The organism is Granulosicoccus antarcticus IMCC3135, from assembly GCF_002215215.1.
GTDB classification, from domain to species: Bacteria; Pseudomonadota; Gammaproteobacteria; order Granulosicoccales; family Granulosicoccaceae; genus Granulosicoccus; species Granulosicoccus antarcticus.
On the sequence record NZ_CP018632.1, the window covers coordinates 3,497,834 to 3,613,176 of the forward strand.

Here is a 115,343-nt window from a genome sequence, read left to right on the forward strand (position 1 = left end):
TTCATCAAGGTATCACCACTATCTGATGCCGGTGGCTGGATTGATGTCGAGCAGACAACGTTGCGACACAAAACTTTCGATAACATCTGGGCTCTGGGTGATGTGACTAATGCGCCTAATGCCAAAACGGCTGCCGCTGCGCGAAAACAAGCGCCGGTCGTGGCCGCCAATGTGGTTGCCGACATTGCCGGAAAATCTGCTGTCGCCTCCTATGATGGATATGGTTCTTGCCCCCTGACCGTTGAAAGAGGGAAGATCGTGCTGGCAGAATTTGGTTATGGCGGCAAGTTGCTACCCAGCTTCCCATCCTGGTTGGTTGATGGCTCAAAGCCTTCCAGAGCAGCCTGGTTCCTGAAGGAGAAAATGCTTCCGCCCATTTACTGGAAAGCCATGTTGCGCGGTCGTGAATGGATGGCTGAACCACAAGCGTTGAAGTCGCCGGATTGAGTTTTATTCAAGTGCGTAATTATTTACCGATATTGAAGTGGGGCCGTGAATACAATCGCTCTGCCCTGAGCAGTGATCTGTTGGCGGCTGTCATCGTGACCATCATGCTGATTCCGCAATCGCTTGCCTACGCCTTGTTGGCAGGTTTGCCGCCCGAGGCGGGCTTGTATGCCTCCATTATGCCAATCTTGTTGTATTCAGTGTTCGGCACCAGCCGCACACTGGCCGTGGGGCCTGTCGCTGTCGTGTCTTTGATGACAGCTGCAACTCTGGGCAAGGTTGCCAGTACCGGCAGTGCTGATTACGCCAGTGCGGCACTGACACTAGCTGGTCTGTCAGGGCTTATTCTCATTGTCATGGGGGTTTTCAAGCTGGGGTTTCTGGCCAACTTTCTCTCGCACCCGGTGATCGCAGGGTTTATTACGGCATCCGGTATCATCATCGCCACCAGTCAGCTCAAGTATGTTCTGGGTGTGGATGCGGGCGGCCATAACTTGTTGGAGTTGATGAGTTCACTGGTAGGACACGTGCTGGATACGCATTGGATTACCTTGTTGCTGGGCGTCTCGGCGACGCTCTTTCTATTCTGGGTCAGGAAGGGGCTCAAGCCCTTGTTGAAACGCCTGGGCGCGGGTGAGGCTCTGGCCGCGGCACTGACCAAAACCGGACCGATCATGGCGGTGGTTGGAACAACGTTGGCAGTCTGGTACTTTGACCTGGCCAATCAAGGCGTCAATGTGGTGGGTGCCGTACCGCAATCCTTGCCACCGCTGACACTGCCCAGCTTCTCACTGGAGCTGACCAAAAGCCTGCTGGTGCCGGCGTTGTTGATATCCATCATTGGCTTCGTGGAATCGATCTCGGTCGCGCAGACCCTGGCGGCCAAGAAACGGCAACGGATCGAACCCAATCAGGAACTGATCGGCCTGGGTGCTGCCAATGTGGGTGCGGCACTGACGGGAGGATTTCCTGTTACGGGTGGTTTTTCCCGATCTGTCGTCAATTATGATGCCGGTGCCGAGACTCCTGCCGCGGGTGCGTATACAGCCGTGCTGCTGGCCGTTGCAGCGGTTTTTCTGACACCGCTGGTCTACTATCTACCCAATGCAACGCTGGCTGCTACCATCATTGTCGCTGTCTTGTCGCTGGTGGACTTCAGCATGCTGTCGCGGACCTGGGCATACTCCAAAGCGGATTTTACGGCCGTTCTGACAACGATATTATTGACACTCGGTATCGGGGTGGAGGCAGGTGTGACCGCTGGGGTTCTCATCTCCATTCTTCTATTTCTGTACAAGACGTCACGTCCGCATGTCGCCGAGGTTGGGTTAGTGCCAAAGACTCAGCACTTCAGAAACATCAATCGTCACAGTGTCGTGACTGATCCAAGCCTGGTGAGCATCAGAGTGGATGAGAGTCTCTACTTTGCCAATGCCAGGTTCCTGGAGGACTATCTTTACGATCGAACGGTGGCCTGTCCCGATGTCAGGCATCTGGTTCTCATGTGTTCGGCAATCAACGAGATAGACATGAGTGCGATAGAGTCACTGGAAGCCATCAATCATCGTCTGAAGGATATTGGTATTCAGCTGCACCTGTCGGAGGTCAAAGGTCCGGTCATGGACAAGCTGGAGCAGACGCACTTTCTGCAAGAGCTGACGGGTCGTGTGTTCCTGGCACAATATGATGCCATCAAGACACTGACGCCATCGCTGTGTGAAGCGGATAACGCAGCATGACGATCTGATCATCATGTCGTACTGCCGGGCGAAAGATTATTGATCCGCCCGACAGTACGAATGTCACCTCAGCTATGCAGGACTACCTTGGGGTATTGCCTGATTCTGAGTTGCTGTACTTCCTTATTTGGAATCGGTCTGCTCAAAGTCGCTGTCCGTATCCAAATCTGCGTCTGCGTCGATGTCGACGGCCTCTGGTTCTGCCGCGGGCGCCGGTGGACGCCGATCAGCGGCGCGATCCAATGTGCTTTTAACCATGCGGGCGAGTTTTTCAGAGGCACCGGTGACGGAGCCGCCGACGGTTCCGGAATGTTCTGTCACGGCCATGGGTTGACGGCCTTCCAGACGGACTTCCATGGCGCAACACTTGTCTTGCTGACCAGGCTTCGTACCGATATTGTCGCTCAGGTGTAGCTCGACCCGTGTGACGTGCTGGCTGCAATGTCGCAGCGCGTGCTTCACTATATCTTCAAGCTCGGTTGCCCGAGTTTCGTGTACATGAATGTGATTATCGGTTCTGATCTGAATTTGCAAGTTTAAGCTCCGAAGTTGAACAATGATGCCTAGCGTCTTAAATATTCTTAATCAGTTGTATATCATTCTACGGACTTTGTCAGTTCTACAATGCGAAATGAAGTTTCATTGAAACCTGACATCTAACGGCCCGAGGGCTCAGTTAGGGATCGTGAAATAATTAAGTATCAGTTTTCATTTGGTCCTGCGCCTGTCCGGCAAGGCGTGAGAAGGGCGAATAGCTTGCTATTCAACCGCCGAACAACGCGGCAGGGCAGGATGCAGGGACGACTGAAAATGATAATTAATTGTTTCACGATCCCTTAGTAAGAGCGAGTGAGCTCATTGAGCCGTAAGGGGCGCTTGTTGGTGCGGTGTGCAATGTGCGCCAGCAGAAGCTCTCCTGCGCCGATCGCATCACTCAGCGCATCGTGGGCGCGGTATCGTGGTAGTCCGTACTGCTGGCGTAAGGCATCCAGGCGAAGTGAGCCGGGAGCGATGATGGAACCTGCACGCAAGATCTTGCGCTGCTCGAGTTCGAGGGTATCAACCATGGGGGTAACGAAAGCACATCCGTAGAGTCGCCGGCAGGCAATATCCAGAAAGTCATGTTCGATACGTGCACTGTGTGCGACCAGAACGTGGCCGGCAAGCGCCTGTAGAAGTGGTGGCAGTGCCTCGGCGAGTGACAGGCCCTCCCGCGCACGATCGTCCAGAATGCCGTGCACAATGGCCGAGGACTCGGGGATGGCTTGCTCTGGGCGTACCAGATAGTGGCGAGCGCCACTCAGACGCAGTTCGTGCGCATAGATTGGCACAAACCCGATACTCAGAAGCTCGTCACGCTGCGGTACCAGTCCCGTGGTCTCGATATCCAGTGCGAGATAGCGTGTCGCGGATGACAATGTGTCAGGCTTTGCAAAGGGTACTTGATAGTAATCTCGCAATGCACCGGCGGGGGCGCACTTGAGCCACCGGCGCCTTTGTTGCTCCAGTGAGAGCATGCGTCTACATGCAAAGCTTGCATAGGCTCTATCCTGAATACGCATCAGTGTCCGGAGCGCTGTGCAAGCGCACGCTGCATGGTGCGTACGATTGAAAAAGCGTCTTTCAGGTGGCCGCGTTCGAAGCGCGAAAGCGAGTCAGGCGCCACCAGATTGTCCGTCTCGATGCCCGCATCAAGCTGTCGTGCCTGATGTCGGTAACGCGTATCCAGCAGGAAAGTCAGCGCATCACACAGATCGCGAGCGCCACTTTCACTCAGCTCATCGGTGGCACCAGCCGCCTCGAGTCGTTCGCGAGTGTTTACCACATCCATGCCGGCCGCTAGTGTATACACACGGGCCAGATCCACGATGGGCACAACGCCTGCGTGCTTCAGATCGAGAACGCCTGCATCGTCACGACCACCGCTGAGAACAAAGTTACGAAAGAAGCCAAGCGGCGGATGACGGGAGAGAGCATTGCCGGCAAGGTGCGACAGAAAGATAGAATTGCCACGCGTACGCTCAAGCATTGAGCTGCGCAAGGTGGCTGTCAGGGCGGCATCGCCATAGACATGACGTAAGTCGAAGAAGGTGCAGCCGTGCATCAGTGCGGTGGGGTCAGGGTTGTCGATCCAGTTTGTGAAACGTGCCTGCCAGTTTGACAGCGATTGGCGCCATTCAGGATTGCTTGCCATGACATCACCAGGGCAATAGCTCTGACCACACTGGTTCAGACCATCGCAGACGAAGCAGGCCATTGCCTCAAAATAGGCATCATCGCGTGCAGGGTCGAACGCATCATCCAGAATCAGCGCATTGTCCTGATCGGAGGCGATGGTGAATTCACCCCGCGCCTGTGAACCTGCGACAACCCAGGCGTAGTCAACCGGTGGTGGACCGAGTTCCAGCTCGGCAAGTTCCAGCAGGCGAATGGTGAACGTATCGGCAAGTCCCGTGACGACCCGCTGTGTACGCTCGGCAGAGGCGCCAGCAGCAGCCAGATTCTGGACCAGTACCGGCAGCCTGCGGGCAATGGCGACCAGTGTTTCAACGGTATTCTGGCGATGGATATCGGCTGCCAGATAGATTGACGATGTGCTATGTCGTTCTATGAAATCCGAGCTTGTCACCACGCCTGCAACACGGCTACCGTCCAGTACCGGCAAATGATGGATACGATTGCGAGCCATTGTCAATAACGCATCGTAGGCGATGGTTTCGATATCGGCAGTGATGGGAGCTAGCGTCATCACCTCGCTCACAGGGGATTGATAGTCGATGCCTGCCGCGATCACGCGCAGTCTCAAGTCACGATCGGTGAGTATGCCAAACAGTGCTTCATCTTCGACAATGAGCATGGAGGATACATTCTCCTGGCTCATCCGTTCAGCTGCCAGCTTGATCGAGGCGGTGGGGGGAAGATGAACCGGTTGGCGTCCCAGCAATTCCCCAAGGCGGGTGTCAGTCAGGTTGAGAGGTGAATCGTTCGCATCGTCGTGATGATGTACGGCATCGCGTAGTCGCCCGGCACCGGTGGGTGCCAGATACCAGGCAAGCTGGCTGTGTTCGTTGCAAAGCTTGTCAACGATGCTTGCCGGCAGCCGATAGAGCAGAGAGTCCTCAAGCGCGATATGATGATCGGTGGGTGCCAGCTCGTGCGCCGACGCCCGATAACCCAGTAAATCTCCCTCACCAAAGCGTGCGAGTAACTCGCCGGATTCACCGCGAAGCTCTACGGCACCGCTGCGTACAAGACTCAGCGCAGGCTCGCCATCCTCCAGGGCAAGTACCTCTGTTTCGCGCCGGACATAACGCACTGACATCTCGGTGACGGCTGCGACTAGCGCCTCGTCGGGTAGCTGGTCAAAAGGGCGCTGTGCACCGACGAAATCACGAATTTCAAGCTGCTCTATATCCATATTCAGTGTTCCGTTCGCGAATCAGGCTCATGTCCTGTCGCTGTATCGGCTGGCAGGTCGAACGCAAACACCGTACTCCCCGGGCCGGTGTGAGCCACATGTAGATGTCCGCCATGATGTTCAGCGATGTGGCGCGAGATGGGTAGCCCCAGCCCGGTGCCCAGAGACTCGCCTGCATTGGCACGGCTGGCCTGATGAAATTTTTCGAAGACATGTTCGACATCGTCGGCTGCGATGCCCGCCCCGTTATCTTCCACTTCGATACGGTAGCCATCGTCAGTGCTGGACAGACGCAGTTGCACACGACCCGCAGTCGGGTCGCAGAATTTGACTGAATTGGACAGCAGGTTGACGAGTAGCTGGATGATGCGATCGCTATCGACATTAAGTGATATGGCCTCGTCCGGAAGTGTCTGTACAAGCTCGATGTCACGTTCGCGAAAAAGCTGACTGACGGTGGCGAGAGAATCGGTAACAAGACGCCGTAGATCGCACACCTCGTGACGCCACTCCATCCGGCCCGATTCAATCTTGGCAAGATCCAGCACCTGATCAACAAGTCGCGTCAAGCGCTCGGACTCCTTGACAACGATACCCAGAAACTCTTCACGTTGCGCGGTTTCCATCTCCGGGTTGGTGAGCAGGATCTCGGAGAAGGCACGGATGGAGGTTAGTGGGGAGCGCAGTTCATGACTAACCGTTGCAACAAATTCATCCTTGAGTCGATCAAGCTCCTGCAGTCGCTCATTGGCAGAACGTAGCTCGTCTGTGGCTTTCTCAAGCTGGCGGGACTGACGTTCGAGGCGACGACTGTGGCTGCGTACCTTGGAGCTTTCTTCCAGAATACTGAGCACACTCTCAATGCTCGGCGCGGTGCCACCGGTGATCGAATCGATCATGACGCGCGCCGAGGCCGCACCAATTGCCCCGGCCAGCAGCCGCTCGCAACGTTCAACCAGTACGGGTGCTGCAATCGCCTGGCGACGCTCGTTGTTATCAACCGAAGAATGTGTCTGAGTGGCGCCTAGCACCTCGGCAAAGGCTTGCGAGGTGCGTACCGGGCCCAGAAAACGACTGAGCAGGGCTTCCAGATCAGCCACTGATGCGTGGCCTGGTAATGAGTCGACGTCCAGAGCTCGGCCACCATCATTGAAGACATCCACGAAACGCGCCGCCTGCACGCGCTCGTTAACCGAACGGGTGCCGAACAGCGAGAGCGTGACGAACAAGCCGGTATTCGCCAGCAAGCTCCAGAACAGTGAATGGCTAATGGGATCGAGTCCCTGCAAGCCGAATAGTGCAAAGGGGCGAAGCAAGGCGATACCCATTGGCCCTTCGTCGAGCAAATCTGAGGGTAGCCAGCCGGCCTGTGCAAACTCTGGCAGCAGCAATGTGTAGAGCCAGATCACAAATCCTGCAACAAGCCCTGCGATCGCGCCAATCCGACTCGCCGCTTTCCAGTAGAGCCCGAACAGTACGGCAGGTGTAAATTGCGCCACGGCGCAGAAGGACACCAGGCCGATGGTCACCAGTGAGTACGATTCACCGACCAGATAGAAATGCAGATAGGCAAGCAGCATCAGTACGATAATGGTCACACGACGTATGCGTATCAGTGTTCGTCCTGCATCCAGCCTGGTGGTGAATAGTCGTCCGCGCGTGCGCAGTAGTATCGGCATGACCAGCTCGTTCGATACCATCGTCGTGAGGGCAATGGTGGCAACGATGACCATGCCGGTGGCGGCCGAGAGTCCGCCCAGGAAGACAAACAAGGCAAGTTTGGCATGCTGTTCGGCCAACGGTAGTGTCAACACATAGGTGTCCGGATCGACGCTGCCAGCTGCAAAGCGCATCTCGCCGGCAAATCCGAGTGGCAGCACGAACAGGTTGATAACCAGCAGATAGAGCGGGAACAGCCACATGGCGCGGCGCACATGGTTTTCATCGACGTTTTCTACCACTGCCATGTGGAATTGGCGTGGCAGGAACATGATGGCAACCATGGACAGGAGCGTCAGTGACAGCCAGCTGGTGTAACCACCGGGTAGGCTTTGTGTTGTCACAAGGGACAGTAGTCGCGGGTCTGTCGAGGCCTGGCGAAACAGCTCTCCGGGTCCGTCGTACAGTCCAAAGGTGACCCACAATCCAACGGCAAGAAAGGCGACAAGCTTGAACAGCGACTCGAAAGCCACGGCTGCGACCATCCCTTCATGGCGTTCGGTCGCATCCACGTTACGTGCTCCGAACAGGATCGTGAAAGCCGCCATTGCCAGTGCAATCCAGAGCGCGGTATCCTGCCAGGGCGAGGCATGAGCGGCGGCATTGCCCAGTTCAGGGTAGTCGCGCAACACCGCGTAGCTTGTCGACACTGCTTTCAATTGGAGCGAGATATAGGGCAGGATACCGACCACTGCAACGACGGTGACAAGGCCACCGAGCAGGGCGCTTTTACCATAGCGTGAGGCAATGAAATCTGCGATCGAATTCAGTCGTTGCTGGCGGGAGATGCGAATGATCTTCCTGAGCACGAACCACCACGTTGCGGCCATCAGAGTGGGCCCAAGGTAGATGGGCAGAAAACCAATGCCCGTGCTGGCGGCACGCCCGACACTGCCGTAGTAGGTCCAGGCTGTGCAATAGACGGCCATGGACAGGGTGTAGACGTAGGGATTTGCAATCAGGCTACGGTTGGCGGCAGCGGCGCGCTCGCCAAGGTGGGCGATGAGGAACAGTAATCCCAGGTAGCCGAGTGAGGCGCCCAGGATGACGCCGCCTGACAACATTCAGCTATCCGTGTCAGGTCGCCGGCTTGCTGCCGACAGACCGACATTGTCTTCAGTGCTGTCCCGGTTCGCGCCGTTGTTGCCACCTCGCTCGCACATCACGGCGAGTCCGGCGATCAGTAAGGCCCAGACAACAAAGACATGCAGAAACAGCAGCGGTATACCGAACACCTGCGTATTGCGATCAAACAGCGCGAGTAGTGGATAGTTCAGGGCGAGTACGCCTGCGACCGCCAATGTGCTGAAGCCGGCCCCGGACTGCCAGGCAGGCTTCATGCCTCACCGAGCAAGGTGGCTACCCGCTCGACAAGCTCACGGGTGGAGAAGGGTTTGGTCAGATAATCGTTGGCACCGGCAGCAAGGCCTTTTTCCCGTTCAATCTCACGGCCCCGGGCGGTCAGCATCAGCACCCGCACCTCTCGAGTACGCTCATCGGCGCGCAGTGTGGAGCAGACGGTGTAACCATCAAGCGTTGGCAGATTGACATCCAGCAGGATCAGATCAGGCAATAAGTCAGCGACGGCATCCAGTGCATCCTGGCCATCGGCAACGCAGCGCACAGTGTGGCCTGCCTGTTTCATCAGGAATTCGAGCGAGAGGGCGATGTTGCGTTCGTCCTCCACGATGAGTATTTCGTGTGCCATGTGATCAGTATACTGCGCGTACACACCGAGTGCACCCCCGGACATTGCGCAGGATCAAGTCTAGCCTCGATTGATCAGGAAAAATTCGAATCAGGGGTCAGATCGAATCGCTTGTCTTGTGCCCCGTAGACGTTGCAGGACCTTGATGGGTCATGGATGTTGTCTGATCAAGACGTGGGTGCGACTCTCTGAAGACAGAGCGCAGCTCATCTTCTGTATCCATGCCAAGTATGGTTTCCTTCAATACATGTACTGCGGCCAATACATCGCCGGTATGGCCCGACTCGGAAATCGTATGCATATTGCGTATGGGCAGGCCTATTGATGTGGCAGCACTATCAACGCCTGCAAATACCGACGCCATGCCATCAGTGCCTGTATCACGGCCAGTGACATCGATCTGAAACGGGATGTCGAATTTTTTTGCTGTCTGCCTGATTCGAACATTGAGCTGCTCACTGACGATCGAGCCCGTTGACAGCGTAAAACCCTTGCCCATCTCCAGGGGCTGCATTTTTCGATTACTGATACCCGGTGCTGCAACGTAATCATGATTCACATCAACAGCAATGAGCACATCAGGTTTCAGCTCACCGGCCAGAACACGTGAGCCGAACCGTCCGATCTCTTCATGCGAGGCTATCGCATACAGGCATCGTACGTTATGGGTGCCTCCAGCCTCGACCACCAGTCGCGCCACTTCCGCCGTAATAAAGCAACCCAGGCCATTGTCCAGATAAGCGCCGGTGAAGGTATCCGGGCTGAAGCCCTGTTTGATGGGGCGATCAAGCAAAATGGGGTCGCCGGGACGCAGGCCAAGACGTTTGACTTGTTCTGATCGGTGTCTGCCATGCATCTGCAAGTCGAGATACAGGGAATTGGGCCGAATACCTTTGCGTCCGGAGCTCAGATCGGAGTTTACAAAATGAATCGCGCCCAGGGCTTCAATAGTGCCGCCTTTGAGGCTTCGATACTGGCCCGGCTCGTCAGGCTCTTCACTGAACACAGTGACCTCATGACCCACCAGTGTGTTGGGTAGAAATGAATCACTGTTGATCCAGATTTTTCCATCGCTACTGATTTTGCGAATCTGCAGGCGAATCTTGTCAGCATGACCAACCAGCATGATGCTGAATCGTTTGTCTTCACCCGGGTGGGAATCCCATACCACGCTGGCATTGCCAACGTATTTATGCATGCCCCAGGAGTCTGGCATGAAGCCGTCAAAGTACGGCTTCAGTACGCCAAGCGTCATTGCTGATTCGAAGCCGACCGGACTGGGTGCGGAGATAATGTCTCGCATCAGACCGAATTGCTCTTCGGGCATGGGTGAGGTCCAGGGTTTGACAATACTCATGCAGTTTGCTTGTGCTCAGTGAACAGGAATGTCTACAGAAGTTCAGTCTGACATGCATCAACGCGGTGTATTCACGCCAGCTCCGGGTTGAATGGCCCAGTCAAACAGATGACGATGTTCTGCCGGAATCTGTCGGTATTCAACAGAGTCTATCTGTAGCGGCGGCTGGTTTCTGAAGTTCTTGTTGTCCACGAACCATGAGCGGTGATAAACCATATTGACGATGGGGCGCACCTGTTCAGTTCGGTTTCCCTGGCCTTTGTGGGTCAACGCCAGATCCATCAGATAACAGGAGCCTGCCGGAACGATTGGTGCCTGGTAATCGAGACGGTTGGATGCACGCTTTGAGAGTCGATGACTGCCTTTCTTGACAAGCGTTGTGCCATTGTCTTCATTGACAGAAACCAGCGGAATCATGGTCGTAACAGCCACTGGTGGCAATGCCATGGGCTCATCATCTGGCGTGTCGGTAAACAATGCGCGATGATCCTTGTGGCCGTGCTGATCACGAGAACCGGGTAAGGATGTCGCACAGACGGTAGAGCCGATAATCACTTGTTCGCCCAATAGTCTTTTCATCAGTGGCATCATGAATGCATTGGCATAGAATTCAGGATTGTTGAAGGCTCCACTGAGCGCCAGGCTGACCTGAAAACGACGATCGCCGATTTGCAGGGCAGAGCTGTGTTTACGGTTGGTGAAGTAGCGCCGGTAGCGATTCAGGAATTCCTCGTGGCACTGTTCAATGAGTTCCGTCGAGTACACATTGTGAATCACCAGCGTACCGTAGAGCTGGTAGAGCTTTGCTGCCAACGAGAGTTTGGCGGGGTCGCAGGCGCCACTGAATCGCTCTTCGTCAGTTAATGTGATTGTCGGCACAATATCGTCTAATGCAGCTGAGACTTCACACTCGTTGAGCTCCACAGCCAGTTCAAGTTTGCGATGGAGTTGCAGAGTCTGGTCGGCATTGGCCTGTTCAAGCGACTGTTTGAAATGATCAATAGCTTCGCCAAATTCAAGATTGTGCAACAACATCGATGCCAGTTCTGTCCGTATCTGGACATTGTCGGGGCTGGCTAGAAGCATTGTTTGCAAAAGCGGTAGTGATCGGTGAATGTTCCCGAGCCTGGCGTGGAGTCTGGCGAGTGCCAGTCGTATTTGGGTGCAATCGCTGTTGTTCTTGCAAGCGGTCTCAAGCAGTCGACGCGCACGCTGTTCTCGCCTGTTATCCAGATAGTCGTCCGAATACAGAAGAACATGTTCGGTTGATTGCAAGCTGAGAACATCCAGAATGTCCAACAGATCACTGATTCCGGCACGCAAACGCCTGCGAGTAATACGGCGATCTGTTCGCGATTCACCAGGATGGTTAAGCAGCGTAGAGAGCTCTGTCAACAAGCCACTGATGATCGCACCAGAGAGTTGTCTATCCATCCGATCAGTAGAGGGTAAGCGCTCGGTGCACACCCTCATGAAAGCAGTCATGGCTGCTTGTTCATGTGGTTTTACATCCATCGGTGAGCCATCAATCAGACAGCTCAAGGCTTTGCATGCGCTGTCGAAGTGCTGATGCAAGGTGCTGCCTAGTAGTCGACTGATGTCGGGGGGCAGCGTAGGTTTATCTTGTGCCGTGTCGGCATGCTGGATGAGTGGCAGATTCGATGCAGCCTCAAGCCACGTCGATAACAGTGGCCAGCGCATTTTCAGCAACGACCGGTAGCGCACCAAAGTATCGGCTTCCAGTAACGGTAACCTGTGCTCCACATCCACTGAATCAAATAGTTGCAGGAACGTGGAAGCCTCGCTCTGGCCGTTATATTGACTGCTGTCACTCTGTTGAGAGGTGTCCACACACAACGTGATCTGTTGTTCAGCCAGTGCCAGCAATCGTGCAGACAGCACATCGCCTGGTTCGTCTTTACTCAAGGCCATCTCTGCTCTTGGTTGCTCGAAAGTAGTTGGTGTTTGAAAAATACACGAATCATGAAAGATGCTGATCCATTATTGCAGCGGCCCAATACGGTTCTGTACAACACATCACAGCTGGCTTCTGTCTTACATGATATTCGAGGGGTAATGCAATGCCAATGATCTATTTTATCTGTTGATTTCGACAATCAATTCATGAGGAACATAGGCTGATTTGTCTGCAAGGCGCAAGCTGTTTCATTTGCTGAAATTGCATATTTTGCGTTCCCAGGGCTGGAAGCTATCTCGTTGGTGTCCCGTTAATGGGAATTTCACTATTTTCATTCATCTAGCTGGTAGCTGGAGTCGAGCATTGGTGTGGCTCAGTCGCCGTGATTGTAGTATTTACCTTCCCAAGGCTGGAACCATTAATGCACGAGTGAGCGCTATTGTAGTATTTACCTTCCCAAGGCTGGAATCTGAAGCGTTGTTACAGATGGCGATAAATTGTCATATATTCCTTGTATTAAGGCTTTACATTCTTTCAGGTATAGGGTATTTGCGGTTGAGAATATTTTTCGATAATAGCTACAAATGTATGAAATTGTATTGGTGTTGCTATTCAAGTCCATGTAACATTTTTCCCATCAACGTAACGTACGTTATAAGCAGTTATCGGTAGCAGTGAGACGTCACTAACAGGATCGTATTCTGATGGTAACGACGATAGGTTGATAGGGATGTTTCTGCGATTGCGCAAAAAAAATACAGCTAAGGAGTAGTAGTTATGGGAAGTACTTCAAACCTTCACTTCGAAGAATACCTGACAGGCCAGGAAGGCGTCTCTGCTGGTGGATCCGGTAAAGGTAGTGGCAAGGGCAGTGGTAAAGGAAGCGGCAAGGGAAGCGGCAAGGGCAGTGGTAAAGGAAGCGGTAAAGGAAGCGGTAAAGGGAGTGGCAAGGGAAGCGGTAAAGGAAGTGGCAAAGGAAGTGGCAAAGGAAGTGGTAGTGGCAAAGGAAGCGGCAGCGGCAAGGGCAGCAACGGCAGTGGTGGCAAGGGCGGTTCAGGCGGTTCGGGTGGTGGTTCCGGTTCGGGCGGCGGTTCTGGTTCAGGCGGCGGTTCTGGTGGTTCCGGCGGTAAGAGTGGCGACTGCTGGTAGAATCTAGGCAAGTCGTTATAGGATCCGGTCGCCGCTTGTGCGGCTGGATTTTTTGCTTAACGATAACTTCAATCGAAAACATACCAAACCAGACGCATGGGCGCTATATTCAAACCGGTCAGCCGGGTTCGTAAGGCGCGTCAGCCGACCAATGCGTTTCTACGAGACGTGGTCAAATCCTTTCGGGGGATGCTTGTTACGACATTCATCTTCAGCTTTTTCATTAATCTGTTGAGCCTCGTTTTACCTCTCTATCTACTGCAAATCTATTCCAAGGTGTTGCCCAGCCGTAATCTGGACACGCTCGCAGTCCTCACCATTATTGTTCTGGTCGGGGTCGTCACACTAGGTGTTCTTGAAGCTGTCCGTCGATCCATTCTGCAAAAAACTGGCGTGCGGTTTGATCATTTGCTCAGCGCCCACCTCCTGAGCAGCTCGATCCATCGTAGTGTGCAGAAGTCCTACGCTTCAGTCAGCGTCATGCGCGATCTATCACGTCTGCGCAACTTTCTGACCAATGCCTCGATTATCCCTTTGCTGGACCTTCCCTGGGCACCGCTGTTTCTGATTTGTCTTGCGTTTTTGCATCCATTGCTGGGTGCCGTCGGCCTTATTGGTTGTCTGATCATGCTGGGTTTGGCTGTGTTCAATGAGCGGGCAACGCGAGAGAAAATCAACGACGCAAGCAATGAATCCAGGCAACTGATGGACAGTGCACAAAGCTGGATTCGAAATGCCGACACCGTTCAGGCAATGGGCATGCAGAAAACGCTATTGTCGCAGTGGAATGAGAACAATGCACAGTCTCTGATGGCCAATTATCAGTCGAGCCAACTTAATTCCCGACTCGCATCCGCTTCAAAAATGGTTCGGCTATTCCTGCAAATAGCCATCATTTGCACGGCAGCATGGCTGATCATCTCAAAACAACTGACGCCCGGCATCACCATAGCCAGCGTTCTATTGATGCGACGTGCAATCGACCCGCTGGAGCAGTCCATTCGATCCTGGAAGTCGGTCATCAAGGCACGCCAATCATTCGACAACATCAGTGAGTATCTGGATCACTATGCCACTCTGCAGTCTGATGTATCAATGCCGCGTCCCATTGGCCAGCTGGTTGCCCAGAAGATGAGCTTTCGTCGCTCAGGAGAAAGCAAATCCCAATTCAGTGGTGTCACGCTGTCGGTCGAACCTGGCGTCATTACCGCACTGGTTGGGCCTACGGCCGCTGGCAAGTCGACGTTGCTGCGCGTCATGTGTGGCATTGTGCCTCCTAGATCAGGCCGGGTCACTCTGGACGGTTACGATCTTGCCCAATGGTCTCCGGAATTACTGGGGCCGCATATAGGCTACCTGTCACAGGATGTGGGCTTGTTTCCCGGTTCGGTCAGGGACAATATCTGTCGCTTTAATGATGCCTCCATCGAAAGTGTCATTGATGCTGCGAAGCTGGCGAATGCCCATGAAATGATTCAATTGCTGCCAAACGGATACGATACGGAAATTCAGGAGGGTGGTAGCAATCTGTCGGGCGGCCAGCGACAGCGTGTGGGGTTCGCCCGTGCTGTCTTTGGCAATCCCTGTGTTGTCATACTGGATGAGCCGGATGCAAACCTGGATGCACCGGGTCGATCAAAGCTGCGCAACTCATTGAGACAATTGCGTCGACAGAATGTCGCCATTCTGGTGACAACCCACCGCAGTAGTCTGGAGAAAATTTGTGGGCGCGTGTACCAACTGAAGAACGGCAGTGTGTCGATGATCCACGAAAAACAGGAAGCTCCTGATACAAGCGTGGGTACTCATGTCATTGTTGAGTCGCAAGCTGAGGCGACGAACTCTGCATCCCTTGCCCAGACTCAGCCCGTCAGTCTGGCAAAAGTGCACCAGATACCGTCAACCAGAGTTGAGAATGAACCGCTGCGTCGCTTGCAAAGCAAGATTGCACGCAAGCGTGACCCCAAGCGAGGTTACGTGGGATGAGCAGCACTCCCTTGATGACAAAAGTACAAGCAGTAGAATCTGCCAGTGACACCCGCGGTATCGTGCGCTGGGGGTATGTCGTCATCAGTTTGTTCCTGTTTCTGTTTGTTGTCTGGGCCAGCACAATGTCTCTGTCAACGGCAGCCATTGCACCTGGAATGGTGGGTGTTGAAGGCCAGAAGAAGCAGGTTCAGCATCTTAACGGTGGCATTGTCGAAGTCATACACGTAAGAAACGGGGACCAGGTTGAGGTGGGGCAAGTGCTGGTTACCCTGGATTCATTCTCCAACCAGTCAAGACACAACACGTTGAGTAACGAGCGACTGCAACTCTCCGCAGAGCTGGCTCGTTGGGAGGCCGTTTACGAGATGCTGCCAGCGATAGACTTTCCCGCATGGATGGCATCTGAGCCACTGCAGGAGCGTGTCAGACAAATTCAGCTAAAGCAGAGTGAAATCCTGATTGCTCGCCGAGATGTTTTCGAGGAATCCATGCGAGGACTGATCCTGATCAAGTCACAGACGGTGGATGAACAATCAGCCGCAAAAAAGCGACTGAAGACGCTCAATGAGAAGTATCAGTTGGTAACGCGTGAAATCAATGAGTATCTGCGCCTGGAGAAAGAAGGTCTGGTCACTCGAGCGCAGGTCTATGATTTGCAGAAAGAGCTCTCTGATCTTACGCTGGATATGGATGAGACACGCTCATTGATAGACTTGTCCGGACAGCGTCATGAGCAAGCAAAATCACAGATTGAAGTGCTTGCAAAGACACAGCTTTCAGAGGCGGCTGAGAGAAGCACTGAAATTGGTCTGCGACTGGCAGCCATCCGGGAGGAACTCTCGACGGTTTCATCCGAATTGACTCGATCAGTGGTGCGTTCACCGATTGCCGGTCAGGTACTGAACTCTGTTATCAATACGGTGGGAGGGGTCATCAGTGCGGGGCAAACATTGATGGAGATCATGCCGACAGGTGAACGACTACTTGTCGAAAGCCTGGTTGATCCCAAGGATCGTGATGCTATCCATGTAGGACAACTGGCCGAAGTTCGGTTCAGTGCACTGGATCGACGCACCACTTTACCGGTCGTGGGCAAAGTGACGCTGATATCCGCCGATAGCCAGATCGCGCCGAATACGCTACTGCCACGATACAGCGCAACCATCGAGTTACAAGATGACGCCGCTGCTCTATTGCAGAGTGGCCAGATTCATCCCGGGATGCAGGCGGAGGTGCTGATTGTTACCGGTAAGCAGACTCTGATGGACTACCTTATCTCGCCCATTGCCAACAGCGTCAACCGCGCACTTCGTGAGAACTAGAGAAACGTGGCAAAAACCAAAACGAAGAAACGCAGCAGCAGCAAATCACGAAACAGGAGTGATTCGGCCGCGTACCGCAAGATTGCCTTGACCAAGGCTACTGAGGCGCTGCTGGAGACACAAGTCGTGGGTGTTGAATATCCGGGCGGAAAGTCACGTGAATCCTATCGAATGTTGCTTGCCAATGGCTCCTCAGTGATCGCAACGCGCCGTTCTTCGTTGCAATTAGCACGACGTGAGGTGTGCACACTTGGCGCACTGAATCTGCACGATGCGCCAGTGCCACAGTTGTTGGGTACCAATCATTCGCAGATTCTGATTCAAGAAGAGCTTGTTGGACAGCGATTGTCTGAGGCATTGAAAGAGGCTGATGCCAAACGCTATGGCGAACTGATAGACGCCGCCTTGTCATCCCTGGTGGCCATTCAGCAGGCTGCCTCTGCAGAGCTACTCGAAAACCAGGTTGAGGCATTGGGAGACGAGGACAGCTGGATACAGGGTCTGCTGCACCGACCTGAAGTCATTGGTGAATATCTGGGTGCTCCTGCGCCCGAGCTGGACAAGGCTGCGTTGATCGCCCTGTTGCGTATTCGACAGCCACGATTCATCAAATGGGATGCTCGCCCCGGTAACGCACTGGTTACCCAAGGGGGTGTTGTCAAATGGTTTGATTGGGAGCACGCGGGAAAGCGCAATCGTCTGGACGATATGGCCTGGATGTTGGGTGATGAATATTTGCCTGATCACCCTGAGGCCGAACGCTTGCTGATAGACAAGTTTGTACCCTTGTTCAGCGATGGTGCAGACGCCACAGAGGCCTATCACTATTTGATGGCCTATGGCAGTTTTCATATGGTTGTTCGGGTTGGCCTGATTCTGAAGTACATGACCGATGGTTGGTGGGACATTGACAAGTGTATCGAGGAAGATAAAGTAGGTGTGTCACTTATTTGCGCCACGCGGTTATGCCAACGTGGTGCACGCTGGTCTGCCGAATGCGAGTTGACGGCGCCTCTTTCTGCCTGGTTTGTCGCGGCACAAAGCAAGATCAATGAACTGTAATCTGATGGGAAAAATCATTTTTCCGGGTGCTTGTCATGCACATTGAACTGATTGGTTCGAGGCAGCAATTCGACGGATTGCAAGACAATTGGACAGAGCTGTACCAACAGGATTCTTCAGCCAATGTGTTCATGTCCTGGTGCTGGCTGAAACAGCTTTATGACAGACGCGCTGAACCAGTCTGCATTCTCGCCGCACGATTGAATTCCGATAGCCAGAACTACGCAGCCTTTCTACCTCTGCGTCAGCGTCTATTGCTTGATCGGGAGCAGGCCCGATTTACCGTGTCTTATGCTCTGGCGGGCAACGATTGGGCCGATCAAACAGGCTTGCTCTGCAGTCCCGACATCGAGCACCAGGTCGTTGAAGCCTTTACTGCAGCCTTGGCGCAGATGTCCTGGCGATCATTGTATTTTTCGGATATGTCGATGAGCGAAAATCGATATGAAGAGTTAGTGACACAATTTTCAAATCTCGGCTATGCAGTGGATGTCCGGAGTCTGACCGACAATGAAGGGGAGACACGGCTCGATGTTGCCCCGTGTATAGCGCTGCCGGCGACATTTGAGGACTATCTGAAGAGCCTCAGTGCCAATACTCGTCAGAGGCTGCGCAGATTTGGGCGTGTTCAGGAAAAATCTGACGATCTGAAGATCGAATTCTCTGATCACACAACGCATGAACAGAATTTGCAGTGGTTTGTGCGTGTCTGGCGGGAGCGATGGCTCGCCAGCAAGGGCGCCAAGGTCGATACTCTAGCCGAGAAATATCAGATAATCATGCAGCAGGGGCTGGAGGATGGAAATCTGGTTCTACTGGTCATGCATCAGTCCGATAAGCCGATAGCCATGATTGCCTGCTATCTGGATGAGATACGCAAGACGGTGTCCTTTTTCGTCGCCGCTCGTGATCTTCAATTCGATTCCGTACCGAGTGGGCTCCTGCTGCACAGCTATATGATCCAGTGGGCTATTTCGAATAATTATCAACGCTATCATCTCCTGCGTGGCAATGAGCCCTACAAGTATTCGCTGGGGGGCATTGATGAGCCGGTGTATTCGATCAGGGTTCGTCGCAGCAATGCGGTAGAAAAAACCCGTTTTCTACCCATCGAATATCGAGGCGATGCACTGGAACAATTGAGCAAGCGTGCTGGAAAACTCGGCCGACGTCAGATGCATAAACTGTACTCACAGTTGCTGGAAAGCTGGCCGAATGATGCGCAAACGCTGAGCCATTATAAAGACTGGTTGAATCGAATCGGTGATCACGACCACGCGAACAGTATCGAGAATGTGCTTTTCGCTGAAGATACTCAGAGCAAAAACACATTGATCAATCCCCACTCGTAAACGGTGGGCTTGCAACGGACTCATGGAATGAACACCCAGATCGACACCACATCAGATGTGCAATCAAACGAGAAGACAGCTGCCGACGCTGCGCTTGAATGGGCTGGCCAGTACGTTGATGTGTCCAAGCATTCGATTGTCAGCGATTCACCCTGGGCAACCACATTCAGGATTCACGGACAGAAAAGTGATACCTGGCTAAAGGTTCTGCCAACTTGCCTGGCCCATAGTCCAGAGCTACTGGTGCTTCTTGGTCAGCGTTTTGAACAATCCGTGCCCAGGGTTATCGCCAGTGATACCGATCGCGGGCTGTTGCTCATGCACAGCTGTGATGGTCGTGATCTTCGCAAGGATGCAACAGAGCAGGAACGTATACGCATGCTGCAAACCTATGCGCGTATTCAAGCGGCCAGTTGCGCTGATGAGGAGCTACTACAGGCTGCACCCTTCTTGCCCATTGATTCCATGACCGATGCATTACTTGAATTTCTGGCTCCTTCTGTCAGCCGTACAGAGACGAGCGGGCACACTGTCAATGCCGATTTCTATCTATCCGCATCTGTGTGTGCGACCTATCATGAGTTACTGGAAAAGCGTGCACCGCAGCTGCAATCATGGATCAGCCAGGCACATGGCTTGACCCCGACGCTCAATCATGGCGACTTGCGAACGGCGAACGCGTCCAAATCAGGCAAGGGGGACATCAGTCTGTACGACTGGGACGAGGCGGTCGTCGCTCCTGCAGGCATTTCACTGCACGCCCTGTTCAGCGGATGTTCCACGCTTGTGCAGTTGCAGCTACCGGAAATAAACCTGATTGATGCCGAGAGTCTGCGTCAACCGCGCCGGGAATTCAGCGCTTACTGTGAAGCATTAGAGTCCGCTGGGTATGCCCAGGCCTCGGATCTGGGCAAAGGATTAGCCTCAGCGGCTGTTGCAGGAATGATCCACTACATCATCAGTTTTGGTCGTTTCCCGAAAGAGAGCAAGAGCTATATAGAGACCGTAGAGAAGAACCTGACGCGTCGATTGAGCGATCTACTGGATGTTGCGGACCTGTTGTGTGTGGCTACGCCTACCGATATCGTCGCCCTGGCTGATGATTACGAGGCACACAAACGGGGTTGGCGCGCAGAACGATTGCTGGTCCAGCATCTGTATCTGCAAGCTGATGATGTGCCCGCGCTACAGGCCCTGGCTCAGCTTCAGTTGCGGCGCAACCGTCCGTCGCACGCCATCAAGAGTTTTGAGGCCTGTACGAATATCGACATCAATGATGCGATGGCCCATCAGGGCCTTGGCACTCTGCACGCGCAGCTGGGGTGCTACAAGCTAGCCCTCAGACACCTGCATCGTGCACAGAGCCACACTCCCTCGTCGGCACTTGAGCAACAGATCAAGCGCGTCTATGACTTGGAGCGAATGCTGCGTGAAGCGGATATGGAGGGCAAAGTTCCCACCGTGTGGTTTTCAGATGCAGAGCGCGAGTCCCGAACCATTGCACCAGAAACATTGGCACTGTGTGCCACGCTGTTTCGCAAGTATGGTGTTCTGATACTGAAAAGCGTCTTCGAGCCATCGCTTCTCAGTCAGTGTCATCAAGTTTTCAGCGAACGCTATCAAGCCTATCTGACCGATCAACGTCATAAAGACGCCTTGCGCATTGGCGACAAACGCTTTCAGATCACTATCGATATCACAAAGCCATTTAACGACCCTGCTCTATACGGTAATGGTCTGACGCTCCCCTTGATGAAAGATATTTTGGGTGAAGCCTGTATTCTGGGATGTTTTACCTCGGCCATGTCTCTGCCGGGATCCAAAGATCAGCGTTTACATAAAGACCACAAGGCGCTATTCCACGACGATCCGCAGTCCGTCAGTGAACCCAGTTTTGCTGTCACCATGATGGTGCCACTGGTCGATTTGAATGAACGTGTGGGCACCACGCGTGTCAAGAAAGGTTCGCACACTCGCACCAGTGATCGTTCGAAGGGCATGCCCTGGCAAACTCCCTTTGTCTCGGTGGGCGATTGTTACCTGATGGACTACCGTCTCTCGCATCATGGCCAGGCCAACCAATCAGACAAGCCGCGCCCGATTCTCAGCCTGGTCTATCAACGGCCGTGGTTTCGTGACTATATCAATTTTCATAATCAGCCATCGCTGAGACTCAGTTCGGATGAATATGAGCAGGTGCCTGCGGCATTGAAATCATTATTGTCCTGGACTAATGAGCCAGGATCGCGTGATTGACAGCCAGGATCTCGTCCGTCGCTGTATCAGTCGGCAGTTCAAATTCTGCTTTTGAGGCCGTATTGACGCGAACGACGAGAATTTCGCACGTGACAATTTCTGTTGTAAAAATCAGTCCTGGAGGGAATAGCCAAGTTTTAATTTCATAAGACTTGTTCCGTGAGGTAGTTTTGCGTATCATCCGCTTAGTGGAATTCAATTCCGCATAATGGAATTAAGGGGATAGCTTATGAATGTTCAGATCAGCCTGACCAACCGAATCAGACAAGTCCTGCTGGGAGCCAGCCTGACAGCGTTGTTGACGTCCGCCAGTGTTGCCAGCGCGCAGGTGACCTTGATTGCCGGTGAGGCGGGGCCAAATCGTGGTGCGCGGGCCGCTTCATTGCAATCCTTTGCCGATGATGTTGCCGAGCGTTCTGAAGGTGAGGTGATTATCGATATTCAATGGGGCGGTGCGCTGTTCAAGTCAGAAGCTGCGCTGCAGTCGATCTCTAACGGCGTGGCGGATATGGGCACCATCATTGGTGTGTATTTTCCGCAGGAGATGCTCGGTTATGGCATCGCTGATTTGCCGCTGGAAAACCCGGATGCCTGGGTGGGAATGCGTGCAACCGATGAGCTGATGCGCAGCTCCAGCGCCATGCAGGAAAATCTGGCAGCCAACAATCTTGTTTATATCGGTACCTTCACCACATCGGCGGTCAATATCGGTTGTCAGGGCGCCACCATTGAGAGCGTGGATGACATCAAAGGCCTCAAGGTGCGCGGCGTTGGTGCCTACGGCAATGTCTTCAAGGACTTTGGCGCCAATATGGTCAGCGTGTCCATTTACGATGCCTATCAGGCTCTGGACTCCGGCCTTATCGATTGTTCGCAAGGTTACTCCTATGCGGTTTCAGCGTTGAAGCAACAGGAAGTGATGAGTAGCTACACCTTGCTTAACTGGGGGCAGGTAGGCGCCCTGGGCGTATTCATGAACAAGGAAATCTTCGACTCGCTGGAGCCTGAGGTGCGCACGATACTGTCAGAATCCGGCGAGGCCATGGCTGACAAGCTTGGTGAGCTCATTACCGTTGATAACCAGATGGCTATCGATACGATGAAAAGTACGGGAGTTGAGGTCCTTGAGATGGCTGCAGGCGAGCGCAGCAAACTGGTAGAAAAGGGCAAGCCCTATGTCGATGAATGGGTAAAGCGGGCTGACTCGATCGGTTTTGACGGGGCTGCCGTGCTTGAGCAGTACCGTGGACTGATTGATAAATACACCGCTGAGCGTGATGAAAAAGGTTACCCCTGGCAGCGTAATTGATCAGCGAATCTCTGTTAGCCCACACGCCGACTCTGTGATCCACAAGCAATCCTGACGAAGAAATACTGCGATGCTACAACGAATAGAAAAGCTGTTGCTGGAGCTCGCGGTATTCGCCGTGCTGTTGCTGGGTATTCTGATTACGACCAGTGTTTTGTTGAGAGTGTTCTTCAATTCCGGCGTGCCGGATTCGGTTGTCATGGTGCGTGAATTGATGGTGGCAGCCATCATTCTGCCATTGGCTGCTACCAGCACGGCACGCGCCCATATCGTGGTGGAATTTTTGACAAACCGATTCCCTGTGCGTATTCAGGGGTGGTTTGTTGTTTTTGGTACCGCGTTTGGTGCGTTGGCGCTAACACCGCTGGTCTATGCCAGCTGGAACGAGTCCCTGCATACACTGCAAAGTGGGGGCTTCTATTTTGGGCAGCTTAACTTGCCAAAGTGGCCCGGGCACCTGATCTTCATGCTGGGTATCTCGTTCTGCTGGTTACGACTGCTGTTATTGCTTATTGGGGATGTGCAACGTATTCGTGCAGGTCTGACGATTGAGGGCTTGGATGCACCGAACACCGAGCCGAGTACTGATACCGGGAGTATCAACTGATGGATGGCACTCTGGTCGGGCTAATTGCATTTAGCTCTGTTATCGGCCTGTTGGCTGTTCGGGTACCGATTGCTTTTGCGCTGGTGGGTGTTGCCACGGTCGGCTCATTTGTGATGTTCGCTTTTCGCACCGGTACTTTCATGGGGGAGCGAGCCATACGTGCGACCAGCTCTCTGGTGTTTTCCAACTCGTTCGATTTGATCCATTCCTATGATCTATCGATGATCCCGTTGTTTATCGCCCTGGGGCATATTGCCTATAGAGCCGATATCACGACACGCATTTATTACGCGGCCAAAGTCTGGCTGGTGGGAATTCCGGGTGGGGTGGCCATGGCGTCGGTGGTGGGTTGCGGCGGGTTCTCTGCAATTACAGGTTCATCGATTGCCTGTGCATCCACCATGGGACGTATCTGCTCGCCTGAAATGCTGCGCATGGGCTATGACAAGCGATTGGCCACCGCCAGTGTGGCAGCCGGCGGTACGTTGGGTTCACTGATACCGCCTTCGGTGCTGTTCATCATTTACGGTATTTTCACAGAGACCTCAATCAGCAAGTTGTTTCTGGCAGGTGTATTGCCGGGCATTCTTTCGCTGTTCGGTTTTCTGCTGGTCATCTACCTGTGGGTTCGACACGATCCGGCCGCAGCTCCTCCATTTGACGGCCATATTACCCGGGCCGATCGGCTGCAAGCAGCCATCAAGGCATGGCCTGCCATCACGTTGTTTGTCATCATTGTCGGTGGCATTTACGGTGGCTTTTTTACAGCGACTGAAGCCGCTGCTATCTGTGTATCAGCGGCTGTGTTCATCGGTTTCGCACAGCGTAAACTTGATATCAAAGGCCTGCTCGATTCCTTGCGGGAAACCTGCATCCAGACATCCAGTATTTTTCTGATAGCCGCAGCTGCCAAGATCTTTGTCGCCTTCATTGCCTTGACGGGTGTTGCTCCGGCGATAGTGGAATTTGTTACGGCGGCAGATCTATCCAGCTTTTATCTGTTGCTGGCCATATCGATCATCTACCTGATTCTGGGCATGTTCCTGGACCCCATTGGCATCATGGTACTGACCTTGCCGTTGATGATTCCGCTGGTTGAGACCTATGGCTTTGATCTGATCTGGTTTGGCGTGGTGATCATCAAGTTGTTGGAGATTGGCCTGATTACGCCACCCGTCGGTCTGAATGTCTTTGTCATCGCCAACGTGGTGGGCAAGGAAGTGTCCAGTGAAACAATTTTTGCCGGTATCTTGCGCTTTCTGGCAATCGATGTGATCGTACTGATCCTGATTATCGCCTTCCCGCTCATCTCTCTGCTGATTCCGGGATCCATGTCATGAGTAGCAGCGAGCTACCCGAGAAAGATCGGCGCTTTGCCACGACTCTGGCGCGCGGGCTCAGTGTGTTGCGCGCGTTTCGTCCGCAGGATGACGGCTTGGGTAATGCTGAAATCGCAGAACGTACCGGTCTTCCAAAATCCACCGTTTCCAGATTGACCTTCACTCTGCAATCGCTCGGCTACCTGAATCACCTGGGACGCGGTGATCGCTACCGGCCTGGCCCGGCATTGCTGGCATTGGGCAATCTGGCCAGCGGATCGATGTCGTTTGTTGATATTTCAGGGCCCATCATGCAACAGCTGGCGGATGAGACAGGCACCTTGAGTGTGCTGGCCGTGCGAGACGATAACAAGATGTTGCTGGTGAAGACCTGGCGGCCTGCCGGGGTGCCCTCGCTGTGGTTGGAAGTCGGTCAGCGGGTGCCGTTTGCCGGATCATCTTCAGGGCATGCTCTATTGGCGTCTCTGTCTGACGAACGCTTCCAGGATGTCGTCAAGCAAGTGCAGATAGATGATCAGCTGAGCTCCGAACATGCACAACAGATTCGTCATAATGCCACTCGGCAGCTACTGAAAACAGGCTTTGTAGTCGCCGATGCAACCGAATACTTCACACCGAATATACATGCAGCATCAGTACCGTTCTACCCACAAGATCTGGGCGAACCGGTGGTATTCACCAGCGGTGCGGTACCCAAGGATCTGACGCTTGAGCGTCTGAACGAGACGGTGGGTCCGGCGTTGCGGGCGAGTGTCAGCGAGCTGGAAAGAATCATGGGCCAGAGCCCGGTACAGGTGGGTACAGGAGCATGATGATGCTATCAATGCGAAACAGGAAAACAGGAGAGTGCACGTCATGAGTGAACCGGTAACGTACATCAATGACCAGGGCGTTGCTCTGATCACGATAGCCAATCCACCGGTGAATGCGCTATCGCAACGCGTCCGGGCCGGATTGCTGGCAGCGGTGCAACAATTCGGAGCCGATGATTCGGCACAGGTTGCCGTGATCCTGGGCGAAGGTCGACTGTTCATTGGCGGCGCTGATATTTCTGAATTCGGCAAGCCACCACAGGCGCCGAGTTTGCCAGATGTGATCAATGCCATTGAAAGCTGTGACAAGCCGGTTGTTGCCGCGGTTCATGGCGCAGCATTAGGCGGTGGTTTTGAAGTGGCGCTGGGTGCTCACTATCGCATCGCAGGCGCAGATGCCCGATTCGGTTTGCCCGAAGTGAAGCTTGGTCTGCTGCCCGGTGCCGGCGGTACGCAACGATTACCGCGTCTGGTTGGCGTAGAGCAAGCCTTGACGATGATTACCAGTGGCACCCCGATCAGCGCAGCACAGGCGTTGGAGCATGCGGTGGTGGAGCAGGTCTTCGATGACTCGAATATGCGACAGCAGGGGCTGGACTTTGCCCGCAAGCTTCAGCAGCAGGGTGCACCAGTGCGGCGTACCGGTGAGTTGCCACGCCCAGCAGGCGATGCGGCACTATTACAAGAGTGGCGCACACGGCTCGAACGTTCGGCACGAGGTGAAGTAGCAGCACTGGTCGCATTGGATGCGGTGAGCGCAGCCACTCGTCTGGATCTTGTCGAGGGGCTGGCAGAGGAGCGTCGTCTGTTCCTGAGCCTGATGGACACCCCGCAACGTGCAGGGCTGATCCACGCCTTCTTTGCAGAACGTCAGGTGGCCAAGCTACCTGAACTGGCAGGGCTTGAGTCGATGAAGATCGAGCATATTGGGGTTGTTGGTGGCGGTACGATGGGGGCTGGAATTGCTACATCAGCTCTGCTCAGTGGACTTCAGGTGACACTGGTGGAGCGTGACCAGGAAGCGGCTGATAAAGCTCGCAACACGATTACAGGCTATCTGGCTGCCGCCATCAAACGCGGTAAGTTGAACGAGGTTCAGCGTGAGACGATCCTCAATGATCGCCTGGCCACGGTGCCAGATTATAACGCCCTGGCGGATGCTGATCTGATCATCGAGGCGGTATTCGAGAGTATGGAGGTCAAGCAATCTGTCTTCAAAACGCTGGATAGCGTAGCCAAACCCGGCGCTATTCTGGCCACCAATACCTCCTATCTGGACATCAATGAAATTGCTTCGATAACGGCACGCCCAGAGTCTGTTATCGGCTTGCACTTCTTCTCTCCGGCGCACGTCATGAAGCTACTGGAAGTGGTGGTGGCCGAGCGCACGGCACCTGAAAGGGTGGCTAGTGCCTTTATTCTGGCGAAGCGTCTTGGCAAGACGGCGGTTCGTGCCGGTGTGTGTGATGGCTTTATCGGTAATCGCCTGCTCAGCCATTATCGAACGGCGGCGGATCATATGCTTCTCGATGGTGCGAGCCCTTATCAGATTGACAAGGCTTTGAAGGCCTATGGTTTTGCCATGGGTCCCTACGCGGTGGCTGATCTTGCCGGGCTTGACATCGGCTATGCAACGCGACAACGCAAGGCTGCCGACGCCCATCCACGCGATCGTTACCCTGCCTGGGCAGATGAGCTGTTCCACCTGGGACGACTAGGTCAGAAAACCGGCAAAGGCTATTACCTGTACCCCGAGGGCAGTCGACAGGGCGTTGAAGACCCGGAGGTTGAAGCTCTGGTGGCCAAGGCCCGTCAGCAGGCTGGTATCAACCCGCGTACTTTCACGGATGAGGAGATCGTCAGCCGCTACATGGCTGCGATGATCAATGAGGGCGCACGGGTTCTTGAAGAAGGCATCGCTCAGCGACCACTGGATATCGATGTCGTGCTGCTCTATGGCTACGGCTTCCCACGCTGGCGTGGTGGGCCGATGCACACTGCCGATCAGCGCGGACTCAAGGCGGTTCTGGCCGACATTCAGCGTTTTGCCGAAGAGGATGATCACTTCTGGCAAGCAGCCCCTTTACTGGAAAAACTGGTTGAGCAAGATAGCAATTTCGCCAGCCTCAACCACCCCTGAACCGGATACCACTCATGCCAAACGCTGTTATCGTCTCCATCGCAAGAACTCCTATCGGCAAGGCGCACCGAGGTGCATTCAATATGACGCACGGTGCGGACATGGCCGGGCATACGGCCGCCGAATGCGTGCGCCGGGCCGGCATTGATCCAGCGCTGATAGAGGACAGTGTGTGGGGTTGCGGTTACCCTGAATATGTCACTGGTGGCAATATCGCCCGCCAAGCGGTCATTCGCGCACAACTACCTGTCAGTATTGCCGGCACCACGGTCAATCGTTTCTGTGCCAGCGGTTTGCAGGCCATCGCGATGGGCGCCCACATGATTGCCGCTGAAGGGGCCAAAGCTGTACTAGCCGGTGGCGTGGAAAGTATTTCCATGGTGCAACCACCCAGTCGGCATTCACGCAATGCCTGGATAGAGGCACACAAGCCCGAACTCTATCTGTCCATGATCGAGACGGCTGATATTGTTGCCAAGCGCTACGGAATCAGTCGTGAATCTCAGGATGCACTGTCACTGGAGAGCCAGCAGCGTACAGCCGCCGCACAAGAGGCGGGCCGTTTTGATACCGAGCTGACATCGATGGAGGTGACGATGGCGCTCAAGGACAAGCAAAGCGGAGAGCTGACAGAGCAAAGTCACACTATTACCCAGGACGAATGTAATCGACCCACCACGACACTGGAGGCGCTGAACAAGCTGCAACCGGTACGCGGGCCCGACAACTTTGTCACCGCAGGCAACGCCTCGCAGCTCAGTGATGGTGCTGCGGCGCTCGTATTGATGGCATCGGATGAGGCTGAGCGCCTGGGTCTGGAACCGCTGGGTGCTTTTCGTGGCTTTGCGGTCGCTGGTTGCGAGCCGGATGAAATGGGTATCGGGCCGGTCTATGCGGTACCACGGTTACTGGCGCGGCATGGACTTTCGGTCAGCGATATTGATCTGTGGGAATTGAATGAAGCGTTTGCCAGTCAGGCTTTGTACTGTCGCGACACTCTGGGTATCGACCCGGCTATCTGTAATGTGGATGGTGGCTCCATCTCTGTTGGCCATCCTTTTGGTATGACTGGTGCTCGCATGAGCGGCCATTTGCTAGTTGAAGGCAAGCGTCGTGGCGCCAAGCTCGGTGTGGTCACCATGTGTATCGGCGGCGGTCAGGGTGCTGCTGGCCTGTTCGAAATCTATTGATAGCAGGAGAGAACAATGAACCTTGAATATACCGACGAGCAGTTAGCCTTTCGTCAAGAGGTACGCGCTTTTCTCGAAGCCGAATTGCCCGAGTCACTGTCAGCCAAAGTCAAAAGTGGCAAGACACTGAACAAGTCCGACATTGAGCAGTGGCATGCGATTCTCAACAAGCAAGGCTGGTTGGCCGGCAATTGGCCCAAAGCTTATGGGGGGGCTGGTTGGAATGCCGTGCAGCGACATCTGTTTGAAGAAGAGATGACGGGTGCATCGGCGCCGCGTATCCTGCCATTCGGTTTGGCCATGCTGGGACCGGTCCTGCAAGAATTTGGCTCTGCGGAACAGCAGGAATACTATTTACCAAAGGTACTCAATGGCGAGCACTGGTGGTGCCAAGGCTATTCAGAGCCCGGCGCAGGCTCGGATCTGGCCTCCTTGAAGACCCGGGCTGAGCGCGAAGGCGACCACTATATAGTCAATGGTCAGAAGACCTGGACCACGCTGGGTCAGCATGCCAACATGATCTTCTGTCTGGTGCGCACCGCCAAAGAAGGCAAGCCGCAGGAAGGCATCTCTTTTCTGCTCATTGATATGAACAGCGAAGGTGTGAGTGTTCGCCCCATCGTGCTGATCGATGGTGAACCCGAAGTGAATGAGGTCTTCTTCGATAATGTGAAAGTACCGGTGGCCAACCGGGTGGGTGAAGAGAACAAAGGCTGGACTTATGCCAAATACCTGCTGACACATGAGCGTACGAATATTGCTGGTGTCGGCTTCGCGGTAGCGGGACTGGAAAGTCTCAAACGCATCGCCCGTACCGAGCAATCCAAGGGCCGTCCCTTGATTGAAAACCCATATTTTGCAGCGCAGATTGCCCGTATTGAAATTGATCTGATGGCCATGAGCACCACTAATCTTCGGGTGATTTCCAAAGCCGCTGCCGGGCAGGCTCCTGGCGCCGAGAGTTCGATGCTGAAGGTCAAGGGGTCTGAGATTCGTCAGGCTATCAATGCGCTGACCCGTTCTGCCATTGGCTCCTATGCGATGCCGTTTGTCTCCGAAGAGCTCGAGCCTGGCAGTAATGCCTTGCCTGTCGTACCCGATTATGCCGCGTCTGTGACTGGCGCCTATTTCAACAATCGCAAGCTGTCTATCTACGGAGGGTCGAACGAGATCCAGCGTAGCATCATCAGTAAAGCCTTACTGGAACTGTAGAGGAACTCGCCATGAATTTCGATCTGACCGACGAGCGCCAGATGCTGCAGGATTCACTGCGCAAATACCTGGCAGATCACTACTCCAATGAGGTGATCCGCGCCCTGGCAAAGAGTGACTGCGGCTACTCAAAGGAGAACTGGGCAGGACTTGCCGAGCTGGGCGTCGTTGGTGCGCTGTTCAGTGAAGAGGATGGCGGCTATGGCGGCGCAGGCTTTGACATGGCTCTGGTATTCGAAGAGCTGGGTCGGGTCGGCGCAACAGACCCTCTGGTGGACACCGCGGTACTGTGTGGAGGCATACTGGCAGCGCTTGGCCACGGTGAGCAAAAAAACCTGGTTGAATCAATCATCGAAGGCTCCCTGCAGATGGCTCTGGCACATGCCGAACCACAAAGTAGGTATGAGCTGTCGCGAGTGGATACCCGGGTTGAGCGTGAAGGTGAGGACTTCGTACTGAACGGGCAAAAATGTGTTGTCGTCAATGCATCGGCTGCCGATTATCTGATTGTCAGTGCGCGATCAGAAGGGGCGGTTGCAGCAACGGCCGGTATCAGTCTGTTTCTTGTTCCAACCGACACCGCAGGGCTGACGCTGAATGACTACCCACTGAGCGCAGGGGGACGTGCTGCCGAGGTGCAACTGGACAATGTACGTCTGGGTGCCGCTTCATTGCTGGGCAAGCAAGGCGATGCGTTTGATACCCTGGAGCTTGTGCATGCCAGAGCGACAGTGGCTGTTTGTGCCGAAGCGCTGGGGCTGATGGAGACGATTCGTGCCTTGACCACTGATTATCTGAAGGTGCGCAAACAGTTCGGCAGACCGATCGGCAAATTCCAGGTATTGCAGCATCGAATGGCCGATATACTGATTGAAATAGAGCAGGCGCGATCAGCGGTTATCAATCTGGCTGGTCATGTTGATGGCGAACGGGATGCTCGTGAAAAGCATGTCAGTGCCACCAAGAACCTGATTGGTCTTGTCGGCAAGCTGGTGGCCGAGGAAAGCATTCAGATGCACGGCGGCATCGGCATGACCGAAGAATACGAACTGGGCCATCTGGCCAAGCGTCTCATCATGGTCGATCACCGTTTGGGAGACGCCACGTTTCATCTGGAACGATTTGTCGAATTGGCGGTGGCCTGAGATGCAAGCACTCGCCTACTATGAGGATCTTGGTGATCGTCTGCTTGTCGTGAACGCCAATACGACAAAACGCAATGCCTTGTCGCCTGACTATTATAGTGCTCTGCAAAGCGCGCTGGAACTTGCCGCCGCAGAATCACGGATTACCTCGGTTATTCTTCACGGCGAAGCTGGCTTTTTCTGCGCAGGTGGTGATTTGAGCCTGATTGCGACTCGTCGTGAGTTGCCACGGCCCCAAAGGCTGCAAAAGATCGAAGATCTACATGATGTGATCCGCGCGATAGTTGCCTGCCCCAAGCCTGTGATCGCTGCGGTGTCCGGCGGCGCTGCCGGGGCTGGCGTGTCGCTTGCCTTTGCCTGCGATTTTCTGGTGGCCGATGAACAGGCAAAATTTACGGTGGCCTACGTCAAGGCTGGTCTTGTGCCCGATGGTGGTTTGACCAGCACCTTATCGACGCAACTGCCGCGTGCCCTGGTCATGCGTATGGCGTTACTGGGCGAGGCGATTCCGGCAAGACAACTCAATGAATCGGGTGCAATCCTGCAATTAAGCTCTGAAGGTAAGGCGCTTGAAGCCGCTCACGAACTCGCGGACAAACTCTCAAACGGTGCCAGTGCGACTCAGGGTGTTATCAAGGGGCTGGTGAATCGAGCGCAAAGCTCGACACTGGAAGAGCAGATGGATGCCGAGCGTGATGCGATGGTAGATGCCGTCGTTACAGCTGAGGCCAGTGAAGGCATCAATGCCTTTCTTGAAAAGAGAGCTCCCGACTTCAAACGATTGCGAGCGGTTCCAGCATGACAACAGAACAACATTTTCGTATTCATCACCTGGTTGAAGAGCATGCTGCGCGCAGGCCCGAGGCCATCGCTGTCGTTGATTCAGACGATCAGGTCTATGACTATGCTCAGTATCAGGCTGCCATCAACAAGGCCGCCGGGTTATTGGGTTATCAAGGTGTCGGACCAGGCGATCGTGTTCTCATTGTTGCGGAAAACTGCCTGGTGGTTGCGGCGTTTATTTTCGCTGCCAGCAAGGTAGGGGCCTATGCGTTGCCTGTTAATGCACGCATGACCCCGATGGAGCTGAACCGCATCATGGAGCACGCAACGCCGCGTGTGACGATTTATAGCACCGGTATCTCGCAAGAGGCTGCCGGGCATGCCGCGAAGGTCGGGGCAACGCCACATCAGACCGATTTTGGAGACTTTGCGATTGTCGATAACGGTTCTCGTGATGCGGCACCGGCGGAGGCCGAAGGAACAGCGGTAATCCTCTATACCACCGGTACCACCGGTGCTCCCAAGGGGGTGATGCTGACGCATGCCAATTTGCATTTCGCCGCTCAGGCATCTGCCCATTTACGTGGTATGGTGGCAGAGGATCTGGTCTACGGCACGCTGCCGCTAACTCATGTTTTCGGACTGGCTTCGGTGTTGATGGCAGCCTCGCATGCCGGTGCCTCGGTGCAGCTTGAGGCGCGCTTTCGACCAGAGCGTGTCTACCGTGCATTGATGAGCGGTGTGACCGTGTTTCCGGGGGTTCCGCAAATGCATGCACTGGTAATGCAGTATGTGAGCACGCAGGGCTTTATCCGGCTGGAGAATAGCCAGCTACGGTATGTCTCTTCAGGCGCCGCGCCACTGGATCCGAGCTGGAAACGCAAGGCTGAAAGTTTCTATGGCCTGGCCTTGCAGAACGGCTACGGTATGACTGAGAGCACGGCTGGCATCTGCGCCACCAGCAATCCGATTGGTACCGCTGATACCAGCGTCGGCCCTGCATTGCCTGGCATTGAAATTCGAATCGACAACTCCATCGGTTCTTCGAATGACTCTGCCACGGGTGAGATTCTGACCCGTGGTCAGCATGTGATGAAAGGCTATTTCAGGAACCCCGAAGAGACGGCCAGAGCGATTGATGTCGATGGCTGGTTGCGCACCGGTGATCTGGGTAGCATCGATGAGCAAGACAACCTGCATGTCGTCGGACGGTGCAAGGAGCTGATCATTCGTGGTGGTTTCAATGTCTACCCGCCTGAAGTTGAAGCGGCTCTGAATGATCACCCGGATGTGATTCAATCAGCGGTTATCGGTCGAAAACTTGACAACGGCGATGAGGAAATAATTGCCTTCGTTCAATGTGTTGAGCCTGATACGGTAGATACGGTGGCCTTGGCAGCCTTCGTATCCGAACGGTTGGTCAGCTACAAGCGACCTTCACGCATCATCACGACAACGGAGCTGCCAGCGGCCGCAACTGGCAAGGTACTAAAGCATAAACTGCTGGGCACATTCACCCAGCAACTGCGCGACGCCTGATCTGCAAAGAAGCTGAAACCCTCATCCTGCGGGAGGGGTTATTTCAACAAGGAGATAGATCCCCATGTACACAGTAACTGTATCGCGATACACCTCAGTGAGTCTGGTTAGCGCCCTGGGGCTATTGGCACCGCTGACGGTTAACGCCGGCGACATCACTCATCATGACTTTGCCTCTGAGGTGCTGGGCAAGGACTATCCGTATACGATCTACCTGCCGGGTGGCTATGCAGAGGATGCACTGGAATATCCGACGCTCTATCTGTTGCACGGCTCTTTTGGTAGCGAGAATGACTGGGCAATCAAGGGTGGGCTCAAGCAGACAATGGATAAGCTGATCAGCAGCGGCGAGATACCACCAGCCGTTGTCGTCATGCCCGGTGCGCAGAGCTGGTGGGTTGATGGTTATAACGAGGCGGCCGAGACTGCCTTCTTTGACGATCTGATTCCGCATATTCAGAGTACCTATAGTGTGATACCCGAACGCGAAGGACGTGTGGTCGGTGGATTGTCCGCAGGCGGCTACGGTACCGTCAACTTTGTACTTGAGCACCCGGACATGTTTGCCGCAGGTGCTGCATTGAGCCCGGCATCCTATGTGCCGGTACCACCGGATCATTCGTCGGGTAAGCGACATCCTGCTTATCTGGGGGAAGATGGTGAGTTCGATGCAGAGAAGTGGTCGGCACTGAATTACACCGCCTATATTGACGACTACAAGGCGCAGGAGCTTGTCGTGCCGTTGTATATCAATTCAGGTGATCATGACACCTTCGATATTGCCTACCACGCAGCGGTGCTCTACCAGAGCTTGCGCGAACATCAACCCAAAGCCGTCGAATACCGGGTAGTCGATGGCGATCATGAGTGGCAGGTCTGGTCAGATACGCTGCCCGAAGCACTGGATTATGTGTTCTCTTATACCAGCCGCCCCCGTAGCACCACACCCAATTAAGGTAGTTTACTGATGAACGACGATGCGACCACGAGCGCTATCATAGAAGGCGAGACCGGTGCCCAGCGCCTGATTGGCTATACGCTTGATGTGGGCCAGCCCGATGCCCGCGCCCGTTGCTATCTGACGCTGAGCGATGCGCATCTGAATCGTCATCACGTATTACATGGCGGTATTGCCACCACGATGCTCGACAACGCGATGGGTGCGACCGCCAGTCTGACGGTGGATGCCAGTGGCCGCATACCCTTCATGACCATCTCGTTGAATACGCATTTTCTGGCCCCCGCCGCGCACGGCACGCAATTGATTGCCACCGGACGCATCGTCGGTGGGGGTAAGTCGTTGAAGTTTATCGAAGGCGAGCTTGTAGACTCTACCGGCAGGCTGATCGCCACCGCCAGTGGAGTATTCAAGCGTGTGCCGGCGACTCGTCTGGAGGCAAATAAGCCAGCCTAGTGGGTTGAGCTATATTTACTCTGTATTACTGATTCGCATCGCTCTGCAAACACATTCGGCAAAAAACTGAACCATGATTACACTGCATCACCTCAATCGCTCTCGCTCTCACAGAATTTTATGGTTGCTGGAGGAGTTGGAGCAACCTTATACCGTCATTCCCTACCAGCGCGATGCCCAGACCAACCTGGCGCCACCAGAGCTCAAGCTGGTGCACCCACTGGGCAAGTCGCCGATGATCGAACTTGATGGTGCGCTACTCACCGAGAGTGCCGCCATTGTCGAGGTACTGTGCGCGCGTTTTGCACCGCAGATGATTCCCGAACGCGACACCTCAGCTTACTTGAGACATCTGGAATTGATGCATTTTGCCGAAGGCTCGGCGATGATACCGATTTTGCTGAACCTGTATGTTGCTCGTCTGGGTGATGCGGGCAAGCCGCTGCATCCGCGTATCAGCTCCGAGCTTGATAGCCATTTCAGCTATATGAATGATCTGGTGCGCTCATCAAAGCATTTTGTCCAGGACAGCCTGTCGGCGGCCGACATCATGCTCAGCTTTCCTGCACAGATCGCCATGCGTGAAGAGCGTGGTGCAGATTTTCCGGCACTGGCAGAGTTTGTCGAGATGATCCAGAGTCGTCCGGCCTATCAGCGTGCGACACAAATCGAGCAATCGAAACAGACATAGGCATTTTGGGCCGAGGGTAGGGGTAAACTGTCGAGGCCTCTATCCAGGGCCTGGCAAATTGATCATGCCTGGCGCCTATCCTCACCTCGGGCTTGTGGGCCGGTGTCCATGAACATGGCTCGCAAATCGACCGTTGAACGCTCACCGACATCGCAAAAGTTGGTCTCCAGCCACTGCGTCGCAGTCTCGCGGCCCAGGTCGCGCAGATGAGTCAGAAATGCCCATTCAGCATTCATTTTGGATGACGCCCCCAGTGGGATAAGCGCATCCTGATTTTCGATGATATGAATGCGTTCGTGCCGGTAATGAGCTTCATCCAGCTTGCCTTCGTCGATCAACCGACCAACGAATTCGATGGCACGCAGTTCTTTGAGCAGGCTGGAATTAAAGGCGATTTCGTTGAGTCGGTTCTGTATTTCCTGTGGCGTGCGAGGGATGCCCTTGCGCTCCACCGGGTTGATCTGGATGACGGCGATATCGGCGCAATCGTTACTGGCATGAAAAGGGAATAGCGCAGGGTTGCCCATATATCCGCCATCCCAGTAAGGTATATCGTCGATCACGACAGCCTGAAAGACGTTAGGCAGACAAGCCGAGGCCATGACCATATCTGAGGTCAGATAATGGCTGTCGAAGATCTTGACTTTGCCAGTCTCCACATTGGTTGCGGATATATACAGCTTGATGCTATCGCAGTGTTGCACGCAGTCAAAATCAACACAGCTCTCCAGTACATCGCGTAAAGGATTCATGTTCATCGGGTTGAGTTGATAGGGCGATACCAGCCGGCTTAATGCATCCATCGCGTGGTAGCCCCAGGAACGATCAAGGCTCCAGTTGCCCATCATCATGTCAAGAGAGCTGCGTTTGACAGGACTGTTTTTGGCCGCCTTTGACATGGTGTGCCAGAACTCTTCCAGCTTCTCGCGCGCACCATCCGCACCACCCTCGGTATAGCCATTGGCCAGAGCTACCGCATTCATGGCACCTGCAGAGGTCCCGGAAATGGCATCGATTTCCAGTCGCCCGTCCTCCAGGATGCGATCCAGTACGCCCCAGGTGAAGGCGCCGTGAGAGCCACCGCCTTGCAAGGCAAGGTTGATGCATTTACGTTTTTTGCCAGATTTACGCCTCCTTGCACCGATACTGGCGGTTTTCTTTGCCTGCGCCATCAGTGAGCTGCCCGTACGCCATTGACGGGTAAAGCAGCTTTGATGTCATTGAGGGCGCGGTTGTAGTCAGCGGCGTCAAGCCCGTTGGCGATGCGCTGGCCGATATCGATAGACGCATCGGTGATGAGGGTAATTCTGGAATGAGTCATTCTATTGTTTTTCTGATTTCGAGCAAGTCAGGCTTTTTGCCAGTAGCGGCAGCGACGAGTGTGGGACCGTTAGGGTTACACATCGTTCGCAGCGCAGCGTGCTACAAAAAACGAGCCCACACTGAAGATCGACAATTTCCAGAAAAACTTGATTTATTCTTGTTTATTCACATGTTAGCGGTCCCCGAGATTCCGGCGGGTAAACCCAATGCTCCTGCCATGATGCTCGGCGACCACTGTGCTGATCTTGTACGGGCTCAGAACTTGCCGTTGTCGTGAGCCATATCAGCAGGAATGTCGGCAACGACATCCCAATGCTCCACTATCTTGTCGTTAGAGAGGCGGAAGAGATCAAAGAATGCGGTGGGTTTATCGGCCTGTATTCCTCGTGAGGCTGCGAAGACGAAATTGCCTTCGGCTACCACCAGCGGTGTTTCGGTATAGGCCATGCTGATACCTGCAGCTTGCATCGCCTTGAGAGCGTCTGCCAGGCCTGATAATCCGTCACCCACACGGGCATTGTGCTGAATGTAGGTCTCTGTCGACAGGTAGTCCGTGATCTTCTCCGGTGCCTCACCTTTCAGAACATCATTGATGAAGGCTTCAACCAGGGCTTTGTTGTCAGCGCTCTTGTCCAGGTCCTCGATTTTTGTGGCACCGTCTACCATGGAGTGGCCCGATACCGTTTCTGTAGCGAAAGGCTGCAGGTTGTCCCAATGCTCTGCCACTTTGCCATCCTCGATGCGGAAAACATCAAAAGCGACCAGTGTCTCGCCACCGAATGCCTGAGCGTTCTCGTAGACGTTATGAGTCACTACCAGGTCACCTTCGGCAAGGATTCTATAGGTGGTGGGCTTGATGCCACTATCCTTCAAGGCGGGAAGAAATCCGATGATGGCAGCCGCGCCGGTGGGCACGGCAGGGTTGTGCTGAATGTAGTCTTCGGCCAGTAGATTGCCGGTTGCAACGGGGTCGAAGTCTACAAACATGGCGTTGATCGCTTCTGTCACCAGTTGTTTGTTTGCATCCAGTTGGTTGGCATCACTGGCGTAAGCCACTGCTGAGAAAGTGCTGAGGGCCAGTAAGCTGGCGGCCACTGTTTTTATGTTCATGAAGGTGTTTCGTGTGTGGTTGAAGTTGACAAGACGGATGGTGAGGCTAGACTGACTATTTGAAAAGCTGATAAAGTCGATAGCGTCCATGGAAAAAACTGATTATCTGGATATCGATGGTCGGCAACTGCGGTTACTGCTGACAATTCACGAATTCGGTTCCCTGACGCAGACTGCCCAGCATCTGGACATGAACCAGTCAACCGTTAGCTACTGGCTGGATCAGCTGCGACGCAAGTTCGATGATCAGTTGTTCACGCGTTCTGGAGCCGGGGTGGTTGCAACGGCCAGGGCGGAGCAACTGATGCCCCAGGCCAGGGAGCTGCTGAATGCCTTGAGCACCTTTGTCGAGCCCGATGCCTATGATCCATCACAAGACAGGGGCATTTTGCGTATTGCCGGCAATGCCCTGGAGCGGGATCTGTTCATCGCCCCCTTGGTGCAAGTAGCACGCAAGCTGGCGCCGACGTTATCCTTCCAGATCGTGAAGACAGGCTCTGCCTATCAGGTCATTGAAGATCTGCAGCAAGGAAGGATTGACCTGGCGTTCTTTCATACCAATGTCCGTGCTGCTGATGGCATCAGGCAAAAAGTCTTACTGAGGACAAAGTTCGTGGTCTTCCATGATCCGGCTACAGGCACGGCGCCAACTGATCTGGATGGTTTCTGTCGCTGTGAGCACGCATTGGTGTCACTGGGGCCGGATTCACATTCGGATATTGATGAAAAACTTGCCAGTCTGGGCAAGCGTCGGCGAGTGATTTTCAAAGCCGCTGATTTTGACACCCTGGCCATTCTGGTTCGAGATACAGCGATTGTGGTAACGCTACCAGAGGTGTTCAGGTATAGCAGTTTCAAGGACTTTGCCTACGTCCCCTTGCCGTGGGAGCCACCGACTGTCAGCTGGGCGGTTCTCTGGCATGCTCGGCAACATGAGGCCGCCCGGAGTCGTTTTTGGCGACAACGAGTGGCTGAGATTGATCTTGATAGCGGGCTCTCTGGCAAGCAGATAGCCAAGAAGTAAGTGGACGTTATTCGTCCGCAATATGCCCGGATACATCCAGTGAAAAGTGGCTGATCATGTGTTCGATCTGATTGGCCATGACCGTTAATTGCTCAGCGGATCCGCGTCCCTTATCGATCACATCCAGACTTTCGTAGGCCAGTGCCGCCACTTGCTTGAAGCTGGCGGCAATCTGAACGGTACCTTCCGATGTCTCGTTGATTATCTGGTTCATTCCGGCAGAGACGGAGCGTTGTTCTTCGACCGCGGCGGCAATGGTGGATTGGCTGATGTTGATGCCTTCGATGGTTTCGCTGATTTCATTGATGACCTGGGTGGCTGCCTGACTATCAGCTTGTATGGCGGCAATCTTGACACTGACCTCTTCGGTGGCACGGGCGGTCTCCTTGGCAAGCTCCTTGACTTCATTGGCGACCACCGCGAAGCCTTTTCCCGCCTCTCCGGCACGAGCCGCCTCGATGGTTGCGTTCAGAGCCAGCAGGTTGGTCTGCTCGGCAATGGAGTTGATGACCTTGACCACAGCGCCTATGTCTTGCGAGGATTGGGCCAGCTGAGAGACATTGTTTCTGGCACGGTCCGACAAATCGACAGCCTTCTCGGCGACAGAGACAGCTGTGTGGGACTCTTTGGCGATCTGCATGATCGAGGCGGTCATCTCCGTCAGGGCATTCGCAACAACAGAGGTGCTATCGGCAATCTTGTCAGTGGCGCGGGAGGCATTTCTAGCCTCTTCAGCCGTTGCATTGGTTGCCCGACTGGCCTGCTTGCTATTCTCATCCATTGAAAGGGTGGATGCTTTCAAGGTGGCCCCATTGTCAATGAGCTGTGAGATCACCAGGCTGGTTTGAGCAATGGCCTTGTTAATGGCATCGCTCAGGCTGTTCAGAGGAGCAGGGTAGCTGCCTGTTACTTTCCTGGTCAGGTCACCTTGTGCCACCAGGCCCATGACACTCGATGCTTCTTCCAGGAGTAGCGTGAGGTTGCGCTCATCATTGACCCGTTGAGTAATGTCAAAGGCGAACATGACAATCTTGAACGGTTTGCCTGCTGCATTGATGATGGGTATATAGCTTTCCAGCAAACAGACGATCTGACCCTGCTTGCCAAGGCGATCGTATCGCTCTTCAATGAATTCGCCCTGTTGCAAGCGCGTCCAATGCTCGGCGTAGCCTGGCGCGTCCCGCTCTTCCAGCGTCAGTAGCTCACGGTGATGCTTGCCTGTGAGCTCTGCGCGGGTATAACCGAATGTATCGATGAATTTCTGGTTCGCCTTGAGGATGTTGCCATCCGTATCGAATTCAACAACACATCTCAGTTTATGAATAGCGTCAAGTTGTGCCTGAACGCTGGCATTCTCTTTCCAGTGCTCGGTGATGTTTGAGGCAAATCTGATGACCTTGTACGGTATGCCATTGCTATCGAGTACCGGATTATATTCGGCTTGCAGCCACAGCTCATCGCCCGCCTTGTTGATACTTTGAAACTGGCCACTGATGTATTGCCCGGAGCGCAATGTGTCCCAGAACGACTGGTATTCGCTTGACGCTGCATAGACAGGATCGACAAACATCCGGTGATTCTGGCCCAGAATTTCATCCAGTGTGAAACCGCTGACATTCAAGAAGTTGTCATTGGCAAACGTCACGGTGCCGTTCAGATCGAATTCGATAACGACCTTTGATCTGTAGATCGCTTTCAACTCATCGTGACGAAGTGTGTCGCGATCACGAGAGGCTTCATTTTCTTTACAGGGTTTACGAAACCATCGATTAAACATTGATGAGCAAAAGGCCGAGACTGATTGGTTGTAATCGGCAAATAGGTGCTGATCTGAACGGCCTTGTAAAAAGAGCTTGCTCCAACTTCTCGCACAACAGTATTGACAATGTCTTCGTAATTCTGTCATTCTATATAACAGCACTAGTGTGCCATATATCAGAACAAACACAGGAGATATCATGTTGTTTAAGCTGAGCGGCCTGGTCGCAGTTGTTCTAGCGTTGCCCCTGTTTGCATCCGCAGCCGAGGTGAGCCCAACGGTCAAGAAAATCCAGGATCGTGGCAGCTTGCTGTGTTCCGAACACAACGGAAGTTACTTCGGTTTTGTGGAAGTTGACGATAAAAACGAGTGGAAGGGTCTGGACATTGATCTCTGTCGTGCCTTGACGACCGCCATACTCGGCGATGCTGACAAGGTGCAGATTGTGCCGTTGAGCTGGGCACAGCGTTTTCCGGCGCTGCAATCGGGTGATGTGGACATCATCATCAAAGCCACTGGCTGGACCATGGGCCGGGATACCGAATTGGGTCTGCAATTCAGTTTGCCCTACTTTTTTGGCGGTACCCAGTTAATGGCGCAGGAGGCAAAATCCTGCCATGGTCACGTCAATTGCTCTGAGTGTTCGGCATAAAAAACTCCTGATTCAGTTTCTATTGCTTGCCGGAACCATCGTGCTGGGCTGGTCGGCATTGAATAACGCTCGTACCAACCTTGATGCCCTGGGCATCACCAGCGGTTTTGCATTTCTGGATCGGGCCACAGGCTTGGGATATTCCTTTTCACTGGTGCCTCGTTCTATCGATGACAGCTATGCGCGTACGCTGTTTATCGGGTTCATGAATACCTTGTTCGTCGGCTTCATTTCCATATTCCTGTCAACCATTCTGGGTTTTGCCATTGGCAGTTTGCGAGGCTCCAGCAAGTTGGGGTTGCAGGCTTTGTCATCTGTCTATGTGCAGATCTTTCGCAACATTCCACTCATACTCCAGCTCGTCTTCTGGTATTCGGTTCTGATTCACCTGCCAGGTCCGCGTCAGGCTTATTCGTTCATGGATGCAGTATTTCTGTCCAATCGAGGCCTGTTGCTGCCAATGCTCAATATCCCGATCTGGCTGGCACTGGGGCTGATACTGGTTTCTCTGTTATTGGGATTTATGCTGATTCGCAGAAAAACGGCGCTGCTGAGAGGCTTGATGATCTGGACGTTCAGCTGCGTGGCCCTGTTTGCACTGGCCAGTGTCATCATGACGCCAGCGGGCGAAAGTAGTGTCTCTGTGCCGGCTCTCAAGGGTCTGCGGTTCCAGGGCGGTCTGACTATTTCAGTGGAGCTGGTTGCCATGATCGTCGCCATTGTGCTGTATGGGTCGGCCTATATCGCAGAGGTCGTTCGTGGTGGCCTGGAGGGGGTGCCCGTGAATCTGGTTGAAGCGGGCAAGGCGCTGGGTCTGAATCGCCGGGTCATCTGGTCAGATATCAAGATGCCGCTGGCTCTGCGAAGCATCATTCCGCCGTTGGGTAATCAGTGGATCTTCATCATGAAAGCCACCACCATCGGTGTGGCGATCGGCTTCAGTGATCTGTTCATGCTGGTATCCACCTCCATTACCCAATCAGGTCAGACGCTTGAGCTGATTGGCATTCTCATGGGCGGATTTCTGCTGGTCAACTTCAGCCTGGCCCAGTTCATTAACTGGTTAAACCAGCACATTGCATTGAAAGCCCACTGAATCCGGTTCTTTCCACTCCTATTCGGGATGCTGCATGAACACCCATTTTACCCCAACGCGCGGAAAGCCTCGTCCTTCAGGGCGGGGATGGATAGGTGCGCCCGGCATGGGTGCAATCTTGGAGGTGAAAGTCCTCCCGGAAGCTGACCATAGCGACCGAAGTGAAGCACAACTGCGCAAGGGCGACCAAGCGTGGGGAGGAAGTGTCTAGCGAAACCACGAGCCGATGAACAAGAACCGAATATTGAGGCGTTATCAACCAGGGCGAGCGGGCCTATCATCGCGAAGCTCTTGTGGTCAAAGGGAGATAATGTAGATTCGGCGGTTGTGTGGGGAAGGATTGCAGTCTTACCCGGGGAGATCTCACCTTGCGCCTGAAAGGGCGACGATCGTCTGGTCGGAGTGAGAAGTCAGCAGAGGCCATAGTAGTCGTCATCATGCGATGAAGGGCTAAACGAGAAGGAGAGCTAGAAGACGATGACGCTCGACAAAGCAAAGCACCAGAAACTCGGGAGATCGAGGCGCAGTGAGAGACGAACGGGTGAAGCCCGAAAGCTTTCTGCGCGCGGTGAAGCGGTGTCGGTGCCTCAACGAACCGAAGGCTTGGGGCGGGAGAATCTGCTTGAGCAGGCGCTCTCGCGAGAGAACATGGTGGAGGCGTGGAAACGCGTCAAAGCCAATAAAGGTAGTGCGGGCGTAGACGGTCTTTCAATCACTCAAACGATTGAATATCTTCACACCCAGTGGCCAGTGATCCGGGATGAATTGCTGCGCGGTAGTTATCGGCCATCGGCCGTGCGACGCGTGGAAATTCCGAAACCGGGTGGAGGCTCCAGGGAATTGGGGATACCCACCGTCATTGATCGCCTGATCCAGCAGGCACTGTTGCAAGTACTGCAACCCCTGCTTGACCCGACGTTCTCAAAGTTCAGCTACGGCTTTCGCCCGGGTCGAAGTGCCCATGATGCTGTGCTCCATGCACAGCAGTGTGTGCAACAAGGCTATCAGGTGGTGGTTGATGTGGATCTTGAGAAATTTTTCGACAGGGTTAATCACGACGTTCTCATGGACCGGCTGAGTAAGCGAATCGACGATAAGGCCGTTCTTCGGTTGATTCGACGATTTCTTCGAGCTGGCGTCATGATCAACGGCGTATTGGTGGAACGCTTGGAGGGAACCGTACAAGGCTCCCCTCTTTCACCGTTACTGGCTAATGTGCTGTTGGACGAAGTGGATCAGGCTCTGGAGAGGCGCGGACACAAGTTTGCCCGATACGCCGATGACTGCAATGTGTATGTTCGTAGTCAACGGGCGGGGGAACGGGTACTGCGCTCTCTTCGGAAGCTGTATGCAAAACTGCACCTTCGGGTGAACGAGGCAAAGACTGCAGTCGGGCCCGTGTTTGGTCGTAAGTTTCTGGGCTACTGCTTACGGCGGTGGAGTGGGAACACGGTTAAAATTGCGGTATCACCTTCGGCAATCGTCAAGTTCAAGCAGCGCATCCGGCAAATCACACGTCGCGTCGGTGGTCGCAGCCTTGTTCAGGTCGCGGTAGAACTTCGAAGTTTCATTCCCGGTTGGAAGGCCTACTTTCATCTGGCACGTACTCCGAAAATCTTCCGTGATTTGGACGGCTGGATACGACGCCGATTGCGGGCCATCCAGCTCAAGCACTGGCGACGTGGCCGTACGACGTTTGACGCTTTACGTCGTCTCGATGCCTCGCAGGAGTTGGCTAAGCTCATCGCTTGTTCTAGCAAACGTTGTTGGCACAACAGCCTTTCGGGATTGCACTTTATTCTATCAGTCAAATACTACGATGGCTTAGATGTACCTCGTCTCTCATGACCTCAACTTCTCGAACCGCCCGGTGCGGACCCGCATGCCGGGTGGTGTGGGAGGGGCCCGTCTTCGGTCGGCCCCTATCCCGATCGCTAGAGGCGAAGCCTCTTGCTCGCCTAGCTCGAAGGTTTCTCTTCCCTGATTCGATAGTAATTATACATTCCTGCATGGCTGTATATAAATACAGTATATTTTGAGTATCTGTGGCATGATCTCTATCGGTCCAGTGTATTCTTCATTCCATGGAACGTCTACAAGCCTTCAAATTCGAGCTACGCCCCAATGGTGAACAAACCCGCCAGCTGTGGCAGTTTGCAGGCAGTTCTCGGTTTGTCTACAACAAGGCATTGGCACTTCAGCAAGAGAACCATAAGGCCGAACTGAAGTACATCAGCTATGTCCAGATGTGCAAGAGCCTGACAACCTGGCGTAAAGATCGAGGCACACTGTGGCTTCAACTAGCACCCGCTCAAACGTTGCAGCAATCGCTGAAAGATCTTGATCGGGCCTATCAGAACTTCTTTTCCAAACGCGCTGCTTTCCCCTCGTACAAAAAGAAAGGCCGTGGGAATAGCTTTCGCTTCCCCGAGCCCAAACAGTTCAAGCTTGATCAGACCAATAATCGTATTTTTCTACCCAAGTTAGGCTGGATGCGCTACCGAAACAGCCGTCATGTCATCGGCACGCTACGCAATATCACCGTCAGTGAGCGAGGCGGTAAGTGGTACTTTTCAATTCAGACTGCACAACAGGTTGAGACTCCTCTACACCCATCCACAACAGCGATTGGTCTCGACTTGGGCATCACCGTTTTTGCAGCACAAAGCGACGGTGTCATTCATTTGCCGAAGAACAGTTTTGCACAACTTCGACGACAACTGGCACACGCACAGCGAGCCCTGGCTCGTCGGTGCAAGTATTCCCGCAATTGGAAAAAACAGAAAGCGAAAATTGCTCGTCTGTATATTCGAATCGCCAATGTCCGAGCAGACTACCTACATCAGAAATCACACCTCATTTGCAAAAATCACGCGGTGGTGTGTATCGAAGACCTGAAGGTCAGCAATATGTCTCGTTCGGCTTCCGGCACCCAACAAAATCCTGGAAAAAACGTCAAGGCGAAATCGGGTCTCAATCGAGCAATTCTCGATCAAGGTTGGAGTGAATTCCGTCGACAGTTGGGCTACAAGCTCAAGTGGGCGGGTGGTGATCTGATTGTGGTGCCAGCTCAGTACACGAGTCAGCAATGCTCGGACTGTGGCCATATCGCGCAAGAGAACCGCAAGATTCAAGAGAGCTTTTGCTGTGTGTCTTGTGGGTTTGCAGAGAACGCCGATATCAATGCGGCAAAGAATATCGTAGCGGCGGGACACGCCGTGATGGCCTGTGGAGGGGACGTTAGACCTGAATTGCACGAACATGCAGTTAAGGCAGCCCCAGTGAAGCAGGAACCCACCGAAGCGATTCAGGCATGTGCTTGAACGCCGTAGGAATCCCCTTCGTTCGTTTTAGGGAGGGGAGGACGTCAAAACGTTGAAAAAGCGGGCGTTTGCCACGCCGACCGATGCTGTTTTGTCGATCATCATTTTCGGTGGACTTGCCTATGCGCTGTGGCTGGCGCTGGATTGGGCTGTGTTTCGAGCCGTGTGGAGCAAGGAGAACGTGGCGGCCTGTGGTGAGGCGGTCGGGGCCTGCTGGTCGGTCATCGATGCACGGCACCGGCTCATTCTTTTCGGGTTATACCCCTACGAAGAACATTGGCGTTCGACACTGGCCTGCCTTGCCATTGTGGCAACCGTTGTTGTGTCCTGCTTTCCATGGTCGTGGAAAACAGCGCGACTGAGCACACTGTGGGTGGCAGGCTTCGCCCTCTATTATCTGTTGATGACCGGCACCTTGCTCGGTTTGCCGACGGTTACCACCGATCAATGGGGTGGTCTGGCGCTGACACTATTCCTGTTTGCAAGCGTGGTACTGATCGGTATGCCCATGGGGCTTGGACTAGCATTGATGCGTCGTTCCGAGATGCCGGTAGTGCGGTTGCTGGCCTCGTTGCTGATTGATTTCATCAGATCCTTGCCCTTGCTGACAACCTTGTTCACAGCGGCCGTCGTTTTCCCTTTGCTGCTGCCTGACTGGTTGCAGGGTGACAAGATCTGGCGTGTGATTTTCGCATTCGCCCTGTTTTTTGCCTGCTATCAGGCCGAGGTTTTTCGAGGTGGGTTTCAGGCCATTCCAAAGGGGCAGTTTGAAGCGGGCAAGGCGCTGGGTCTGGGCTACTGGAAGATACTGTTCAACATCGTATTACCCCAGGTCTTTCGACAGGCATTGCCATCGACCATCAATATGGTGGTCATTACTTTCAAGGAGACGGCCATTGTCATCATCATCGGTTTTTTCGATGTACTAGCCTCTGCCAATGCCGCCTTTGGTACGGGAGAGTGGTCGCCGTACTATATGGAAGTGTATGCGTTTGTGGCAGCCCTGTACTGGCTGTTCATCTTTTCTCTGGGGCAATACGGGGAGTATCTGGGTAAGCGGATGTCGGTGGCGCAGCGTTAGGGATTGTTTCACTATCCCTTAGTGCTGGTTCGGGTGGATGCAGAAAACGGTAAATTGTCCTAATGCATAGCACCTTGAAGGCCTGGAGCCTCTCAGTTCTTGCCATGAAAAAGATCTGAATTCTTTCCAGCCTGGATTGCAATCCAGAAACGCGCTACTCCAATGGTTGTTGTGGGTTTGATCCCTGTCAGTTGCTCCACGAGCTTTAGTCTGTAGACGAGTGTCTGGCGGTGAACGCCGAGCTCAAAGGCTGAGGCTTTCCAGTTGCCATCATTTTCAAGGAACCTCATAAGCGTTGTTAAAAGAGAGGTTCCTTGCGTGCGGTCGTGTTCAATCAGCGGGCCCAGGTAGCGTCCTACCAGCGCTCTGGCTTCCTCCAGAGACTTGGGCGCCATGATGAGGCCAGTTTCGGCTTCCCCATAGCGCAGAATCTTCATATCGACTTCTCGAGCTTGCGTCAGAGCTAGCTTTGCTTGCCTGACGCTCTCACGAAATCCCGTTGCTACGGCAATCGGTCCACTTATTCCAATCACGCATCCATCGCCGAGGTTGTCACACAGGAAGTCGAACATGCTGTTATCGTCACGGCCAATTGCCAGTAACAGGCCTTTTTCACTCAGAAAAATGGGGTTTGAAGCATGCAGGGCGGGGGCATGGTGTATCTCATCCGGAAGCCAGGGCCCATCGTTCCCAGGTGCTATTGCAAGACTGACGAGTGCGCTGGTAAGGCCTCGTCGCTCCAGGATAGGACGCGCGAGAGTAAACTCCGTTTCGCCTTCCAGTAGACTATGTAGCAGAGCGGCACCTTCATCGCGCTGCAGGTCTCGGTGAATCATGAGGCGCTCAATCTCCACACCGAGCAGGCCGACAAGCGAACGCACAAGGATCGAGTCATCCTGCATCCGCTTTTCGTGTCGGGTAATGATGAGGTTGACTCGGGATCGCCCGGCAATCGGAATCCGTTCAACCAGACCAGGATCCTTTGCCGCAGCCGGGGTTGCCTGTGTTTCAACGATATTGGCTCCGCTGACCGCATCCTCAAGTGCCAGATTGAGATTCAGCTTGTTTGCCAATATCGAAAGACGCCCATTCATATTCGGCTCTTTGCGCAGTGCTTCAGCGTATGTTTGGAACAGACGCTCGCTTGCGTTGAATCGTTCGCGTTGGGCCTTCAGGACACTTTCAATGACATGTTGGGATAGCTTGACAAACTCAAGCTCGAAGTTGGCGCGAAGAATCGGAAACAGGCAGCGATCGGCTGCTTCGAGCATCTTGCTCGACAGTGCTGGAGCGTTTTGACTGGGAGCGACAACCAATGCACTGGCATTGCTTTTCACCAGTTTCTCTAACCAGGCGACTTGATCCTCTGCGGTAAGTGGCATGCCCACGCCGGTTGTCATGACTAGATGCCCCGGAGAAATCCATTTCCAGGGATCTGGCAAGTCAACGGCATGGGCCCACGTTATCAGCCTGCTCGTGCCGGCTTGACCGGCTATAGCCTGTAACTTCAATAAATCTATATCGATCAGGTCCTGCACGGTGAGCATGAGCTCCCCCTCTTATTACAACGCAAGCGGAGACGCTCAATCAACGCGGAATATCGATTGAACACGCCATATCAGGCAGTATGCCAAGTCACTGTATCAGTAATATTCTCATCCGTGGTCGCACACGATAATGCAACCATGCGAAATCTCTGTGCTTAGTAAATCGCATAGATCTTTCTAACCGCTTCAATAACATCCCAACGACCGCTCCAGCCAGGAGGCAAGATAATCAGGTCGCCAGAAGTTACCTCTACCACTTCACCCGTCGCATCATCCGTCAACACGGCGCGACCAGAGATTATATAGGTGAACTCAGTGTCGGGACGATTTACCACAGGCCACCCACCAGGTTGGCACTCCCAGATACCGAGATTACCAACAGCTTCAGGTGCCAGTTGCTGAATTGCGATTTGTGGATCGCCCTTGTCGGCACCAGCACGCTGACCGACAGAAGCCAGTTCACACGACTGTATATCGGTTGATTTGACAATAGTAAATGTATTCATTTCATACTCCTTTTAATGTGCACCCGTTAATTTTTCAAGTAGCATTGCGGTGCGTGATGGGCGTTTGGTAAATCTCTCTTCGGCATCGCTGAGCGAAGCGGCAGCGAGCCCTCCATTTATACCAATCCAGCGCAGTGGCTCTCGCTCCCAATCTGGAGAGCGGTGATTGACAATGGGTAATTCATTGACCTCATCGTGCTGTTCGAGGATCAAATTGCGAAGGATACGACCCGCCAGATTGCTTGTAGCAACACCGTCCCCTACATAGTTTCCAGCCCAGGCTATGCGATTCTTTGGATCCATACTGACTGTCGGGCACCAGTCGCGGGACACGCCTAAAGCGCCGCCCCAACGATGCGTAATTCGAGCATCGGCCAGGTCAGGAAAGAATTCGATCAGCGTGTCATGGATTTTTCCATGGATCTTGCCTGCCAGATCGACTTCATCGGATACCTTTGAACCCCAATGATAGGGGGCCCCTCTGCCACCAAATACCAGTCGCCCCTCAGCAGTGACTTGTCCGTATACGCGAAGATGACGCATATCATTGAAGGCAATACGGTGTTCAAGATTCAATTTACGCAGTACGTCACTCGATAACGGTTCAGTTGCGAGCACCATTGAATAAAGTGGAACAACGAAGCGTGAATGTCCGGTCTGCTGTGAGGTAAATGCCTCGGTCGCACGAACAATGACATCCGTCCTGACCGAGCCATGATCAGTATTGACAAGCCCTTTCGCCATGTCCCTGACATTGGAGTGTTCATGGATCGTGGCCCCCATCTGCTCAACGAGCCGCGCCAGGCCTCGTACAAGCTTTCCGGGATGGATCAAGGCACAGTGTTCCGTGTAGAGAGCACCCGTTATATCTTGAGCGCCGATCTTGGAAGACGCTTCAGCGCTATCAAGTACCTGCCATTGATCTGGCAGTCCGAAGCGCGTTGAAGCTTCAACGGTAGCCCTGGCACGAGCCAGTTGCGGTGCACTGCGCGCAAGTGAAAGAAATCCCTGCTTTGCGTAATCAGCCTCGACACTTTCCAAAGCGAGTACGCGCCCGATTTCATCGACAGTGTCATTCATGGCAGCCTGTAGTTTGAGAGCGTCGGCATGTGAATACATTTGAGCAACTCTGGATAAGGAAACCGGGAATATTGCTGAAGCCCAGCCGCCGTTCCTGCCGGAGGCACCGAAACCTACTTCTTCTTTCTCTAGCAACACCACTCGAAGCGATGGACAGCTTTTCAACAAGTAGTACGCAGTCCATAGGCCCGTGTATCCGGCACCGATGATGACAACGTCGGCCCTCACCGTATCCTCCAAACGCCTGCGCGTCTGGTCTGGCTCGAACCAGAGAGGCTTGTTGGGTAACTTGCTTAAATCGACTTCTGCTGACATATCGGTGTATTCCGTCTGATTGCCCTGAATGTGAAATTATTTTCCATGCGATTCGGTGCTGCCGAGTGACAGGTTCACGATACGTTGCTTGCCGGTTGCGCTTCAATGTTCGTGACGCGTTGGCTTGCACGTACGAATCTGCGGAGTACATATGAGGCACCTATCAGGGCAATCACTAACAGGCATTGCAGAAGACTGATCTGCATCGTGGGGTCAAAAGCCATACTTGTCAGTACGGCAATAATCGAGGCGACAACCAAGAGTGGAAGCCAAGGGTGACCCCACATTGCAAATTTCAAGGTGCCCTCACTGATCCATTTCTTTCGAAGCTTCAATTGCGACAGGCAGATCATCAGGTAAACAAACAGGAAGACTGTACCTGATGAGTTGATGAGAAACTGGAAAACGGTATCTGGCCAGAATGCGGCAATGACTACACATCCGTAGCCTACGAGGGTAGAGGCGATAACAGCGCGGGCAGGAACCCCTTTGCTGTTTGCCTTGGCAATCCATTCGGGGGCTTCATCGTTTGAGCTCAACACGAAAAGCAGACGTGAGGATGTGTAAAGTCCCGCATTCAATACGGACAATACGGCAACTAGAATCACTATCGTCAGGATTGTACCGGCGCCTGGAATTCCGATTTTATCCATTGTGGTCACAAACGGCGATATACCCGGAATTATTTCTGTCCATGGCTGCGCGACTACAATCAGGAAGGTAGCCAGAACAAAGAACACCAGGATGCGAAGCATGACGGTATTGACCGCCTTGCGTATGTTGTTGGATGGGTCCTCAGATTCTGCTGCAGCAATGGTGGCTACTTCTACGCCAGTCATGGAGAAGATGACTACGACCACTCCAGTGAATAATGAGGTCACACCGAAAGGGAGGAAGCCGCCATGCTGAGTAAGATTACTGAGGCTCGCAGTTGATCCTGGCCATAGCTTCAAGACAAAAGCCCCCGTCACAGCAAGGAAGAGAATGATGGCGGTAATCTTGATGCCCGCAAACCAATATTCGGCTTCTCCAAAGGAATGAACAGACATCAGGTTCAGTAGCGTCATCGTCCCCATTAACCCAAGAGCGATGAGCCACACCGGAAAATCAGGCAGCCAGACGTTGATGATTTGCCCACCAACTACGGCTTCAAAGCCAACCACAATCACCCAGAAATACCAGTACAACCAGCCAGTCATATATCCAGCAGGGCGCCCAAATGCCATGGAAGCGTAGTCTACGAATGAGCCTTTGCTAGGGTGCGCAGAAGCCATCTCGCCGAGCATGCGCATCACCAATGCCACGATGAGACCTGTGATGGCATAGGTAATGAAAGCACCGGGTCCAGTGGTGGCAATAACGGCACTGGAACCTACGAATAAACCAGCACCTATCACTCCACCTAGAGCCAGCATGGTTATATGTCGTGTCTTGAGTCCACGCTTCAATCGTGGGTCATATTCCGTCTGAATAGGCATTGCCTGTCTCCTTTTCGTTTGTATGCAGCTTTGCTGTCGACGGAAGGCTACACGCACCCATGCGGGCTTGAACATCATCAAATTCCAAGCTCAAGATGCGCCGATCATACAAATGTATGAAGAGCAATGATCATTCAATGAAGCAGGGTGGTGAAGTTAATTCAGCTTCATACCCGCTAGCCATCAACAGCTGCCAACCCAGGCAGCGTGTTCTGATGCCTTCTGATCAGGGGTTGCAGTTTGGCCGCGATGATTGCTTGCCTATCTGCTGGACATGCAAGCCGGGGGCTAGCTTGAGGACTACTCGATCAGGTGTCGGGTAGCCATTATCAGATAGCCATAAGGCCACAGGCAGGGCGCAGAGTGCTGGCGTTGCAAACTCGAAGGCGTGCCTGGATCTGACAGGTCAGGGAATGGACAGATATGAGAGTTCTGGGCGGCATTCCGCTGGGCGGCATTCCGCTGGGCGGCATTCCGTTGGGCGGCACCCCGCATGTGGTGTTTCAGCGGGGGCGGCCTTTCGTCCAATAGTCGCTACCGTCACCGCGTGACGCAGTTACGTGGTAGCAAGGTCATAATCTTCGACTGAGGGGATATCAGGGAGCGAATTCGGAGCTCAGTATATTGGCTACCAGCTCCTTGCGCTGCTCCAGCGTGAAGACTGACTTCCAGGCTGGCATTTTGCGAAATCCGTTGGTGACACGATCAAAGACAAAATCAGGGGTGTAGGCGGAAGGTCGCAGCTTGGGCGCCTTGCCGGGGTAGGCTGAATTGCCATGACAGTGACGGCACTGAGTGGCCCAAAGCTCACCACCATTTTCTATGGCGGTGCTTGATGCAAGAAATTCGTCGGTGAATTCGGGCACAGGTTCCTCTTCCAGTGTCGAACTGATGACTGGCAAGGCTGTGCCAGCAGCAACTTCGGGGTCAACAGCTGCCAGCGAATCTGCTTCATAGGCCGGCGAAAACTGAATGAGATAGGCCAGAACGTTCTTTATTTTCTTTTCTGTTCTGAGCCCTTCAAAGCCCATGATCGTGTCCGGTACGTAGCGTTGCGGTCCTGCGATGAACTGGAACAGGGTCTTCTCATTCCAGATCAGAGACTCATCGGCTCCCTTGGCCCGCATTGCATCCGAGTAGTTGGCGTCTTCGACGCTGCCGGCGGTTCGTCCGAATAGATGGTTGAGATTTGGGCCAACCGTATTGGGTGCATCCGCGCCTACTTGATGGCAAGCGGCGCATTGCTGAAAGATTTCCTCACCCTTGATCGGGTTACCGGCACTGGCCGCAAATAGCTCGAAACTCAGGCAGAGGAGTGCGGGAGCGAGTAGCAGGATTTTCATGGCAGCAATATTCAAAGGAGCAGTGGAGGTGGCTGTCGCCAATAGGTGCGTCATGTGGCGTGATGCAGAAAAGCCACCTGCCTGAGCAGGTGGCCTCTTCCGGATGCCGGCAGAATGCCGGCAGGTTTTGCAATCTACCTATTCGGCAGGTACGACTTTGTAGATGGTATCCAGTGAACCGACCGGGCCGGTGGTAATGGATGTCAATGCATAGACATCGCCCGCCGAGTCCTGCCCGAATGCCAGTACATAGGGGCGTTCGCCTTCCATGTTGACCACTTCGGTTTCACTCATTTCCCACTGGTCGTTATCACCGGGTGATCCGACAAAAATCTGTCCTTTCATCTCGGCGAAGGACTTGCTCCAGTCACCGAAGATGTACTTGCCCTGCCAGGCTTCGTTCGAGCCACGGTATACATAGCCGCCAGTAACGGATATGCCCAGGCAGCCATCGGGTTGTGCTGTGCAGTTGTTGTATTCCATGACCGGATCAATCAGTCCTTCGGTCTCACAGGCCGCCGGATGATCGTCTGGGCGGGCATAGTCGAAGCAATGGGCCGCCTCGCGAATGCGCCAGCCATAGTTTCCACCTTTTTCAATGATGTTGACTTCTTCGAAACTGTTTTGCTGCACATCGGCGCACATCAACTTGCCGTCACCCGTGTCAAACGAACAACGCCAGGGGTTTCTCAGGCCGTAGGCCCAGATTTCCGGACGCGCCTCTTCGTTGTCAAGGAAAGGGTTGTCGCCAGGAATACCGTAGTTGTTGCCGTTTTCCGACTTGTCCACATCGATGCGCAGAATCTTGCCATTGAGTGAGGTCAGATCCTGGCCGTTGCCTTCGGTAACGTTGTGTCCGATACCCCAGTCATTGGCGTAACCGCCGTCACCAGTGGATATGTACAACATCTTGTCCGGGCCAAAACCGATCCAGTGGCCGTTATGGTTGAACTGCGGCCAGTCGATGGAGCTGATGATGCGCATGGAAGAGGGATTTGCAATATTCGGATCCGCTTCGGAGACCGTGTACTCGGCAACCGTGTTGGTGTGATCCCACCAGAACTGCTTGCCCAGGTCTGAGCCGAAATTTATATCGCCGCTGTAGGCAACATAAAAACGACCGTTTTCCTGAAAGTCGGGGTGAAAGGCCAGGCCCAGCAAGCCGCGCTCATCGAAGTCCAGGAACTGCTGAACGATGAGGTTGCGTATATCCAGAAACGGTGTTGCCTGCAGTTCGCCATCAGCGCTTATGAGTCGAACCCGACCCCATTGCTCGAGAACAAATTTACGATCATCACCGTCTGGTTGAACCATGGCAACGGGAGAGTTGAGGCCGGATACATAGGGTTCCAGTTTGATTTTGACCGGCTCCGCGCTGTGCGCCGCCGAGGCCAGTGCCAACCCGCAGCTCATCAAAAGAGCGGATGCAATTCTCTTTCCTGACATTCTTCTATTTCTCCTTGAACTTCAAGTTGACAGACTCCATCACTGCATCAGAGCAGGCTGATGTGGGTGAGGGGGCTTCGCAGAACACGGTCAAGCTATTTTCACTGGACGGACAAATGGGTTGTTGTTTTTCGCAATCAGGAATTTACATTCCTTCACGTCATTTCACTTGTGCCATTTCAGAGTGTCTGAAAACTAACATAATGTCGACAGGCAGGGCTAGGGATATATTTCGTGTAGGTGTTAGCGCTCTGATTCAATGTGGGTCAAATTTGTCCGGACGATAGGACGAACCGTTGTAGCCATGCAGGCTCGCAGTCATTGAACAAGGACGATGCTGTCTTTTGCCTCTTTATGGTCATGGGTCAAAAGTAGAACATCATCTGAACGGGGCTCGTGCGACAGGAATGAAGCGCCATGCTTTGGCACTTTGCCGACGCTTCGGCAGACCGATCGGTTCAGAATTCGCCCGTTCACGATTGATCGGGCTTTGCTGTAATACAAGGGTGGTTAGATGTAAAGCACACATTGAAGCACATAAAACTATTTTGGCTGTTAGGTTCGCGTGATCTTAATCATTCCCATGATAGTTACGCATGACATCACAGATCTTTGGATTTACTCTGCGATACGCACATAAAGCTCAATTTGATTTCCATCAGGGTCGTTGAAATACAATGACTGAACTTCCCGGTGCGCATAGGGTTTAACGTCAATACCCGACGACTCTATCTTGCTATTGATTCTTAGCTTTGAATTATGTATGAGCTATCGACTTTTGGCCCATAGTTGATCCTTAACACTAATCAATAACCACAACCCCCTTCGGACTCTGCAATTCAAACGCCAAACCAATATCACCTTCCACGGCTTGCGCCAGGTGCGATATCTGTAGCGTCTCGAGCATCTTGTTGATCTTCTGAAAATCTGGGTGGCTAAGCCGGATGCCTTGCAGCTGAACGCCCAGATCAGCTTGTGCTGTGCTTGGATGAGGGCCTGGTGACCATTCAATGAAGGCGGGTAGCAGTCCGTGCTCGGGTAAATGACCATCGGCAGGTACTGTCAGTCGCCAGGAGCGTTCGCCGCGTGTGAAGGTGATGATTTCGCCTAGATCCACCGGTGACGAGGCTACAACCTCGTCCAGATTATCGGTGTTGACCACCCAACATAATGCTCGAGGACGTTCAGCCAGGCGCTGTGTGGTGCTGGGATCATCCAGCGAAAACCAGCGTGGCCGCGCAGGGGTTGGAGCAGCAGGGTCAATGGCAATCAGTTCGAAGAAGCTTTCTTTGCCTGACTGCATGACGCAGTTGTGGGTACTCATAAGGTCGTGCTTGCCGCCCGGGCTGAGTGTGACACCCAATGCCTCGGCCATGGCTGGCATGCCGTTTTCCAGTAGATCGGTACCCACGGCGAAATGATCAATCTTGTTCAACATGTGTTTGCTCCTGTTGGCTTGTTCAGTTGCTACTGTTCAAAAGGGGTAGAGCTTCGAGCAGATCAGCTTTCAAGCTGTCTGTATCTTCAAAGCCGATATTGAAACGGACCAGTTTGCCGGGCTCATCCCAGCTTTTTGCCGTTCGTACGGGTGTCACCGGCAGGACCAGACTTTCATATCCACCCCAGCTGACACCAATACCAAAATGCTCGAGTGCGTTAACAAATTCGCGCAGTTGTTCATTATCGCAGGGATGGAAAATGACGCCAAACAGTCCGGCAGAACCCGTACAGTCCCGCTTCCAGAATTCATGGCCAGGGCAATCTGGCAGGGCCGGGTGCAGCAATCGTTTCACTTGCGGCTGTTCTGCCAACCACTGTGCCATTTCAAGTCCGGAGGCTTGCGCTGCCTGTATACGCATTTTCAAGGTACGCAGACCCCGCAACGCCAGATAGACCTCCTGAGCCCCGGTCTTGTCACCGATGGCCATGACGTAGCGTCGCAGCCGCTCGTGCATGTTGGCATCGCCTGAAGCGATAACACCCATCATGCAGTCAGAGTGGCCACTGATGTATTTTGAAGCCGAATAGACCAGCACATCAACACCCAGATCCAGCGGTTGGCAAAACACCGGTGTCGCCCAGGTGCCATCCAGCACGCTCCACACACCTGCATGGCGGGCGACTTCTGTGATGCCAGTGATATCCGGGAATTCGAAAGTGCCGGATCCTGGTGCCTCGAACATGATGAGTATTGTCTCAGGGCGAAACAGGCTCTCGATCGCGGTACCGATCATCGGATCGAAGTATTCGACGGTCACGTTCATTCTGCTCAGGACCGTGTCGCAGAAGGCGCGCGTATTGCCATAGACATGATCGGCAACCAGTACGTGATCGCCGGGTTTGAGTAGTGCCAATAAGGTGAGACTGATGGCCGCGACACCCGATGAGGTCAGCGTGACACCGGCAGCATGTTCAAGGGTGGCAAGCATTAGCTCAAGCTCGAAGCTTGCCGTGTTTCCATAGCGGCCATAATACTGAACGCCTGTCTGGTAGCGATGATCACGAGCCTGTTCAAAGGCCTCGATCGAGTCAAACACGACGGTTGAACCCAGTTCGATAGGCAAGTTGACTTGCCGGGTTTGCAAGGGCTGAGGCCGACCGGCCTGCACCAGTGTGTTATCAATGGATGTAGTGTGTTTTGACACGATTAATAGTGATCGTCTGGAGACAACTTCAGAGTGACATTGATTATACTATGTGTCAATATATGAAATGCACGTTCCATATAGCGATACGGTGACAGTCATGAAAAAAATAGCAGGAAGGTTGACCGCCAGTCATTGGGGTGTGGGTGTTGTCAATGTCGAGAAGGGGCGCATAATCTCTGTGGATTCTCATCCGCAAGATCCCAAGGGCTCTGCCATCAACGGCAATATAGCGGGCAGTCTGCATGGCCGTGCACGCGTATTGCGCCCAGCTGTGCGCCAGGGATGGTTGGAGAACGGGCCGGGTCATCGCGGCGTGGAGCGCGGCAAGGATCGTTTTATTGAAGTTGATTGGGATCAGGCACTGGATCTGGTCGCGAATGAATTGAAGCGGGTACGAGTTGATCATGGCAATGAAGCGATATTCGCCGGCTCCTACGGTTGGTCCAGTGCCGGGCGGTTTCACCACGCCCAAAGCCAGCTCAAGCGTTTCCTGAATACTCAAGGCGGCTTTGTTCGCTCGGAAGGTAACTACAGTTACAATGCAGCTCTGGTGCTGATGCCCCATATTGTCGGCCACTATCGCCAGCATGTAGTACAGGCAACACGTTGGTCCGTGGTAGCCAGGCACACCAAGCTGGTTGTCTTGTTCGGTGGTGTGGCTGAGCGCAATACGCAAGTGAGTGATGGTGGCGTCTCCCGGCACAAGACGGCTGACAATCTGAACGCTTGCGCCAAGGCTGGGGTTCGCTTTGTCAATATCAGTCCCTTGCGCGGTGATTGCATGGAGACATTGGAGGCGCAGTGGCTTCCGCCACGACCCGGCACCGATACCGCTGTCATGCTGGGGCTTGCCCATACGCTGTACACAGAAGACTTGTACGATCGCGCCTTCATCAAATCTCACACCGTCGGCTTTGATAAATTCCTGCGTTACCTGTCGGGCCAGGAAGATGGTGTGGCTAAAACCGCTGAGTGGGCGGCGCAAATCAGTGGTCTGGAGGCAGACACTATCCGTGAGCTGGCCCGTGAAATGGCCAGTAAACGCACCATGCTCAGTACGGCTGCCGGTGTGCAGCGTACCGATTATGGCGAGCAGGTGTTGTGGATGACGGTGACACTGGCATCCATGCTGGGGCAGATCGGCCTGCCCGGCGGCGGCTACACCATCGGTTATGGCGTCAACGCCAATATCGGTAATACCGAGCGCCTGTTTCGCTGGGCAACGTTGCCGCAAGGCAAGAACCCGGTCGAGAACTTCATCCCGGTGGCCATGATCAGTGAGATGCTGCTCAAGCCAGGCACCCAGTATCCCTATAACGGTCAGCAACGGACATTTCCGGACATCAAGATGGTCTGGTGGGCGGGCGGCAATCCTTTTCACCATCACCAGGATTTGAATCGACTGCATCAGGCGTTTCAGCGTCCGGATACCATCATTGTCAACGAGTTCAACTGGGCCTCGACGGCGCGGCATGCCGATATCGTCTTGCCGGTGGCAGCCCCCCAGGAGCGTTGTGATTTTGGAGCAGGCAAGTCCGATGATGGCTTGGTACCCATGCCCGCCCATGTGCAACCGGCGGGTCAGGCCCGCACCGAATACGATATCTATTGTGATTTGTCCGAACGCCTGGGGAGTCTGGCTGAATTTTCTGAAGGTCGCGATGGGGATCAGTGGCTTCGAGTGCTCTGGGAGCAAACGCAACAAGCCGCTGAGCAGGCGCAGGTCGAGCTACCTGATTGGGATACCTTTATAGCTGGCGATATGCTGCAAATACCGGATCCATCACCCGATCAGGTGTTTCTGGCGGACTACCGCGCCGATCCGGATGCCCATCCGCTGCCGACCCCCAGTGGCAAGATCGAACTGTATTCGGAAGCTATTGCAGGCTTTGGTCTTGATGATTGTCCGGGTCATGCCACTTGGTTCGAAGTTCGGGATCAGCAGCGTCCGGGGCATGAGCGCTACCCCTTGTTCATGTTGTCCGGTCAGCCGAAAACACGTTTGCACAGCCAGCTGGACAATGGTGATTACAGTAAACAGTACAAGATAAAAGACCGAGAACCGGTGCTGGTGCATCCGCAGGATGCCGCACCGCGCAACTTGCAGGACGGTGATGTGGTTGAACTGTATAACGAGCGTGGGCGATGCCTGGCGGGAGTCAGAATTACCGACGACATTCGTCAGGGCTGTATCTTCTTGTGGACCGGTGCCTGGCATGATCCTGACTACAGCACAGCGTCTCACCGTGATCGACATGGCAATCCGAATGTCCTGACTCACGATGAGCGGACATCCTCACTGGCACAGGGCCCGGCAGCGCATTCCACCCAAGTGCAGATGCAGCGATTCGACGATCCATTGCCGACGGTCACCGTTCACGAGGCGCCCGAGTTTGCAAGCCTTCCCTGAGCTGTGTGGTCGGGGCCTGATTTCTGTATATTCAACGCTCTTTGCAATAGCGTTCTGAATCGGCATGGCTGACGAGAAAAATGAGACGAAGGTCGATTCCACCTTATCCAAGGGGCTGGCAATACTGGAGACGCTGGCAGCAGCGACTGATGGCAAAGGTGTAACCGAGCTTTCCAGGGAGCTGGGCTACACAAAATCCAATGTCTTCCGGCTGCTGCAGACGCTGAAGCATCTGGGTTATGTCAAGAATCGCGAAGACAAGAGCTATACGGCGACCTTGAAGACCTGGCAGGTGGGTCGTCATACCATCGAAAATCTCAATCTTCGGGATGTGGCCAGTGAGGAGATGCGCTATCTGTCCAGAGAGACCGGGGAGACGATCTATCTGGCCGTGCGTGAAAATCTGTCTGTGGTGTATATCAGCAAGATTGACAGCATCAAGCCGATTCGTTCCTGGAATCCGATAGGCGGCAGTGCACCCGTACATTGTGTGGGTGCCGGCAAGGCCATTCTGGCATCCAACTACACGACGTTGCGAGACGCTGTCAAAGGTAGTCTGACTCGACACACTGATAAGACGCTGACGCGCATCACTGATCTGGACGCCGATATGGCGCTGACTCTGGAGCGTGGTTACTCCTACGATAGTGGCGAGTTCAGGGAAGGCATCATCAGTGTGGGTGCGGCCATCAGTCTGCCCGATCAGGAGACGATAGCCTCAGTGAGCATCTCCTTACCCGAAGTGAACCTGGGTGATATCACTAAGGAGAAGTTGGGCGCTCTGGTTGTTGAGGCTGCAGCCAAGGTGTCAGCCAAGCTGCAGCGTTTCTGAATTCAACCCACTTCCAATAGCCTGGTTCTAGCCGCTATTTGGCCGTGTCTGCGGCTGCATGCTCTACCGGGCCGTTCTGCTTCGCCCAGGTAGAAAAGCCTTCCTTCAGGTGTGCAGCCTTGAAGCCCATATCCTGCAAGGTGGCCACGGTCAGTGCTGAACGCCAGCCTGATGCGCAGTGGAAGACAAACTTCTTGTCTGCTGCAAAGATCTCCTTGAAGTAGGGGCTGTCCGGATCGACCCAGAATTCGATCATGCCACGTGGTGCGTGGAAACTACCCGGAATGAAGCCACTGCGTTGACGTTCACGCACGTCGCGAATATCCACGATAACCACGTCGGGGTCTCCGACCATGGCAATCAGATCAACGGTTTCAATCTCTTCTATGCGTTCTCTGGCAGCTGCAACCATCTGCGCCGATGAGGTTGTCAATGAAGTCATGATAAATATCCTGTATTGATATATGGAACAGTGATTCTATATGTTGACACGATGCAAGTTAGAGTGCAACATGCCCACATCGATACTACAGGACTGCCAACGGCGACTGACCATGACATCAAAACCTGTTTCTCTGTGGGATCATTCGGCTGAAGAGCCTGAAGTTTCGCAGCCATTCAAGCCCGATTCGAAGGTCGATGTCGCCATTGTGGGTGGTGGATTCACAGGCCTGTCGACAGCCTTGCATTGCGCCGAGAAAGGACTCTCCGTCCAGCTGTTTGAGGCCGAGCAGATTGGTTATGGCGGTTCTGGACGAAACTGTGGATTGGTGAACGCAGCCTTGTGGCTGCCACCTGCGCAGGTTCGCGAAAAACTGGGTGAAACCTACGGGCCACGATTTATCAAGCAGTTTGGCAAGGGGCCAGAGTACGTCTTCTCCTTAATCGAAAAGCACCAGATGCGTTGTGAGGTAACTCGCACCGGCACCATCCATGCGGCACACTCACCCGGTGGCCTGCGTGATCTGCAAGGCCGGATGGATGAATGGCAGCGATTGGGCGAGCCTGTTGAGTTGCTCGATCGTGCCGCGGTGTCAGAGATGATCGGTACAGAGCGCTTCTATGGTGGTTTGCTGGATCACCGGGCCGGTACGATCAACCCGATGGGCTATTGCCGGGGGCTGGCGCGTGCCGCTGATCAGGCGGGGGCCACGATATCCACGGGCATACGGGTGACCCGCTTGCAAAAAGAGGGTACAGGCTGGGTGGTTGAGACCGACCAGGGCGTTGTGCATGCCAAAGCCGTCATATTGGGCACCAATGCCTATACCGACGAGCTGTGGCCAGATCTGAAGCGCATCTTCACCATGATCAATTACTTCCAGCTGGCAACCCGTCCTCTGGATGGCAAGGCTGCTTCCATTTTGCCTGGTAAGCAAGGTCTCTGGGACACAGCTCCCATCATGTTCAACATTCGTAGAGATGCCTTCGATCGGCTGTTGATTGGCAGCATGGGCAAGGTGATGGGAACCGTTGATAGCGGCTTGTCACAGCGCTGGGCCAGTCACCAGATTCGCAAGATCTTTCCTCAGCTGGGACCGGTTGAATTCGAAACGGCCTGGCACGGACAGATTGCCATGACGCCGGATCACTTGCCGCGCATTCATGAGCTGGGCACCAACGCCTATACGGCGATTGGCTACAACGGTCGAGGGATCACCACGGGCACCCTGTTTGGCAAAGCCATGGCGGATCTGTTGACGGGGATGGACAAGGCTGATCTGCCTCTGCCCATTACCTCGCTGTCCACGGTACCCAGTGCGCCGTTCTACTCCCGTCTCTATCAGACGGCTTTCACGGCCAATCAGGTGGCCAGGAGCATTGTTTAGTGTGCAAGGAGAATCGCTTATGAACAAGTCGATACGAGTTGGTGCCGATGTGGGTGGAACCTTCACCGATGTTGCCCTTCAATTCGTTGATAGCCAGGGCAAGCTGGAATTATCAACCACCAAGGTGCTGACCAATTACAGCCATCCGGAACTGGCAATCGTTGAGGGTGTCGTGCAAGCGGCTGAACAGGCAGGTGTCGCTCTGGAGAATATCGGGCAGCTTATTCACGGCACCACGCTGGTCACCAATTCCCTGATTGAGCGTCGTGGTGCGAATCTGGCCTTTATCACTACGGAAGGTTTTCGCGATGTGATCGAGATGCGTGCTGAAAATCGTTTCGAACAATACGATCTGAACCTGAAGCTGCCCATTCCTCTGGTCGCACGCCAGCATCGTTTCACCATCAACGAACGTCTGGCCGCCGATGGCAGCGTTTTGCTGGCACCCAGTGCCGAGCAGATTGAAAAAGTGGCCAGACAGGTGGTTGATGCTGGCTATGAAGCGGTTGCCATCGGTTTCATGCACTCCTATGCGAATGATGCTCATGAGCGGCAGATGGCCGATGCCATCAAAGCCTTGAAGCCTGAGTTACTGGTGTCTTTGTCGTCGGTAGTCTCACCACAAATGCGAGAGCTGCCGCGCTTCAATACGGTCATTGCCAATGCCTATGTCCAGCCACAGGTGGCTGACTATCTGGGTCGACTGGTGCTGCGTTTACAGGAGCGCGGTGTGGATGCACCGGTGTTCATGCTGCATTCCGGCGGTGGTTTGATCACGGTACAGACGGCCACCGAGCAGCCGGTACGCTTGCTTGAGTCCGGACCTGCCGGTGGTGCCATCTACGCAGCTGACTTTGCCAGGGCTTATTCTCTGGATAGCGTCTTGTCCTTCGATATGGGGGGCACGACCGCGAAAATCTGTCTGATCGAAAACGGTTATCCCAAAACCGCCAATTCCTTTGAAGTGGCTCGTACCTACCGGTTCAAGAAGGGCTCTGGCATGACGCTGAGCACACCGGTGGTGGAGATGGTAGAGATTGGTGCCGGTGGTGGCTCTATTGCCGCTATCGATAGCATGGGGCGTATCCAGGTGGGGCCTCGCTCGGCAGCTTCCGAGCCTGGACCTGCTTGTTATCAGCGTGGTGGTCTTGAGCCGACTGTCACCGACGCCAATCTGCTGCTTGGTCGACTTGATGGTGACAACTTTGCAGGCGGTGCCCTGGTCTTGTCGGCATCGGCATCAGAAGCGGTTGTGCAGGACAAGCTTTGTGCGGCATCGGGCTTCAGTGTCGAGGATGCCACCTTTGGTATCACCGAGATGGTCGATGAGAACATGGCCAACGCTGCCCGTGTTCACACTGTTGAAAACGGACGTGACATCGAGAATTTCACCATGATCGCCTTTGGTGGCGGTGCGCCTTTGCATGCTTGTCGTTTATGCGAAAAGCTGAATATCGACACGCTGTTGATTCCACCCGGAGCAGGCGTTGGCTCTGCCATCGGTTTTCTCAAGGCACCCTTCAGCTACGAGGCGAGCCGGGGTTTGTTCCAGCGACTGGCCCATTTTGATGCCAAGGTTGTTCGAGCAACGCTTGAGAATCTGGAAGAGGAGGCCCTGTCGTTTGTGAATCAGGGTGCTGCGGGTGAGAAAACAGTGCGAAGCCTGACCGCCTTCATGCGCTATTCAGGGCAGGGCTGGGAAATACCGGTGCCACTGGATGAAAGCGATGAGGCATCGTTGAATGTTGAGCATATCGAGAAAGCCTTCGAGCAGGCGTATCGCACTTTGTTTGGCAGAACCATCGACGGTCTGGGTATTGAAATTACCAACTGGTCGTTGAGCATCAGCACCGAACTACCGGCTGTGACGCCGGTGGAGCGCAATACGACGGGCAGCAATGTGAACTCCAGCGGTACGCGTGAGTTCTTCGATGCCGCCCAGCGTTGTCGCGTCTGGGCGCAAGAAGTCACACGTGAGCAAATGCGTGCGGGTATCAAGGTGGAAGGGCCGGCGGTGATCGTCGAGCGCGAAACCAGCACCATTGTCACCTCTGCTTATAACGCCATCGGCCAGGCCGACGGAAGTCTGTTGATACAGCGAAAGGGAGCCAGCGCATGAATCGTCAGAGTATCGATTTCCAGATCATGTGGAACCGTCTGATTGCCGTTGTCGAGGAACAGGCAACGACGCTTATCCGAACTGCATTCTCCACCTCGGTGCGTGAGGCGGGTGATCTTTCCGCAGGACTGTTCGATCGTCGCGGTCGCATGATGGCCCAGGCGGTGACCGGCACGCCGGGCCATGTCAATGCGATGGCCGAGAGTGTCACTCATTTTGTACGCGAGATTGGCGAGGGCAATATTCGCGAAGGTGATGTATTCGTGACCAATGACCCCTGGTTCGGGACCGGGCATTTACATGACATCACCATGGTGTCACCGGTTTTTCGAGCCTCGCAGCATATCGGCTTCTTTGCATGTACCGCGCATGTGGTCGACATTGGCGGGCGCGGTTTCGGGCCCGATGGCAATGATATTTTCGAAGAAGGTCTGCAGATTCCGATCATGAGATTTGCCAATCAGGGAGTCATCTCAGATGATCTGATAAGACTGGTGCGAGCCAATGTGCGTGTGCCTGACCAGGTGGTGGGGGATTTGTATTCTCTGGCTGCGTGTAACGAGGCCGGGGATCGTCGCTTGCAAGCCATGCTGGATGAGTTTTCTCTGGGCGAGCTGCAAGGTCTGGCTGATTTCATCATTGAAAGTAGTCGTCAGGCTACGTTGAAGGCTATTGCTGCAGTGCCCGACGGGATCTTTCGTAACTCCATGCAGGTGGATGGTTACGACGAGCCGGTCATGATGGTTGTCAGCCTGAACATTGATGGCGAATCGCTGATAGCCGACTTTGCAGGCACCTCTGGCATGAGTGCGTTTGGTGTCAACGTGCCCGAGGTCTACACGCGCGCCTATGCCTGTTATGGACTCAAGTGTGCGATTGCACCTGAGGTGCCGAACAATACCGGTTCGCTGGAACCGTTTGTGATTACAGCCCCTGAGGGGTGCATCCTAGCGGCGGCTCGACCAGCGCCGGTCTCTGTCAGACACGTCCTGGGGCATCTGGTACCCGATGTGGTGCTGGGTGCACTGCATCAGGCCATGCCCGATACGGTGCCTGCCGAAGGCGCAAGTGCTTTGTGGAATATTCAGATTTCCGTACGACCCAATACGCCTGAGTCCACTGTGGGTAATTCAGAAGTTCTGATGTTCAATTCCGGCGGCACCGGTGCCAGGCCGCAACTGGATGGCTTGTCAGCTACCGCCTTTCCATCGGGTGTATCCACCATGAGTGTCGAGGCAACTGAACACGTCGGCCCTATCGTTGTCTGGCGTAAAGACTTGCGCGCAGATTCTGCAGGCTCGGGACGCTTTCGAGGTGGCTTCGGTCAGACCATTGAAATCGAACCTCGAGAAGGCTTCGATTTTTCCTTCAATGCCATGTTTGATCGTGTAAAGAATCCGGCACGTGGTCGCGACGGCGGGCACAGCGGCGCCACCGGTGTGGTCGAGCTGGCAGATGGCGCGGTGCTGAAAAGCAAAGGCAAGCAGCTAATCAAGAATGGTCAGCGACTCAAGCTGAGTTTGCCGGGCGGCGGCGGGTATGGCGATCCGAAAAATCGTGATCCGGAACTGATCAAGGCTGATATGGACGCCGGCTTGATCTCCATTGACAAGGCCCGCGATGATTACGGATTCAGTGGCTGAAGCCATTGCACTCACACTCAGGCAACGACATTACAGTCATCAACTACACCTGTTGAGCAAGAAATGACAAGCAACTACAAGGCAGTCTACGAGCAGTGGCAGCAAGATCCTTCGGCATTCTGGGAAAAGGCTGCTGAGAATATTGACTGGATACGTCCGGCAACACAGGTATTCAATGCTGAGTCGGGAGCCTATGGTCGCTGGTTCGACGGAGCTCTATGCAATACCTGTGCAAACTGTGTCGATCGGCATGTCGAGGCCGGCAACGGTGAGCGACTGGCATTGATATACGACAGTCCGGTTACCGGACAGGTCAGGAAATACACCTATCAGCAATTGCTGGTGGAAGTCGGTGCACTGGCCTCGGTCATGCTCGATGCGGGCGTCAGCAGAGGTGATCGGGTCATTATCTACATGCCCATGGTGGCCGAAGCCATCATCGCCATGCTCGCTTGCGCCCGTATCGGAGCCGTACATTCGGTTGTGTTTGGCGGATTTGCAGCGCCGGAGCTGGCAACTCGCATCGAGGATGCCACTGCCAAGTATGTGATTTCTGCCTCTTGCGGTATTGAGCCGGGACGTCTGGTGGCCTACAAACCACTGCTTGATGAGGCGATCAAATTATCGTCACACAAGCCCGATGGCTGCCTGATATTGCAACGCGAGCAGCTGTCTTGTGAGTTACTCGCCGGGCGCGATGCTGACTACGCAGAGCTGGTGGGTGCCGCCATGGCTTCAGGACGGGTCAGTGAGTGTGTGCCGGTTGCGGCAACCGATCCTCTTTATATTCTGTACACCTCCGGTACCACAGGGCAACCCAAAGGGGTGGTGCGTGACAATGGCGGGCATATGGTTGCGCTGCGCTGGGCGCTGGAAAATCATTACGGTATGAAGCCTGGTGATGTGTTCTGGGCAGCCTCGGATGTGGGTTGGGTGGTCGGACATTCGTTCATCTGTTACGGCCCGCTACTGAACGGCAACACGACGGTGGTCTACGAAGGCAAACCTGTTGGCACACCCGATGCCGGTGCGTTCTGGCGGGTTATTCAGGATCATAAAGTTGCGGCACTGTTCGCGGCACCGACGGCTTTGCGCTCTATCAAGAAGGTTGATCCGCAAGGCGAATTTATCAAGCAATACGATCTGAGTGCTTTTCGTACGCTTTTTCTGGCGGGTGAGCGTTCAGACGTTGCAACCATTGAATGGGCGCAAGAAAAACTGCAACGCCCGGTGGTGGATCACTGGTGGCAAACAGAAACAGGATGGCCAATGTCGGGTAACCCGGTTGGCCTCGGCTTGCTGCCTGTGAAGCCAGGTTCCCCCGGGGTGCCCATGCCAGGATATGACATCCAGGTGCTCGACGATGAAGGTCATTCCTTGCCTGCGGGTGAGCTGGGTAACATCGTCTGTAAATTGCCGTTGCCACCATCCGGATTCCCGACGCTGTGGAATGCCGAAGAACGGTTTCACGATGCCTACCTGAGTGAGTACCCCGGCTACTATGCAACAGCCGATGCCGGGATGATCGATGAGGAGGGCTATGTCTTCATCATGTCGCGTACTGATGACATCATCAATGTGGCAGGCCACCGACTGTCAACCGGAGCCATGGAAGAGGTCATAGGCGGCCATCCTGATATTGCAGAATCTGCGGTTGTCGGGCTGGCGGATCCCTTGAAAAGACAGTTGCCGGTCGGCTTCTACGTCACCAACGATGGTGTCGATAAAGACCCTGAGCTATTGCAGGCCGAACTGGTGCAGCGAGTACGTGAAGCCATCGGCCCGGTCGCCGCTTTCAAGATTGCCATCGAAGTGCCGCGTTTGCCAAAAACCCGCTCTGGCAAGGTGCTTCGAGGCACGATTCAGAAAATAGGTGACGGCGTCGATTGGAAGTTGCCGGCTGCCATCGATGACCCGGAGAGTCTGGCAGAAATTACAGAAGCTCTGGTACGCAAAGGAATTCTAAAACGAGGGTAGGTCATGACTGAGCAGCCAGCGGTGCAGATGCAGGACGTCAATAAATACTATGACGATTTCCATGCATTGAAGCACATCAATCTTGAAGTCAAGCGCGGTGAAAAGATTGTCGTCTGCGGTCCCTCGGGGTCAGGCAAGTCGACAATGATCCGCACTATCAACCAGCTGGAAGAGCATCAGTCGGGTGAGATAAAGATCAATGGCAATCGTATGAGTGCTGATTTACCCAATATCGAGCTGATGCGCCGAGATGTGGGTATGGTCTTCCAGCACTTCAATCTGTTCCCGCATATGACCATTCTGGAGAACTGCACCCTGGCGCCGATCAAGGCCCGCAAGGTGCACCAGGCGGATGCAGAGGCTCAGGCCATGCAGTATCTGAACAAGGTTCATATAGGTAATCAGGCCAATAAATTCCCCGGGCAACTCTCCGGTGGACAGCAGCAGCGTGTGGCGATTGCACGTGCCTTGTGCATGCGCCCGGAAATCATGCTGTTCGATGAGCCTACATCTGCACTTGACCCCGAGATGATTGGTGAAGTGCTGGATGTCATGATCACCCTGGCGCAAGAGGGCATGACCATGATTTGCGTGACGCATGAAATGGGCTTTGCCAGAAAAGTATCTGACCGTGTCATTTTCATGGATGCCGGGGAGATTGTGGAAGAGAATGAGCCTGAAGCGTTTTTCTCCGATCCGCAGCAGGAAAGAACTCGAAAATTTCTGGATCAGGTGTTGAAGGCCTGAGGCAGGTATCAGGTTGCAGGCGGGTTCATGGTTGTGTTGAAAGCGCGCTCATCATCGTACTGTCGGGTGATATAGAAAGTCATCGCTCGCCCGGCAGTACGATAAAAGCTGTCCGTACGCGACACTATCAACGAATCATGCTAGCTCGAATGCTTTAAATCCGCTGGCCGCCATTCTCTTCGAGACAGAGACGACCAGAATTTCATTAGAAAACTGCATCTTGACGGTATTTTCCCTGACCCCGCTTTGCAGAGGAATAATCCAACGGCAACCGGGCTGAGAGTACTCGCCCAGATAGTAACTCTTGCTCTGCAGCTCCCGTTCTCTGGTTTCGATGATCATTGACTGGTTCTGGAAAGAGACATCAACATCACCCGGTTTGTATCCTGGTAGTTCGGCTTCTACCGTGATGGCATCATCGGTCTCCGTGAAACTCAGGTGTAGAGACTGGCCTTTGTCGAAGGACATACTGGAGGTGGATGTCAGTTGCGAACCTGCACTGTTGTCAAATACCTTGTTGATCTCTGCGCGAAGATGACCCATCAGGTCATCGTCTTGATGAGAACTTTCTGAAATGTTGGAAGTATATTTTCGTATCTGCATGTCATGCTCCAGAGTCAGTTTAACGTTGACTATTTCTAGATCAGTGGACGACCGGCGACAATGCCATTTACTCAGGCAGTGCCCGTGTAGTTCAGAATAAGTCTATCGCCAGTGAAATATAGGGCCTGCATGTTAGATTCTTGTGTTTCAAACCTGTTCAATGCAAGGGTAATAACCTTACAGTTGATAGATGTCCCTTGGCAGATTGTGACGAACTGCAACTCAGCTTGGTCGCCACCGGCCGCGTCACGTGGCGGCTTGCGAGTAAAGTCATGAGTCAAGAGCCTGTCGATGCTGGTGCATTGCCTCAAGTCGCATGGAGGTAAATACGGTTACCGGTCTGTAACACAAGATCTTGCGTTACTCGGCTCCCGGACCTTGTTCTGAATCACAAATAACCTGCGTCGAGTCAATGAAATATTCGGCCAGACGCTATGGTTACAAAGGGCTCACCCTTGTTGCTATCAGGTGTGGTTGCAAGATGCCCTGGCGGTGAGTTTTAGTAATAGTCGTCTATTCACTCAAATACAGCGCTTAATGTTAAAGCACGTACCGATAACTCTAAAGGCCTTGCTGGCTCCACTGTTCTCAAGTTTACTGATTGCATTGGTGGTTTTCGTTTTCTATGCCAGTTACCAGTCGGCGGAAGAGCGAAGGGCTGAGGACAAGCTTGTCCGATCCATCAATGCAGAGTTGCATGAGCTATCAGTGCAGGTTGAAACCACGCAGGCGTTACTGGGTCGGTTCAGTAGCTGGATTCAGACGGGCAATGAAATCGATGAGGCGTTAGGTGGTGTGCCCGGGCTTGTGGCGAACCTTGAGCTTTCCAATCAGATGCTGTCTGCTCTGGAAGCTGGCGTTGATGGTGGTAGCGCAGAGTTGGTTGTCGCCATCCGGACATCGTTTGATGAATACAAGACGGTATTCCTCAGGACTGCTGAGGTCATCGATTCCAATCCTTACATCTCGACCAATTTGCTGATCAGCAGTTATCCTGCCTTTGACGAGATGAAGTTCAGAATTGTTGCGCTTGAAAAATATTTCATCGACTATCTGAAGCGAATGGATGAGGTAGCCACTGCTGCAAAACAAGATTCTCTGAACATCGTCGTAGCGGTGTCCGGGTTCGCCTTTTTGGCATCACTGCTGGCTGGGTGGTTGTTCGGACGCGCCATCGCGGTTCCTGTACGCAAGCTTTCAAGGATCATCGGTTGTCTGGCAAACGGTGAGTATGACGTTCGCGTCACTGGCACCAGGAATCGCGATGAGTTGGGCGTCATGGCTCTGGCTGTCGAACGATTCAAGGAACAGTTACAGGAGAAACGGCGGCTGGAGAAGGCCAGTCAGCTGGGTGTCAATAATGAACGAATCCGGCATGCCTTGAGCAGTGCCAATACCAATCTTATAGTGACGGATGAGGTGGGTGATGCCATTTTCGTCAATCATTCAATGAAGGCTTTGCTGGAAGGTGTTACGAAACATCTACCGCAAATAACGCTGCGTGCAGGCTCACTGGATTATGAGCATTTGAATTTGGGGATGTTGCTGAATGATATGGCGCCCGCAGAGCTGCTCGCTTTACGTCAGATAAAAACGTTTGAGCGCCAGCTGGGGGAATTTCATCTGCAACAGATCATCAGCCCTGTGTTTGACGAAAACAATCAGCATATCGGCCTGGTCTTCGAGTGGGTCGACATGACTCAACGCAAAGCGAAAGAGGCACAGATACAGGAGGCTAATGCTCGTGAGCGCATGCAGGCTGAGCAGCTTCGAGCTGGCGCCGACGATTTGCTGCGCGTGGTGGCTGCGGCCCTTGACGGGGATCTGACCAAAAGAGTGGCGACGGGTGGCAATGATGCCATTGGTCAGATTGGCTCTGCTCTTGATCGTTTTTTCACATCTCTGGCAGGAAATATTCGACAAATATCGGTCAATGCCTATGATTTGAACGAGTTTTCAGGGGATTTCGAAGCTCTGAACCAGAAAATGCATGGGCTCGCCAGAGAGAGTGCTCAGCAGATTGATGATGTGTCGGCTGCCTCAGCCGATATCAGTAATAACGTCAGCACTGTCTCTGTGGCCGTGACCGAGATGAACGTATCCATTCGCGAGATTGCCAGGAATTCGGAGCAGGCTAGCGTGGTGGCAGGAGATGCGGTGGAAATTGCCAAATCAGCGGATAAGCTGATGCGGCGCTTAAGCGAGTCGTCCATCAGTATCGGAGCAATGATCAAGGTGATTACCTCGATTGCCGAACAAACCAATCTGTTGGCGCTCAACGCCACCATTGAGGCCGCCCGTGCAGGTGATGCCGGTAAAGGCTTTGCCGTGGTGGCAAATGAGGTGAAGGAGCTGGCGAAGGAGACCGCCAAGGCAACCGATGAGATCAGAAGCAGGATCAATGCAATTCAGCAGGACAGCGATGGCGCGGTTTCGGCTATCAATGAAATCAGCGAATTTATCGTCAACATCAGCAATCTGCAGGGGCAGATTGCCACCGGCATCCAGGAACAAAAACTGGCAACGGACGGTATCAGTCAATCCGCCGTGGAAACCGATACTCGCACCTCAGGCATCATCGAGAACATTGCCAAGGTCTCCGCCAGCTCAGAGCACACCTTGGCGGAGACCGCCCATGCACAAGAATCTGCTTTGAAACTGAAGAACATGGCTGGCTCCATGCACGCTCTGGTGGCAAAGTTCAATATCGATTAGAGGCCCAGTGCTGCGCGTTTTTGATCGCTGCTAACAGCGAAAAACATTCTCACAAATATACCACCATTGCTTTGGGGTCGGACCACCAGCGGTGCAAACACTCTTGCACTGTCCAACATCTCAACCATTCGAGATAGTAGACACTGAGGAAGGTGCGCGATCGATGGAATAAGCGCAGAAAATCAGGCTTTGCAATCCGCAGTCTGCTCAATGATGGCATCGGCTAACAACCGAGCTGCACGCGAAGGCCGGTCTCCACTGAAGATTATCTGAAATGGATTGGCAAACGTAATACGCGAAGGTGCCAATGCGCGCAATCGGCCTGACTGCAGGCCCTCAGCTGCGTAGTGACTTGGTAGAAAACCAATGTAACAGCCCGAGTTCAACAAAATGAGAGTGCCTTCCATGTGTGCAGTGACTGCGCGCCATTCGAAATTGACTCCGCAAATGGGGAGGCGTTGCATATAGCTTCTTCCGGCGAAAGCGTGTTGTGCAAGTAGTGTTGCGTTGATTTTCCTGTTGGCCACCTTGAACAAGGGGTGGTCCTTGCCACAGTAAAGATGCTGGGTTTCCGAAAAAATGGTGATCGCATTCGAACTTGAAAAATGCTGCTGTTCTGGCAGTAGTACCAAATGGTAGCGGCCACCCAGTACGCCCTGTAATAGAACTTGTGGTGCTGCTATATCGAAATCTGGCTCGACTTTGGGTGCACGTATCGCCAATGTGCGAAAAGCTTCGTGCAGATTGAGGCTGCTGTTGGTCACCATGGCATCGACAGTACCGAAAGCCAGTTGTCCGTTGAGTTCGCCTTGCACATCGCCAACCTCGCCCTGAAAGCGCTCTATCGAGCCGAAGAGGTCGAGTACCGCTGAATGCACGCGACTACCTTCAAGGGTCAGTTGGAAACCACTACGGCCGCGTTCGCACAATCGCAGAGCCAGTCGTTCTTCCAGATGACGCATATGAGTCGAGATAGTCGACTGACTCATACCGAGGCTTGCTTGTGCCGCTGAGAAACCATTGCAGCGCACGATTTCGGTGAACACCTTAAGCAAGCGCAGATCAATGTCGTTGAGCACCAAGTGATGCTGACGGTGGTTGTAATTCGATTTGTACATACATTGAGAATTACACAAGTAAACATCAAAAATCAGATATTTTTATAGCCTGAAATACTGAATATGCTTGTCGGAAATGGAGAGATGAACAAATGACAACGAACTCTTACGACAGTGGGCGACTGAATCTTCCCTTTGTGGGTATCAGTACGTTTGGCAAGTCGCCTTATCTGGCGGACTGGGACAACATCGATGCTGATGTCGCCATTCTTGGGGCTCCGTTCGATTTTGGTACTCAATGGCGCGCTGGAGCACGCTTTGGCCCACGGGGTATTCGCGAGGCCTCAACGCTGTTCTCATTTGGTCACGGTGGCGCCTACGATCATGAAGATGACGTCACTTATCTGCCAGCCGACAAGGTTCGAATCGTTGATCTGGGAGATGCCGATATCGTACATACGGACACACAGCAATCACACGCAAACATTGCCTACGGCGTGGAAAAGATTCTCGCAGCCGGAGCCTTGCCTGTCGTATTGGGTGGTGATCATTCAGTCAATATTCCTTGCATCAATGCGTTTGAGAAAGACTGCACTGTTAACGGCCCCATACATCTGGTCCAGTTTGATGCGCACCTGGATTTTGTAGATGAACGCCACGGGGTACGTTATGGGCATGGCAACCCGATGCGTCGAGCAGCAGAAAAGCCCTATGTTACTGGTCTGACTCAGCTCGGTATTCGAAACGTTTCTTCTACAGCCAAAGACGGTTATGAGGCCGCTAGATCCATGGGCTCAAATATCCTGTCAGTTCGGCAAATTCGAGCACTTGGGGTCAGTGCGGTATTGGAACAAATTCCAGTCGGTGTCCGTTACTACATCACGATTGATATCGATGGCTTCGATCCTTCCATTGCACCTGGAACAGGCACGCCTTCACACGGCGGTTTCATCTATTACGAGGTGCTAGAACTTCTCGCAGGCCTATGTAAAAGAGGGACCGTAGTTGGTGTAGACCTGGTCGAAGTGGCACCGGATTACGACCACTCTGGCACCACGACAACGTTGGCGGCGCAGGTGCTGATGAACCTGATTGGCAGAATCATGCACGAGAAGCAGACTTGAGCCTGGGCAACTTGCTTTTGTGTCGACCTTGCTTCACCGAATCAGTGTACCCAACCAGTCGAGAAACACCCCCAGCCGCCGCAACCCTGAAATGCGCGTCAGATAGAGTGCTGAGATCTCTAGCGGCTCGGAATCCAGCTGTCCTGGAAACAGCTCGACCAGGCGGCCTGCTGCAATATCTTCTGCGACTCCGCTCGGAATTCAGCGAGTCGTGGGGCGAGTACGTGAAGGGCGAAGGGAACAGGGGCATTCACGCGCAGAGGTCCGTCAGGGGCTTGCCCGGTGGTCGTGATCTCTTGCAGGCATCCGGCCCGATCCAGAATGTCGCGTGCGGCGGCCAGAACAGTGGAACCTTCAGGTGTGATTTCGACAAGTCGCGTGGTTCGGCGCAGCAGGAAGACGCCTAGTTGCTGCTCCAGCCGGGTTAATGAACGGCTCAGTGTTGAGGCAGACACACCTCGGTTTCGCGTGGACTCGGCAAAGCCACCTCGACTCGAGAGCTGGCAGTTCTTGTTGGCAAAGGCTGTTTGTACAAACTACCCGGTGGTGGTCGAAGTACACGCTACGCCCTGAGCGCGGTAACGCATTCTGGATGAAATGCTACAAACAGTTCTGAGTCATTATGGGCGGTGGGATCTGCACTGTTGAGATAGCATCGTTAGACTGCTTGTATCGCGCTACTGAAAAATGTGATCGCCATGCCAATGAATGCTATCCCACTGAAGCGAGTTAGCTTTTCGACCAAGTGCTGACTACCTGTCTTCTTCAATACATATTCCACCGTTTGCGCTATAACCAAAACCCATAGCCCACAGATCAAAATGTGTGTTAACACCAGGAGAAAGGAAGAGGTAACAGTATTGTTTGACCCCTGGATAAATTGCGGAAAGACCGCTAAATAGAACAACGTGATTTTTGGGTTAAGAGCACTGATAAACAGCCCGTCTCTGAAGCAATTGAATAACTCATTACTGCATGTCTGCTCATCTGTACTATCAAGCAGGATGTCTATTTCTGAGTCTGAACTGAAACCATTGAAGCCACATGAAAACAGGGCATTGGTTTGTACAGGCGCCCAGTTGTTTCTTACAGGTGACGAAAAGGTAACTGGCGTCAATAGAATATCAACGGTCGCTGTAATGAAGTCCGAACTCGCTTTTTGTTTGCGGATGGGGACAACTGATTTGATACCCAAATAAAGCAAGTACCCGGCCCCCGCTATTTTGATAACGGCCAACAGCAACGGTTCAGCAGCAAGCAATGCGGACATGCCAAAAATAGCCAGTGCACCATGCATCATGTAAGAGAACCCAAATCCAGAAAAATTTGCCAGCGCGCCAATCTTTCCAAAAGTTGGGACGCTACGGATGATGAGGAAAAAATTCGGCCCCGGGCTGATTTCAATCAAAAAAGCCATTACGGCAAAGCCTGCAATTAACGAAATATCCATCTCATGCTTCCATCAATACATCAAGTGTGGGCTGTAAAGTTCGTACACTATTTATTCGTCAAGTTTTGGATAGAACGATCACAAAATATCAAACGAGCTTTTATGATCAGTTTCATGCACTGCACGCGAATAACGATAATCTCTATGGGCTGTCAAAATTTCTGGAGAATCGACTTCAAGAATGATTCACCGTGCCCAGTTGCGTGTTCTGAAAAACTTATATCGTTTCTGTTCTTAAATGTCAGAGTAAGCTTAAGCATGATTCCATTTTTGAGTGTCGGCTATGCCCTAAACTTTGGCGGAGGGCGGTATTTTTACCTCATGATTCAATCCTCAAGGATGGGAGTTTCGACCTCTGTATTTCTCTGAACCCACTGGCGGTTACTGGAGGGTTTGTAGCAGCGCAGCCATACGTGATGCAATCTCGAGTGGTGCGGCAAATATGGTAGAACTTGTGCGACCACTCGCCTTGGTTCGGGACGTGCCAATCAGAGTGTCTGCTGACTCTGATAACCGCGTAACACTCCCTGATCAGAGCACGGGCAAACCCAAAATCGATCGCATGGTCATGCTGAAGCTGACATGGTTTGGAACTCTGATTCATCGCATAGCCATAGTTCCCGATGATAAACTCACTACTTGGAGAACTGTTTTTGATACTCTGCTGGCATCAGGGATGTCGGCATTTAAACAGAGAAGGGCTTGATAGGCTGTCTAAAGAACTCAATAGGAACGACGGTGATTCAATTTGCGGGGTGAGGAGGAGAGACATGCAGTGCAGATATCAGTAGGAACGCCAGAGTTCGTCAGGTATCGTGCCGCTCAACTGTATGACGTCGCCTTCGGTAGCAAGTTAGCGCTGGCGGTGCCCGACGAAAAGCAGCGTATCGATATGCTCGCTAAAGGGTTCGTGCTAGAACACTCAATTGCTGCCATCACGAACGGTGAGCTGGTGGGGCTGGCAGGTTTTCCGACCCCTGATGGATCACTGACAAGTGGTATCGGGTATCGATCGTTGTTGTCGGATTTTGGGTTTCTTGGCGGGAACCGAGCAGCTCTCGTATTCAGCGTATACGACCGAGAGTCGCGCAAAGGGGAGCTTCTGATGGACGGTATTGTCGTCGATGCATCGTGTCGTGGCCAAGGGATTGGAACGCAACTGTTTTCCAGTTTGATCAAGCTGGCGATAGAGCGAGGATACTCGACGATCAGACTGGATGTGATCGACACCAATCCTGCAGCCCGACGATTGTACGAACGTCTGGGATTCGTTGCTACGAAGACAGAACGATTTGAGTTCCTGAGATGGCTGTTAGGATTTGGTGCTTCGACAACCATGATCTATTCGTTGCAGAGCAGCGATCCATAGAAGGTATGCTGGATCAACAAGCTTTGTAAGGGGATACAAAATTGAAACAGATTGACCTGCTCTCGATCTCTGATCTGGATTTGCCCACGGTTGAACAGCTTGCAGTGCGTGCAATCGAATTGTCTGAACATTGGGACAATCGCACTATGCCTCAAACACTCACGGGTACCCGTATCGGTCTGATTGCTGAACTTCCCGGGTGGCGCAATCCGACTGCACTGGCTTTAGGCGTCGCCACAATGGGCGGTACATGCGTGACCGTGACGGCCAAATTGCAAGGCGCAGAATCTGTCGAAGATCTGGCCGGGTATATGGACAACTGGTTTGATCTATTGGCAGTGCGTACACCACAGCTTTCCCAGCTTCGTGAGTTTTCTGGGTCACTCGTTGCTCCTGTCATGAACCTGCGTACCCATGACAACCATCCGTGTGAAGTGCTGGGTGACCTTGGTTACGTGCTCTCGGTACGAGGGTCGTGGGACGAGCTCAAAGTCGCTATGGTGGGCCCTGCAGGGAACATAGCGCGTTCCTGGGTTGAAGCAGCTGCCGTACTTCCGATTGAGGTCGTGCAGGTAGCACCACCACATCTTGCGCTTTCAAAAGATGAGTTTGGATCACGATCCAGCACGACCAATGATCTGCGTGTCATTGAAGAGGCGGATATAGTCGTCACCGATTGCTGGCCAAACAATGCAAGTAACGAGGAGAAAGAGATACTCGGCTCCCTGCGTATCGATTCAATCACGCTGGATCGCTGCCGCGCTGACGTTATGTTCATACCGTGTCCGCCAGTGACGCGCGGTGAGGAAGTGTCGATCGGTGCAATGAAGCATGAAAAATGCCTTGCCACACCGGCCAAGGCATTTCTGATGCATACGCAAAATGCGTTTGTCGAAAAGGCAACCAGACGAACCCAACAACTTGGCTCAGGTCGTGATAAAGACTCTTCATGAACAATCGCGCCCAGGTTCAGAACACTGATCACATCCTTGGGAACATGCTCATAGTTCTGGGTGTTGATCGTCAGCGGTTCATCGTTCGTATCGTCGTCGGCGTTGTCAGGCACGTCGGTGCTGCCTTCATCGATAACGCTACCCTGTTTTTACCCCGCGCGACCAAAATAACAGTAGATCAGAATTCGAGGTACCATATTCACGCCTCGGCGATACGCCTACTCAGGTCAGTAAACAATTAGTCGCCTCTTTCACTTTCAATCACATCTTGCAAAGTACCGCCATGACCTCTATCGCTGATCACCCCTTGCGCTACGCCATGACGAACGAGCTGCATGCGCGGCCCTTTCCCGTTGTTGCAGCACCCAGTCGGGCCGCCTACCTGGCTATCAAGCCGGCAGCGAATGCAGCGGGGCGCGACAGGGAGGCAGATCGAGTTCATTTGATCTCTTTACTGGATCGTTTTGGTGCGCAGCATCCACAACCGGGAGCAACACATTACTCAGGCACTATTGGCAGGCATTCATTGAAATGGGAAAGCCACACTGAGTTCGTGACTTACACGATATTTGGTTTAGGTGTTGCGGAAACGCCCTTCGATGCACAAACCTTCTCTGTCTTTCCCAAGCAATGGCTGGCTGAATCGCCAGGCACGCGCATTACATCTGCTTTGATAAGAGTGGAGGTGGCTGAGGGTGACGAAGGCATCTTCGAAAAGGCTAACGACTGGTTTGTGCCTGAAAGTCTCGCCATCAGCCGGGTATTGAATGATGGCTTGGTGATGGCTGGGGATTTTCGTATCGATCATTCAGGGCATATGCGGTTTGCATTGTTCGTTCGACCCGGAGTGGGGGAGCAGCGGATCGGAAGAGTCATGCAGCGGCTGTGTGAAATTGAGACGTACAAGGCGATGTCAATGATAGGCCTGCACCAAGCCAGAGTCCTCAGCCCGCAAATGGAAGGCATTGATAAAACTCTGACCTCTCTGCTATCAGACATGATTGGCACCATTAACAAGCCTGATGTGATGCTTCAGTCATTGTTGGAAGTGTCAGCAGAGTTGGAAAATATCGTTGCCCAGTCATCTTTCCGATTTGGCGCGACTGAGGCCTATAAAACCATCGTGAATCAGCGCATCAATATTCTGCGTGAACAACGATTTCAGGAACTCCAGACCTTTGGTGAGTTCATGATGCGCCGATTCGATCCTGCCATGCGAACGGTAAAATCAACTCAAGAAAGGCTGTCGCACATGTCAGATCGTGCACAACGTGCCAGCGATCTATTGCGTACCAGAGTCGATGTGGAACGCTCTGCACAGAATCAGGAACTGCTGACATCGATGGACATGCGGGCGGCATTGCAGCTGCGGTTACAACGTACTGTTGAAGGACTATCGGTGGTGGCTATCAGCTACTACGCAATCAATATAGTGCTCTATGCCTTGGGGCCACTGGAAAAGTACTACGGCATATCAAAAACAGTCATGGCAGCCACGGCAACTCCGCTGGTTCTACTGGGTGTCTGGTGGATGCTAAAGAGAATTCACAAGCACTTTGATTAATAGGACTCGTGTTTATGCGTGCTCGGCTTTGTCGGCGGCGGTTTTTTTCTACTGACAGTTTCTGTCAGTAGGTGGATCTACACTGATTGCTCCTATCCACAGATACCAGAGCCACAACATGCGCCTTTATCATCATCCCATGTCCACCAATGCTCGGCGGGTCCTTATGACAGCTGAGCACCTTGGCATCAAGCTTGATCTCGTGCTGGTTGATCTGGCCAAGGCTGAGCAGAATGCGCCAGAGTTTCTGAAGCTTAATCCGAATCAGCGAATACCGGTATTGGAAGATGAAGGATTCGTGCTCTGGGAGTCTTACGCCATCATGCAGTACCTGGCAGACATCACGCTTGGGCAAACCGTGTATCCCGTCGATCCCAAGGCTCGAGCAGATGTCAATCGCTGGCTCTTCTGGTGCGCTCAAGACTTCATGCCCGGAGTTTCCATACTCAACTGGGAGAACTCCATAAAAACAATGATAGGCATCGGACCGTCCGATCCAGAGGCTGTGACTCGAGGGGAGAGTCTGCTAGGCAGTGCCGCAGGAATCCTGGACGAGCATCTTGCCAATTGTGAGTGGATCTGCGAGTCTGGTCTCTCATTGGCAGACTTTGCAATCAGCGCACCGCTGGCCGATCAGGATCGCGCCTGTCTTCCAGTGAAAGAGTTGAAGAATCTGCAACGATGGCTCAAGCAGGTGCAGGCTCTTGACGCATGGACGAATACCGATTCCTGATAACCGAGTTCGAAGATTCAATGAGCAAGGCCATCCGGCTGCAGCAGTTACTACAAGAAATCCGCCTGCATACGCCTCCTGTGACGGCTGACACTCTGGCAGCCGCGATGGCAGTGTCTGAGCGAACGATCTACAGGGATATACAAACGCTTCGTGCCTCAGGCGCTGTCATTGAAGGGGAGGCGGGCTATGGTTTTACCCTGATTGAAGATCCGGCGATGCCCCCGCAGGTTTTTAAAAGGGAAGAAATCGAAGCTCTGGTGCTGGGGCTTCGAGAAGTGCAGGCCGTTGCAGATCCCGCTTTGGCCAAAGCAGCGGAACATGCGTTGGCAAAACTGCATGCATCACTTCCACCGCGTTTGAAGGGCTACCTGAAACATTCGGTGCTGCACGCAAAGCGATTCAGTGCCCGGCCGGTCATCACTGTCGATGTAAGCCAGCTCAGAGAAGCTGCATGGCTGGAAAGAGCAATCGATATATCCTACATCGATGCCAAGGGTGCTACTTCCAGTCGTCGGATCTATCCGCTTTCCATCGTGTATATGGATGAGGCGCTGGTGTTGGTAGCCCATTGTTGCCTGCGAAAAGAGACTCGTGTTTTCAGGCTGGACAGGCTTCAGCACGTCGAGATATCGAATGAGAGTTTTCATCCGAAAAGGGTGCCGATGTTGGCTAAGGCGATGAAGGAGCTGATGAAGGGCTGAAAGTCCTAGTTTGCACTTTAGAGCCTACAGGCGCAGATTGGAATTTATCGAGCGACGACTTTGACAGTGATACTACAGCACAGGGATGACAACAGACTGCGCAAAAGATTCGATATTTCATCTCAAGACTTGAGTGATTTCCAGCTACCTCGTGCCTCAGTAGCCCGATGCCCGGTTGAGCAGAGGCGTGGGCAATGCGCCGCTTTCCAGTTTACGGATATTCTCGATGATGAGCGCAACTGCGGATGCTGCAAACGTGGCACCCGACATGTGCGGTGTGACATGCACGAGGGGATGGCTCCAGAAGGGATCACCCATCGGTAGCGGTTCGATCGCGAAGGCGTCCAGAGCAGCGCCCGACAGATGACACTTGTTCAGTGCTACTAGTAAAGCCGCATTGTCAACGACGGCGCCGCGACTGATGTTGACAAAAAATGCACCGGGTTTCATCGCATCAAAGGCATCTTGTCCTAAAAGATGTCTGGTACCGTGGGTCAGTGGCAGGCAATTTATCACCAAATCCTGATTCTCCAGGAAACTGCCTAGCCGATTGGCACCTGATGTAGTTTCTATTCCATCGATACTTCGTTCTCCAGCATCCCAGCCACTAACCGCATAGTCAAAACTGCGAATTCGAGTGGCAACTTCCAAGCCGATACGACCCAACCCCAGGACGCCCACTCGAAATTCACAGCCTGGTGGAATAGCAAATCTGTGCCAATGCTTCTCGGATTGTTGTGCCCGGTAATCGGCATATCGCCGGTGCCGCTCCAATACCCAGTAGAGTGCATGGGCGGCCATGTCTCTGGCCACTGCCGGATCGGCAAGCAGGACCACCGGCACCTCGGGAAGAGAGGAGTCGGCAATCAGATGTTCTGCTCCTGCACCCAGTGAAAAGATTGCCTTGAGACCAGAATAGCGTTGCAGGTCTCCGGGAGGGTGGTTCCACACTAATGCATAAGTGATTTCAGTCGGATCAAATACATCTCCATGCCGGCGAACTGTGACCTCGGGCCATTGCCGTTCCAGTTCAGCCTGCCAGCCGTCATTGTCATAGCCGTTGTTGTTGAGCAGAAGTGTCATGGGCAGGAACAGCTCCGAAAAAGTGGTTAGAACTTGTATGAAGGATCAGCTTTTTCAACTTGACGCAACAGGGCAGGCCATTCGTATTTGCCCAGTGGGAAATCGGCGTATTGACGATGCGCCAAATTCCAGATCCCTTCAGTGCTCTTATCCAGAGGTAGCCCTGTGGACAAAGCATCCACCATTACGCGACAGGCTCGTATGGTGTAATGCAGATTCATGAACGCTTCTCCCGCTGTTTCGCCGACAGCCAGAAAGCCGTGATTGCGCATGATCAGACATTTTTTGCCCTTGATGTTCTGAGCTAAGCGATCACGCTCATCCAGAGTCAGTGAAAGCCCTTCCCAATCGTGATAACCAATATCGCCATAGAGCATGGAGGAGTCCTGTGTAAGGAAGTCGAGTCCATCCTTGAGGGCTGTGATCGCCAGACCTGCTGGTGCGTGTGAGTGGAAAACCACCTTCATGTCGTGGTGCGCATTATGGATGGCTGAATGGATGACGAAGCCTGCAGTATTGACATCACTGGGGCCATGAAGAACATTGCCAGTCTCATCGATCTTGATCAGATTCGAGGCGGTTACCTCGTTGTAGAGAAGTCCGAAGCGGTTCAGCAGGAACTGATGATCGGTTCCGGGAACCCGCATCGTGATGTGGTTCCAGATCAGATCGTCATAGCCGTAGAGGTTGGCGAGACGGTACAAGGCGGCCAGGTCGATCCGTGCCTGCCATTCTTCCTGTGAGATGTTTGCGTGGCCACCCGCGGCTGAGAAATCATCGGCATTCAGTTCACGTGACATGTTTCTTTCTCCGTCGTTTTATTGTGAGATTGCGCTGCGGCAGAATTCCGCAAAGGCATAGAATTGGCATTTTCGAGCAGTTTGATGGCCATCAAGTGATTTTGATCAAAGCCGAATTTCTGAACTGCTTGAGCGTAAATCGCTTCGACCTGAGTACACATCGGCAAGGTAGCCTCTACCGATTTCGCCAACTCCAGAGTCAGCGCCATGTCCTTGTGTGCCAGCCCCAGAGCAAACCCAGGATCATAACTTCCGTCCAGAATAGCGGGCCCATAGCGGTCGGACACATAGGATCGGCCGGTACTGTTCTGGATGATTGACAGCATTCTGTCAGCCGGCACGCCACCTTTGACACCGAGCATGAGTGCCTCAGAGAGCGCAACGGAGTGCAGGTAGCACAGCACGACCTGAGCAATCTTGGCAACATAGCCTGCACCATGGGAACCCATATGCTGAACATTTTCGCCAACGATATTCAAAAGTGCTTCGTTTTTTGCGAATATCTCTGCCTGACCGCCAACCATGATTGTCAGTGTCCCCTTGGCTGCTCCTTCGATTCCACCGCTGACCGGTGCGTCAAGAAAATGAACGCCAGCAACTGTTGCCGCACCCCGTACCTCACGCTCCACCTCCAGGTTGTTGGTAGACATCTCGATCCAGGTACTGCCCTTTGACATAACGGCCAGAATGCCTTGAGGGCCGGTCGCCATAGCCTGTGTGACTTTTGGGTTGGGCAATGAGGTCATCACCACATCTGCACCGGTTGCTGCATCGAGAGCACTAATAGCGGGCTGTGCGCCCAACGCACAGAGCTGCGCCACCTTGTCAGGGTCCAGATCGTATACCGTCAGCTCATAGCCGGCTCTGGCAATGTTCCTGGCCATCGGACCACCCATATTTCCGAGGCCGATAAAAGTAATCCGCATTGCTATCTCCACCTAAAGGTTCGCTTGAAAGCGACAGTTGCGCGGCGTCACCGAATTCGCATACCGGACGCTTGGATCTAGCATGGAGCATCAATCACGACTTGACAAGTGAATATAATTAGCAGTTAGTATCGAATAATCCGATGCAGAGGCCTTCAACATGAACATCGAGCACATTCGCGCATTTTTAGAGGTCACGGCAACAGGCAGTTTTCAACTGGCCGCCAATAAGCTGAACGTCACCCAATCCACGGTCAGTGCCCGGATCAAGGCGCTCGAGGATCGGTTGCGGCAACAACTTTTCCAACGCAAACGCAATGGGGTGGTATTGACAGCAGGAGGGCATCAGTTCCACAGCAGCGCAATCAATGTCGTACGTGCCTGGGAACGGGGACAGCAGGTTGTCAGCCTGCCAGAAGGTCAAAGCACGCTGATCAGTATCGGCATCGAAGAGAACCATTGGCCACTGCTGGTGACTGATCTTCTAGCCCGCTTTGAATCCACTCTGCCAGATGTGGCCACCAGTGTTCTGGCTGAACCGTCGAATTTGCTGATGCAGAAACTGCGGGGAGGGCTGTTGGATATGGCGATCTTGTACGACCCTCAGCTTTGCGCCGAGGCCACCATTGAATTTCTGGTGCAGGAGGATCTGGTTATGTATTCCACCTCCCAACGAAAGGTTGAATCTGGAATCGTGCCTGGCTATGTTTTCGTGGACTGGGGTGACTCATTCCGTGCACTGCACAGCGCACATTTCCCTGGTGTTTTCAGTCACAAGCTTACATTGCGACAATCGTCGATTGCACTGGAACACATTCTCAAACATGGAGGGTCTGGCTATTTTCTCAAACGGATTGCGGATCCTCTTGTCGAGGCCGGTCGCCTGTTCGTTGTGAGTGAGGCACCTGTTTTACAGCGAGCATTGTTCGTTGCTGTGCGAACCGAGAGCGCCTCACCTGATTTGATCGCGACAGCCGTTAAGGCTGTGCGTGACACCATCGAGTGAACTCTCACTCCTCCTTTCTACTACCCTGGTTGCCCCATGAAAATCACGCGCCTCAGAACCCGACTTGTCAATGTCCCGTTGCCCCGTCCGATCACTACGGCGATTCACAGTATCGAATCGGTCGGCTGTGTTCTGGTCGATCTGGAAACTGACGTTGGTCTGGTCGGGCAAAGCTATATATTCACCATCAATGCTACCCGGCTCAAGGCATTTGACGAGATGGTAAGAGGTTTTGCTCACCGTGTCGAAGGCATTGATCCTCATTATGTGACAGGTATGAACACAGCCATCTGGTCTGATATCAATCCGACCGGTTATGCAGGTGTCACCATTTCAGCCCTGGCTGCATTGGATACGGCTTGCTGGGATCTGGTAGGCAAGGCGGCAGGGCAGCCATTGCATTATATTTTCGGTGCTTGCAGAGATCGTATTCGCACCTATGCAAGTGGTGGGCTTTGGCTTTCCCAGTCCATTGATGATCTGGCTATCGAGGCGCAGACGTTTCTCGATCAAGGATTTCGCGCTATGAAAATCAGAGTCGGTCATGCAGACCCTTGCATCGATGTCGAACGGGTAGGGGCGGTGCGCGAGGTCGTCGGGCCGGGCATTGAGCTGCTTACCGATGCAAACCAGGCATTGCAACCTAAACAAGCCATTCGACTAGGGCGGATGCTGGCCGAACTGGGTGTGTCCTGGCTAGAGGAGCCTGTCGATGTGCATGATCTGACCGGGCAGGCACAGGTGAGAGAGGCGCTGGACATCAACGTCGCATCAGGCGAGACGGAATGGACTCGCTACGGCATCCGACGCACCATAGAGGCAGGGGCTGCCGATGTGTTGATGCCGGACTTGCAGCGGATAGGCGGTCTGACTGAGATGCGTCGTGTGGTAGCGCTTGCCGAGGCGTACAGCCTTCCCATCTCGACCCATATATTTACCGAACACAGCCTTGCTATTGCAGGTTCAGCGGCTAACTGTATCTCGGTGGAACACATGCCATGGTATGCCCCGCTATTTGTCGAAGAGCTGGAGATCGTGAACGGCGATATTCTGATTCCCAATAGACCAGGCTCAGGCTTTACATTTGACGAGACGGCAGTTGCCAAATTTGCACTGTAGGATTAACAGGCAGGTTCTGGCCAGGTGCCTGCATTGGAATATTCGATATTAGAAAGAGATTATATTCGTTAGTCTGAAGAAGATCTCTCTTATACCATCAGCACACACTCAGAAGCTTCAAGAGTGATTGAGCGCAGGATGCGTGGTGAAGCGGTTCACTTAGCCGCACTGAGCAGGTAACGGGAGAACTAGATGATATTTTCAAGGCCCAGGCTGATCTTGGCCGCTGTACTTCTGACAGCGGCGGGATCTCCCGCATTTGCCAAATGCGGTAATGTCACCATCACCGAAATGAACTGGTCGTCGGCAGCGGTTGTCACTTCTATTTCAAAATTCCTGATGGAGCAGGGTTATAACTGTACCGTGACCACGGTTCCATCAGGCACTGTTACGGCCATCACGTCTGTTGCAGAAACGGGAGAGCCCGATATCGTCACGGAGCTGTGGTTGAGCGGTGTGCCCGCCTACGCTGAGTTGGAAGCAGCTGGCAAGATCAGGACTCTGACACATGTGCTTTCCGAAGGTGGAGTTGATGCCTGGTGGGTGCCGCAGTATCTTATCGATGATCACCCCGAACTTGCCACAATGGAAGGCATTCTTGCCAATCCCGGGTTGGTGGGAGATCGGTTCCACAACTGCCCCGATGGCTGGGGTTGTAAAGTCACAAATGAGCATCTTGCACAGGCTTATGATCTTGCTGGGGCTGGGCTTGAAGTATTTGATCATGGCTCAGGAGAAACCCTCGCTGCAGCTATTGCTGCTGCCTATGAAAGCAAAGAGCCCTGGTTCGGATATTACTGGGCACCTACCTCCGTGTTGGGGAAATACCCCATGGTCAAAATTGATCTTGGAACCTTTGATAAGGCCATCCACGATTGCAATGCAGCGGAGGAATGTGCGACGCCCGGCAAGTCGTCTTACCCACCTGCCGAAGTAATCACGGCTGTGACTACTGATTTTGAATCGCGTCAGCCAGAGATCGCTGAGTTGATGTCACACGTCTCCTTCACTAACGAGCAGATGAGTAAGATTCTTGCCTGGCAAGAGGACAACAATGCCTCCTCTGAAGAGACAGCTGTTCACTTTCTGACGAACTATCCGGACGTCTGGAGTACTTGGTTGAGCGAAGTGGCTCGCGAAAGGCTTTCGGCACTCTTGCAGTAATTTCAGAGTACGCCGTATGCCGTTGATTGCGGCTAACACTTATCCAACTTCATGGAACAGGGCCGATGGCACTATATAGCGATTTTTTTGATTCAATGGGTCTGCGCGATTGGTGCGATGCAGGTACGACTGGTGGTCCTCAGACGATGGCCGATCTTCTTGCTCGCACCCATTCGGGTGAGGCTTCCGAAGCTTCCCAGATCGTCTTTCCCTCGTTGGATGTACTGCACAGCGCCTGCAGTGTCATTCCTCGAACTCGCGACTTTACCGCGGGGCTCGAGCATTACTTTCTCAGTGTCAAAGACCCGGTAAAATCAGTGTTGGGTCCGCTGACGCAGCCACTCAGCTGGGCGCTACAAGGTGCACTTGATCTTGTGCATGACTTGCCATGGTGGCTGCTGGTTCTGACGCTTATAGTCATAGTGCAACTTGCAGCAAAGCGGGTACGAATCACGGTGTTCACCGCTCTTGTCTTCGCCATTCTGGCCTTCATTGATCATCTGGAACCCGCGTTGCAAACGTTGGCGATTATTCTGGTGTGTACGTTTATTTGCGTACTTGTTGGTGTGCCGATCGGGATAATGATGTCAAGAAGCTCTCGGCTTGAAAGGCTGGCAATTCCAGTACTCGATATGCTTCAGACCCTGCCAACATTTGTCTACCTGATACCACTTATTTTTTTGTTCAGCGTCACCGAGCCGAAGCTCTACGGTATCGCCATCATTCTCTATGCAATCGTCCCCGCCATCCGCTTGACCAATTTGGGAATCCGCCTGGTGGACAAGGATGTACTGGAGGCGGCAGATGCCTTCGGTATGACCGCCAGGCAAAAACTGATACGCGTCGAATTTCCACTGGCACTGCCCAATATCATGGCAGGGGTGAACCAGACCATCATGATGTCTCTTTCCATGGTGGTTATCGCCTCGCTGGTATCGGCTCCTGGCCTGGGTGCTCTGGTTTTGCGCGGTATCAACAAGCTGGAGCTTGGCGTTGGTCTGGTGGCAGGCTTGGGTATTGTGCTACTCGCCATTATGCTGGATCGTGTCAGCAAGGCTGCACTCGAGCGCATCAACAAGTCACATAAGGCATGAAAGCAATGGATAAGACTGACAGCCATATTTCGATCCGAGGCCTCTACAAGATCTTCGGGACCGAGGCTGAGGCTATGTTGCCTCTAGCCAAGAGTGGCATGAGTAAATCTGACATGCTTGCGCAGCATAAGCAGGTTTTGGGGCTGCGTAATATCAATATCGAGATCATGAAGGGAGAAATCACTGTCGTCATGGGATTGTCCGGCTCTGGGAAATCCACTCTGATCCGCCATCTCAATCGTCTGATTGATCCTACCGATGGCGAAATTCTTGTCAATGGTAACGATGTATTGAAGCTGGATGAGAATGAGTTGCGCACACTGCGACGCACACAGATGTCGATGGTGTTCCAGAAATTTGCGTTGCTACCGCACGAAACCGTTCTGCAAAATACCGGCCTTGCGCGTAACGTTCGAGGAGAAGATATTGTTGAAACTGACAAGGTCGCACGCAAGTGGTTGAAGCGGGTAGGGCTGGAAGGGTCTGAGAATCTTTATCCCAATCAGTTGTCTGGAGGAATGCAACAGCGTGTGGGACTGGCACGTGCGCTGACCTCTGATTCCGAGTTGATGCTGATGGATGAGGCTTATTCAGCTCTCGATCCATTGATCCGGTCCAGCATGCAGGATCTATTACTCGATCTTCAAAAAGATCTGAAAAAGACGGTTATATTCATCACACATGACCTGGATGAGGCATTGAAGCTGGCCGATCATCTGGTGATCCTGAAGGATGGCGAGATCGTTCAGCAAGGTGAGCCACAGGGCATCTTGTTGAGCCCGGCTGATCCCTACATCGAAGACTTTGTCAGTGATATCAACCGAGCGCGAGTTATTCGGGTCGGATCGGTTATGAATGAAGATAGGTCCACTGTCACAGACTTGAAGATTGATGAGCAGGCAACATTGGAACAGGCCATTCTGGTGGCTCAAGGGCAGGCCGAAACCTCACTGACAGTGATGAGAGGCCATACACGAATAGGCACGCTCAAAATGTCGGATGTGCTCAGAGCGCTGGTCCCTCGGCGCTCTAGCACGAATTCCTAGAACATCCCATTATCGTTAGCGCTTTCTGCCGGAATCACTTGCAGCACATCCCAGTGTTCGACAATCTTGCCGGCATCGTCGACACGAAATATATCGATACCGGCATATTCCAGTCCTTCAGGCCAGATCTGGTGGCAATGCAGGATCACATGGTTTCCATCGACGAAGCTGCGTTTTATGTCGACATGCTTGCCCGGGAATTCATCGGCCATACGGATGAAATAGTCGATGAACCCCTGCTTGCCAGATGTCACATGTACATTGTGCTGAATGTACTCTTCACCGACGTAGCGCTTTATGGCTTCCGCCGGCTCGCAGTCATTGAACATCATTTCGTAGAATGCGATGACGTTCTTTCTGTTCTGTTCAGGCGTTGTCATATCAGTATCGTTGTCGGTGAAAGGGGGTATAAAGCTCAGAAAGGAAAGTGCTGATGCGGATCTTCAATGGTTACCCAGCGTACCGAAGTGAAGGCATCAATGGCGGCCTTGCCTCCAAAACGTCCGTAACCACTGTCTTTCACTCCTCCGAAAGGCATCTGGGCTTCATCGGCAACAGTGGGACCATTGATGTGGCATATCCCGCTCTCTATCTGGTCGGCAACCGCCAATGCTCGCTGGATGTTGTTGCTATAGACAGCCGCCGACAATCCGTAGGCTGTATCGTTGGCTACGTCAATGGCTTCCTGATCGCTGCTGACTCGGATGATTGGCTTGACCGGCCCGAAACTTTCTTCTGAATAGATTCTCATGTCTGGTGTGACATTGTCGATCAAGGTTGCCTCTACGATGGTGCCGTTGCGTTTGCCGCCGGCAATGACTTTACCGCCTTTGGCAATGGCATCGGCGATCAGGGCGTCCATTTTTTCCGCGGCAGCCGATGTAACCAGAGAACCCAGAACCACCTTTTCGCGAGGATTTCCCGCTGGCAGGGCATTGGCCTTGGCAGCAAAGGCTGCAATGAATTCATCGGCAATACCCTCTTGCACAATGACACGTTCAGTGGACATGCAAATCTGGCCCTGGTTCATGAATGAGCCGAAGGCTGCGCCATTGACGGCGGCCTGTACGTCGGCATCGTCGAGAATGACCAGAGGGGCCTTGCCACCCAATTCCAGCAATACCGGTTTCAGTTGTTCTGCCGCCTTTACAGCGATGATGCGGCCAACACTGGTGGAGCCTGTGAAGTTGATGTGCCGTACCTCAGGTGCCGCAATCAATGCCGCGACAATCTCTGCCGCATCTGCAGGATCATTGCTGATAACGTTCATGACACCCTCGGGAAAGCCAGCTTCTCTGAAGGCCTCGCCGATGGCCAGATGAGTGGCTGGGCAGAGTTCTGATGATTTCAAAATGGCAGTGTTACCACAGGCGATGGCCATGGCAACAGCACGTACGCCAAGGATCACAGGGGCGTTCCAAGGGGCAATTCCCAGACAAACGCCAAGCGACTTGCGTTGCGCCATGGACAAAGTGCCGGGCTTGTTGGCAGGGATGATTTCACCGGTTATCTGCGTCGTCATGGCAGCTGCTTCTCGCAGAATTCCAGCACCTAACATACAGTTGAAACCGGCCCAGGGCCCGGTGGATCCGGTTTCGGTGATCATGCACTGAATAATCCGATCCGTACTCGCCTCCAGAGCGTCAGCAGCTTTCATCAGCAAAGCACGACGCTCACTTGGCCCGGTGGCCGACCAGGCGGGATAGGCCGCAGCTGCCGCTCGAGCGGCTTTCAGTGCGTCTTCAACACTGGCTGCAGCTGCAGTGGTGGCAACCTCACCGGTGACTGGATCATGCCGTTGATAGGTTTGGTTGTTAGTTGCGGGCATGTCCTGGCCTGCGATCAATAGAGAAGTGTTCATGTTTGTCTCCTTTTAGAATTCCATTACATCGGCAAGAATTGCGGCTTCGAGCCCGCCATCGCAGGCAAGGTTGCTACCGTTGACCCAACGAGAACCATCTGATGCCAGAAAGAGGATAGAGGGGGCAATATCATTGGCGGTGCCAGCTCGACCTACCTTGTCAATGTCACTGTTCACCCGTTCGTCGCCCAGTACCGAGCGGAATTGCGTGAGTATCGGTGTTTCCACGGGACCAGGGCTGACAGCATTGACGCGTATGTTGCGATCCTTGAAAACGGGGTTGTGAGCGGCCTGATAGCTCCAGAGCAGCAGGAACTCCTTGGAGGTCGGGTAGGCGATTTCATCCGTGACACCATGATCAGAGGCAAAAGTGGCTGGGTCCGGAAATCCTTGAACGGCCACGGCAGCTTTGGCGCGTTGCAGATTCATTCGCCAGCCAAAGCCTGCAACGGAGGCGACATTGATTACAGAGGCATATTGGTTCATCTTCGGCGCAAGCCCCAGTGACAGCGCACGTAAGCCCAGGAAATTGACGGCAAGCGTTGGAGCAACGCCTGCGGTGCCGGACAGGCCCGCAACATTGGCCAGTGCATCGATACCCTTGGGCAACTGCTCAATGAGCGCATCGACGCCTTGTTGTGTGCCCAGGTCTGCTTGCAAAAATTGACCGCTGAGCTGATCGGGCTGATTCCTGTCCACACCGTAGACATTGGCCCCCATGGACAGCGCCAGTTCGGCCGTACGTTTGCCGATACCTGAGGCGGCACCGGTAATGACAATGTTCTTACCCTGTAGCATTTGTATCTCCCTGATTGAAACTATAAATGATTTGGTATGTGAGTTGACAGTCGATAGAGTCGGGGCCGTGCCTGCAATACTCTGGTGTTTTCAGGCGCGGCTATTGTCTGTTTCCGAGAGGGTGATCCATCTCAGTTCAGTAAATTCATGCAGTGCCCAGCGTCCGCCAAAGCGGCCGTAGCCGCTGGATTTCACGCCGCCAAAAGGGGCATGCGGGTTGTCATCCACGGTTGCCCGGTTGATATGGCAAATGCCGCTGTGCAACTTTCCGGCAACGGCGAGGGCTCTGGAAACATCGCGACTGAATATGGCCACTGCCAGGCCGTATTCACTGTCATTGGCTATGGTGATGGCCTCCTGATCGTTCGCCACCCGCGTAATCGATAACAGCGGGCCGAAGACTTCTTCATTGTAGACGCGCATGTCAGGCTCGACACGGTCGAGCAAAGTGGGTTCCACGAACGCATCGCGAATACCTCCTCCTCCAACGAGGTTGGCGCCCTTGGATACAGCATCGTTGATCAATCCAGACAGCCTGTCCGCCGCCTCAAGACTAATGACGGGACCAATTTGTGTATCAGCTGCCTTCGGATTCCCCACGACCATTTGTGCACGACCGGCTTCGATGCGTTTGATCAGTGCGTCAGCAACGGAATCGGCCACGATCAGGCGTTCGGTGGACATACAGATCTGGCCCTGATTCAGATAGGCGCCACGCAGAGCTGCCTCTGATGCCGCTTCCAGATCCGCATCCTCCAGTACCACCATGGTGGCTTGACCGCCGAGTTCCAGTAGTGAACGCTTCAAATGACTGGCGCACAATTCCGCCACACGTCGACCCACACGGGTAGAGCCTGTGAAATTGACTCGGCGAACAACTGGTGATTTGATTAATGCTTCTACGATGGGTTCGCTATCCTGAGAGCGCGTGAGGAAGACCTCGGCGACGCCTTCTGGAAGTCCTGATTCGCGGATGGCATCGCCGAGCAACCTGAAGGTCTGCGGTGCGATTTCGTTGCCTTTGAGCAATACGGTATTGCCACACAACAAAGGCGCTGCAATGGCCCGGATACCAAGAATCAAAGGTGCGTTCCATGGGGCAATGCCGAGACACACGCCACAGGGCGTTCGTTCAGCTCGACTGATGACGCCTTTTTCGTCGGGAATTGTCTCGATGCGATCAACTTCATCGGCATAACTGGCCACCGCTTCGAGCATCTCAACGGCGAATTCCACATTGTGTTCAGCCCAGGTTCGGGGGGTGCCGATTTCCCGAATCATGGAATCGCAAAACGTGTCGGACCACGCCTTGATAACCTGAGACAAGGCGATCAGTTTGCTGGCGCGGTACAGGGAGGTGGTGGAAGACCATGCCGGGAAAGCGGCGGCTGCACTGGCGATCAGATGCTGGCAGTGATCCAGATCACAGCTTGTTTCGCCAGGCTCCATAGAGGACACATGCGTCTCTTGATTTACTGCAATTTTATGCATGTCTGATGGGTGTCGAGCCATGACAAACTCCGTTGATGGTTATTATGATCGATACAATTTCGCATTAAATGCTCATACTTGGGCATTCATTGCGTTTATTTGGAGGCGATATCCGCGAATGACGATCGCATACACCACCGTGCAGGATGAATTGGAAGCCCTGCATGACAGAACCCTGCGGCTGCGGGTCGCTGATGAATTCTCCACGCTGATTTTTCTGAAACAGGGGCAGCTGTCTTGGGGGGTGGAGGGGCAGGGTATAAAGGGGCCTGGCTTGTGCTATTGGCCACAAGGGCAGCGTCCGGTTCTGACTCTGGGCGCTGGCGGCAGTGTTCGCATTCTGGGGCTGAGTGACAATTGCATTCTCGATGCCATGGGCGCGCGTGCAGAGTCGGTTCATCTACGCATGCTAGTCGAGTATCCATTCTGTGTGTCGGTAACCGACCCGAAGAACCTGACTCAGGTCATCGCCCTGTTTGATTGGTACGGCGATGAGTATCATGATGTGGAGCGTCGCTCACCGATGTCGCTGGCTGCTTATCTTCGGCTGATCTTCGTCAGTGCGTTGCGAATCTATCGGCCTGAACCCGCTGAGGCTGGTGCTGATCAAACCAGCATATTGCGCCAGTTTCGACACCTGGTCGAATTGCATTACAGGGAGCACTGGCTAGTGCCACGGTATGCCGATGAGCTGGGTGTGGAGCGTGATCGCTTGCATCGCATCTGCAAGCGCGAAACCGGGCGCAGCCCGGCAGAGCTGGTTTATGAGCGACTGACCGCCGAGGCCAAGGCGCGGCTTGAGATGTCCGGTTTCCCGTTGAAAAAGATTGCCGCAGATCTGGGCTTTGCCGATGCAACGCGTTTCAGCCACTTCTTCAAACGTCGCACCGAGATTTCTCCGGGGGCCTACCGCGCGATAGTGTCTGCACCGGATGCCGATGATCTGGTGGAGTTGAAACGCGGCTTTGCAGACTGGCCTTGAGTACCTGTTTGAACGCCAGGGTGATCCAGTCAATAAGCCGATGGCTACATCTCAGCTCAGGCAAGTACACTGCATGATCCTTGTGCTTGAAAAACCTGGCGATAGGCTACCCCAATGACCAATGCTTTTACCCGAACGGCCCTGATGGGTAATCTGTTGCAGGACCCAGAGATCGCCCATGAATTCTCAGGAGCGGTTTTTATCGATCGAATGCTGCAATTTGAACGGGCATGGACCGAGGCACTAAAGACAACAGGGGCTGTTGATGAGGCTGCCGCAGACATCGCGTTGCAGGCAATGGATGCGTTTGCGCCTGATATTGACGTTCTGGGCAGAGCCTCTGAGGTCGATGGTTTGCCTGTACCGGAATTGGTGCGGCAACTCAGAGCGGGGCTGCCCGAAAAAGCTCAGGCCGCGATCCATACGGGGGCGACCAGTCAGGACGTCATTGATACGAGCATGATCCTCACCGCCTGCTCGGTATTAAACCTGTTTGAATGGCGCGCCAGGGCACTGCTGGAATGTCTGGATGATCTTGCCACGCGTTTTGCGGATAACCCCATCATGGGGCGAACCCGGATGCAGGCAGCACTACCCATTATGGCAGGTGACCGGATTGAAGACTGGCGCACCCCGCTGGCTGCGCATTTTGATCAATTGCCGGAGCTCATCGAACGAATCAGTATCGTGCAGGTAGGTGGCGCGGTCGGACTTCGCGCAACCTCCGGCAGCTGCGATGAAAATATCGCTACCTGCGTGGCTGAGTTGCTCAAGCTGAGAGTATTCCCTGTCTGGCACACTGATCGCTCTGTCATGCTGGATATAGGCCATTGGCTGACAAAAATTACCGGAACGTTGGGGAAGGTCGGGCAGGACATTGCGCTGATGGCGCAGCAGGGCATTGACGAAATAAAGCTCGATGGGGCAGGAGGTTCCTCTTCCATGCCGCACAAGCAAAATCCCATCCGGGCTGAAATACTGGTTGCATCTGCACGTGTTGTTGCTGGCCATCAGGGCATATTGGCGCAGTCCATGATTCATGAACAGGAACGCTCAGGGGCTGCCTGGGCCATCGAATGGATGACATTGCCAGCCATGTTTGAATCAACCGGGGCGAGCCTTAACAATGCGGATCATCTTTTGAGGCAGATCCGACAAATCGGATCAGGAGCGTAGGTGCGTACAAACTGCATAGCTGCCTTTCAACTGATCACCGCATCTCTGCACTTTTCCTGGATTCCAGAAGTGCCTGCCGGAATAGACGGATTGTGGGTGTCGGATCTTCCTCGGATCGAGCCAGGATGCCGACGGGTCCAGCCATTGTTTTCGTATCAATAGGCAGCGTTACCATTCGTCCTGCCTGAATGTCGCGCGCGACTACACCCTTGCTGATAATCCAGATCGCTGCAGCAGGTCCCAATGTCATCGCACGCCCAAAAGAGCTGGATACGGTTTCAAGCCGATTGGGCCAGTCGCCAATTCCATTGGTGATGAAAAAGCGATCTACCAAAGGCCTGATCGCAGCACCCTTGGGCGGGTAAAGAATGCGGTGGCTCCCCAACGCGTCGAGATTGCATTCATGCGCCATTGCATGCGCCAGTGGGTGATCTGCGGCAACAGCAAAGACAACTTGTTCAGAATATAGCTGAGTAAAGGATAAGCCAGTCATTGTCTCAGGTCTGCCCATGCGTCCGATGACCAGGTCAAGGTCACCGGAACGCAAGCGATCAACCAATGCGCCAATACGGCCGTCTTCCACTGTTACAGGGGTGGCAGGTGAAAGTTCTGAAAATCGAAGAACCACGTCAGGCAGTAAATCAGCTGCAACACTTGGCAACGCGCCAATGCGCAGGGGTGATGAGGTGCCTGCTGACAGTGCGTCCAGACTGGCCAGACCATGGCTCAGGGCGGCCAGACTCTGTTCGGCGAAATGCTGAAAAACGGCGCCCTCACGAGTTAATTCGATACCGCCGCGGTCTCGATGCATCAAAGCGACCTCCAGGATGGTTTCAAGGTCTTTCAAGGTTTTGGAGATGGCGGGCTGTGTCAGAAAGGTACGCTCAGAGGCGGCTTTCAAGCTGCCGCATCGTACTGTTTCCACGAATGCGGATAGGTGCCGCATCTTGATCTGGCGAAGTTTATTACTTTCCATATGGGCAACTAACTGGTCTGATTTCTCAATTTCAATACAGTTTACGGTGTATTAAAGTAGACGCAATAGTCTTGGAGAGACCCATGAAGACACAAGTGGCAATCATTGGCGGAGGTCCTGCTGGCCTGCTCCTCTCACAGCTTCTGCACACCCGCGGGATTGATAGCGTGGTTCTGGAGCGCAAGACAAAGGACTACGTGCTGGGCCGTATTCGGGCTGGAGTGCTTGAGCAGGGTCTTGTCAAACTGATGGAAGAGGCGGGTTGTGCAGAGCGGATGCATGCCGAAGGCCTGACCCATGACGGCACACTTATTTCCTATGGCAATGAGATATTCCGCGTCGATTTTTCCGAGCACACCGGCAAGCCTGTCATGGTTTACGGTCAGACAGAAGTGACTCGCGATCTGTACGAAGCCCGTGAAAAAGCGAACGGCAAGATTGAGTTTGAAGTTGAAGATGTCGTTATTCACGGCGCGAACACCGACCTTCCGCATGTCTATTACACGGTTGACGGCGAAGCGCGTCGCCTTGATTGCGATTTCGTGGCAGGATGCGACGGGTTCCACGGCGTCAGCCGCCAGAGCATCCCGCTGGATGTACGGCGCGAATACGAAAAAATATATCCATTCGGCTGGTTGGGCATCCTGAGTGAGACACCGCCCGTCAATCACGAGCTCATCTATGCAAACTCCAATCGTGGCTTTGCCCTGTGTTCCATGCGCAACAGTAATCTCAGCCGATATTACATCCAGTGTTCGCTGAGCGACAGTCCCGGCGATTGGACGGATGAGGCATTCTGGGAAGAATTAAAGCGCCGCATTCCAAAAGAGCAGGCCGACAAGTTGGTGACAGGTCCTTCCATTGAAAAATCGATTGCACCATTGCGATCGTTTGTGACCGAACCCATGCGATGGGGCCGGCTGTTCCTGTGTGGCGATGCTGCGCACATTGTACCGCCCACGGGTGCCAAGGGGCTGAACACCGCCGCTTCGGACGTACACTATCTCTATAATGGATTGCGGGAATTTTATGAAAAAGGCTCAGAAGAAGGCATCGATACCTATTCAGAGAAAGCCTTGAAAAGGGTATGGAAGGCCGAGCGATTTTCCTGGTGGTTCTCGTCACTCATGCACCGCTACCCTGACCAGTCTGAGTTTGATCTGAAAATACAAGTCGCCGAACTCGAGTTCTTGCGATCAAACAAGGCTGCACAACAAGCGATGGCGGAAAATTACGTCGGGTTGCCGTACTGATGAAGGTGCTCAAGGCAAACGGCATTGCGATGCATTGGCGTGAAGACGGGAACCCGGATGGAATGCCGGTCATCTTCGCCAATTCTCTTGGCACTGATCTGAGGATGTGGGACGAGCTTCTGCCATTGCTGCCTAAGGAGTACCGTTATTTGCGCTATGACGTGCGTGGTCATGGCCTGACACAGGCGAGTGATGGGCCGTATTCGATGGAGTTGCTCACCGCAGATGCAGGGGCGCTGATTGATGAGTTGCAAGTGGGCCCTGTCATTTTTGTCGGCTTGTCGATCGGCGGCATGATCGGCCAGGGGCTTGCTGCATCGCGGCCCGATCTGGTCAAAGCACTGGTCTTGTCAAACACCGCTGCCCGCATGGGCACTGCCGAGATGTGGGATGCACGAATAGCGCAGATAATGCAAGGCGGGATAGAGGGTTCGGCTGATGCGATTCTGGATCGCTGGTTTGGAGCAGAGTTCCGTGAATCACCGCAGATATCTGCCTGGCGCGCCATGCTTACACGCACGCCGCAGGCAGGATATCTGGGGTGCTGCGCTGCACTGGCAGATGCCGATTTGAGCGCATCGACCGGCACACTGCGCCTGCCAACGCTTGGCATTGCAGGGTCTGAAGACGGGGCCAGTCCACCTGATCTTGTTGCAGCGACGTGCAAGCTGATTGAGGGCGCGGCATGCCATGTCATCTCTGGCGCAGGACATCTTCCCTGCGTTGAGAAGCCTTGCGACTATGCGGCCATTTTATCGCCATTTCTAAAGGAGCATGCAAATGCCTGATCGTTTTGACACCGGTATGGCCATTCGTCGGGAGGTGCTGGGCGATGCCCATGTTGATCGCACCGAAGCCAACAAGTCAGGCTTTGATGAGCCGTTCCAACGCATGATCACGGAAGGTGCCTGGGGCACATTGTGGGCGGACGATACGATCTCACGGCGTGACCGTTCCCTGCTGACACTGGCACTGCTGGCTGCGATGGGGAATTTTGAAGAAATCCCGATGCATATCCGCGCCAGCCGCAATACCGGAGCACGTCCTGATGAAATCCTGCAGGCATTCATGCATGTGGCGGTCTATGCTGGAGTACCCAAGGCGAACCATGCCATCAAACTTGCCAAGGAAACATTCAAGGAAATGGGAGTCGAAGTATGAGCCTGATCAAACAGACTGGCGGATTTGTTCCGCGTGATCGTAGCTGGCAGCCTGATGCGCTGACCCCGACTTACAAAACCAGCATAAAACGTAGTCCGCAGGCCGCGTTGCTGTCATTTCCGACGACGTTGAGCGAAGAAACCTCTCCTGTTTTCGGACACAATCTGATCGGCGAGCTCGATAACGATCTGATATTGAACTACGCGCATGCAGGGGAAAGCGCTATTGGCCCGCGTATTATCGTATATGGGCGTGTGCTGGACGAGATGGGGCGTGGGGTGCCGGGGGCTTTGGTGGAATTCTGGCAGGCCAACGCAGGTGGACGTTATCGCCACAAGAAAGAAAGCTACCTTGCAGCGCTTGATCCGAACTTCGGGGGATGTGGGCGGACGATTACGGCTGAGGACGGATCTTATGAATTCCGCACTGTTCAGCCGGGTCCATATCCTTGGCCTAATGGCATGAATGATTGGCGTCCGGCACATATACATTTTTCGCTTTTCGGGCATGGTTTTGCGCAACGGCTGATCACTCAGATGTATTTTGAAGGAGACCCGCACATCAAGCTTTGCCCCATTGCGGGAGCACTCAACAACCAGAAAGCTATCGACGCGTTGACGGCGCTGCTGGACATGCACCGGACGGTTCCTATGGACAGCCGTGCTTTCAAATTCGACATCGTGCTGCGCGGCCAACGCCAGACATACTTCGAAAACCGAAAAGAGGGTCTTTGATCATGGTGCAAAAACTTGAATACCTGCGCGAGAGTCCTAGTCAGACTGCCGGGCCCTATGTACATATCGGATGCATGCCGAACTTTACGGGTATTGATGCTTACGGTGGAGACCTCGGTACGCACATGAAGACGGGCCCTGTACAAGGGCAGGAGATTACGATCACCGGTATCGTTTATGACGGCATGAATACGCCGTTGCGCGATGCGATGATTGAAATCTGGCAACCTGATGCAGCAGGTCTGTTCCCGTCGGCTAATGAAACCCGTGGTCAGCCCGATCCGAACTTCACCGGATGGGGCCGTTCACCGGGAGACTCGAGCACAGGTGAGTTTGCGTTTCATACGGTAAAACCTGGTGCGGTACCTTATCCTGATGGGCGGATGCAAGCGCCACATATCACCGCATGGGTTGTCGCACGTGGCATCAACATCGGCCTGCATACCCGTATCTACTTTGAGGATGAAGTCGATTCCAATGCGGCGGATCCGATTCTGAGTCGCATTGAACATCCAAGCCGTATTCCTACCTTGCTGGCAAAAAAGACTGGTGAGGGCGCGTACCGGTTCGACATCTATCTACAAGGTCCCAACGAGACCATCTTCTTTGACATATGAGGTCCTCAATGAGCAATCCATGCATTATCTGCGTCGCCATCACCGGATCTCTCCCGACAAAAGAAAACAATCCGGCAGTGCCTATCACGATATCCGAACAAATTGAAAGCACGCAGGAGGCCTTTGAGGCTGGGGCATCAATCGCCCACTGCCATGTGCGCGACGAGGCAGGCAAACCGACGTCTGATCCGGATCGTTTTGCCCGGCTCAAGGAGGGGCTGGAAAAGCATTGCCCTGGCATGATCGTGCAACTTTCCACGGGTGGGCGTTCTGGTGCCGGAAAGGAGCGCGGAGGAATGCTGTCGTTGTCGCCGGATATGGCATCCTTGTCCGTGGGTTCCAACAATTTCCCCACGCGTGTCTACGAGAACAGCCCTGACCTGGTGGACTGGTTGGCCTCCGAAATGATCACCCATGACGTTAAACCCGAGATCGAAGCGTTCGATCTGGGTCATATCGTTCAGGCAACGCGGATGGCCGCCGACGGGCGTCTGAAGGGGCCACTTTATGTGCAGTTCGTTATGGGTGTGAAGAATTCGATGCCTGCCGATGAGCCTATTTTCGACTTCTACATCGAAACACTGAAACGCCTTGCACCTGATGCACAATGGTGTGCAGCAGGAATCGGACCGGCACAGCTGAAGATCAATGAATGGTCGATTGCGAAGGGTGGACACACCCGAACGGGACTGGAAGACAACGTGCGATTGGACCGCGACACCCTGGCGCCGTCCAACGCCGCGCTGGTTCGTCGAGCGGTCGATCTATGCGAAAAACATGAACGCCCCGTCGCCACATGGCAACAAGCACGGGATATCCTGAATTTGCAGTAAATTCAGGCTGTTTTTCCTTCTTTCATTTTTACCAGGCCGGCAAGCAGGGTGTTGAGGGGTACGTCGACGGACAATTCGGCACCGCGCGTTGCGACATAACCGTTGAGTGCATCAATCTCAGTGCGTCGTCCTGCCTCGATATCTTGCAGCATCGAAGGCTTGTGCGCACCATGGGCGCCAAGCGCGAATTCTATCTGTCTGGCAACCGCCGTTCTATCCGTTTCTATCCCTTCCGTCTGTCCAAGAAGCAGAACTTCTGCTGCAATACTGTCGGCCAATTCCTGACCTATGAAGTTTGCGATATCACCCACTGTGCCCTCGCCAAGTGCAGCAGTTGCATTCATTGCACAGTTAAAAGCAGCTTTTTGCCAGACTTGCGACAGAGCGGAGGTTGTTTGCTCCATGCCGCCTCTCGCCAGTGAACCTGCCAGCGCGGCGGCGGGGCCGTTGTCCTCAAGCGCGTTGAACGGCGTGTAGGCCATGCCATGGCTTGCCACGTGACCCGGTCCGATCAAATCACCAGGCGTCATCGTGCAGCCAAACAAAATCTGCGCTGCGGGGACCATTGACAGTAACCTTTCAATATTGCCCAAACCGTTTTGCAAGGTCAGCACGCAGGCGCCTGCATCGATTATCGCTTTGATGCTTTGCAGGGCTGAGTGCGAGTGCAGTGTCTTGGTTAACAGGATTACCACATCCACTTGAGAGGACTGCTCAGGTTCCATCGCGGGGATCATCAGGTGCTCAGTGCAATCATCCCAGTCGACACGTAAGCCACTATCGCGGATTGCGGCAAGGTGGGCGATGTTCTTGTCTAGCAAGGTCACGTCAAACCCGGCCTTGTAGAGCGTTGCACCCATGACCGATCCCAATGCACCGGCACCTAAAATGGCAATTTTCATCACTGAATTTTCTCTCTGCGAATAGACATTGGAGCACTCCCGGACTTGGCACAAGAGTGGCTGTTCAAGAAGGTTGGGCGTCGTCAAGCCCTTACCAGTAAGGCCTTGATTCGTTCTGCCATCGCCAGAAGTACCGGGAGGCTACGCACCACCATCGGGTCATCGAAGCGATGGAGCATGCCAAATGTGCTCAGCGTAAATACAATCTCGCCACTGGCACTCTTTACGGGAACTGACAATGCGCCGATATCAGGTTCGTTCTCACCCCGGTTGCACGCATATCCGCAGGTCTCGATTTGATCCAGATCCAGCGATTCACTTGTCTGGCCATCTTGCAACCACTGGGCTCGCTGCGCAGACTCCATGCCTGCCAGCCACAGCTTGCCCTGCGCCGATGATGCCATCGGTAAAACCGTTCCAACGCTGATGTTGACTGATATTGAACGACTGGATGCGGCAACTGCAATACAGGTCGGACCGCTTCGTCCCAGGCGGCTGACCATGACCGACTCGTTCAGACCAAGCGCCAGCTCCTCAATGAGCGGGCTGATGCGTGCGGCGATCCGGTTCGAGGCCTTGGCCACAGAGCCCAGCTCCTCCATCACAGGTCCGAGCGAGAAACTGCCTCTGCGATAAGTGACAACAGCGCCTGCCTCTTCCAGACTGAGCAGCAGTCTGTGCGCTGTCGCATGTGTCATTCCCAACTCGGAGGCAACCGTCTTTGCGGAGATGTCCGGTCGTTCTTTTGTGATCAGGCGCAGGATGCTAAAGGCCTTCAATATGGAGCCGTTCAGAGGTGTACTCATGCGTTTTCCTTTCAGGGGCGGCAATGGGTTTATTGGACGAAGCAGTAACTTGACAGAAGTACGTGAATATTGGATACTTTTTTTTTGAGATATATATATTATTATATAAGATATCACGAGCGAAAGTTGAACCATGCTGCAGTGCTGTCCGGTCATAGGTAGTCGGTGCATAGGATGCTTTCAGTTATCTCCACTCAGTATCTACACACTTCTTAAACAGGTTGAGGCGCAATGCCAGAGGATGACAAGAACGACTCGATAACGGCTGGTGGCGCGATATTCGGTAAGCTCAAGGCTCTTGGCGTCGACTATGTTTTTGCCAATTCGGGTACCGATTTTCCTCCCATTATCGAAGGCCTGATTGAAGCCACGCACAGCGGAGTAGACCTGCCAGTTCCTGTGACGGTGCCACATGAAATGGCTGCTGTGAGTATGGCGCATGGTTTTTTCCAGATTTCAGGGCGCATGCAGGCCGTCATGCTGCACACGAACGTAGGTCTTTCCAACGGCGCGACGGGTGCGATCAACGCATCGTGTGATCACATCCCGATGATGCTGATGTCCGGGCGCACTCCCGTCATGGAAAAGGACCGTTTTGGCGCGCGTACCGTGCCGATTGGCTGGGGTCAGGAAATGTTCGACCAGACAGCTTTGGTACGTGAGGCTTCGAAATGGGACTATGAATTGCGCTTTCCCGAGCAGGTCTCTGAGCTCTTTGATCGAGGCTGGGCGATCGCAAATTCCACCCCTAAGGGGCCGATCTACCTGAGCTTGCCACGTGAAGTGCTGTGCGGACAGACTCCCCGCGAAGGGTTGGATCAGTCCTCGATCATGGCACCAGTTGTGGCCGCACCGGATCCTGTGTCGCTCAAACGAGCCGCCGAATTACTGGCAGGGGCCAAAACACCTCTCATCATCAGTCAGCGTGGTGCAGGTAGTGAATCTGCATTCAATGCATTGGCAGAATTTGTACAGGACTGGGCAATACCGTTGTCGCACTACTGGGCTAACCAGTTGTCAATTGCGGTGTCAAATCCGATGCAAGTTGGCGTGGCTCCTGAGGCGCTGTTAGCACAGGCTGATGTAATTCTGGTAATCAATAGTCTTGCACCCTGGTGGCCCGACAAGGTGACACTGCAGCAGAATGTGCGTGTGATCCACCTAGGCCCGGATCCGCTGTTCACCCGAACTCCCGTGCGCAACTTTCGCGCTGATGTAACATTGGTCGGGGAAACCGCACCCAGTATTCATGCGCTGATCGAGACGATGTCAAGCTGTCAGCGCGACGAGTCGTTGATTGCAACCCGCCGTGAGAAAATTACCGCGCTATCACATGAAAACCGCGAAGCCGTGTTCAAAGCTGCAGAGAGTGGCCGTCTCGGTCCAATGAGCAAGGAGTGGGTCAGCCTGTGTCTGGGGCGTGCGATAAAAGGACGTAAGGCGTCAGTGTTTCACGAACTAGGGTGCCCGCTACTGCCGCTCGATCTTGATCAGCATCTGAGCTATTTTCAAGAACCTCATTCGGGTGGCCTTGGCTGGGGATTCCCCGCTGCGCTCGGCGCACAACTTGCGGATAGAGAGCGTTTGATTTTCGCCACAATGGGCGACGGCAGCTATATGTTCGCCAACCCCACCGTCTGCCATCAGATCGCCGAGGCGATGGAATTGCCTGTCATCGTGCTGGTATTGAACAATGAGGAATGGGGCGCTGTCCGCAGCTCTGTGGAAGGGTTGTACAGTAAAGGTCATGCGGTCAAATCCAATCAGGTGCCGTTGACTTCACTCAAACCCAGCCCCGACTTCACGCGCACCGCCGAGGCGAGCCGCGCTTATACCGAGACGGTGACACAAGGCGCAGACCTGCCCGACGCACTTGATCGTGCGATTCGCGTGGCCACCGAAGAGAAGCGGCATGTACTACTCAATATCGCGATAGAGCCGGCAGCCGCACACTAAAAAGAATCTTGACCGCCAGGGCTTTTCGCCTTGATCCATTAAGCATGTGTAGGGAGAACAATACATGATGACTCGAAGAACGACTATCGCCGCCATGGTGCTTGGTCTGGCCGCATTCGGCGCACAAGGTGCGCTGGCCGCCGATCATGAATTCAAGCTTCACCAGTTTCTGGGTGCCAACGCACCTGCTCAAACAAAGATGTTGCAGCCTTGGGCAGATGCTGTCGCCGAGGCTTCGGGCGGTAAGGTCCATATTGAAATATTTCCATCGATGACCCTGGGTGGGCGCCCTCCGGAGCTGATCTCACAGGTGCGTGACGGCGTAGTAGATCTGGTCTGGACGGTAAACGGCTACACACCAGGCCTTTTCCCGCGAACCGAAGTATTCGAACTACCGACTGTCTACACAAACGATCCGGCCGCAACCAACATGGCATTGGCCGACATTTTCGAGAGCGATCTGAAGGAAGAATACAAGGGTGTTGAAGTCATGTTCCTGCATGTCCACGCAGGCCAGGGCATCCATATGCGCGATACCGCAGTACGCAGTCCTGCTGATATGGCTGGCAAAAAAATGCGTATTCCCACTCGGACAGGCGGATGGATCATAGAGGCACTGGGTGCATCACCGGCCGCAATGCCCGTGCCTGAGCTTCCACCAGCCTTGCAAAAAGGCGTAGTGGATGGCGCATTCATTCCGTGGGAAATCATTCCTCCGCTCAAGATCCAGGAGCAGACTCAATATCAGATCGAAGGCGCAGATGAAGCCCGCTTCGGCAACACTGTGTTTCAGGTGTCCATGAACCAGGCGCGTTGGGATGGCCTTCCTGAAGAAATTCAACAGGCGTTCCGTTCAGCATCTGGTGGCGACTGGCCGGAGAAGGTCGGTGAAATCTGGCGTGAAGCCGATGATTTTGGCATCAAGATGGCGGTCGACAGCGGCAATGAACACATCATGCTGACCGAGGAGGAGACCGCAGCCTTCGATAAGGCGCTGCTACCGGTGGTTGATCGCTGGATAGAGGAGGTAGACGCCAAGGGGATCGACGGGGCCGCATTGGTTGAAAAGGCTCGTGCCGCCACTCAAGCCCATTCAACACGTTAATGGCACACGTGGCACATAACGGCAGTAACGGGTTTACCGTTGCTGCTCGCCACATTGTCAGCATCTGGGCATTGTTGGGTGGCGCCGTGTTGCTTGCGGTGATCGCGATCAACATGCTCTCGGTAATCGGGTCGGTATTTGGACGACCCTTTCCCGGTGACTTTGAGTTGACCGAGATGGGAGTTGCTATCGCCGCATTCGCCTTCCTGCCTTACTGTCAGGTGACGGGGGCGAATGTTACAGCCGACATCTTCACATCGCGTGCTTCACCGCGCTGGATTGCCTTTCTAACGCTTCTGGGGGCTGTTGTCGCACTTGTATTCAGCGTACTTCTTATCTGGCGCATGTATTTCGGGATGCTTGACCAGAAGACGTATGACTATATGACGGCCATCCTGCAAGTTCCTCAGTGGATCGCCTTTTTGCCAATTCTGATCTCTCTCGCGCTACTCGCGCTGGCAGCCATGACCACCATTGTAGAAGAAGGATACATCGTGAAGAAAGGTCGCCCTCATGTCTGAAGCCATGATGCTAGGCCTTGGTGGTTTTGTGGTCCTTGTTGCGCTGATTGCCGTGCGTATGCCCATTGCCTACGCGATGATGCTTGTGGGTGCTATTGGCACGATGATTATCAATGGTCCTACGTTGGTGCTGAGCCAACTCAAGACTCTCGCCTATGGACAGTTCTCTGTCTATGATCTGTCGGTTGTTCCCATGTTCGTGCTCATGGGGGCGATTGCATCCAAAACAGGATTATCCAAGGCGCTGTTTCGGGCTGCTAACGCCTGGCTCGGTTGGTTGCCCGGAGGCACGGCGATGGCGGCAATTGCAGGCTGCGCTGGATTCGGTGCGGTCTGCGGCTCGTCCCTGGCGACGGCCTCTACCATGGGTAAAGTCGCCTTGCCAGAGCTGCGCCGATACAACTACTCGGGTGCGCTTGCGACAGGAACGCTTGCAGCAGGTGGTGTGCTTGGCATTCTAATCCCGCCCTCGGTGGTACTCATCATCTATTCGATTATCGTCGAGGCCAATATCGTCACGATGTTCATGGCGGCCTTCATTCCCGGCATCCTGGCGGTTATTCTGTTCCTTCTGACGATTGCCATCTATGTGGCTATCTATCCTGAGGCCGGACCAAAAGGTGGCATGCCGGAACGCCGGGAGTTCACCGAAGCCACTGTCGGCATGATCCCCGTTTTGATCATCTTCGGATTGGTGATCGGCGGTATCTACGCAGGCCTGTTCAATCCAACACCGGCTGCAGCCGTTGGTGTTGCTCTGGTGATTATTTTCGGTTTCATTCAGCGCACACTCGACTGGACGAGCATGCGCGAAGCGCTACTAGAGACAGCATCAACCACGGGCATGATCTATCTGATCCTGTTGGGGGCAGAATTGCTCAAGATATTCATGTCTCGCTCTGGTCTGCCACAGGAGGCGGCTCTGTGGGTGGCTAGCTCTGGTCTGGCCCCAATGATGATTCTTGTCCTGTTACTGGTTGCCCTCATCGTGTTGGGATGCCTGATGGATTCCTTATCGATGATTCTGTTGGTGATTCCGTTTTTCTGGCCTGTGCTTGTTGAAGTCAATGGCGGCATCTACCAGATGGCAGATGGAGCCGGCTACGGCATGAGTACGGAGGATCTGAAAGTCTGGTTTGGCATTCTTGCGCTCATTGTCGTTGAACTTGGTCTCATCACACCCCCAGTCGGGATGAACGTTTTTGTGATTTCGTCGCTGGCCAAAGACGTCCCCATGATCGAAACATTCAAAGGCGTTCTGCCATTTTTCGGGGCTGAAATAGTTCGTATCAGCCTGCTGGTCGCCTTTCCTGCGATCGCGCTCTGGCTTCCGCACGCTTTACAATAGGAATGAGTAGCTGCGTGAAAATTGAAGATTTTCGTCGTCGTGCCAGACGCCGCTTGCCCCGAATGGTATTCGATTATCTGGAAGGTGGTGCGGCAGGCGAGCGAGGTCTTTCGCGCAACCGTGAAGCGTTCTCCAAGCATCTATTCGAAGCACGGCGTCTGACTGACGTGAGCCATCGTGATGCCTCAGCGAGTCTGTTTGGCAAGCGTTATCCGTTACCGCTCGCCATCGCACCCACCGGCATCAATGGGGTGCTTCGTCCCGGGGGTGATCTCATGCTGGCACGGGCAGCCGCCCGTCATGGCATCCCGTTTTGCTTATCCACGGCCTCCACCTCGACCATCGAGGAGGTGGCTACAGCATCGGATGGCGAAAAGTGGTTTCAGCTATACGTACTGCACCGAGAGCAGGGGATGCTCTTTGTGAAACGAGCGCTCGATGCCGGTTACACCACACTGATTCTTACCGTGGATGTGGCCGTCAACGGTAAGCGTGAGCGCGATATGCGATCAGGATTCAAAGTGCCGTTCAGGCTTTCACCGCGTATCGCTCTTGATGCGGCATTACATCCGCTCTGGTCTGCTTCACAAATACGTCACGGTCTACCAGAGCTTGCAAACTTTGCTACAGCACAAGCGACAGATGCATCGTCTCAGGCCGCACTGATGAATCGCCAGATGGATGCAAGTTTTGACTGGGCCGCCTTTGCACAATTGCGAAATGCCTGGCCGCACAAACTCATTCTCAAGGGATTGAATTCCCTGGCAGAGGTGGGGCTGGCGGAGAGGGCCGGTGCCGATGCGGTCATACTTTCCAACCACGGTGGTCGTCAGCTCGAGGATGTCGCAGCGCCTATTGACACACTGCGGGCAGTCGCCGGTAAGTGCAAAATGCCACTATTGCTCGACAGTGGCATTCGCTCAGGGGCTGATGTAGTCAAGGGGATGGCTGCCGGTGCGCAACTGTGCCTGCTGGGTCGTGCAACTCTTTATGGCCTGGCAGCCGATGGAGAAGCAGGCGTTTGCGACGTTATCAAAATGATCGCCTCCGAAATTGATACAACGCTTGCTCTGACCGGTTATCCACGGGTGAGCGAGATTGGCCCCGAGGCGCTGCTTGCTGCGCATTAAAAACCGTTCGCGCTTGGAATTTCAAACATCGATAGTCAGTGTGGACGAGCGCAGTTTGAAGCCAACACAGTCTCTATAGATAGTGGTTTTTGATTTCAACAATGGAGTTTTATGGATCGTCCTGAAATGCTCGGCGACAGAGACGCGTTAGATGCACACCATCACAAGTTGAAGATGCGAGTATTGCGCCGCTATCGGATATCGTACGCCGCCTTCATGCAACTCCCAGAAAGTGCCAAATGACGTACTAATGTGTTCTATTTCCCCACAGCTCATCTGCAAAGTGCTGTGCGCGAGCAAAGCAATCAGGATATTGCCGCCAGTATCATCGGTCACGTTCAACCGTGGGTTCGAGTCCGTCGAAGAGCTCAAGGGGCGCTGTCTGGCCGAGACCGGTTTTGAACCACCGATTGCGCCGGTATTCAAGCAGAACTACGCCAAGGCGAGTGAGGTCTGAGCCATGACAGAGGAGTTTGATGACAATTATTCACGTGCACGATTTCATAGTGCGCTGGATAACGCCATCAGGCTGGCACCGGCGGCGCGAGCAGCCGGTATACCCGTCATCTTTACTGAAGTGAAATACGGCAGAACGGGTGATCACCTTGAAAAACGCCGGGATACACCAGCATTGTTGTTGTCGCACTCGGCTACCGAGACGCGGAAAAAGACTTCAACGCCACTCTACCCAAATCACGTTTGCCCTATTCGGACGTTCTGACGGAAGTCTGAGTGAAGTTGTTCACTATTGATAACAAGGAAGCGACATGACCAGCTTTTCAAATGACAAGACGATGTTTACAGCGGCAGTAGTCCGCGACACTGGCGGGCCGTTCAAACTCGAACAAGTCTCTAAAAACGAGCCTCAAGGCGATGAGGTGCTGGTAGGCTCAGCTGAGTGAGGTAGTCTCTTTGTTGTCGCCCAGTTTTAGGGAAATTCGTTGCGACGTTTCCAGCAACTTGGGAATCCAGCTGATTAGTGTGTCGCGTGAAACACGAAATACCGGCGCTGAAATACTGATTGCCGCAATAACGTGACCGTTCATGCCGAATACTGGTGCCGCGATGCAGTGGATTTCCATCTGGTGTTCGCAATCATCCATCGCAAACCCTTGCTGTCTGATCTTGTCGAGCTCGGCTGAAAATCTGTCTGTTTCACAAATCGTATTCTCAGTAAAGCGATCAAGCGACATCCGTGGTATCAGGGCCTCAGTGATTTCTGACTCAGTAAAGGCGAGGATTGCCTTACCCAGCCCGGTGCAATGCAGTGGACCTCGGTTCCCTAGTTGAGAGATCATCTGAATTGTTTGTTGCGAATCGACTCGATCAACATAGAGAAGCTTTGTATCGTCGCGCTGCCCGACCAGAACATTCTCCTTCACGAAAGCTCCAAGTGTCTCGATCTCCGGCCTGACTGCATCACGGATCTTCAGACCGTGAACGGCCTTTAAGGATAAGGCGGACAGCCGCAGTCCAAGCCGGTAGCCGTTTTCTTCCGCATTGAATTCCAGCAAGCATTCATCTGTTAACGAGGTCAAAACCCGATGCAGAGTGCTTTTAGGAAACTTGAGTTCTCGCATCAGGGAAGTAAACGAGCATGCTTTGCGATGGCGTGCAACTTCTTCCAGTACAAGAATAGAACGGGTCAATGGTGAAACTGTACCTTCGCCGCGCTTTGGCATTTTTCCTTCCTTATTTCTTGACAGACAGATTGACAGGTTTTATGGTCTTGGTGGCGTACCCTTATGAGGAACTAGAGTTCCTTCATAAGGAACTCGCATGTTATCACCTCGTGGCTTTGGATGGCGCGCGGCAATCAAATCCATTGGGAGGATTCATGGGAAACCAATTCAAAGCAACGTTGGCGTTATGGGTGCTGCCGGCATGAACCGTTCTGTAGCAACGGATACGTCCGTGAAAATAAGCAAGATCGATGTCTGGTCTTTCCGTGAACCGATCGAGCGGGTGGTTGCCACCTCCTTTGGAAGGATGACGGACCGTCGGTGTGTTCTGGTGCGGATTGAAGATCGCGATGGTTGTTTTGGTTTTGGTGAAATCTTTGCCAACTGGCCCGTCGCCGCTCCGGAGAATCGAGCTCGATTGCTTGCAGAGGATCTAGCGTGGTTGTTGCTGGGGCGGGAGATTTCGTCCCCAACTGAGATGTTCGACTATCTTGTTTTGACGACTCGGCTGGTGGCGCTTCAAGCGGGGGAGTTCGGGCCGTTTCAACAAGCCATTGCGGGGCTGGATATCGCCATCAATGACCTGTTTGCGCGCAAGGCCGATATGTCATTGGCACGGTATCTCGCCGCCGATACGGCCCCAGCGGTGCCTGTCTACGCCAGCGGGATTCACATCGACAGTGCGGATGAGATGATCGCCGCTGCCCGGCAAGTCGGATTCACTCGCTTTAAGGTCAAGGTCGGTTTCGACACTGACGCGGAACCCGCAAAGCTGACGCGACTGGTCGAAACGCTGCGCAAGGGTGAAACCTTGATGGTAGATGCAAACCAGGCGTGGAATTTTGATCAGGCTCGAAATTTTGCTCATGCGACCCAATCGCTCGGGCTTGGTTGGATCGAAGAGCCAATGCCCGTTGACGCGAATCCGGCCCAATGGCGTGATCTGGCGACGGTAACTGATACGCCCCTTGCGGGGGGTGAAAACCTTGCGGGTTTCGCAGCGTTTGAACAGGCAATCGACGAGCGTGTTCTGTCTATTATCCAACCGGATGTAGCCAAATGGGGCGGCGTCTCCGGGTGTTTGGCAGTAGGGTTCGCGGCAAAAGCGCAGGGTAAAACATATTGTCCTCATTTTCTCGGCGGTGGTGTTGGTCTGATGGCTTCTGCCCATGTTCTGGCGGCTTGCGCTGGGGGATGGCTTGAGACAGATGTAAATGACAGCGTCCTACGAAGCGCTTTTGATGGCCTTGATGGGTCTCAAATCACGAATGGCACCCGCCAAATAGACACATCGCCCGGGATGGGAATCACCTTCCTTCCTGCTGCGATTACTCCCTTTTTGACATCGCATTATGAGGTTTCACAATGACACATGTTTTTCCGACAAATCCTTTCAGAACCGCCTTGGCTAAGCAGGGGCGTCCCTTGGTCGGGATCTGGTCAGTTCTCAATTCATCTAATGTTGTCGAAGGTCTGGCACATTCAGGATTCGACTGGATGTTGATCGATAACGAACACGCGCCCACGGACCTTGGAGATACTCTGTCTCACTTGCGGGCCATCGCTGGATCGGACACGGCTCCCATTGTGCGTTTGCCATGGAATGATCCGGTCATGATAAAAAAGTACCTTGATATCGGAGCCCAGACCTTGATGCTGCCGTTTGTTCAGTCGGTTGAGGAGGCCAAGGCCGCAGTTGCCGCCACACGATATGCACCGCAAGGCCATCGTGGTATAGCCATGATGCATCGTGCCAGCAGGTATGGCCGCATCCGCGATTACATTGATCGGGCAAACGATGAACGTTTCCTGATAGTACAGATTGAAACCCCCACAGCCTTGGATGTTGCTGAAGATATTGCTGCAGTCGAGGGCGTTGATGCGGTGTTTTTTGGGCCGGGTGACCTATCGACGTTGATGGGACATCGCGGCAACCCGACACACCAGGATGTTCTGGAGGCCATGGAGGCGAAGTGCCGCCTTCTGCACAAGGCTGGAAAAACCGTTGGTATTCTTGCTCCTAACGCCGAGGCGGCAGAACGGTTTATCCAGTTCGGATTTGATTTTGTGTCGGTCGCGACAGACGGTGCGATTATTTTTAACGCAGCTGACGGGATCGCAGCACGTTTCGTCTCTCTGTCCGAGGCGAATACAGCCAAGGAGGCGTAACTAAACATCATTTCCGATCGACAGTGGTTTGAAATCATTTCTGTTTTGATTCTCGACCATTTCGTCGATTTGAATGTTTGGTACGCAGCCCCATCCCCGCTGAATACAACTGACAAAAAGAGCAGATGATAGATACAATTAATTCAATCGAATGCCAGTTCATTGATGGCAAGTTTCAGGATGGGAGCGGCGAGCAAAAAATCGATGTGATCGATCCGGCCACGGGGCTGGCTTTTGCCTCCTTCAACGAGGCGGGAGCAGAAGATCTCGATCACGCACTCACTTCGTCGTTCGATGCTTTCAAGGCCTGGCGGATTGTATCTGCGCGAAAAAGACAAGATATTTTATTGCGGGCGGGCGATTTGATTCTGGAGCGCGCGGAAGAGATTGCTGTCGATCTAACTCGTGAATCCGGCAAGCCTCTGGCGGAGTCAAGAGTCGAAGTTGCAACATCGGTTGAGATACTTAGGTTTTATGCCGAAGAAGCCAAGCGAATCTATGGGCGCACAGTCCCATCGGCGACTCCGGGTCTGGCGCAACGTGTGGTTCAGGAACCTGTTGGGCCAGTCATAGCCTTTGTTGCATGGAATTTTCCAGCTGTGAACTTCATGCGGAAAGTCGCAGCAGCGATTGCTGCCGGATGTTCGATTATCATCAAGCCTTCAGAGGAAACGCCGGTAACCGGAGCCAGAATCGCAGGAGCGTTTCGCGATGCCGGGTTGCCCGACGGCGTGTTGAATGTCGTTTATGGTTCGCCGGACGTAATTTCTCGGCATCTTTGTGCTTCATCCATACCACGTAAGCTGACATTTACTGGCAGCGTTGCGGTGGGTAGGCAACTCATCAAGCTTGCTTCAGAAAATCTCTTGCGCACAACGATGGAACTAGGCGGTCATGCGCCGTTCATCGTTTTCAAGGATGCCGATATAGATCTTGCAGCGAAACTGCTGATTGCCGGGAAGTTTCGCAATGGCGGACAAGTTTGCGTCGCACCGTCGCGGTTCCTTGTCCATAGCAGTATCCACAATACATTCGTTGGAAAAGTGATTGAACAAGCCGGCTCCGTTCGTGTGGGCCCCGGTTCGGATGAAACCACGACAATGGGGCCGCTAGCGAATGCTCGCAGAGTGGAGCAATGCACTCTTCTGGTGGACGATGCCCTTTCTAAAGGTGCAAAGGTCGCCTGGGCTGGAACGATTCCCGAGAGCGATGGATATTACTTTGCACCGACGATCCTGGAGGATGTTCCCGAGAATGCCCAAATCCTGATAGATGAGCCGTTTGGTCCTATTGCTCCGATTGTGTCATTTACCACCGCCGATGAAGCCTTTGAGATTGCGAACCGTTTGCCGTATGGCTTGGCTGCTTATGCCTTTACATCTGATCAGAAATTGATCCGCCGGATCGGAGAAGAAATGCAGGCGGGTATGACGGCAATCAATACACTTCAGGTTGCTGCGCCGGAAATGCCGTTTGTTGGATTAGGTTGGAGTGGCTGGGGATCCGACGGTGGCCCAGAGGGGTTGGCGGCGTTCTTGACGACACGTATTGTCAACGAAGCAATCGTTTGATACAGCCATTGTCCCTGCTACTGTTTTCAGACCGCTTCGGCTTATCGGGCACTGGCAGCCAGCAATACGCCGGCGCCGATAAACAAGCCGCCGGTTGCCTTGTTGAACCATTGCAGACGACCCGGTTGCTGCCACCACTGTGATGTGCGATGTCCGAAACTGGCGTACAGCATAAGCAAGCTCATCTCGATAACTACAAAGGTTATTACGAACAGGCAGTACTGCGTGAACATATGACCATTGGTATCGATGAACTGAGGAAAGAGCGCTGTAAAGAAGACGATGGATTTGGGATTACTGGCACCCACCAGAAAGCCACTGAGCCAGTGACTCCAGCGTGATGGCGAATCAGTGGAAGGCGCAGCGGTGTCTGTACGACCGTCAGAATCAATCGTTTTAGTCATCAGCGCACGTAATCCCAGATAGATCAGATACGCCGCACCACACCACTTGACGGTACTGAATGCCAGTTCGGAGCTGGCCAGGATTAGCCCAAGGCCACTGAACGACAGGGTGATTATGCAGACGATCGCGCAGGTGCTACCAATGACAGCATAAAGAGCTGCTTCCATGCCTATGGTTATCGCCTTGCTAATGCCCAGTAGCACGCTGGGTCCTGGTGATGCTGTCAGTACCAACATGGCGAGCGCAAACATCAGCCAAGTCATTGGGTCCATATGTGTAATTCTCAAAGATTGGTCAAAAGCAGGGCGCGCAGATCCTTTCAAAGGTCAGCCAGCAAACGGTTACGCGATCAGGCGCGATTCTGTCGTATTGATCTATATGAATGCAAGCTTTACATCGGAGAATTTTCGTTGCATGCCGGGATCGGGATGGCGTCGGAAACAGTGGAA

Annotated in this window: 101 protein-coding genes and 1 pseudogene (1 of these 102 cut by a window edge); 65 read left to right on the forward strand and 37 right to left on the reverse strand. The window is 53.6% G+C overall.

What is annotated here, in order from left to right:
• Together IMCC3135_RS14955 and IMCC3135_RS14960 are read left to right on the forward strand one after the other, a co-directional pair.
• A protein-coding gene (locus tag IMCC3135_RS14955; RefSeq protein WP_088918359.1) for a bifunctional protein tyrosine phosphatase family protein/NAD(P)/FAD-dependent oxidoreductase crosses the window boundary here: on the forward strand, nucleotides 1-447 show its final stretch. 1,230 nt of this gene lie to the left of the window's left edge; only the last 447 of its 1,677 coding nucleotides appear in the window; its start codon lies off the left edge, out of view; it ends in the stop codon at nucleotides 445-447.
• Nucleotides 448-458: 11 nt separating this feature from the next.
• Complete coding sequence (locus IMCC3135_RS14960; protein ID WP_236994788.1) at nucleotides 459-2,186, forward strand: SulP family inorganic anion transporter; 1,728 nt, start codon at nucleotides 459-461, stop codon at nucleotides 2,184-2,186.
• A 123-nt stretch (nucleotides 2,187-2,309) separates the two neighbouring features.
• Here the strand turns inward: IMCC3135_RS14960 and IMCC3135_RS14965 are convergent, their stop codons facing one another.
• From IMCC3135_RS14965 to IMCC3135_RS15000, 8 genes are all read right to left on the reverse strand, one after another.
• A complete protein-coding gene (locus IMCC3135_RS14965) occupies nucleotides 2,310-2,720 on the reverse strand; it encodes an HPF/RaiA family ribosome-associated protein (protein ID WP_205738055.1) in 411 nt (136 codons plus the stop codon).
• A gap of 302 nt (nucleotides 2,721-3,022) precedes the next feature.
• On the reverse strand, nucleotides 3,023-3,748 hold the full coding sequence (locus IMCC3135_RS14970) for an exonuclease domain-containing protein (RefSeq protein WP_088918360.1): 726 nt from the start codon (nucleotides 3,746-3,748) through the stop codon (nucleotides 3,023-3,025).
• The gene (locus IMCC3135_RS14975; protein WP_088918361.1) at nucleotides 3,748-5,604 is read right to left on the reverse strand and encodes a DUF294 nucleotidyltransferase-like domain-containing protein; all 1,857 of its coding nucleotides are present in this window, start codon (nucleotides 5,602-5,604) and stop codon (nucleotides 3,748-3,750) included. The genes IMCC3135_RS14970 and IMCC3135_RS14975 overlap by 1 nt, the downstream gene beginning before the upstream one ends.
• Nucleotides 5,605-5,606: 2 nt before the next feature.
• Entirely contained in the window at nucleotides 5,607-8,387 is a 2,781-nt protein-coding gene (locus IMCC3135_RS14980) for a sensor histidine kinase (RefSeq protein WP_088918362.1), read from the reverse strand.
• Nucleotides 8,388-8,663 (reverse strand): hypothetical protein, encoded by a 276-nt coding sequence (locus IMCC3135_RS14985; protein WP_205738056.1) that lies wholly within the window; start codon nucleotides 8,661-8,663, stop codon nucleotides 8,388-8,390.
• Nucleotides 8,660-9,031, reverse strand: coding sequence for a response regulator transcription factor (locus IMCC3135_RS14990; RefSeq protein WP_088921867.1), 372 nt, complete (start codon nucleotides 9,029-9,031; stop codon nucleotides 8,660-8,662). Before IMCC3135_RS14990 ends, IMCC3135_RS14985 begins: the two co-directional genes overlap by 4 nt.
• A gap of 97 nt (nucleotides 9,032-9,128) precedes the next feature.
• The gene (locus IMCC3135_RS14995) at nucleotides 9,129-10,388 is read right to left on the reverse strand and encodes a M20/M25/M40 family metallo-hydrolase (protein WP_088918363.1); all 1,260 of its coding nucleotides are present in this window, start codon (nucleotides 10,386-10,388) and stop codon (nucleotides 9,129-9,131) included.
• A 57-nt stretch (nucleotides 10,389-10,445) separates the two neighbouring features.
• A complete protein-coding gene (locus IMCC3135_RS15000; protein WP_169727464.1) occupies nucleotides 10,446-12,314 on the reverse strand; it encodes a phytanoyl-CoA dioxygenase family protein in 1,869 nt (622 codons plus the stop codon).
• 769 nt (nucleotides 12,315-13,083) lie between these two features.
• On the opposite strand from IMCC3135_RS15000, the gene IMCC3135_RS15005 reads away from it, so the two are divergent.
• The 19 genes from IMCC3135_RS15005 (at nucleotide 13,084) to IMCC3135_RS15100 (ending at nucleotide 35,618) form a co-directional block, all read left to right on the forward strand.
• Nucleotides 13,084-13,455: a hypothetical protein gene (locus tag IMCC3135_RS15005; RefSeq protein WP_205738057.1), complete on the forward strand. Its 372-nt coding sequence runs from the start codon at nucleotides 13,084-13,086 to the stop codon at nucleotides 13,453-13,455.
• Between the two features lie 96 nt (nucleotides 13,456-13,551).
• Nucleotides 13,552-15,441, forward strand: a complete 1,890-nt coding sequence (locus IMCC3135_RS15010) for a type I secretion system permease/ATPase (RefSeq protein ID WP_088918365.1) — start codon at nucleotides 13,552-13,554, stop codon at nucleotides 15,439-15,441.
• Between the two features lie 14 nt (nucleotides 15,442-15,455).
• The gene (locus IMCC3135_RS15015) at nucleotides 15,456-16,766 is read left to right on the forward strand and encodes an HlyD family type I secretion periplasmic adaptor subunit (RefSeq protein ID WP_157736002.1); all 1,311 of its coding nucleotides are present in this window, start codon (nucleotides 15,456-15,458) and stop codon (nucleotides 16,764-16,766) included.
• Nucleotides 16,767-16,772: 6 nt separating this feature from the next.
• Nucleotides 16,773-17,828 (forward strand): phosphotransferase family protein, encoded by a 1,056-nt coding sequence (locus IMCC3135_RS15020; RefSeq protein WP_088918367.1) that lies wholly within the window; start codon nucleotides 16,773-16,775, stop codon nucleotides 17,826-17,828.
• Between the two features lie 35 nt (nucleotides 17,829-17,863).
• Nucleotides 17,864-19,180: a GNAT family N-acetyltransferase gene (locus IMCC3135_RS15025; RefSeq protein ID WP_157736003.1), complete on the forward strand. Its 1,317-nt coding sequence runs from the start codon at nucleotides 17,864-17,866 to the stop codon at nucleotides 19,178-19,180.
• A 27-nt stretch (nucleotides 19,181-19,207) separates the two neighbouring features.
• Entirely contained in the window at nucleotides 19,208-21,436 is a 2,229-nt protein-coding gene (locus tag IMCC3135_RS15030; protein ID WP_088918369.1) for a phytanoyl-CoA dioxygenase family protein, read from the forward strand.
• 229 nt (nucleotides 21,437-21,665) lie between these two features.
• A complete protein-coding gene (locus tag IMCC3135_RS15040) occupies nucleotides 21,666-22,745 on the forward strand; it encodes a C4-dicarboxylate TRAP transporter substrate-binding protein (RefSeq protein WP_088918371.1) in 1,080 nt (359 codons plus the stop codon).
• Between the two features lie 70 nt (nucleotides 22,746-22,815).
• Nucleotides 22,816-23,352, forward strand: a complete 537-nt coding sequence (locus IMCC3135_RS15045) for a TRAP transporter small permease (RefSeq protein ID WP_088918372.1) — start codon at nucleotides 22,816-22,818, stop codon at nucleotides 23,350-23,352.
• Complete coding sequence (locus IMCC3135_RS15050) at nucleotides 23,352-24,692, forward strand: TRAP transporter large permease (protein ID WP_088918373.1); 1,341 nt, start codon at nucleotides 23,352-23,354, stop codon at nucleotides 24,690-24,692. The genes IMCC3135_RS15045 and IMCC3135_RS15050 overlap by 1 nt, the downstream gene beginning before the upstream one ends.
• On the forward strand, nucleotides 24,689-25,504 hold the full coding sequence (locus IMCC3135_RS15055) for an IclR family transcriptional regulator (protein ID WP_088918374.1): 816 nt from the start codon (nucleotides 24,689-24,691) through the stop codon (nucleotides 25,502-25,504). Before IMCC3135_RS15050 ends, IMCC3135_RS15055 begins: the two co-directional genes overlap by 4 nt.
• A gap of 43 nt (nucleotides 25,505-25,547) precedes the next feature.
• The gene (locus IMCC3135_RS15060; protein ID WP_088918375.1) at nucleotides 25,548-27,644 is read left to right on the forward strand and encodes a 3-hydroxyacyl-CoA dehydrogenase NAD-binding domain-containing protein; all 2,097 of its coding nucleotides are present in this window, start codon (nucleotides 25,548-25,550) and stop codon (nucleotides 27,642-27,644) included.
• Between the two features lie 14 nt (nucleotides 27,645-27,658).
• Complete coding sequence (locus IMCC3135_RS15065) at nucleotides 27,659-28,834, forward strand: acetyl-CoA C-acyltransferase (RefSeq protein WP_088918376.1); 1,176 nt, start codon at nucleotides 27,659-27,661, stop codon at nucleotides 28,832-28,834.
• A 15-nt stretch (nucleotides 28,835-28,849) separates the two neighbouring features.
• Complete coding sequence (locus IMCC3135_RS15070) at nucleotides 28,850-30,046, forward strand: acyl-CoA dehydrogenase family protein (protein ID WP_088918377.1); 1,197 nt, start codon at nucleotides 28,850-28,852, stop codon at nucleotides 30,044-30,046.
• Nucleotides 30,047-30,057: 11 nt separating this feature from the next.
• A complete protein-coding gene (locus IMCC3135_RS15075) occupies nucleotides 30,058-31,191 on the forward strand; it encodes an acyl-CoA dehydrogenase family protein (protein WP_088918378.1) in 1,134 nt (377 codons plus the stop codon).
• Between the two features lies 1 nt (nucleotide 31,192).
• Entirely contained in the window at nucleotides 31,193-31,993 is an 801-nt protein-coding gene (locus IMCC3135_RS15080) for an oxepin-CoA hydrolase, alternative type (protein WP_088918379.1), read from the forward strand.
• On the forward strand, nucleotides 31,990-33,513 hold the full coding sequence (locus tag IMCC3135_RS15085; protein ID WP_088918380.1) for a class I adenylate-forming enzyme family protein: 1,524 nt from the start codon (nucleotides 31,990-31,992) through the stop codon (nucleotides 33,511-33,513). Before IMCC3135_RS15080 ends, IMCC3135_RS15085 begins: the two co-directional genes overlap by 4 nt.
• Nucleotides 33,514-33,577: 64 nt before the next feature.
• A complete protein-coding gene (locus tag IMCC3135_RS15090; protein ID WP_088918381.1) occupies nucleotides 33,578-34,468 on the forward strand; it encodes an alpha/beta hydrolase in 891 nt (296 codons plus the stop codon).
• Between the two features lie 12 nt (nucleotides 34,469-34,480).
• Nucleotides 34,481-34,927, forward strand: coding sequence for a PaaI family thioesterase (locus IMCC3135_RS15095; protein ID WP_088918382.1), 447 nt, complete (start codon nucleotides 34,481-34,483; stop codon nucleotides 34,925-34,927).
• Between the two features lie 73 nt (nucleotides 34,928-35,000).
• On the forward strand, nucleotides 35,001-35,618 hold the full coding sequence (locus tag IMCC3135_RS15100; RefSeq protein ID WP_088918383.1) for a glutathione S-transferase family protein: 618 nt from the start codon (nucleotides 35,001-35,003) through the stop codon (nucleotides 35,616-35,618).
• A 62-nt stretch (nucleotides 35,619-35,680) separates the two neighbouring features.
• Here the strand turns inward: IMCC3135_RS15100 and IMCC3135_RS15105 are convergent, their stop codons facing one another.
• From IMCC3135_RS15105 to IMCC3135_RS15110, 3 genes are all read right to left on the reverse strand, one after another.
• A complete protein-coding gene (locus tag IMCC3135_RS15105) occupies nucleotides 35,681-36,790 on the reverse strand; it encodes a patatin-like phospholipase family protein (RefSeq protein ID WP_088918384.1) in 1,110 nt (369 codons plus the stop codon).
• On the reverse strand, nucleotides 36,790-36,939 hold the full coding sequence (locus IMCC3135_RS34085) for a hypothetical protein (RefSeq protein WP_157736004.1): 150 nt from the start codon (nucleotides 36,937-36,939) through the stop codon (nucleotides 36,790-36,792). The genes IMCC3135_RS15105 and IMCC3135_RS34085 overlap by 1 nt, the downstream gene beginning before the upstream one ends.
• A 257-nt stretch (nucleotides 36,940-37,196) precedes the next feature.
• Nucleotides 37,197-38,051, reverse strand: coding sequence for a nuclear transport factor 2 family protein (locus IMCC3135_RS15110; protein WP_088921868.1), 855 nt, complete (start codon nucleotides 38,049-38,051; stop codon nucleotides 37,197-37,199).
• Nucleotides 38,052-38,139: 88 nt separating this feature from the next.
• On the opposite strand from IMCC3135_RS15110, the gene IMCC3135_RS15115 reads away from it, so the two are divergent.
• Complete coding sequence (locus IMCC3135_RS15115) at nucleotides 38,140-39,075, forward strand: LysR family transcriptional regulator (RefSeq protein ID WP_088918385.1); 936 nt, start codon at nucleotides 38,140-38,142, stop codon at nucleotides 39,073-39,075.
• 7 nt (nucleotides 39,076-39,082) lie between these two features.
• Here IMCC3135_RS15115 and IMCC3135_RS15120 read toward each other — a convergent pair whose 3' ends face one another.
• Nucleotides 39,083-40,852 (reverse strand): methyl-accepting chemotaxis protein, encoded by a 1,770-nt coding sequence (locus IMCC3135_RS15120; protein WP_169727466.1) that lies wholly within the window; start codon nucleotides 40,850-40,852, stop codon nucleotides 39,083-39,085.
• Between the two features lie 181 nt (nucleotides 40,853-41,033).
• On the opposite strand from IMCC3135_RS15120, the gene IMCC3135_RS15125 reads away from it, so the two are divergent.
• The 5 genes from IMCC3135_RS15125 to IMCC3135_RS15145 all read left to right on the forward strand — a co-directional run bounded on the left by IMCC3135_RS15125 (nucleotide 41,034) and on the right by IMCC3135_RS15145 (nucleotide 46,986).
• A complete protein-coding gene (locus IMCC3135_RS15125; protein ID WP_205738058.1) occupies nucleotides 41,034-41,486 on the forward strand; it encodes a transporter substrate-binding domain-containing protein in 453 nt (150 codons plus the stop codon).
• Nucleotides 41,452-42,582 carry an ABC transporter permease subunit gene (locus IMCC3135_RS15130; RefSeq protein ID WP_088918387.1) on the forward strand — a complete coding sequence of 377 codons (1,131 nt, stop codon included), beginning with the start codon at nucleotides 41,452-41,454 and terminating at the stop codon, nucleotides 42,580-42,582. The genes IMCC3135_RS15125 and IMCC3135_RS15130 overlap by 35 nt, the downstream gene beginning before the upstream one ends.
• Nucleotides 42,583-43,059: 477 nt before the next feature.
• Nucleotides 43,060-44,430 (forward strand): group II intron reverse transcriptase/maturase, encoded by a 1,371-nt coding sequence (gene ltrA, locus IMCC3135_RS15135; protein WP_088918388.1) that lies wholly within the window; start codon nucleotides 43,060-43,062, stop codon nucleotides 44,428-44,430.
• 236 nt (nucleotides 44,431-44,666) lie between these two features.
• Nucleotides 44,667-45,905, forward strand: coding sequence for an RNA-guided endonuclease InsQ/TnpB family protein (locus IMCC3135_RS15140; protein WP_088918389.1), 1,239 nt, complete (start codon nucleotides 44,667-44,669; stop codon nucleotides 45,903-45,905).
• 52 nt (nucleotides 45,906-45,957) lie between these two features.
• Nucleotides 45,958-46,986, forward strand: coding sequence for an amino acid ABC transporter permease (locus IMCC3135_RS15145; RefSeq protein WP_088918390.1), 1,029 nt, complete (start codon nucleotides 45,958-45,960; stop codon nucleotides 46,984-46,986).
• Nucleotides 46,987-47,078: 92 nt separating this feature from the next.
• Here the strand turns inward: IMCC3135_RS15145 and IMCC3135_RS15150 are convergent, their stop codons facing one another.
• The 8 genes from IMCC3135_RS15150 to metC all read right to left on the reverse strand — a co-directional run bounded on the left by IMCC3135_RS15150 (nucleotide 47,079) and on the right by metC (nucleotide 57,346).
• Nucleotides 47,079-48,533, reverse strand: a complete 1,455-nt coding sequence (locus IMCC3135_RS15150; protein WP_088918391.1) for a PucR family transcriptional regulator — start codon at nucleotides 48,531-48,533, stop codon at nucleotides 47,079-47,081.
• A 155-nt stretch (nucleotides 48,534-48,688) separates the two neighbouring features.
• Entirely contained in the window at nucleotides 48,689-49,039 is a 351-nt protein-coding gene (locus tag IMCC3135_RS15155; RefSeq protein WP_088918392.1) for a cupin domain-containing protein, read from the reverse strand.
• A gap of 12 nt (nucleotides 49,040-49,051) precedes the next feature.
• Nucleotides 49,052-50,434: an NAD(P)/FAD-dependent oxidoreductase gene (locus IMCC3135_RS15160; RefSeq protein WP_088918393.1), complete on the reverse strand. Its 1,383-nt coding sequence runs from the start codon at nucleotides 50,432-50,434 to the stop codon at nucleotides 49,052-49,054.
• Nucleotides 50,435-50,508: 74 nt separating this feature from the next.
• Nucleotides 50,509-51,912, reverse strand: a complete 1,404-nt coding sequence (locus IMCC3135_RS15165) for an amino acid permease (protein ID WP_088918394.1) — start codon at nucleotides 51,910-51,912, stop codon at nucleotides 50,509-50,511.
• 596 nt (nucleotides 51,913-52,508) lie between these two features.
• Nucleotides 52,509-53,309 (reverse strand): c-type cytochrome, encoded by an 801-nt coding sequence (locus tag IMCC3135_RS15170; RefSeq protein ID WP_088918395.1) that lies wholly within the window; start codon nucleotides 53,307-53,309, stop codon nucleotides 52,509-52,511.
• 84 nt (nucleotides 53,310-53,393) lie between these two features.
• The gene (locus IMCC3135_RS15175; RefSeq protein WP_088918396.1) at nucleotides 53,394-54,701 is read right to left on the reverse strand and encodes a PQQ-dependent sugar dehydrogenase; all 1,308 of its coding nucleotides are present in this window, start codon (nucleotides 54,699-54,701) and stop codon (nucleotides 53,394-53,396) included.
• Nucleotides 54,702-55,503: 802 nt separating this feature from the next.
• Nucleotides 55,504-56,139: a VOC family protein gene (locus tag IMCC3135_RS15180; protein WP_088918397.1), complete on the reverse strand. Its 636-nt coding sequence runs from the start codon at nucleotides 56,137-56,139 to the stop codon at nucleotides 55,504-55,506.
• 22 nt (nucleotides 56,140-56,161) lie between these two features.
• Nucleotides 56,162-57,346 carry a cystathionine beta-lyase gene (gene metC / locus IMCC3135_RS15185; protein WP_157736005.1) on the reverse strand — a complete coding sequence of 395 codons (1,185 nt, stop codon included), beginning with the start codon at nucleotides 57,344-57,346 and terminating at the stop codon, nucleotides 56,162-56,164.
• Nucleotides 57,347-57,446: 100 nt separating this feature from the next.
• Here metC and IMCC3135_RS15190 point away from each other — a divergent pair, with 100 nt between their 5' ends.
• Both IMCC3135_RS15190 and IMCC3135_RS15195 read left to right on the forward strand, forming a co-directional pair.
• The gene (locus IMCC3135_RS15190; RefSeq protein WP_088918399.1) at nucleotides 57,447-59,759 is read left to right on the forward strand and encodes a molybdopterin-dependent oxidoreductase; all 2,313 of its coding nucleotides are present in this window, start codon (nucleotides 57,447-57,449) and stop codon (nucleotides 59,757-59,759) included.
• Between the two features lie 64 nt (nucleotides 59,760-59,823).
• On the forward strand, nucleotides 59,824-60,591 hold the full coding sequence (locus tag IMCC3135_RS15195) for an IclR family transcriptional regulator (RefSeq protein ID WP_088918400.1): 768 nt from the start codon (nucleotides 59,824-59,826) through the stop codon (nucleotides 60,589-60,591).
• Nucleotides 60,592-60,625: 34 nt separating this feature from the next.
• Here the strand turns inward: IMCC3135_RS15195 and IMCC3135_RS15200 are convergent, their stop codons facing one another.
• Nucleotides 60,626-61,033: a rhodanese-like domain-containing protein gene (locus tag IMCC3135_RS15200; RefSeq protein WP_088918401.1), complete on the reverse strand. Its 408-nt coding sequence runs from the start codon at nucleotides 61,031-61,033 to the stop codon at nucleotides 60,626-60,628.
• Between the two features lie 112 nt (nucleotides 61,034-61,145).
• Here IMCC3135_RS15200 and IMCC3135_RS15205 point away from each other — a divergent pair, with 112 nt between their 5' ends.
• From IMCC3135_RS15205 to IMCC3135_RS15225, 5 genes are all read left to right on the forward strand, one after another.
• Complete coding sequence (locus IMCC3135_RS15205) at nucleotides 61,146-62,420, forward strand: NAD(P)/FAD-dependent oxidoreductase (protein ID WP_088921869.1); 1,275 nt, start codon at nucleotides 61,146-61,148, stop codon at nucleotides 62,418-62,420.
• Nucleotides 62,421-62,439: 19 nt separating this feature from the next.
• Nucleotides 62,440-64,539, forward strand: coding sequence for a hydantoinase/oxoprolinase family protein (locus IMCC3135_RS15210; protein ID WP_088918402.1), 2,100 nt, complete (start codon nucleotides 62,440-62,442; stop codon nucleotides 64,537-64,539).
• Nucleotides 64,536-66,182, forward strand: a complete 1,647-nt coding sequence (locus IMCC3135_RS15215) for a hydantoinase B/oxoprolinase family protein (RefSeq protein WP_088918403.1) — start codon at nucleotides 64,536-64,538, stop codon at nucleotides 66,180-66,182. Before IMCC3135_RS15210 ends, IMCC3135_RS15215 begins: the two co-directional genes overlap by 4 nt.
• 63 nt (nucleotides 66,183-66,245) lie before the next feature.
• On the forward strand, nucleotides 66,246-68,159 hold the full coding sequence (locus IMCC3135_RS15220) for an AMP-binding protein (protein WP_088918404.1): 1,914 nt from the start codon (nucleotides 66,246-66,248) through the stop codon (nucleotides 68,157-68,159).
• A gap of 3 nt (nucleotides 68,160-68,162) precedes the next feature.
• Entirely contained in the window at nucleotides 68,163-68,906 is a 744-nt protein-coding gene (locus IMCC3135_RS15225) for an amino acid ABC transporter ATP-binding protein (RefSeq protein ID WP_088918405.1), read from the forward strand.
• Nucleotides 68,907-69,041: 135 nt separating this feature from the next.
• On the opposite strand, the gene IMCC3135_RS15230 is transcribed toward IMCC3135_RS15225, so the two are convergent.
• Nucleotides 69,042-69,509: an Hsp20/alpha crystallin family protein gene (locus IMCC3135_RS15230; RefSeq protein WP_088918406.1), complete on the reverse strand. Its 468-nt coding sequence runs from the start codon at nucleotides 69,507-69,509 to the stop codon at nucleotides 69,042-69,044.
• Nucleotides 69,510-70,046: 537 nt separating this feature from the next.
• Between IMCC3135_RS15230 and IMCC3135_RS15240 the strand changes: the two genes are divergently transcribed.
• Nucleotides 70,047-72,224 (forward strand): methyl-accepting chemotaxis protein, encoded by a 2,178-nt coding sequence (locus IMCC3135_RS15240; protein WP_088918408.1) that lies wholly within the window; start codon nucleotides 70,047-70,049, stop codon nucleotides 72,222-72,224.
• A gap of 182 nt (nucleotides 72,225-72,406) precedes the next feature.
• Here the strand turns inward: IMCC3135_RS15240 and IMCC3135_RS15245 are convergent, their stop codons facing one another.
• Nucleotides 72,407-73,342, reverse strand: coding sequence for a LysR family transcriptional regulator (locus IMCC3135_RS15245; RefSeq protein WP_088918409.1), 936 nt, complete (start codon nucleotides 73,340-73,342; stop codon nucleotides 72,407-72,409).
• Nucleotides 73,343-73,434: 92 nt separating this feature from the next.
• On the opposite strand from IMCC3135_RS15245, the gene speB reads away from it, so the two are divergent.
• Nucleotides 73,435-74,406: an agmatinase gene (speB, locus tag IMCC3135_RS15250; RefSeq protein ID WP_088918410.1), complete on the forward strand. Its 972-nt coding sequence runs from the start codon at nucleotides 73,435-73,437 to the stop codon at nucleotides 74,404-74,406.
• 119 nt (nucleotides 74,407-74,525) lie between these two features.
• Here speB and IMCC3135_RS15255 read toward each other — a convergent pair.
• Together IMCC3135_RS15255 and IMCC3135_RS15260 are read right to left on the reverse strand one after the other, a co-directional pair.
• Nucleotides 74,526-74,891, reverse strand: a pseudogene (locus tag IMCC3135_RS15255) (LysR family transcriptional regulator); the annotation flags it as partial.
• 173 nt (nucleotides 74,892-75,064) lie between these two features.
• On the reverse strand, nucleotides 75,065-75,856 hold the full coding sequence (locus tag IMCC3135_RS15260) for a LysE family translocator (protein WP_088918411.1): 792 nt from the start codon (nucleotides 75,854-75,856) through the stop codon (nucleotides 75,065-75,067).
• Nucleotides 75,857-76,631: 775 nt separating this feature from the next.
• On the opposite strand from IMCC3135_RS15260, the gene IMCC3135_RS15270 reads away from it, so the two are divergent.
• The 5 genes from IMCC3135_RS15270 to IMCC3135_RS15295 all read left to right on the forward strand — a co-directional run bounded on the left by IMCC3135_RS15270 (nucleotide 76,632) and on the right by IMCC3135_RS15295 (nucleotide 81,179).
• A complete protein-coding gene (locus tag IMCC3135_RS15270; RefSeq protein WP_088918413.1) occupies nucleotides 76,632-77,225 on the forward strand; it encodes a GNAT family N-acetyltransferase in 594 nt (197 codons plus the stop codon).
• Between the two features lie 41 nt (nucleotides 77,226-77,266).
• Entirely contained in the window at nucleotides 77,267-78,178 is a 912-nt protein-coding gene (locus IMCC3135_RS15275; RefSeq protein ID WP_088918414.1) for an ornithine carbamoyltransferase, read from the forward strand.
• Between the two features lie 283 nt (nucleotides 78,179-78,461).
• Nucleotides 78,462-79,742, forward strand: coding sequence for a DUF3422 family protein (locus IMCC3135_RS15285; RefSeq protein ID WP_088918416.1), 1,281 nt, complete (start codon nucleotides 78,462-78,464; stop codon nucleotides 79,740-79,742).
• A gap of 118 nt (nucleotides 79,743-79,860) precedes the next feature.
• Nucleotides 79,861-80,475: a glutathione S-transferase family protein gene (locus IMCC3135_RS15290; protein WP_088918417.1), complete on the forward strand. Its 615-nt coding sequence runs from the start codon at nucleotides 79,861-79,863 to the stop codon at nucleotides 80,473-80,475.
• The gene (locus IMCC3135_RS15295) at nucleotides 80,454-81,179 is read left to right on the forward strand and encodes a helix-turn-helix transcriptional regulator (RefSeq protein WP_205738060.1); all 726 of its coding nucleotides are present in this window, start codon (nucleotides 80,454-80,456) and stop codon (nucleotides 81,177-81,179) included. Before IMCC3135_RS15290 ends, IMCC3135_RS15295 begins: the two co-directional genes overlap by 22 nt.
• 156 nt (nucleotides 81,180-81,335) lie before the next feature.
• On the opposite strand, the gene IMCC3135_RS15300 is transcribed toward IMCC3135_RS15295, so the two are convergent.
• The 3 genes from IMCC3135_RS15300 to IMCC3135_RS15310 are packed head-to-tail and all read right to left on the reverse strand — an operon-like array spanning nucleotide 81,336 to nucleotide 83,988.
• Nucleotides 81,336-82,262, reverse strand: a complete 927-nt coding sequence (locus IMCC3135_RS15300) for a 2-hydroxyacid dehydrogenase (protein ID WP_088918418.1) — start codon at nucleotides 82,260-82,262, stop codon at nucleotides 81,336-81,338.
• A 26-nt stretch (nucleotides 82,263-82,288) separates the two neighbouring features.
• Nucleotides 82,289-83,062, reverse strand: a complete 774-nt coding sequence (locus tag IMCC3135_RS15305) for a class II aldolase/adducin family protein (RefSeq protein ID WP_088918419.1) — start codon at nucleotides 83,060-83,062, stop codon at nucleotides 82,289-82,291.
• On the reverse strand, nucleotides 83,047-83,988 hold the full coding sequence (locus IMCC3135_RS15310) for an NAD(P)-dependent oxidoreductase (protein ID WP_088918420.1): 942 nt from the start codon (nucleotides 83,986-83,988) through the stop codon (nucleotides 83,047-83,049). Before IMCC3135_RS15310 ends, IMCC3135_RS15305 begins: the two co-directional genes overlap by 16 nt.
• 160 nt (nucleotides 83,989-84,148) lie before the next feature.
• Between IMCC3135_RS15310 and IMCC3135_RS15315 the strand changes: the two genes are divergently transcribed.
• The 5 genes from IMCC3135_RS15315 (at nucleotide 84,149) to IMCC3135_RS15335 (ending at nucleotide 89,417) form a co-directional block, all read left to right on the forward strand.
• Complete coding sequence (locus tag IMCC3135_RS15315; protein WP_088918421.1) at nucleotides 84,149-84,994, forward strand: LysR family transcriptional regulator; 846 nt, start codon at nucleotides 84,149-84,151, stop codon at nucleotides 84,992-84,994.
• A gap of 36 nt (nucleotides 84,995-85,030) precedes the next feature.
• Nucleotides 85,031-86,113: a mandelate racemase/muconate lactonizing enzyme family protein gene (locus tag IMCC3135_RS15320; RefSeq protein ID WP_088918422.1), complete on the forward strand. Its 1,083-nt coding sequence runs from the start codon at nucleotides 85,031-85,033 to the stop codon at nucleotides 86,111-86,113.
• Between the two features lie 219 nt (nucleotides 86,114-86,332).
• Nucleotides 86,333-87,277, forward strand: a complete 945-nt coding sequence (locus IMCC3135_RS15325; protein WP_236994790.1) for an ABC transporter substrate-binding protein — start codon at nucleotides 86,333-86,335, stop codon at nucleotides 87,275-87,277.
• Between the two features lie 65 nt (nucleotides 87,278-87,342).
• On the forward strand, nucleotides 87,343-88,371 hold the full coding sequence (locus tag IMCC3135_RS15330) for an ABC transporter permease (RefSeq protein WP_088918424.1): 1,029 nt from the start codon (nucleotides 87,343-87,345) through the stop codon (nucleotides 88,369-88,371).
• A 5-nt stretch (nucleotides 88,372-88,376) separates the two neighbouring features.
• A complete protein-coding gene (locus IMCC3135_RS15335; RefSeq protein WP_088921871.1) occupies nucleotides 88,377-89,417 on the forward strand; it encodes a betaine/proline/choline family ABC transporter ATP-binding protein in 1,041 nt (346 codons plus the stop codon).
• Here the strand turns inward: IMCC3135_RS15335 and IMCC3135_RS15340 are convergent.
• The 4 genes from IMCC3135_RS15340 to IMCC3135_RS15355 all read right to left on the reverse strand — a co-directional run bounded on the left by IMCC3135_RS15340 (nucleotide 89,414) and on the right by IMCC3135_RS15355 (nucleotide 93,567).
• Nucleotides 89,414-89,797 (reverse strand): nuclear transport factor 2 family protein, encoded by a 384-nt coding sequence (locus IMCC3135_RS15340; RefSeq protein WP_088918425.1) that lies wholly within the window; start codon nucleotides 89,795-89,797, stop codon nucleotides 89,414-89,416. The two genes, IMCC3135_RS15335 and IMCC3135_RS15340, sit on opposite strands and share 4 nt — an antisense overlap.
• A 35-nt stretch (nucleotides 89,798-89,832) precedes the next feature.
• Entirely contained in the window at nucleotides 89,833-91,278 is a 1,446-nt protein-coding gene (locus IMCC3135_RS15345; protein ID WP_088918426.1) for an aldehyde dehydrogenase, read from the reverse strand.
• A gap of 12 nt (nucleotides 91,279-91,290) precedes the next feature.
• Nucleotides 91,291-92,076, reverse strand: coding sequence for a coniferyl-alcohol dehydrogenase (locus IMCC3135_RS15350; protein WP_088918427.1), 786 nt, complete (start codon nucleotides 92,074-92,076; stop codon nucleotides 91,291-91,293).
• Between the two features lie 90 nt (nucleotides 92,077-92,166).
• Nucleotides 92,167-93,567 carry an aldehyde dehydrogenase family protein gene (locus IMCC3135_RS15355; RefSeq protein ID WP_205738061.1) on the reverse strand — a complete coding sequence of 467 codons (1,401 nt, stop codon included), beginning with the start codon at nucleotides 93,565-93,567 and terminating at the stop codon, nucleotides 92,167-92,169.
• A 118-nt stretch (nucleotides 93,568-93,685) separates the two neighbouring features.
• Between IMCC3135_RS15355 and IMCC3135_RS15360 the strand changes: the two genes are divergently transcribed.
• Nucleotides 93,686-94,549, forward strand: coding sequence for an AraC family transcriptional regulator (locus IMCC3135_RS15360; RefSeq protein WP_157736006.1), 864 nt, complete (start codon nucleotides 93,686-93,688; stop codon nucleotides 94,547-94,549).
• A 114-nt stretch (nucleotides 94,550-94,663) separates the two neighbouring features.
• Complete coding sequence (locus IMCC3135_RS15365; protein ID WP_088918429.1) at nucleotides 94,664-95,725, forward strand: 3-carboxy-cis,cis-muconate cycloisomerase; 1,062 nt, start codon at nucleotides 94,664-94,666, stop codon at nucleotides 95,723-95,725.
• A gap of 34 nt (nucleotides 95,726-95,759) precedes the next feature.
• On the opposite strand, the gene pcaQ is transcribed toward IMCC3135_RS15365, so the two are convergent.
• Nucleotides 95,760-96,701 carry a pca operon transcription factor PcaQ gene (pcaQ, locus tag IMCC3135_RS15370; protein ID WP_088918430.1) on the reverse strand — a complete coding sequence of 314 codons (942 nt, stop codon included), beginning with the start codon at nucleotides 96,699-96,701 and terminating at the stop codon, nucleotides 95,760-95,762.
• 83 nt (nucleotides 96,702-96,784) lie between these two features.
• Between pcaQ and pobA the strand changes: the two genes are divergently transcribed.
• Genes pobA through IMCC3135_RS15400 form a run of 6 tightly spaced genes read left to right on the forward strand, consistent with a single transcriptional unit; the run spans nucleotide 96,785 to nucleotide 101,299 of the window.
• Complete coding sequence (gene pobA, locus IMCC3135_RS15375; protein ID WP_088918431.1) at nucleotides 96,785-97,954, forward strand: 4-hydroxybenzoate 3-monooxygenase; 1,170 nt, start codon at nucleotides 96,785-96,787, stop codon at nucleotides 97,952-97,954.
• Nucleotides 97,954-98,742, forward strand: a complete 789-nt coding sequence (gene pcaD, locus IMCC3135_RS15380) for a 3-oxoadipate enol-lactonase (protein ID WP_088918432.1) — start codon at nucleotides 97,954-97,956, stop codon at nucleotides 98,740-98,742. The genes pobA and pcaD overlap by 1 nt, the downstream gene beginning before the upstream one ends.
• Nucleotides 98,735-99,115, forward strand: a complete 381-nt coding sequence (gene pcaC / locus IMCC3135_RS15385) for a 4-carboxymuconolactone decarboxylase (RefSeq protein ID WP_088918433.1) — start codon at nucleotides 98,735-98,737, stop codon at nucleotides 99,113-99,115. The genes pcaD and pcaC overlap by 8 nt, the downstream gene beginning before the upstream one ends.
• A complete protein-coding gene (gene pcaH / locus IMCC3135_RS15390; protein ID WP_088918434.1) occupies nucleotides 99,112-99,849 on the forward strand; it encodes a protocatechuate 3,4-dioxygenase subunit beta in 738 nt (245 codons plus the stop codon). Before pcaC ends, pcaH begins: the two co-directional genes overlap by 4 nt.
• A gap of 2 nt (nucleotides 99,850-99,851) precedes the next feature.
• On the forward strand, nucleotides 99,852-100,466 hold the full coding sequence (gene pcaG / locus IMCC3135_RS15395; RefSeq protein WP_088918435.1) for a protocatechuate 3,4-dioxygenase subunit alpha: 615 nt from the start codon (nucleotides 99,852-99,854) through the stop codon (nucleotides 100,464-100,466).
• Between the two features lie 8 nt (nucleotides 100,467-100,474).
• Nucleotides 100,475-101,299, forward strand: a complete 825-nt coding sequence (locus IMCC3135_RS15400; RefSeq protein ID WP_088918436.1) for a 3-oxoadipate:acetyl-CoA acetyltransferase — start codon at nucleotides 100,475-100,477, stop codon at nucleotides 101,297-101,299.
• Nucleotides 101,300-101,301: 2 nt separating this feature from the next.
• On the opposite strand, the gene IMCC3135_RS15405 is transcribed toward IMCC3135_RS15400, so the two are convergent.
• The gene (locus IMCC3135_RS15405) at nucleotides 101,302-102,201 is read right to left on the reverse strand and encodes a ketopantoate reductase family protein (RefSeq protein WP_088918437.1); all 900 of its coding nucleotides are present in this window, start codon (nucleotides 102,199-102,201) and stop codon (nucleotides 101,302-101,304) included.
• 83 nt (nucleotides 102,202-102,284) lie between these two features.
• Nucleotides 102,285-103,007, reverse strand: a complete 723-nt coding sequence (locus tag IMCC3135_RS15410; RefSeq protein WP_169727467.1) for an IclR family transcriptional regulator — start codon at nucleotides 103,005-103,007, stop codon at nucleotides 102,285-102,287.
• A 231-nt stretch (nucleotides 103,008-103,238) separates the two neighbouring features.
• On the opposite strand from IMCC3135_RS15410, the gene IMCC3135_RS15415 reads away from it, so the two are divergent.
• The 8 genes from IMCC3135_RS15415 (at nucleotide 103,239) to IMCC3135_RS35230 (ending at nucleotide 109,969) form a co-directional block, all read left to right on the forward strand.
• A complete protein-coding gene (locus tag IMCC3135_RS15415; RefSeq protein ID WP_088918439.1) occupies nucleotides 103,239-104,963 on the forward strand; it encodes a thiamine pyrophosphate-requiring protein in 1,725 nt (574 codons plus the stop codon).
• Between the two features lie 64 nt (nucleotides 104,964-105,027).
• On the forward strand, nucleotides 105,028-106,068 hold the full coding sequence (locus IMCC3135_RS15420) for a TRAP transporter substrate-binding protein (RefSeq protein ID WP_088918440.1): 1,041 nt from the start codon (nucleotides 105,028-105,030) through the stop codon (nucleotides 106,066-106,068).
• Nucleotides 106,068-106,589 (forward strand): TRAP transporter small permease, encoded by a 522-nt coding sequence (locus IMCC3135_RS15425; RefSeq protein WP_088918441.1) that lies wholly within the window; start codon nucleotides 106,068-106,070, stop codon nucleotides 106,587-106,589. The genes IMCC3135_RS15420 and IMCC3135_RS15425 overlap by 1 nt, the downstream gene beginning before the upstream one ends.
• Nucleotides 106,582-107,937, forward strand: a complete 1,356-nt coding sequence (locus tag IMCC3135_RS15430) for a TRAP transporter large permease (protein ID WP_088918442.1) — start codon at nucleotides 106,582-106,584, stop codon at nucleotides 107,935-107,937. The genes IMCC3135_RS15425 and IMCC3135_RS15430 overlap by 8 nt, the downstream gene beginning before the upstream one ends.
• 14 nt (nucleotides 107,938-107,951) lie before the next feature.
• Nucleotides 107,952-109,067: an alpha-hydroxy-acid oxidizing protein gene (locus IMCC3135_RS15435; protein WP_205738062.1), complete on the forward strand. Its 1,116-nt coding sequence runs from the start codon at nucleotides 107,952-107,954 to the stop codon at nucleotides 109,065-109,067.
• Nucleotides 109,068-109,380: 313 nt separating this feature from the next.
• Complete coding sequence (locus tag IMCC3135_RS15440) at nucleotides 109,381-109,524, forward strand: hypothetical protein (protein ID WP_157736007.1); 144 nt, start codon at nucleotides 109,381-109,383, stop codon at nucleotides 109,522-109,524.
• Between the two features lie 3 nt (nucleotides 109,525-109,527).
• Nucleotides 109,528-109,788: a cysteine hydrolase family protein gene (locus tag IMCC3135_RS34090; RefSeq protein WP_157736008.1), complete on the forward strand. Its 261-nt coding sequence runs from the start codon at nucleotides 109,528-109,530 to the stop codon at nucleotides 109,786-109,788.
• Nucleotides 109,789-109,834: 46 nt separating this feature from the next.
• The gene (locus tag IMCC3135_RS35230; protein WP_257790410.1) at nucleotides 109,835-109,969 is read left to right on the forward strand and encodes a hypothetical protein; all 135 of its coding nucleotides are present in this window, start codon (nucleotides 109,835-109,837) and stop codon (nucleotides 109,967-109,969) included.
• Here the strand turns inward: IMCC3135_RS35230 and IMCC3135_RS15450 are convergent.
• Nucleotides 109,958-110,749: an IclR family transcriptional regulator gene (locus IMCC3135_RS15450; RefSeq protein ID WP_088918445.1), complete on the reverse strand. Its 792-nt coding sequence runs from the start codon at nucleotides 110,747-110,749 to the stop codon at nucleotides 109,958-109,960. The genes IMCC3135_RS35230 and IMCC3135_RS15450 overlap by 12 nt on opposite strands.
• A 97-nt stretch (nucleotides 110,750-110,846) precedes the next feature.
• Between IMCC3135_RS15450 and IMCC3135_RS15455 the strand changes: the two genes are divergently transcribed.
• From IMCC3135_RS15455 to IMCC3135_RS15465, 3 genes are all read left to right on the forward strand, one after another.
• The gene (locus IMCC3135_RS15455; RefSeq protein WP_088918446.1) at nucleotides 110,847-112,118 is read left to right on the forward strand and encodes a mandelate racemase/muconate lactonizing enzyme family protein; all 1,272 of its coding nucleotides are present in this window, start codon (nucleotides 110,847-110,849) and stop codon (nucleotides 112,116-112,118) included.
• On the forward strand, nucleotides 112,115-112,918 hold the full coding sequence (locus tag IMCC3135_RS15460) for an HpcH/HpaI aldolase family protein (protein ID WP_088918447.1): 804 nt from the start codon (nucleotides 112,115-112,117) through the stop codon (nucleotides 112,916-112,918). The genes IMCC3135_RS15455 and IMCC3135_RS15460 overlap by 4 nt, the downstream gene beginning before the upstream one ends.
• A gap of 125 nt (nucleotides 112,919-113,043) precedes the next feature.
• Nucleotides 113,044-114,489: an NAD-dependent succinate-semialdehyde dehydrogenase gene (locus IMCC3135_RS15465; RefSeq protein WP_088918448.1), complete on the forward strand. Its 1,446-nt coding sequence runs from the start codon at nucleotides 113,044-113,046 to the stop codon at nucleotides 114,487-114,489.
• A 41-nt stretch (nucleotides 114,490-114,530) separates the two neighbouring features.
• Here IMCC3135_RS15465 and IMCC3135_RS15470 read toward each other — a convergent pair whose 3' ends face one another.
• Nucleotides 114,531-115,157, reverse strand: coding sequence for a LysE family translocator (locus IMCC3135_RS15470; RefSeq protein WP_205738063.1), 627 nt, complete (start codon nucleotides 115,155-115,157; stop codon nucleotides 114,531-114,533).
• Between the last annotated feature and the right edge of the window lie 186 nt (nucleotides 115,158-115,343).

What these genes read in the sequence shown, in the direction of transcription:
- IMCC3135_RS14970 (WP_088918360.1), bottom strand. Translation starts at nt 3,748, where the DNA reads ATGCGTATTCAGGATAGAGCCTATGCAAGCTTTGCATGTAGACGCATG.
- IMCC3135_RS14975 (WP_088918361.1), bottom strand. Translation starts at nt 5,604, where the DNA reads ATGGATATAGAGCAGCTTGAAATTCGTGATTTCGTCGGTGCACAGCGC.
- IMCC3135_RS14980 (WP_088918362.1), bottom strand. Translation starts at nt 8,387, where the DNA reads ATGTTGTCAGGCGGCGTCATCCTGGGCGCCTCACTCGGCTACCTGGGA.
- IMCC3135_RS14985 (WP_205738056.1), bottom strand. Translation starts at nt 8,663, where the DNA reads ATGAAGCCTGCCTGGCAGTCCGGGGCCGGCTTCAGCACATTGGCGGTC.
- IMCC3135_RS14990 (WP_088921867.1), bottom strand. Translation starts at nt 9,031, where the DNA reads ATGGCACACGAAATACTCATCGTGGAGGACGAACGCAACATCGCCCTC.
- IMCC3135_RS14995 (WP_088918363.1), bottom strand. Translation starts at nt 10,388, where the DNA reads ATGAGTATTGTCAAACCCTGGACCTCACCCATGCCCGAAGAGCAATTC.
- IMCC3135_RS15005 (WP_205738057.1), top strand. Translation starts at nt 13,084, where the DNA reads ATGGGAAGTACTTCAAACCTTCACTTCGAAGAATACCTGACAGGCCAG.
- IMCC3135_RS15010 (WP_088918365.1), top strand. Translation starts at nt 13,552, where the DNA reads ATGGGCGCTATATTCAAACCGGTCAGCCGGGTTCGTAAGGCGCGTCAG.
- IMCC3135_RS15015 (WP_157736002.1), top strand. Translation starts at nt 15,456, where the DNA reads ATGACAAAAGTACAAGCAGTAGAATCTGCCAGTGACACCCGCGGTATC.
- IMCC3135_RS15025 (WP_157736003.1), top strand. Translation starts at nt 17,864, where the DNA reads ATGCACATTGAACTGATTGGTTCGAGGCAGCAATTCGACGGATTGCAA.
- IMCC3135_RS15030 (WP_088918369.1), top strand. Translation starts at nt 19,208, where the DNA reads ATGAACACCCAGATCGACACCACATCAGATGTGCAATCAAACGAGAAG.
- IMCC3135_RS15040 (WP_088918371.1), top strand. Translation starts at nt 21,666, where the DNA reads ATGAATGTTCAGATCAGCCTGACCAACCGAATCAGACAAGTCCTGCTG.
- IMCC3135_RS15045 (WP_088918372.1), top strand. Translation starts at nt 22,816, where the DNA reads ATGCTACAACGAATAGAAAAGCTGTTGCTGGAGCTCGCGGTATTCGCC.
- IMCC3135_RS15050 (WP_088918373.1), top strand. Translation starts at nt 23,352, where the DNA reads ATGGATGGCACTCTGGTCGGGCTAATTGCATTTAGCTCTGTTATCGGC.
- IMCC3135_RS15055 (WP_088918374.1), top strand. Translation starts at nt 24,689, where the DNA reads ATGAGTAGCAGCGAGCTACCCGAGAAAGATCGGCGCTTTGCCACGACT.
- IMCC3135_RS15060 (WP_088918375.1), top strand. Translation starts at nt 25,548, where the DNA reads ATGAGTGAACCGGTAACGTACATCAATGACCAGGGCGTTGCTCTGATC.
- IMCC3135_RS15065 (WP_088918376.1), top strand. Translation starts at nt 27,659, where the DNA reads ATGCCAAACGCTGTTATCGTCTCCATCGCAAGAACTCCTATCGGCAAG.
- IMCC3135_RS15070 (WP_088918377.1), top strand. Translation starts at nt 28,850, where the DNA reads ATGAACCTTGAATATACCGACGAGCAGTTAGCCTTTCGTCAAGAGGTA.
- IMCC3135_RS15075 (WP_088918378.1), top strand. Translation starts at nt 30,058, where the DNA reads ATGAATTTCGATCTGACCGACGAGCGCCAGATGCTGCAGGATTCACTG.
- IMCC3135_RS15080 (WP_088918379.1), top strand. Translation starts at nt 31,193, where the DNA reads ATGCAAGCACTCGCCTACTATGAGGATCTTGGTGATCGTCTGCTTGTC.
- IMCC3135_RS15085 (WP_088918380.1), top strand. Translation starts at nt 31,990, where the DNA reads ATGACAACAGAACAACATTTTCGTATTCATCACCTGGTTGAAGAGCAT.
- IMCC3135_RS15090 (WP_088918381.1), top strand. Translation starts at nt 33,578, where the DNA reads ATGTACACAGTAACTGTATCGCGATACACCTCAGTGAGTCTGGTTAGC.
- IMCC3135_RS15095 (WP_088918382.1), top strand. Translation starts at nt 34,481, where the DNA reads ATGAACGACGATGCGACCACGAGCGCTATCATAGAAGGCGAGACCGGT.
- IMCC3135_RS15100 (WP_088918383.1), top strand. Translation starts at nt 35,001, where the DNA reads ATGATTACACTGCATCACCTCAATCGCTCTCGCTCTCACAGAATTTTA.
- IMCC3135_RS15105 (WP_088918384.1), bottom strand. Translation starts at nt 36,790, where the DNA reads ATGGCGCAGGCAAAGAAAACCGCCAGTATCGGTGCAAGGAGGCGTAAA.
- IMCC3135_RS34085 (WP_157736004.1), bottom strand. Translation starts at nt 36,939, where the DNA reads ATGACTCATTCCAGAATTACCCTCATCACCGATGCGTCTATCGATATC.
- IMCC3135_RS15110 (WP_088921868.1), bottom strand. Translation starts at nt 38,051, where the DNA reads ATGAACATAAAAACAGTGGCCGCCAGCTTACTGGCCCTCAGCACTTTC.
- IMCC3135_RS15115 (WP_088918385.1), top strand. Translation starts at nt 38,140, where the DNA reads ATGGAAAAAACTGATTATCTGGATATCGATGGTCGGCAACTGCGGTTA.
- IMCC3135_RS15120 (WP_169727466.1), bottom strand. Translation starts at nt 40,852, where the DNA reads ATGTTTAATCGATGGTTTCGTAAACCCTGTAAAGAAAATGAAGCCTCT.
- IMCC3135_RS15125 (WP_205738058.1), top strand. Translation starts at nt 41,034, where the DNA reads ATGTTGTTTAAGCTGAGCGGCCTGGTCGCAGTTGTTCTAGCGTTGCCC.
- IMCC3135_RS15130 (WP_088918387.1), top strand. Translation starts at nt 41,452, where the DNA reads ATGGTCACGTCAATTGCTCTGAGTGTTCGGCATAAAAAACTCCTGATT.
- ltrA (WP_088918388.1), top strand. Translation starts at nt 43,060, where the DNA reads ATGACGCTCGACAAAGCAAAGCACCAGAAACTCGGGAGATCGAGGCGC.
- IMCC3135_RS15140 (WP_088918389.1), top strand. Translation starts at nt 44,667, where the DNA reads ATGGAACGTCTACAAGCCTTCAAATTCGAGCTACGCCCCAATGGTGAA.
- IMCC3135_RS15150 (WP_088918391.1), bottom strand. Translation starts at nt 48,533, where the DNA reads ATGCTCACCGTGCAGGACCTGATCGATATAGATTTATTGAAGTTACAG.
- IMCC3135_RS15155 (WP_088918392.1), bottom strand. Translation starts at nt 49,039, where the DNA reads ATGAATACATTTACTATTGTCAAATCAACCGATATACAGTCGTGTGAA.
- IMCC3135_RS15160 (WP_088918393.1), bottom strand. Translation starts at nt 50,434, where the DNA reads ATGTCAGCAGAAGTCGATTTAAGCAAGTTACCCAACAAGCCTCTCTGG.
- IMCC3135_RS15165 (WP_088918394.1), bottom strand. Translation starts at nt 51,912, where the DNA reads ATGCCTATTCAGACGGAATATGACCCACGATTGAAGCGTGGACTCAAG.
- IMCC3135_RS15170 (WP_088918395.1), bottom strand. Translation starts at nt 53,309, where the DNA reads ATGACGCACCTATTGGCGACAGCCACCTCCACTGCTCCTTTGAATATT.
- IMCC3135_RS15175 (WP_088918396.1), bottom strand. Translation starts at nt 54,701, where the DNA reads ATGTCAGGAAAGAGAATTGCATCCGCTCTTTTGATGAGCTGCGGGTTG.
- IMCC3135_RS15180 (WP_088918397.1), bottom strand. Translation starts at nt 56,139, where the DNA reads ATGTTGAACAAGATTGATCATTTCGCCGTGGGTACCGATCTACTGGAA.
- IMCC3135_RS15190 (WP_088918399.1), top strand. Translation starts at nt 57,447, where the DNA reads ATGAAAAAAATAGCAGGAAGGTTGACCGCCAGTCATTGGGGTGTGGGT.
- IMCC3135_RS15195 (WP_088918400.1), top strand. Translation starts at nt 59,824, where the DNA reads ATGGCTGACGAGAAAAATGAGACGAAGGTCGATTCCACCTTATCCAAG.
- IMCC3135_RS15200 (WP_088918401.1), bottom strand. Translation starts at nt 61,033, where the DNA reads ATGACTTCATTGACAACCTCATCGGCGCAGATGGTTGCAGCTGCCAGA.
- IMCC3135_RS15205 (WP_088921869.1), top strand. Translation starts at nt 61,146, where the DNA reads ATGACATCAAAACCTGTTTCTCTGTGGGATCATTCGGCTGAAGAGCCT.
- IMCC3135_RS15210 (WP_088918402.1), top strand. Translation starts at nt 62,440, where the DNA reads ATGAACAAGTCGATACGAGTTGGTGCCGATGTGGGTGGAACCTTCACC.
- IMCC3135_RS15215 (WP_088918403.1), top strand. Translation starts at nt 64,536, where the DNA reads ATGAATCGTCAGAGTATCGATTTCCAGATCATGTGGAACCGTCTGATT.
- IMCC3135_RS15220 (WP_088918404.1), top strand. Translation starts at nt 66,246, where the DNA reads ATGACAAGCAACTACAAGGCAGTCTACGAGCAGTGGCAGCAAGATCCT.
- IMCC3135_RS15225 (WP_088918405.1), top strand. Translation starts at nt 68,163, where the DNA reads ATGACTGAGCAGCCAGCGGTGCAGATGCAGGACGTCAATAAATACTAT.
- IMCC3135_RS15230 (WP_088918406.1), bottom strand. Translation starts at nt 69,509, where the DNA reads ATGCAGATACGAAAATATACTTCCAACATTTCAGAAAGTTCTCATCAA.
- IMCC3135_RS15240 (WP_088918408.1), top strand. Translation starts at nt 70,047, where the DNA reads ATGTTAAAGCACGTACCGATAACTCTAAAGGCCTTGCTGGCTCCACTG.
- IMCC3135_RS15245 (WP_088918409.1), bottom strand. Translation starts at nt 73,342, where the DNA reads ATGTACAAATCGAATTACAACCACCGTCAGCATCACTTGGTGCTCAAC.
- speB (WP_088918410.1), top strand. Translation starts at nt 73,435, where the DNA reads ATGACAACGAACTCTTACGACAGTGGGCGACTGAATCTTCCCTTTGTG.
- IMCC3135_RS15260 (WP_088918411.1), bottom strand. Translation starts at nt 75,856, where the DNA reads ATGGATATTTCGTTAATTGCAGGCTTTGCCGTAATGGCTTTTTTGATT.
- IMCC3135_RS15285 (WP_088918416.1), top strand. Translation starts at nt 78,462, where the DNA reads ATGACCTCTATCGCTGATCACCCCTTGCGCTACGCCATGACGAACGAG.
- IMCC3135_RS15290 (WP_088918417.1), top strand. Translation starts at nt 79,861, where the DNA reads ATGCGCCTTTATCATCATCCCATGTCCACCAATGCTCGGCGGGTCCTT.
- IMCC3135_RS15295 (WP_205738060.1), top strand. Translation starts at nt 80,454, where the DNA reads ATGGACGAATACCGATTCCTGATAACCGAGTTCGAAGATTCAATGAGC.
- IMCC3135_RS15300 (WP_088918418.1), bottom strand. Translation starts at nt 82,262, where the DNA reads ATGACACTTCTGCTCAACAACAACGGCTATGACAATGACGGCTGGCAG.
- IMCC3135_RS15305 (WP_088918419.1), bottom strand. Translation starts at nt 83,062, where the DNA reads ATGTCACGTGAACTGAATGCCGATGATTTCTCAGCCGCGGGTGGCCAC.
- IMCC3135_RS15310 (WP_088918420.1), bottom strand. Translation starts at nt 83,988, where the DNA reads ATGCGGATTACTTTTATCGGCCTCGGAAATATGGGTGGTCCGATGGCC.
- IMCC3135_RS15315 (WP_088918421.1), top strand. Translation starts at nt 84,149, where the DNA reads ATGAACATCGAGCACATTCGCGCATTTTTAGAGGTCACGGCAACAGGC.
- IMCC3135_RS15320 (WP_088918422.1), top strand. Translation starts at nt 85,031, where the DNA reads ATGAAAATCACGCGCCTCAGAACCCGACTTGTCAATGTCCCGTTGCCC.
- IMCC3135_RS15330 (WP_088918424.1), top strand. Translation starts at nt 87,343, where the DNA reads ATGGCACTATATAGCGATTTTTTTGATTCAATGGGTCTGCGCGATTGG.
- IMCC3135_RS15335 (WP_088921871.1), top strand. Translation starts at nt 88,377, where the DNA reads ATGGATAAGACTGACAGCCATATTTCGATCCGAGGCCTCTACAAGATC.
- IMCC3135_RS15340 (WP_088918425.1), bottom strand. Translation starts at nt 89,797, where the DNA reads ATGACAACGCCTGAACAGAACAGAAAGAACGTCATCGCATTCTACGAA.
- IMCC3135_RS15345 (WP_088918426.1), bottom strand. Translation starts at nt 91,278, where the DNA reads ATGAACACTTCTCTATTGATCGCAGGCCAGGACATGCCCGCAACTAAC.
- IMCC3135_RS15350 (WP_088918427.1), bottom strand. Translation starts at nt 92,076, where the DNA reads ATGCTACAGGGTAAGAACATTGTCATTACCGGTGCCGCCTCAGGTATC.
- IMCC3135_RS15355 (WP_205738061.1), bottom strand. Translation starts at nt 93,567, where the DNA reads ATGCATAAAATTGCAGTAAATCAAGAGACGCATGTGTCCTCTATGGAG.
- IMCC3135_RS15360 (WP_157736006.1), top strand. Translation starts at nt 93,686, where the DNA reads ATGACGATCGCATACACCACCGTGCAGGATGAATTGGAAGCCCTGCAT.
- IMCC3135_RS15365 (WP_088918429.1), top strand. Translation starts at nt 94,664, where the DNA reads ATGACCAATGCTTTTACCCGAACGGCCCTGATGGGTAATCTGTTGCAG.
- pcaQ (WP_088918430.1), bottom strand. Translation starts at nt 96,701, where the DNA reads ATGGAAAGTAATAAACTTCGCCAGATCAAGATGCGGCACCTATCCGCA.
- pobA (WP_088918431.1), top strand. Translation starts at nt 96,785, where the DNA reads ATGAAGACACAAGTGGCAATCATTGGCGGAGGTCCTGCTGGCCTGCTC.
- pcaD (WP_088918432.1), top strand. Translation starts at nt 97,954, where the DNA reads ATGAAGGTGCTCAAGGCAAACGGCATTGCGATGCATTGGCGTGAAGAC.
- pcaC (WP_088918433.1), top strand. Translation starts at nt 98,735, where the DNA reads ATGCCTGATCGTTTTGACACCGGTATGGCCATTCGTCGGGAGGTGCTG.
- pcaH (WP_088918434.1), top strand. Translation starts at nt 99,112, where the DNA reads ATGAGCCTGATCAAACAGACTGGCGGATTTGTTCCGCGTGATCGTAGC.
- pcaG (WP_088918435.1), top strand. Translation starts at nt 99,852, where the DNA reads ATGGTGCAAAAACTTGAATACCTGCGCGAGAGTCCTAGTCAGACTGCC.
- IMCC3135_RS15400 (WP_088918436.1), top strand. Translation starts at nt 100,475, where the DNA reads ATGAGCAATCCATGCATTATCTGCGTCGCCATCACCGGATCTCTCCCG.
- IMCC3135_RS15405 (WP_088918437.1), bottom strand. Translation starts at nt 102,201, where the DNA reads ATGAAAATTGCCATTTTAGGTGCCGGTGCATTGGGATCGGTCATGGGT.
- IMCC3135_RS15410 (WP_169727467.1), bottom strand. Translation starts at nt 103,007, where the DNA reads ATGAGTACACCTCTGAACGGCTCCATATTGAAGGCCTTTAGCATCCTG.
- IMCC3135_RS15415 (WP_088918439.1), top strand. Translation starts at nt 103,239, where the DNA reads ATGCCAGAGGATGACAAGAACGACTCGATAACGGCTGGTGGCGCGATA.
- IMCC3135_RS15420 (WP_088918440.1), top strand. Translation starts at nt 105,028, where the DNA reads ATGATGACTCGAAGAACGACTATCGCCGCCATGGTGCTTGGTCTGGCC.
- IMCC3135_RS15425 (WP_088918441.1), top strand. Translation starts at nt 106,068, where the DNA reads ATGGCACACGTGGCACATAACGGCAGTAACGGGTTTACCGTTGCTGCT.
- IMCC3135_RS15430 (WP_088918442.1), top strand. Translation starts at nt 106,582, where the DNA reads ATGTCTGAAGCCATGATGCTAGGCCTTGGTGGTTTTGTGGTCCTTGTT.
- IMCC3135_RS34090 (WP_157736008.1), top strand. Translation starts at nt 109,528, where the DNA reads ATGACAGAGGAGTTTGATGACAATTATTCACGTGCACGATTTCATAGT.
- IMCC3135_RS35230 (WP_257790410.1), top strand. Translation starts at nt 109,835, where the DNA reads ATGACCAGCTTTTCAAATGACAAGACGATGTTTACAGCGGCAGTAGTC.
- IMCC3135_RS15450 (WP_088918445.1), bottom strand. Translation starts at nt 110,749, where the DNA reads ATGCCAAAGCGCGGCGAAGGTACAGTTTCACCATTGACCCGTTCTATT.
- IMCC3135_RS15455 (WP_088918446.1), top strand. Translation starts at nt 110,847, where the DNA reads ATGTTATCACCTCGTGGCTTTGGATGGCGCGCGGCAATCAAATCCATT.
- IMCC3135_RS15460 (WP_088918447.1), top strand. Translation starts at nt 112,115, where the DNA reads ATGACACATGTTTTTCCGACAAATCCTTTCAGAACCGCCTTGGCTAAG.
- IMCC3135_RS15465 (WP_088918448.1), top strand. Translation starts at nt 113,044, where the DNA reads ATGATAGATACAATTAATTCAATCGAATGCCAGTTCATTGATGGCAAG.
- IMCC3135_RS15470 (WP_205738063.1), bottom strand. Translation starts at nt 115,157, where the DNA reads ATGACTTGGCTGATGTTTGCGCTCGCCATGTTGGTACTGACAGCATCA.